This window comes from Nocardioides fonticola, assembly GCF_039536805.1.
GTDB lineage: Bacteria > Actinomycetota > Actinomycetes > Propionibacteriales > Nocardioidaceae > Nocardioides > Nocardioides fonticola.
Map to the genome: position 1 here is coordinate 1 of NZ_BAAAZH010000036.1, position 115,343 is coordinate 115,343.

The following is a 115,343-nucleotide window of genomic DNA, read 5'->3' on the forward strand; positions in this document are numbered from 1 at the left end:
AGCGCCCCGGCTGACCGGGGAAACCTGCAGCCGGTCCCCGGCCCCCTCAGGCGACGAAGTCCTCCCACCCGGAGGCGAGGTAGTCGATGAAGTGCGGGCTGACCGACTCCCCGAGCAGGTGCTCGCGGGTGACGGGGCGCGCGACGGCGGCGAAGGCGGGGTCGGCCAGGGCGCGGGCGGCGAAGTCGTGGTGCAGGATCGCGCCGACGCCGACGCTCACGAAGTCGGCGCCCTGCTCGAGGCACCAGGCGGCGTCGGCGGTGGAGAGCACCTTGCCGGCGACGCCGAGGCGGGTGGTGCCGCGTGGGAGGTCGGTGAAGTACTCGATGAGCCGGCCGTCGTGATCGCCGCGGGGGGCCATGAAGACGTCCCACAGCGACATGTCGAGGTAGTCCAGGGCGCCGGTCTCGAGCACCATCGCGGCCAGCTTCCGGCCCTCGGGCAGCGGGACGCCGTAGCCCTCGGGCGTGAGGCGCAGGCCCAGCTGGAAGTCCGGGCCGGTGGCCGCACGGATGCCGCTGATGATCTCCAGCAGCAGTCGCGCCCGGCCGGTGAGGTCGCCGCCGTAGCCGTCGGTGCGGTGGTTGGAGCGCGGGTCGAGGAACTGGCCGATCAGGTAGCCGTGGGCGCCGTGGATCTCCGCGCCGTCGAAGCCTGCCCGCTCGGCGCGCACCGCGGCGGCGACGAAGTCGGCGACCACGCCCTCGACCTCGGCGGTGGTCAGGGCGCGGGTGTGGCGGTCGGGAGCGTCCCAGGCGCTCACGTTGGGGCCGCCGTGCAGCGCGGGGTCGGCGCGATGGCCGCCGTGGTGCAGCTGCACGCTCGAGACGGCGCCGGTGGCGCGCAGAGCGGTGGCGAGGCGGGTGAGGCCGGGCAGGTGGTCGTCGGTGGCGATGCCGAGCTGGCCGCCCCACGCCTGGCCCGCCGGGCTCACGTGCGCGGCGCAGGTCATGACCAGGCCGAACCCGCCCTCGCCGCGCGCCACGAGCCAGCGCTCCTCCTCCTCGCTGAGGGTGCCGTCGGCGTGGCTCTGGGTGTTGGTCAGCGGCGCCAGCGCGAAGCGGTTGCGCCAGGCGGGGCCGTGGGCGAGGTCGAGCGGGGCGGACAGGGCGGGGACGTCGGTGCTCACCTCCCCATCGTGCCTCCCGCTGGTCAGCCGCCGACGCCCAGCCCCGACCCCAGCCGCTGGAGGGCCAGCTCGGCGAGGGGCACCTCGACGCCGTGCTCGTGGGCCAGCTCGACGGCGTAGCCGAGGTCCTTCTCGCCGAGGATCCGCACGGCGTCCATGATCGGGAACCAGAAGTCGTCGGGCGCGATCGGCGCGGCGGTCTCGCGGTGCATGATCGCGCCCGGACCGCCCGTGATCGCATCGGTGTAACGGACGACGTCGCCGAGCGCCCGCAGGTCGATGCCGGTGGCCTCGGCGAGCCGCTGCGCCTCGGTGGCGGCGGTGAAGGCGACGAAGTGCATGAGGTTGCGGGCCAGCTTGAAGCGGGTGCCGGCGCCGATCGGGCCCGCGTGCAGCACTTTGCCGCCGAGCACGTCGAGCACCGGCCGGGCGGCCGCGAAGCCGGCCTCGTCGCCGCCGACCATGATCGCGAGCCGGCCGTCGGCGGCCCCCATGGCACCGCCGCTGACCGGGGCGTCGACCACCAGGACGCCGCGGGGTGCCGCGTGCTCGGCCAGTGCCGCGGGGGTCTCGGGGGCCACCGTCGAGTGCACCACGACCGTGAGCGGACGGCCCGCGGCGAGCACGTCGTCGAGCACCGCGCGCACCTGGGCGTCGTCGCGCACCATCACGCACACCACCTCGACCCGGGCGGCGAGCTCGGTGACCGAGGCCGCGGCGATCGCGCCGTCCGCCTCGAGCGCGGCGACCGCCTCGGGGACGACGTCGAAGACCACGACGTCGCCGATCGCCGGGTCGCCGGCCATGGCCAGGCGCTGGGCCATCGGGCGGCCGATGTTGCCGAGGCCGACGAAGCCGACGTGGGTCATGGGGTCCTCCGGATCGCTGGTCCCGGCCAGAACCTGGACAGGTGTCCGGCAAAGGTAGAACCTGTTCTCATCGCGGGCAACCCGCCCGCCGTCCCCCGGAGGACCGCGTGACCGCGACCGCGCTGACCGAGCCGCCGACCGAGCCGCCGACCGAGCCGCTGACCGAGCTGGCCTGCTACGGCCTGGCCGGGCACTCCGAGACCCCGCGCGACGTCGTCCGGGAGGCCCGGCGCGCGGAGGAGATCGGCCTCGGCTCGCTCTTCCTCTCCGAGCGGTTCAACGTCAAGGACGCCGCCGTCCTCGCCGGGGCCGTGGCCGCGGCGACCGAACGCCTCGGCATCGGGACGGCGGCCACCAACCCCGGCACACGGCACCCGGTGATCAGCGCGACGATGGCCGCCACCGCCCACCGCCTCAGCGAGGGCCGCTACTGCTTCGGGCTGGGCCGCGGCTTCGACGTGGTCTTCGACCTCTACGGCGTCCCGCGCGTCACCGGCGCGCAGCTGCGCGACACCGCCGACGTGCTGCGCAGGCTCTGGGCGGGGGAGAAGTTCGCCCACGACGGACCGCTCGGCACCTTCCCCTACCTCTTCCTGCTCGACGAGCTCGGCGACCGGATCCCGATCCTCATGGTCGCGATCGGGCCGAGGTCGCAGCGCCTCGCGGGAGCGGTCGCCGACGCCGTCGTCCTGCACACCTACCTGACCGACGAGACCGTCGCGCGGGCGGTCGCCAACGTGCGCCGAGGGGCGGAGGAGGCCGGCCGCGACCCGGCGTCGGTGCGGATCTGGGCCTGCACCGCGGTCATCGACGACGCCCTGCCCGAGGTGCTGCGGCTGCGCAAGACCGTCGGGCGGCTGGCCACCTACCTCCAGGGCTACGGCGACGTGCTCGTCGCCGCCAACGGCTGGGACCCCGCCGACCTCCAGCGCTTCCGCGACGACCCGGTCGTCACCGCCCAGCAGGGCGCCTTCGACTCCGCCGGCACCGTCGAGCAGTTGGCCTACCTCGCCGAGAAGGCGATCCCGGCCGCGTGGCTGGACGCCGCCATCACCGGGACGGCGCAGCAGTGCGCGACCGCGGTGCGCGACCAGCTCGCGAGCACCGGCGTCGACAGCGTGATCCTGCACGGCGCCACCCCCGACGAGCTCGCCGGCGTCGTCGCCGCCTACCGCGAGGTGCGCGACCCGGATCGTCCGGCGCTGCCGGTCAACCCGGGCTGGATGGTGCCGCCGGCGCCGTGACCGTCGCCGGCCGGTGGTCGAGGTGCGAGGAGCGCCAGCGACGAGCCGCGAGACCCGGTGGGGTGGACGGCGTGCGGTACTGGAGGGCTGTCGGGTGCGGGCACTTCGAGGCTCGCTTGGCGCGCACCTCGACCGCCGGGTGGGCTCGCTTGGCTCGCGCCGCAGCGTCCGGTGTTGCCGGTGGTCGAGGTGCGAGGAGCGCTAGCGACGAGCCGCGAGACCCGGTGAGGTGGACGGCGTGCGGTACCGGAGGGCTGTCGGGTGCGGGCACTTCGAGGCTCGCTTCGCTCGCACCTCAGTGACCGGGGGGCTCGCTTCGCTCGCACCTCAGTGACCGGTGGCGGCTCGCTTCGCTCGCACCTCGACCACCGGATCGGTCCGGGCCGATCGCACGTGCCGTGCCGCGTCAGGCGGTGCGCTCCCGCGGCACGTCGAGGCGGGGGATGCCGCCGAGGCCGAGGCGGTAGCGCACGTGGTCGGCGTAGTGCTCGAGGGCGTCCCACAGGGTGCGGTGCGCGGCCCAGGGGAGCGGTTCGGCGCCGCGGTGCCAGGTCTCGCCGAAGGCGATCCACACCGGCGTCCACTCCGCGGCGTCGTCCCAGGCCCCGCGCTTGGACATCACCAGGCGCCGGCGGATCTGGAAGGCCGCGCGCGGCCCGTCGACGTAGACGGGGGCGCTCGCGATCGGCCAGACCCACAGGTCGAGGCCCATGAGGTGCACCTCGAGCTCGGGCAGCACGCGCGGATCGACCAGCACGGTGGCCACGTTCTCGTGGGGCTCGCGTCGGCCGGTCATGCCGACACGGTCCCCGCGCGGTGGGTCGAGGTCAAGACCTCGAGGGGCAGGACGGCTGTGCCCCTTGGTGATCGGCGTCACGTCGCCTAGGTTCGCGGTGGGGACACACACGCGCGCACAGGAGGCCGGAAGTGGATCGCGAGACGTTCGACTACGTGGTGGTGGGAGCAGGCAGCGCGGGGGCGGTGATCGCCGCGCGGCTCACCGAGGATCCTCGGGTTTCGGTGCTGCTGCTGGAGGCCGGAGCCCCGGCCGACGCCGACGAGATCACGGTGCCGGCGGCCTTCGCCAACCTCTTCCGCACCAAGTGGGACTGGAACTACAAGACCACCGAGCAGAAGCAGCTCGAGGGACGACGTGCCGACTGGCCGCGCATGAAGGCGCTCGGCGGCTGCTCGTCGATGAACGCGATGATCTACATCCGCGGCAACCACGCCGACTTCGACACCTGGCGCGACGAGTACGGCGCCGCGGGCTGGGGGCACGACGACGTCCTGCCCTACTTCGTGCGCTCGGAGGGCAACACGCGGCTCGGCGGTCCGCTGCACGGGCAGTCCGGCCCGCTGCATGTCGAGGACCGCCGCTACACCCACCCGCTCACCCACCTGTGGGTCGACGCCGCGGTCGGGGCGGGCCTCAAGCCCACCGACGACTTCAACGGCGCCGAGCAGGAGGGCGCCGGGCTGTACCAGGTCACGTGCAAGCGCGGTCACCGCTGGTCGACCGCCAAGGCCTACCTCGAGCCGGCGGCGAACCGGCCGAACCTGACGGTCCGCACCGGCGCCCACGTGCGACGGGTGCTCGTCGAGGGCGGCCGGGCGGTCGGCGTGGAGTACGACCGCGCCGGGCAGCGCCTGACCGCGCACGTCGAGGCCGAGGTGGTGCTCAGCGGTGGGGCGATCAACTCCCCGCAGCTCCTGATGCTCTCGGGCATCGGCCCGGGCGCGCACCTGCGCGAGGTCGGGGTCGAGGTGCTCGTCGACCTGCCGACGGTGGGGGCCAACCTGCACGACCACCCCGTCGTCCCGATGGTCTACCGCACCCGCGACATCGACGACCTGCTCGACCACAACAACCTGGTGCAGTTCCTGCGGGCGAAGGCCCGCGGCACCGGTCCGCTCGTCTCCAACATCGGCGAGGGCGGCGGCTTCTGGCGTTCGCGGCCCGAGCTCGCGGCCCCCGACATCCAGGCCCACGTGGCGCCCACCGGCTTCTACGACAACGGCCTGCACGAGCCCCGCGAGCGCTGCTTCACCGCCGCGCCCACCCTGGTCAACGTCGCGAGCCGCGGCTCGGTGCGGCTGCGGTCGGCCGACCCGTACTGGCATCCGGCGATCGATGCGGCCTACTACGACGACCAGGTCGACCTCGACGCGATGATCGCCGGGGTGCGGCGCATGCTGGACGTCGTCCACACCGCGCCGTTGGCCGGCCACCTCCAGGGGCCGCTGCTCGACACCATGCGCGGGTGGGGCATCGACCCCACCGACGCGCAGATCGCCGACCACGTGCGGCGCCACACCCAGACGCTCTATCACCCGGTGGGCACCTGCGCGATGGGCGGCGACGAGCGTGCCGTCGTCGACCCGCAGCTGCGCGTGCGCGGCGTCGAGGGCCTGCGGGTCGCCGACGCCAGCGTCATGCCGATGGTCACCCGCGGCAACACCAACGCCCCCTCGATCATGATCGGCGAGAAGGCCGCCGACCTCCTCTCCGGAAAGGCCAGCTGATGACCACGACCGTCGACGCTCCCGTCGAGGCCGCCGCCGAGCGGCCGGCCACCTTCGACTCCCTCAACCCGCGCACCGGCGATGTCGTGGGCACCTACCCGATCCACACCGCCGAGGACGTCGCCGCCGCCGTCGCCCGCGCGCGTGCGTCGGCCGCGTGGTGGGCCGGGCTCGGCTTCGAGGGCCGCAAGGAGGTGCTCGACCAGTGGCGGGCGGTGCTCGCACGGCGCCTGGCGCAACTGGTCGACGTCGTGCACCGCGAGACCGGCAAGCCCCACGGCGACGCCCAGCTCGAGATCGCGCTGGCCATCGACCACGTGGCGTGGGCGGCGTCCCATGCCGGCAAGGTGCTGGGTCGCAAGCGGGTCTCGGCCGGTCTGATGCTGGCCAACCAGGCGGCGTCGGTGGAGTACCTGCCGCTCGGCGTCGTCGGGGTCATCGGGCCCTGGAACTACCCGGTGTTCACGCCGATGGGCTCGATCGCCTACGCGCTGGCGGCCGGGAACACGGTGGTCTTCAAGCCGAGCGAGTACACCCCCGGCGTCGGCACCTGGCTGGCCGACAGCCTGCGCGAGGTCTCCCCGCACCACGACCTCCTCCAGGTCGTCACCGGCTTCGGCGACACCGGCTCGGCGCTGTGCCGTGCCGAGGTCGACAAGGTCGCCTTCACCGGCTCCACCGCCACCGGCAAGCGGGTGATGGCCGCCTGCGCCGAGCGGCTCACCCCCGTCGTCATCGAGGCCGGCGGCAAGGACGCCATGCTCGTCGACGAGGACGCCGACGTCGAGGCCGCGGCCGATGCCGCGGCGTGGGGCGCGTTCGCCAACGCCGGCCAGACCTGCACCGGCATCGAACGGGTCTACGTGCACGAGAAGGTGCACGACGCGTTCCTCGAGGCGCTCACCCGCCGGGCCCGCGGCCTGCGCTCCGCGGCCGACGTCGACGCGCCGATCGGGCCGATGACGATGCCCTCGCAGCTGCAGGTGATCCGCCGGCACATCGACGACGCCCTGGCCAAGGGCGGCCGTGCGGTCGTCGGCGGTGCCGACGCCGTCGGCGAGCGCTTCGTGCAGCCCACGGTGCTCGTCGACGTGCCGGAGGACTCCGAGGCCGTGTGCGAGGAGACCTTCGGGCCGACCGTCACGGTGCGCAAGGTGCGCTCGATGGAGGAGGCCGTCACGCTGACCAATGCCGGCCGGTACGGACTCGGCTCGGCGGTGTTCTCGGCCTCCCGCGGCGAGGAGCTCGCCCGGCGGCTGCGCACCGGCATGACCGCGATCAACTCGGTGATCTCCTTCGCCGCGGTGCCCGGTCTGCCGTTCGGCGGCGTCGGCGACTCCGGCTTCGGTCGCATCCACGGCCCCGACGGGCTGCGCGAGTTCACCTACGCCAAGGCGGTCACGCGCACCCGGTTCAAGGCGCCGCTCAACCTCACGACCTTCGACCGCACGCCCGAGCAGGACGCCCAGGTGGCCACCCTCATGGCGGTCATCCACGGCCGCGCCACCCAGTTCCCGAAGCTGCGGCGTCCGCGCCGCTCGAGCGGCCGCTGACCCTCCGCCCACTGCTCCGCTGACCGGCCGGACCGCGCCGCGCCGGGGGAGGACGGGCGACGGCCCCGTCGGCGAGGCCGACGGGGCCGTCTGTGGGGGGTGCGGAGGGGAGCCGGGTGCGGCGGCGCCTCCTGGGCTCAGGGCTCTGGGCCTTGGGCTCAGTAGGCGGTGTACAGCAGGCGGTTGGGCGATCCGTTGGCGCCGGTGATGACGCCGCTGGTCGCCCCCGAGGTGAGCGCGGAGGCCACGGTGGCCGGCGAGGCGCTCGGGTTGCCCTGGAGGTAGAGCGCCGCCACGCCCGCGACGTGCGGGGAGGCCATCGAGGTGCCCGAGATGGTGTTGGTGGCGGTGGTGCTGCCGATCCAGGCCGAGGTGATGTTCTGGCCGGGGGCGAAGATGTCGACGCAGGAGCCGTAGTTGGAGAACGAGGCACGGGCGTCGGTGTTGGTGCTGGCCGCGACGGTGATCGCGGACGCCGCTCGGGCCGGCGAGCTGCTGCACGCGTCGGTGTTGTCGTTGCCGGCGGCCACGACGACGGTGACACCCGCGCTGGTCATGCGGGCGACGGCCGCGTCGGTCGCGGCGTCGGCGGCACCGCCCAGGCTCATGTTGGCGACGGCGGGCTTGACGGCGTTGCTGGCCACCCAGTCCATGCCGGCGATCACGCCGGAGTTCGAGCCGGAGCCCGAGCAGTCGAGCACCCGCACGGGCACGAGGGTGACGGCCTTGGCGACACCGTAGGTGGAGCCGCCGATGGTGCCGGCGACGTGCGTGCCGTGACCGTTGCAGTCGGTGGTGCCGCGGCCGTCGTTGATCGCGGTGGCCCCGGCTGCGACGCGGCTGCCGAACTGGGTGTTCGCGGCGTAGATGCCGGTGTCGATGACGTAGGCCCGCACGCCCGAGCCGGTGGCGGTGTAGCTGTAGGTCGAGCTGAGCGGCAGGTTGCGCTGGTCGATGCGGTCGAGGCCCCAGGTGGCGTTGGACTGCGTGGTGGAGATGTGGACGGCGCCGTCCTGCTGGACGAAGGCGACATCGGGGTCGGAGCGGACGGCGGCGAGCTGCTCGGGCGTCAGCTTCGCGGCGTACCCGTCGAGGGTGGCGTACACGCGGGTGACCTTGCCGCCCGGGCCGGCGACGGCGGCGCGGGCCTCCTGGGCGGCCGCGGCGTCGCGGTCGAGGACGACGATGTAGCGCTGCGCGAGGGGCTCGCTCGCGCGGTAGAGCGGTGCGCGCTCACCGCGGTGGGCGGTGGCCGGAGCGGCCGGTGCGGCCGCGGTGGGAGCGGCGATCGCCTGGGTGGAGGCGTCGGGGGTGGAGGCGGTCGCGGCGCCGGGCAGGGTGAGGGCGCCGGCCCCGGCGAGTGCTGCCAGGGCGAGGGAGGCGGTGGCCAGTGATCTCATGGCTGCACCCTCGGTGGCCCGCTGGGGTGTCGACAACGGTGCCGGTGGCCCAGGTGCGTGCACTGCACGAAGCTGCAGGAGTGCCGAAGTCGTCCGGTTCAGTCCAGATTTGTGTGCACCTTCTAGGGTCATTCCTCAACAGGGTGTTCACATCCGGTGAGCATCGTTCGTTTGGAGGGGGAACTCCATGACCACGCGATCGACCACCCGCCGTACCCGTACCGCCGTCCTCGGCGGTCTGACCGCCACCGCGCTGGCCGCCGCCTCGATGGTCGGCACCGGTGCGGCCACCGCGAAGCCCGCCGCCCCGGCCAAGGCCGCCGGCGAGACCAGCCTCGCGACCGTCCTGGCCGCCGACGGCTCGAAGTACGACAAGAACCACCAGGACTTCGACATCCTCGAGGCCGCCGTGACCACGGTGCTCCAGGCCAAGCCCGACAGCCCGCTCGCCGCGGTCGCCGACGGCAGCAAGCGCCTCACGCTCTTCGCGCCCACCGACGCCGCGTTCATCAAGCTCGCCAAGCTCCTCACCGGCGAGAAGCCCGCCTCGGAGAAGAAGGCGGCCGCTGCCATCGTCGGCGCCGTCGACACCGACACCCTCGAGGCCGTGCTGCTCTACCACGTCGTCCCGGGCAAGACGCTGGGCTCGAAGAAGGTGCTGGCCGCGGCCGCCGAGAAGGCCGAGCTCACCACCGCCCAGGGCGGCACCGTCGGCGTCCGGCCCAACCCGAAGCCGGTGCGCCTCGTCGACGCCGACCCGGACGTCAAGGACCCCAAGGCGATCGTGAAGCTGCTCGACATCAACAAGGGCAACAAGCAGATCGCGCACGGCATCGACCGCGTGCTGCTGCCGATCAACCTCTGATCGACCGCTGATCGACCCACGCGACGGGGGCCGGGCCACGATGGCCCGGCCCCCGTTCGTCGTGGAGGGACGTCGTTCGTGAACGGCTCAGCGGACGACGTCGAGCACCAGCTTCGTGACGCCGTTGGCGTAGGTCTGCGACTCGCGCACCGAGAGCCGCTCCATGTCCTTGTCGGTCTGGCTGAAGAGCCGCCGTCCGGCGCCGAGCAGCACGGGGAAGACCAGCAGGTGGTAGCGGTCGACGAGCCCGGCGTCGGCCAGCGCCGCCCCGAGGGTCGCGCTGCCGTGCACGATGATCGGGCCGCCCTCGCCCTCGCGCAGGGCCGCGACGTCGTCCAGGGTGCGCAGGATCGTGGCCGGCCACCGCTCGTCGTCACCTTCGAGCGTGGTCGAGACGACGTAGCGCGGCATCGCGTTGTAGCCCGGGAACTCCTCGGTCATGGTCGGCCACACCGGCGCGAACGCCTCGTAGCTCACCCGGCCCAGCAGGAGCGCGGCTGCCTCCTCCTGCTCGCGTCCCTTGAGCTCGTAGGCGGCCGGGTCGAAGTCGACCGAGGAGATCGTCCAGCCGGAGTTGCGGTAGCCGGGCTCGCCGCCCGGCGCCTCCATGACGCCGTCGAGGGACATGAACGCGGTGATGATGAGGGGACGCATGTGTGCTCCTGATCGGGTGAGGGCTGCCCGGATCCTGCCAGGCTCTGCGGGGTTCGACCCGGGCAGCCCTGCCGATTCATCGCTGCGGGCTCACCGCACGGCGTCGAGCGCGTCGACCACCCCGTCGCCGTAGTAGCTGTTCTCGGCCGCGGTGCCGACGCAGGCGGCGCCCTGCGTGGCGGTGCCGCAGGGGTGGTCGTCGGCCTGCGCGCGCAGCGCCGCCACGAGCCGCGCCGGGCTCCACGTCGGGTGGGTGGAGGCCAGCAGCGCCAGGACGCCGGCCACGTGCGGGCTGGCCATCGAGGTACCGGACTTCAGGCCGTAGCCGTTGTCGGCGACGACCGTGGAGAGGATGCGCGAGCCGGGGGCCGCGACGTCGATGACGCCGAGGCCGCGGTTGCTGAAGCCCGACAGGCGGTTCTCCAGGGTGTCGGCGGGGAAGCGCTCGAGGGAGGCGACGGTGACGACGCCGTCGAGCTCGGTGGGGATGTCCTGGCAGTCGGCGTTGAGCACCCGCTCGACCGGCGTGGAGTCGTCGGGGCTGGTGGTGTCGGTGGTCTTGTTCGCCAGGTCGTAGGCCGAGTTGCCGGCTGCCGCCGCGCTCACCACGCCGCGGCCGATCGACCAGGCCACCGCGCGCCGCACGGCCTCCTTGGCCGCGGCCTGGTCGGGCTGGTCCTCGCAGTAGAACTGGAACGGGTCGACGTAGTAGCTGTTGTTGGTGACCTCCATGCCGCGCAGGCCCGCCCACATGAAGCCGCACACGGCGTACTCGGGGTAGATGAAGCCGCCGTCGTCGACGACCTTCACCGATGCCAGGCGGACGCCGGGGGCCACGCCGACGATGCCGACGCCGTTGCGCGCCGCCGCGATCGTGCCCGCCACGTGCGTGCCGTGGTCGCTGGTCGTCGGGTACCAGCCGGTGGGCGAGAGATCGGGGCGCCCGGCGTCGGTGCAGTTCACCGAGTCGCGCACGTCGATCTGCGAGGCGAGGTCGGGGTGGTCGGGGTCGATGCCGCTGTCGAGCACGCCCACCACCACGCGGGGCGATCCGTCGGTGATGGTGTGGGCCTGGTCGGCCTTGATCATCTGAAGGTCCCACTGCTCGCCCTCACGCGGGTCGGGGACGACGTCGCGCTGCTGCGTGCGCCGGGCCGCGGCCGCCGCCTCGTCGGCGTCCGGCGTCTCGACGGGCACCGTGCGGGTCGCGCCGACCGAGGCCAAGGAGCGGCCGGCGGTCTCCGTGACACGTGCGCGGAAGTCGGCGGTGCTGGCGTGGGCCACGACCACGCCGATCTCCGGCCAGGCCTGCACCACCGTGCCGCCGACGGCGGCCACGGCCCGCTCGACGAGGCGGGTCTGGCCGGGGTTGGCCTGGCGGGCGTTGAGCAGGTAGCTGCTGACGACGCCGTCGGGCGTCGCGATGGGCACCGGCGTCGAGACCGGCAGGGCGGCGTCGTCCGGCCGGGGGCTGGCGTTCGCGCCGCCCGCTCCGAGCGGGCCGGTGGCGAGGGCGGCCGCGAGGGCGGCGACGGCGCCGGCAGTGGTCACGGCGAGCCGTGGGGTTCGCATCATGCGTGTTCCTTCCCGAGAGTGCGCGCGGTGGCGCGCGGGAGGAGCCTGACCTGAATCGGCGGGGCCAAACCCCGCCGCTCGGGCTCAGTGCAGGGCGACCATCTCGTGGAGGGTGCGACCGGTGCGGGTGACGACGCCGTCGGGCTCGTGCACGGTGAGGGTGAAGGTGGAGTCGAAGCGGAAGTAGCCGGGGCGCCCCACGAGCAGGCGGATCAGCGGCTTGAGCAGCCGGGTGCGGACGACGGGCACCTCGGCCAGCAGGTCCTGGGCGTCGATGACGCGGTCGACATCGAGGCGCAGCGTGACCTGGCCGGGCACCTCGAGCTGCACCCAGCGGGGGTGCTCGCGGTCGGCGCCGGGGTGGAAGACCATCGGGCCCTCCGTGATCTCGACCTCGCCGCTGCTGAGCACGATCTCGCTGCCGCGGGCGAGCATGACGGGTTGGGAGCGGTGGTGGCCCAGGCGCTTCTGGGTCAGCACGTTGGCGAAGAGCATCGAGTAGTCGTCGAGGTAGAGGCGGCCCCAGTGCCAGCGCTCGATGATGCGGCGCATGTCGCCCGAGCCCCAGTTGTGGTCGGAGTACCCGATGCCGCGCGCCTCGAGGACGACGCCGTCGAGGGTGAGCGTGCCGGTGACCGTCGCACGCGGGGCGGCGACCACCCAGCCGAAGTGGTCGCTCGGGCCGTAGTGGGTCTCGCCGCGCCCGGGCATCCAGGCGTCGATCTCGCAGTGGAAGGCGAGGTCGAGCGCGACGCCGTCGGCGGCGAGGTGCACGTGCAGCACGGGTCGATCGCCGGTGCGGTCGACGTGCGCGGTGTTGGGCCCGATGCGCACGGCGAGGTCGTCGCGGGAGAAGGAGCACGCGTCGTGCGGGAAGGAGGCGTTGACCTGGCGCTTGGAGCCGTCGGGGGCGTAGACGATGATCTCGATGGACGGCGTCGCGCGCGTCGACTCCTCCGGTCGCCGCTTGGTGAGGAACCCGACGACGGTGTGGCCGGAGTCGAGCCGGGCGTCGATGTACCAGTGCTCGAAGGCGCGGCGGCCCAGCCCCGCGTCGGCATGGGTGTGCAGGCCGTGGTCGGCCGGTCGGACGACGGTCAGCTCGGCGTCCCGGGCGCCGGGGCCGTTCCAGGCGTCGACGATGGTGACGGTGGACATCGCGGCTCCTCAGCGGCGCAGGCCGGAACTGGCGTCGAAGGCCGCCTGCCGGCCTTCCATCTGGGCGGCCCACCAGGCCCGCCGGTGGCGGTCCATGACGGCGAGGTGGAGGGTGCGCAGGCCGGGCAGGCGCCGCAGCAGCTCGGTGATCGTGATGAGCGGCCAGCGGGCGATGAGGATTAGCACCCAGGGGAAGGCGCGGGGCAGGTCGTAGGTGCGGCGGGTCGAGGCCGAGAGCCAGATCGCGCAGTAGGCCGCGATGATGCGGTGGTTGTAGGCGGCCCGCAGCCGCGCGAGCGGCGACTGTCCGGGGCGGGGGGCGAAGGCCGCGGGGAAGGACTCGATGAGCTCCTTGCCGTGCGGCCCGGAGTCGTAGGAGCGGGCGGCGATCGAGAGCGCCAGCACCTGCAGGCAGTCGCGCACCGTCTCGGGCATCCACTCCGGGTCGACGCCGAGCAGATGGCCCATGTAGCGGTTGAAGTGCAGCGCGGCCCGCATCTCCGCGGGCGTCGTCTGGTAGCCGAGCACCCACAGGGCCATCGCCGGGGCGACGCTGCCGCCGATCTGGGTGAGCATCATGTAGGTCTGGCTGATCGGCAGACCCCACCGCTCGGCGTCCCACTCGGGGTGCGAGCCGACTCGCTGGCGCACCGCCACATGCATGATCCGCACCAGCATCGCGGTGGTGCGCCCCTCCGAGCCGGGGGTGAACAGGCCGCCGGGTTCGGAGGTGTCGATCCAGAACTTCGCCGACTCCAGGAAGCGGCGCAGCGCGCTGTCGCCGGCGTAGCCGCCGGCCAGCGAGAGCGGGAGCGCCACCCCGCTCTCGGTGTAGATCTCCAGGGTCGTGACCCCGGCGACGTTGAAGAGCATCGTGCCCCAGCGCCGCCAGATCTCCGCGCCGAGTTCGACCTGCTCGCGGTCGACCCAGTCGGGCACGGTGTCGAACTCCGCGAACAGCGCCCGCATCGACTCCGGCGCCTCGGGGACGGCGTCGATCCCGTCGCGCAGCGCGCGGGTCAGCAGCTGCCGCCCCCGCACGTGGCCGATCTCGCCGAAGAACACCTCGGCCACGAACCGTTCGGCCACCGGGTCGCCGCCGTAGAGCCCCTCGCACAGCGCGCGGGCGCGGTCGTCGCTCGGGAAGAGCTCGTGCCCGAGCAGCCGGGTGAGCCGGGCGCGGCGTCGCCACCGCGGTTCCTCGCGCGCCTCCCAGTAGCGGAAGGCGGACGGCGTCCGCGCGTGGACTGTGGCGTGGGTCACAGTTGCGTACCGTACTGCCGGTTTGTCAGCGTCGACAAGGGTCCCCGGACGCCGTCGTCGGCGTGCCCGCGCACGGTAGGTTCGCCGCGTGGGTGGCCGGGCGACGCAGGAGGAGCGAGCCGAGGCCTATCGCCGTCGGCTCCTCGACGGACTCGCCGCGACGATCCGGGCGAAGGGGTTCCGCGACGCCAGCGTCGCCGACGTCGTCCGCGAGGCGCGCACCTCGCGCAGCACGTTCTACGAGCAGTTCGCCGACCTCTCCGAGGCCTACATCGCGCTGATGAAGCAGGAGAACCGGCGCATCGTGGCCGCGACCGCCGCCGCTGTCGACCCCGACGCCGAATGGCGGGTGCAGGTCGAGCAGGCCGTCACCGCCTGGAGCGACGCGGGGCTGCGCGAGCCGGCGCTCGTGCGCAGCTGGATCCGCGAGCTCGGCGGCCTCGGCGAGGCCGGCCGCGACCTCCAGCGCGAACTCCTGGAGTCCTTCGTCGAGCTGGTGCACGTGCTCATGGACACCCCGCAGGCGCGGGCCGCCGGCATCACAGTGCCCCCGCGGCCGATGCTCGTGGTGCTGCTGGGCGGCCTGCGCGAACTGCTCGCCACCTCCTACGAGGACGGCGTGCCCTCCGAGGTGGTCGCCGCGACCGCCACCCGCGCCACCATCGCGCTGCTCGATCCCGGCGTCGATCCCGGCGTCGATGCCGGCACCGAGGCCGGTCCGTGAACGTCGACCGCCGGGCGGGCGACCGGCGGACGTCGGTTCGTCGACGATCCCCGACATCCCGCGTCCTGCCGGGCGTGTCGGCCCTCCGGGCGGCCTAGCCTCGGGCCGGTGATCGCCCGCCTCCGGTCCGACCGCGCCCTCGGGGCGCTCCTGCTCGTCACGGCCGGTGTGGCCGCCGTCGCCGCATGGCGCTGGAACTGGTTCCTCGATCTGCAGGTCTATCGCATGGGCGGGTCGGCGCTGACCGACGGCCGGCTCTACACCGCCCGGTACCCCATCGCCGACCTCCCTTTCACCTACCCGCCCTTCGCGGCGCTGGTGATGACGCCGCTGGCGGTGCTGCCCTGGCCGCTCGCCGCGGGCCTGTGGGCGGCGGTGAGCGCGCTCGCGCTGGCGATCGTGGTCGAGGTGGTGCGGGAGCGGTGCGCGCCGGCCGAGGGATGGCTGCGCCGGACGCCGCTGTGGGTGCTGGTCGCGGCGATGGTGCCGCTCCAGCCGGTCTGGTCGACCTTCTCCTTCGGCCAGATCAACCTCGTGCTCATGGCGCTGGTGGTTCTCGACGTGCTCGGCCCCCAGCGCCGCTGGTCGGGGGTGCTCGTCGGGGTCGCGGCCGGCATCAAGCTCACCCCGCTCTTCCTCATCGCGTTCCTGGTGGTGATCGGCCGGCGGCGCCCGGCCGTGATCGCGGCCCTCTCCGCGGCGGGCACCGTGCTCGGCGCGACCGTGCTCCTTCCGCGCCAGTCCTGGGACTACTGGACCGTCGTCCTGTTCGATCCGGGACGCATCGGCGCACCCGAGTACGCAGGCAACCAGTCGCTGGCGGGTCTGCTGCCGCGCCTGCTCGGCCACGATGCGCCGTCCTCGCTGTGGTTGGCGGTCGCGGCGCCGATCGGCGTGATCGCCCTGCTGATGGCCCGGCGCGTGTGGCGGCAGGGGGACGGCGGGGACGGCCTCGCGCAGGTGCTGGGGCTGTGCGTCGCCGCGATCGGGATGCTGCTGTGCTCTCCGATCAGCTGGGACCACCACTGGGTCTGGCTGGTCCCGGTGCTGCTCGGACTGCTCGCGGGCGGCGAGCGGCGCCGGCTCGTGACGGCGGCCGTCCTGATCGCGGTGCTGGCCTCGCGTGCGATCTGGTGGGCGCCGTTCCGTGACGGCAGGGAGTTCGCCTGGACCCCATGGGACCAGGTGTCGGGCAACGCCTACGTGTGGGCGGGGCTCGTCGTCCTGGCGGTCGCCGCGGTTCAGACGAGCGGCCGCTCGAGCAGCTCGGCGACCCAGCGCGCGGCGGAGTCGAGCAGGTCGAGCGGGTCGCCGCCGTCGTCCATGCGGTCGCAGGCCAGCTGACGCGTGGCGTAGACGCACGCGAGGTAGGCGTCGACCGGCACCGCCTCGGCGCCCGGCCACCACTCGTCGCGGCGCTGCTTGATGACCACCGCCATCGCCGTGAGCGCGGCGCGCCGCCGTTCGCGGGCGGGCCGGCCCAGGGCGTCCATCTCGACCTGGAACGCCCGGCCGACGACCGGGTCGTCGCTGAGCGTGCCGAGGTAGGCGCCGATGACGTCGCGCACGAGCCGCTGCCAGTCGGTGCGCTCGGCGATCGCGGCGACCATGCGGTCGGTGAGCACGGCGATGAAGCGGTCGTAGGCGGCGTGGAAGCAGGCGTCCTTGTCCTCGAAGCAGGCGTAGAAGGACGCGCGGGAGACCGCGGCGTGGGCGCTGATCTCGCGGACGCCGACCGCGCGGGCGCCCTGGTCGGCCACCAGTTCGGTGGCCGCGATCATGAGCCGCTCGCGCTGGCGTTCCAACGCCTCCTCGCGGTCGACCGCGTGCCGACCCCGGGGCAGCGGTTCGGGCGTGGTGAAGAAGACGCCCTCGCGGATGCGGTCCATGGGGTCATCCTCCCGGTCGGGTGGTCGTGGGTCGCGGCGCCGGTCCAGACCGCAGGAACTCCAACGTAACAAATGTTTCTGTCGTGTGTGACGATGGCCACATGTCCGTGCTCCCCTCGTCCACCTCCCGCCTCGGCGCTCGCGCCCTCATCGCGGGCGCGGCCGTCCTCGCGCTGCTCGTCCCCGGCGTCCACCCCGCCGCCGCCGAACGGCCGAGCCCGATCGCGCGGCTGACGGCGGCGCCCACCCAGGTGAAGCCGACGACCCCGCCGCGCCCGCGTCGCCAGGACCTGCTGCCGAGCAACCGCGAGATCTTCTCCACCGTGCGCGACCTCGTCGGGTTCGCCCCGCGCATCACCGGCAGCCCCGGCGGACGCCGGACGGCGGCCTACGTGGCCGATCGCTTCCGGCGGGCCGGGCTCAGCGACGTCCACTACGAGAAGGCCCCGGCCTACTGGTGGCGCAGTTCGGACGCCGACCTGCGCATCGACGGCAAGCGGATCCCCGCGACGCCGATCCGGCACTCCCTCATCGCCGGGTTCGACAAGGAGAGCCACCGCACCCTCGGCCCGAAGGGGCTCACGGCCCCCATCGTCGACATCGGGGCGACGCTGCCCAACGCCACCGACGTCGAGGGCAAGATCGTCGTCTTCGACCTGAAGTTCCTCATGCCGCTGGCGGTGGTCGCCCTCGCCTCGGAGTTCCTGTGGGACCCCGACGGCCAGCTCCTCGACCCCGAGGCGCTGCTCGGTGCGAACCCCTACATGACCAACTACGGCACCGTCATGCCGCAGATCATCGCGGGCGGCGCGGTGGGCGCGATCGGGGTGCTCTCGGACTACTTCGAGTCCGACGACTACCACAACGAGTCCTACCGCCAGGTCGAGATGAAGCTCCCCGGGTTCTGGGTCAGCCCGGCCACCGGCGCGAAGCTGCGCGCCTCACTCGCCTCGGACTCCCAGGCGACGATGCACCTGACCACCGACCGCACCCGCGTCGTCGGTCGCACCGTCGTCGGTCTCCTGCCGGGACGCACGAAGGACACGATCATGGTGCAGTCGCACCACGACTCCCAGGGTCCCGGTGCCGTCGAGGACGGCACCGGTGCCTCGGAGGTGATCGCGCTGGCCGACTATTACGGGGCGTTGGCCCGCACACCGGGCTACGAGAAGCCCGAGAAGACGCTGATGTTCGCGACCTTCGACACCCACTTCACGGGCTATCAGAACCACGGCGCGTTCGCCCGCAAGTACGTGCTCGCCGACGACCCGCCGCTGCACATCGTCGCCAACGCCACCATCGAGCACATCGGGTTGCAGGCCAAGAGGAACGCCGACGGCTCCCTGCGGGTGCTCGATCGGCCCGAGCCCTCCGGCATCTTCGAGAACCTGGGCCTCGGCCTCAAGGCGGTGATGGCCGGCGGGCTGGTGCAGAACGACATCCGCGGCACCGCCCTGCTCGACGCCGTCCCGATGCAGACCTCGGTGGGCGTGCCGACCGACGCCAACTGGGCCGTGCTCTCCCAGATCCCGACCGCGAGCATGATCTCCGGGCCCGCCTACATGTACGACGACGCCGACACTCTCGACAAGGTCGACGTCGACCGGCTGGCGCCCGTGGCGCGGCTGTTCGTGCAGATCGTCGATGCGATGCAGGCGACGCCGAGCGACCTCATCGGCATCGTGCCGCCGCCGGTCGCCGACGTCATCCGGCAGATCCTCGTGCTGCTCCTCTTCGGAGGCGCGTGACGTGGCGGGCCGGCTGCGGCGGGGGATCCGGATGCTGGGGAGCGTCGGGTTCCGCTGCTCGATCGCGGTGCTGCTGATCCTCCTCTCGATCACCGGCACCGTGCCCGAGCCCCTCGCGTCCCCGGCCCACCACCGCAAGGCCGGCCCCGGGACGACGGTCCGCGTCAGCGCGGCGCGGTCGGACGCCGTCGTCCCGGCGGCCGGTCGGGCGGAGGTCATCACCTACCGGATGCGCTCGGTGAGCGGCCGCGTCGTCGCGGCGACCGGTCTGATGCTGCTGCCGCGCACGGCTGCGCCGGTGGGCGGCTGGCCGTTCGTGGTCTACAACCACGTGACGACCGGCGCTGCCGACAGCTGCGCGCCCAGCCGCGTGCGCCCCACGAGCGAGGCGCACGAGCTGATGACGCGCGGCGACGCGATCGCCACCCGCCTGCTCGACGCCGGTGTCGCCGTGTTGCGGCCTGACTTCGAGGGCATCGGCGCGCCGGGCCCGCACCCCTATCTCATCGGTCGCTCCCTGGCCCGCTCGGTCGTCGACCTCGTCTCGGCTGCGCGTCGGGCCGAGCCCCGGCTGGGTCGCGACTGGGTGGTCGCCGGCCATTCCGAGGGCGGTGTCGGCGCCTTGTGGACGGCGTCCGCCGGCCAGGCCCTCCCCACGGGCACGCACCTGCGGGGTGCGGTGGCCTTCACGCCGGTCACCCGCACCGCCGACGAGCTCGAACTGCTGCGCCACGTGCCGACGGCGGCGGGCGGGATCGGCGGCCTCTCGGCGATCGCCGCGCTCATCATCGGCGGCGCGGCCACCGTCGACCCGGCGCTGGCCCGCTCGTTGCGGCGCGGTGCCCTCAGCCCCGAGGCGGTGCGCCTGCTGCCGCACCTGGAGACGCGCTGCCTGCCCGGCCTCGGGGCGAGCGACTCCTGGGGCGGCCTGGCCCCCGCCGACATCCCCGGCCCCGACGGCGACCGGTTCGTCAGCCGCCTCGAGGCCGTCATGCGCGCCAACGACCCGGCAGCCGTGACCCTGCGCGCCGGCCTCCCGATCCGCATCGACGCCGGCATCCTCGACGCCGTCGCCCCGTTGCCGTTCACCGAGGCGCTGGTCGCGGGCTATCGCGCGCAGGGCGCCGACGTCACCTACGAGCGGTGGCTCGGCGGACACCCCGAGGTCGTCAAGGACGGCTACGCAGCCGGGCCGGCTGTCGCGTGGATGCTGGACCGGCTCGGCGTCGAGGTCAGCTGAAGGCCATGCCGGCGCGACTGATCAGCAGGGCGAGGTGTCGGCGGAGGAGGGGGAGCATGACCGTCTTGTGCACGCTCGGCCGCGCTCCGAAACCCGGCCCTCACCGACGGGTGAGGTCGTGTCGGTGATCAGCGCAGGAGGGCCGCGACGCCCGCGACGATCCCCGCCCAGACCGCGACGTTGACCGAGACCCCGGCGATGGCCAGGCTCAGTCGGCCCACGTCGAGGCCGCTCTCCGAGCCTGCGTCGTCACCTGCGTCGGGGGAGGAGGCGCGGTGACGCGCAGCGTGGTCGGAGGGCTGGGGGAGGACGTCTGTCCACGGTGACAGCATGCTCGGTCAACGCGCCGCGCCGGTCGCTGTTCCGGTCCGGAGGCGGGGGTCTAGCGCAGGCGAATCCCACACCATCCGATCCCGGCACGGCTCCGAACGGCGCCGTGCGGAGGCTCGTCCGTCGCTCGTCCGTCGCTCGTCCGTCGCCCCGCCGTCGTGCCGAAGGAGCCGGGCGTCGCCTCGGAGTCAGCCGGTCAGGACAGCGCGCCCGCGGCGAGCAGTCCGGAGAGGACGACGGCGAGCGCGAGGCGGTAGCCGATGAAGACGGTGAAGCGGTGGTGGGCGACGAACCGCAGCAGCCAGGCGATCACGCCGTAGGCGACGACGAAGGAGACGAGGGTCCCGACCAGGATCGAGCTGATCGGGATGTCGCCGCCGACGGCGTCCTTGAGCTCGTAGAGACCGGCGCCGGTGAGCGCGGGGATCGAGAGGAAGAACGAGACCCGGGTGGCCGCCACGCGGTCGAGCCCGCGCAGCAGGCCGGTGGAGATCGAGGCACCCGAACGGGAGAAGCCCGGGAAGAGCAGCGCGAGGATCTGGCTGGTGCCGATGACCATGCTGTCGGCGAACGTCACCTGGCCCTCGCTGCGGGCGACGCGGCCCGATGCGGCGTCGGCCCGCTCGGCCCACCACATGTACGCCGAGCCCGCGACCAGGGAGGCGACGACCACCCACAGCCCGGCCAGGGGGCCGTCGATCAGCGGCTTGGCGGCCAGGCCGACGACCACGATCGGCACGGTCGCGGCGATCACCCACCACGCGAAGCGGTAGTCGTGGTCGTCGCGGTGCTCGGCGTGGGCGAGGCCGCGGAACCAGGCGCCGACGATGCGGGCGATGTCGCGCAGGAAGTAGACGAGGACGGCGGCGATCGCACCCACCTGGATCACCGCGGTGAAGGCCACCACCGCGGTGTCGTCGGTCTGCAGGCCCAGGATCGACTCCGCGATCTTGAGGTGGGCGGTGGAGGACACGGGGAGGAACTCGGTGAGCCCCTCGACCACGCCGAGCAGCGCCGCGGCGCCGATACCGATCGTCATGGGTCAGCAGGATGCCGCACCGGACCTGACTCCCACCTGACCGGCCGGCCCGGCCGGCCCGCGGCCGTCACGTGCTGATCGGGCTCCTCGGGACGAACGGCGAGATCGTGTCGGCCACGGCCACGATCGCCATGCCCAGCAGCACCCCGCCGACGACGTCGCTGGGGTAGTGGACGCCGAGGAAGAGCCGGTCGGCGGCCACGAGCGCCGTCCACGCGAGGGCGAGCACCCGCACGGCCGCCTGCCCGAGGCGGGCACGGCGTCCGGCGTGTTCCAGGCCGTTCGTGGCGACCCAGGCGATGCCGAGCAGCATGCCGGCGGCGGCCGCGTGACCGGAGGGGAACGACGAGGAGGCGAGCGTCGTGATCGGGTCGTCCCAGACCGGGCGCGGCCGGTCGAGCACCAGCTTGGACGCCGGCGCGATCACCGCCTCGGCGGCCACCACCGCCAGCAGCCACACCGGACGCCGGCGCTCGCCGGTGACCGCCAGGGCGAGGGCGGCCAGCGCGACCGCGATGCGGGTGACCTCGGGGCCCTGCCAGGTCGCGTCGCGCATCCAGAACCTTTCGCGGCCCGGGTCGCCGGCCGTGGCCTCGAAGGTCCACCGCACGACGCGGTGGTCGAGGTCGACCAGCCAGGCCGGCTCGAGCGCCACCAGGGCGGCGACGACGCCGAGCGCGCCCAGCAGGAAGGCCGCGTGGGCGATGGGTGGCAGCCGCCCGGGGGAGATCACCGCACCATCATCGCGGCAGCCCCGCCCCCGACCGCTGCCGCGGGGGCGTCGCTCAGCGCGGCGCCATGCGCAGGGCGCCGTCCATGCGGATGGTCTCGCCGTTGAGGTAGTCGTGCTCGATGATCGAGAGCGCCAGCTGCGCGTACTCCTCGGGCCGGGCGAGCCGCTGCGGGAACGGCACGCCGGCGGCCAGGCCGGCCCGGAACTCCTCGCTCACCGTGGCGAGCATCGGGGTCTCGACGATGCCGGGCGCGATGGTGCACACGCGGATGCCGTACTGCGCGAGGTCGCGGGCGGCCGGCAGGGTGAGTCCGACGACGCCGCCCTTGGAGGAGGCGTAGGCGGCCTGCCCGATCTGGCCGTCGAAGGCGGCGATGGAGGCGGTGTTGACCACGACGCCGCGCTGGCCGTGCTCGTCGGACTCGGTGGCCGCGATCGCCTCGGCGGCCACCGCCATCACGGTGAAGGTGCCGATGAGGTTGACCTCGATGATCTTGCGGTACAGCCCGAGGTCGTGGACGCCCTTCTTGCCCAGCACGCGGGCCGAGGGGCCGATGCCCGCGCAGTTGACGACCGTGCGCAGCACGCCCTGCTCGGTCGCGACGGCGACGGCGCGGCGCACGTCGTCCTCGGAGGTGACGTCGGCGGCGACGTAGGTGACGCCGTCGAGCGCTGGCGCGGCGGAGGTGTCGAGGTCGATGCCGACGACGTGGGCGCCGCGCGCGGCCAAGGCGGCGGCGGTGGCGTTGCCCAGACCGGAGGCGGCGCCGGTGACGATCGCGACGGTGTCCTGCAGCTGCATGGGGGTGTCCTCTGTCCTGCGTGGGGTGGGTGGGGGTTGAGGGATGGGTCGCGGCTCAGCCGCGGGCGAGGTCGCGGCTGATGACCAGGCGCTGGATCTGGTTGGTGCCCTCGAAGATCTGCATCACCTTGGTCTCGCGCATGAACCGCTCGACCGGGAAGTCCTTGGTGTAGCCCGCGCCGCCGAGCACCTGGACGGCGTCCGTGGTGACCTTCATGGCGTTGTCGGTGGCGACCATCTTGGCGATGGAGGCCTCGCGGGAGAACCGGCGGCCGGCGTCCTTGAGGCGGGCGGCGTGCAGGTAGGTGGAGCGGGCGCTGGAGACCGCGGCCTCCATGTCGGCGAGCAGGAACGCCAGGCCCTGGTGCTCGATGACCGGCTTGCCGAACGCCTCGCGCTCCTTGGCGTAGGCCAGCGCGACGTCGAGGGCGCCCTGGGCGACGCCGACCGCGACGGCGGCGATGCCGAGTCGCCCGGAGTCGAGCCCGGCCAGCGCGATCGAGAGCCCCTCGCCCTCGGCGCCGAGGCGGCGCTCGGCCGGGATGCGGACGTCCTCGAAGATGACCGACGCGGTGGTCGAGCTCATCAGGCCCATCTTGTCCTCGGGCTTGGCCGCCGAGAGGCCGGGGCTGTCGGCCGGCACGAGGAAGCAGGTGATGCCCTGGTCGGCGCCGTCGGCGCCCACGAGCCGGGCCATCACCTTGTAGTAGTCGGCCTCGCCGCCGTGGGTGACCCACGCCTTGGTGCCGTTGAGCACGTAGTCGTCGCCGTCGCGGACGGCGCGGGTGCGCATCGCGGCGGGGTCGGAGCCGGCGTGCGCCTCGGAGAGGCAGTAGGCGCCGAGCAGGTCGCCGCCGAGCATCTCGGGCAGCCAGCGCTGCTTCTGCTCCTCGGTGCCGCGCTCGAAGAGCCCGAAGCAGCTGAGCGCGTGCACGCTCACCCCGACGCCGACCGCGGCCCATCCGGCCGCGATCTCCTCGAGCACCTGGAGGTAGACCTCGTAGCTCTGGCCGCCGCCGCCGAGCTCCTCGGGGTAGGGCAGGCCGAGCAGGCCGGCCTCGCCGAGCACGCGGTAGGTCTCGCGCGGGAAGGTGTGGTCGCGCTCGGCCGCGTCGACGTGGGGGCGCAGCTCCTTCTCGACCAGGGTGCGGGTGAGCTCGATGAGGTCGGCGGACTCCTCGGTGGGCATCAGGCGGCTCACGGGCATGGGGCACTCCTCGCTGGGACATCGTCGGGGTACGGCTAACTGTACTCACGTGCGCTCAGAAGTACAGATAGGTAGGGTGGCGTCATGCCCGTCAGCTCCGGACCCACCCGCCGCGGGGCCGCCCGCCGCGCCGAGCTGCTCGACGGGCTCATCGAGGTGATGCTCCGCGAGGGGTTTGCCGGACTCAGCCTCGACGACCTCGCGGCCCGCCTCCAGTGCTCGAAGTCGACGCTCTACGCCGTCGCCGCCAGCAAGGAGCAGCTGATCGCGGCCGCCGTCCGGGAGTTCTTCCGCCGCGCCACCGAGCGGGTCGAGGCGCGGGCCGCCGCCGAGCCCGACGCCACCGAGCGCATCCGCGCCTACCTCGACGCCATCGCCGCCGAGCTCGCCCCGGCCACCCCCACCTTCCTCGCCGACGTCGACGCGTTCGCTCCCACCCGCGAGATCTACGACCGCAACACCAGCGCCGCGGCGGCCCGCGTGGCCGACCTCGTCGCCGCCGCCGCGCGTCCCGGGCGCCCCGTCGACGCCGCCTTCGTCGGCGCCGTCGCTGCCGCAGTCATGCCCGCCATCCAGCACGGCCGCCTCGGCTGGGGCGCGCCCCACGACCACGCCGCCGCCTACTCCGCCCTGGCCGACCTCATCCTCGCCGGTCTCGTCGGGGCGCCGCGACGATGACCGCCGACGCGACCGCGAGCGGGGGAGGCCTCGGCGTCCTGGACGACGTCGTCACCCTGCTGCGCGCCGAGGGACACGAGGTCGTCGTCCGCGCCGACCCGCGCGTCCTGCACGGCGATCCGCCCAGAGGCCGGGTGCGCGGCGGCGTCGGGCGCGGTGCCCTCGAGGCGCTGTGCGATCTCGGCCCGCGGCTGGCGTGGACCTCCGACGGCCGCGGGTGGAGCCTCATCGACCGGCTGACCCGCGCCTCCCTCGACCTCGGTCGGGCCCCGGACGACGACGCGCCGCTGACGCCGCCGGCCTCGCGTCCGGCGGTCGGCTGGCATCCCGACGCCGCGTGGGAGGGGTGGCGCGGCGGCCCTGCGCTCGAGCTCGAGCGGCTCGCCGCGCCGGGCTGGCGGCTGCCGCCCGTCGGCGGGGGAGCCGGCGCCCAGCCGGCCTTCCATCTCGGACACCGCCGCGTCCGCTTCGCCGCAGACGTCACGGCCGAGGAGGGGCTCGCCCTCCTGCTCGCCTCCCTGCGGGGTCTGCTGGAGGCCGACCCCTCCGGTGTCCCGCTCGACCAGTTGCCCGAGCTGGTGCCCGAGCTGGTGCCCGAGCAGGTGCGCGCCGCGGTGCAGCCGCCGTGGTGGACGCCGTCGGCGCGGGCCGCCCGCGCCGGGCTCGCCGACCTGCGCGGCCGCGCGCTGCGCCACGCCGCGTGGCGGCAGCGCTGGGCGCCGGAGGAGATCGCCCGGCACCTCGATCCCGATCGGCGGATCTGGGAGTTCCTCGGTGCCCGGGTCGTCGGGGCGAACGAGCTCGACCTCGCCTGGACCACCCCGTGGCCCGGAGGGCCGCTCGACCTCGTCGTGTGGTTGCTCGACGCCGTGGGTGCCACCGGCTGCGAGGGGCAGGCCGCTCCGCTCGATCCGGTCGCGGAGGATTAGGCCCGGGTCGACGGGGAACGAGGCCCCCATGCGCCCCACCGACTGGCACGAGGTCTTCGGCTTCGACGATCCGACGCCCGGCGATCCCTGGGTGATCCGCAGCGCCGCGTACCGCTTCCGCCAGGTCGGCGAGCGCGCAGCCTCCGCCGAGGGCACCCTGCGTGGCCTCCTCGGCGACCAGGCGATCACCACCTGGATCGGCGAGGCCGGCGAGACGTTCCGCACCCACTCCAGCGACCTGCCGCACCAGCTGCGCCAGGTCGGCGACTCCTACCGCCTCGGCGCCGAGGCTCTCGACTGGTGGGCCGACCGGCTCGAGGAGCATCAGCGCGTCGCCGACCACCAGTTGGTGCTCGGTCGTGAGGCCCGCGACGCCGTCGCGGCGGCCCATGCGCGGCTGGCCGACGCCGACGGCGCCGTGACCACCGCCGCCCTCGCGCCGGCGTTGGCGGCGAGCACCGTGCCGTCGGCGGACGACGTCGCGACCGCCCGCGATCAGCTCCGCTCGGCACAGGACGCCCAGCGCCGCGCCGCGGCCCTCGTCGACGACGCCGAGGCGCGCCTGAGGGCCGCCCGCATGCTGGCCGCCGACGCGGGGGAGGCGCGACGCCGCGACGCCGCGACGACCGCCCGGCGCATCCACGAGGCGGCCGACGCGGGCATCGCGCCCCGCTCGCGCTGGGAGAAGTTCAAGGACGGCGCCGCGAAGGTCTGGCATGCGGTCGTCGCCGTCTGCAAGGTCGTGGTGGCGGTGCTCGCGATCGTGGTGCTCATCATCGGCGGCCCGCTCGCCTGGGTCCTCCTGGCGGCCTCGCTGGTGCTCCTGGCCGATGCGCTCATCCGCTACGCGCAGGGCGAGGGCAGCCTGCTCGACGTCGGGCTGGCGCTGCTCGGATGCATCCCCGGCACCCGTGGCCTCACGACGCTCGGGGAGCTGAGCGCGGCCATGCGCGCCGGTGGAGCCCTCGGCGCTCTCAGTCACGTCGCAGGCGCCGGGAAGAACGCGGTGGTGGCGCTCGCCGCCACCGCGCAGGCGCTGCGCCGTGGTCTGGTGCCGGGGCTGAAGGCGGCCGCCGTCGTCCTGGGTGGGGAGCGCGCGCTCGCGTTCCCTCAGCTGCGCACCACGCTGGTCGAGGCGATGCGCGCCCTCGTCAGCGTCGACCACCAGTTCAGCGGAGTCGCGGCGAAGGCGCGCGCATTCCAGGGGGCCGACTCCTTCCCGGGCAGGGACGTCTTCTCCAACGTCGTCATCGACGCAGGGCAGCGCCTGGAGATGGGGTACCCCGGCGTCAGCGGCTTCGCCGCCCCCGCCGGCAACGCCGCCGCGCACGGTCACTCGGCGAGCGGGGTCTGGGAGGGGCTCCAGGTCGGACCCAACGTCTACGACTACCGGCCCTCGGTCATCACGCTGCAGGTCGAGCGCCCGATCCCCGCGGCCGGGGGGACGACGCTCGCGAACCCGCAGTACGGGGCCGGCGGCACCTACCAGTACTACATCGACCTGCCGAAGGTGATGAACAGCGGTGCGGTCTCGGTGGTGGGCACCCACGGCGATGTGCACCTCCTCACCGGGAATGCCGGCGACATCGAGGGCGTCACCTCGGCGCTGGAGCAGCTGCACACCAATGGCCACCTCCACCTGACCCCGCTCCACGACGCGGGCCACCCGGCACCCGGCATCACCTACCAGGACGAGGTCCGCTACCACCCCGATCAGTTCGCCGCTCCCGATCTCGCCGAGATCGCGATCGGCCGCGACCTCCAGCAGAGTGCACCGCTGGTGCTCGGGGTCGTCCGCGGCGCGGGCCTCGTGGGGGTGGAGACGCGATGAGCGCCGACGACGGCGCGCGGCCGGTCTTCGCGACCCGCTGGGACTTCCTGTTCGGTCGGGTGCTCATCGGCGTCGACCCGGCCACCGCGCAGTTCCACGCGGTGCGTTCGGCGGCAGGCGACCCTCTGCTGGCGATGTACACGAGCGAGGCCTCGGTGGCGGCCGCCGCCATTCCCGAGCGGTTCCGCATCGTCCAGACCGATGTCGCCGGTCGGCTGCTCGAGTTGCCGGAGGGGGTCGGGGTCGCGGTCGATCCCGACACGCCCGGCGGCATGATCGTCGAGCCGGCCTATGCCGCGCAGTTGAAGCCGCTCGCCGCACCGTTCCCGCCCGGCACCCGCTCGGACTTCAAGAACTGGCCGCTGTTCCCCCGCGACCTCGCCACGGCGATCGCCGCGGCTGGACGTTCGTACGCGTTCCTCGATGCCGTCTGGGGGCTGGTCTACACGATCGACGACAGCCCGCCGATCGGTCTGCTGGTCTTCCGCACCACGGCGCCGGAGCCGGAGGCGCGCGACTCGGTCGTCGATGCCCTCGACCGCGCGCTCGCCCAGACCGTCGGCCGGGTCACCGACCTCGGGTTCCCGCTCGTGCGCATCGTCGACCTCGCCGATCTCGCCGCCCCGGTGCGCGAGGCGATCGAGGGGGAACCACCGGTCTACCGGGCCGGGTGAGACCGGCGCCGCAGCGCCGTCCTCAGCGCGACAGCTGCCCGTCGTCCACGCGGACGACGGTGCCGGTGACGCACTCCGAGGCCGGGGAGACCAGGTAGAGCAGGGTCGAGTCGAGCTGCTCGGGCAGGCCGATGCGCTGGCGCGGGAAGGCGCCCGACGGGTCGCCGATGCGGGCGATCATGCCGTCGGTCATCTCCGAGGCGAACACGCCGGGGGCGATGGCGTTGACGTTGATGCGGTGCGCCGACCACTCCACGGCGAGCGCCTCGGTCATCCGGTTCACCGCTGCCTTCGCGGTGGAGTAGAGCGCGGCCGCACCGCCGGTGTAGACGAAGGCGGCCATCGAGGAGATGTTGACGATGCGGCCGGGCCGTCCGGCCTCGATGAGCTTCGCCGCGACACCGGTGGAGAGCAGCCACGGCCCACGCACGTTGGTGTCGAGCACCGTGTCGACGACCTCCAGCGGCATCCGGTGCGCGCGGCGGGCGTCGGGGATGCCCGCGTTGTTGACGAGGATCCCCGGGACGCCGACGCCGCCGGCGCACTCCTCGATCGCCGCGGTGATCGAGGCGGCGTCGGTGACGTCGAGGGCCACCGCGCTCGCGCGGCCGCCGGCGTCCTCGATGCGGCCGACGAGCTCGGCGAGGCGGTCGGTGCGCCGCGCCGCGGCCACCACGTGGGCGCCGTGCGCGGCCAGGAGCTCGGCGAACCGGGCGCCGAGTCCGGAGCTCGCACCGGTGACGAGGGCGATCTCGCCGGCGAGCAGGGTGGGGTCGGGCTGAGCGGTCATGCGGGCCACCCTGCCGCATCGCGCGCGCCGGCGTGGCCGACGCGACATGTCAGGATGCCGTCAAGATCGACCGGACGGCGTCCGCGTGCCGCCTAGGGTCGCGAACCGTGACCACCCCGCGCCCTGCCTCCGACACGCTGCGTCTCGCGGTCGTCGTCGGTGCCCTCGGTGTCGTCTTCGGCGACATCGGCACGAGTCCGATCTACACCCTCCAGACGGTGTTCAACCCCGACGACCCGCACCCGGTGCCGGTCTCCTCCGAGAACGTCTACGGCGTCGTGTCGCTGATCTTCTGGTCGGTGATGGCGATCGTGACGATCACCTACGTGCTGCTGGCGATGCGGGTCTCCAACGACGGCGAGGGCGGCATCATGGCCCTCATCACGCTGCTGCGGCGGTGGGCGAACTCCGGCCGGGCGGCGGGCCGGGTGACCGTCGGCCTCGCCGCGCTCGGCGTGTTCGGTGCGGCGCTCTTCCTCGGCGACAGCATGATCACCCCCGCCATCTCGGTGCTCTCGGCCGTCGAGGGGCTCAAGGTCGTCGACCCCGGTCTGGAGAGCTGGGTCGTGCCTATCACGGCCGTCATCATCGTGCTGCTCTTCGCCGCGCAGCGGTTCGGGACGGCGGCCGTCGGCCGGCTGTTCGGGCCGGTCATGATCGGCTGGTTCGTCGCGATCGGCGCCTGCGGGATCTACGGGATCGTGCGGGAGCCGGCCATCCTGCGCGCGCTCTCGCCGACCTACGCCGTCGGCTTCCTGGCCGGTCACTTCGACCTCGCGTTCTTCGCCCTGGCCGCGATCGTGCTCTCGGTGACCGGCGCCGAGGCGCTCTACGCCGACATGGGGCACTTCGGACGGCGTCCGCTCTCGCTGGGCTGGATCGCCCTGGTCTTCCCCGCCTGCGCGCTCAGCTACCTCGGGCAGGGGGCGCTGGTGCTCGACGACCCGACCACGATCCGGGCGCCGTTCTTCCTGCTGACGCCCGGCTGGGCGCAGATCCCGTTGGTCGTGCTGGCCACCGCCGCCACCGTGATCGCCTCGCAGGCCGTCATCACCGGCGCGTTCTCGGTGGCGGCCCAGGCCGCGCGGCTCGGGTACCTGCCGCGGCTGCGGGTGCTGCACACCTCGGAGGACTCCCACGGCCAGATCTACGTGCCGTGGATCAACTGGCTGCTCTTCGTCTCCGTGCTGACGCTGGTCCTCGCCTTCCGCAGCAGCGCGTCGCTGGCCTACGCGTTCGGCATGGCGGTGACCGGCACGATCCTCATCACCACGATCCTCTACTTCCACGTGGTCTCGCGGTCGAGCCGCCTGCCGGCCTGGGCGCTGTGGGCCGCGGCGTCCCCGCTGCTCGCCATCGACGTGCTCTTCCTGGCCGCCAACATGACCAAGCTCGTGCACGGCGCCTGGTTGCCGTTGCTCATCGCCGTCACGGCGTTCGTCGTGATGACCACCTGGCAGCGGGGCCGCGAGGTCGTGACCGCCCGGCGGGTCGCGATGGAGGGGCCGCTGCCGGAGTTCGTCGAGGAGGTGCTCGACCCCGCCTCGCATGTCGGGGTGATCGAGGGGACGGCGATCTTCCTCAACCGGGGCAGCGCCACCGCACCGCTTGCGCTGCGGGCGAACGTGGCCCACAACCATGTGCGCCACCGCCAGGTCGCGATCGTGTCGGTGACCACCGAGGTGGTGCCGCGGGTGCCGGAGTCCGAGCGGGTCGTCGTCGACGACCTCGGGCACCGCGACGACGGCATCGTGCACGTGACCCTGCGCTTCGGCTATGCCGAGACCCCCGACGTCCCGCGGGCCCTCGCCCTGCTCGACGCCGAGCAGAGCGAGGGCCGGCTCGACCTGGCCGGGGCCACCTACTTCGTCTCGCGGGTCGAGCTCGTGCCCGGGGGCGAGAGTCCGCTGCCGCGCTGGCGTCAGCGGCTGTTCATCGCCACCTCGTACGTGGCGGCCGACGCCGCCGAGCACTTCGCCCTCCCGCGCGACCGCACCGTGCTGATGGGCTCCCACCTGCCGGTGTGAGTCCAGGTGTGAGCTGTCGGCAGCCGATCAGGGGACGAGCTGGATCTTGCCGACCCGGCCGGGCCGGAAGTGCGCGGCGACGGCGTCGGCGGCCTTCTCGAGCGGGAAGGTCTCCTCGACGCCGAGGGTGACCTCGCCGGACGCGACCCGCTCGACGACCTCGCGCAGCAGCGCGGTGCGGCGCTCGGGGGCCATCGCCTTGGAGACGGCCGAGCCCCAGAACCCCTTGACCGTGGCCTGCTTGAAGATCACGTCGCCCGAGGGGATGAGCATGACGCCGTCGTTCATCGCGCCGAAGGAGATGAGCGTGCCGTCGACGGCGAGGACGCCGAGGAGGTCGGCGGCGGCCTGGCCGCCCACCGAGTCGACGGCCACGGTGATCGGGGCGCCGCCGGTGATCGCCTCGACCCGGTCGCGCCAGTCGGCGCGGTCGGTGGAGACGACGCGGTCGATGCCGGCGTCCGCGAGTTCCTGCTCGCCGGCCTCGCGGCGCACGAGCGAGACGACGTTGATGCCGCGGGCGCGCGCGAACTGGACGACGAGGCGTCCGACCGCGCCGTTGGCGGCGTTCTGGATCAGCCAGCCGCCGGCCTCCAGGCCGGTGAAGTCGAGCAGCGAGACCGCGCTGAAGGGCATCGAGACGAGCTGCGCGGCGGCGCCGTCCTCGATGCTGTCGGGCACGGGCAGCAGGGCCGCGGCGGGCGCGAGCACCTGCTCGGCCCAGACGCCGAAGACGCCGCCGGCCACGACGCGCTGACCCACGCTCAGGTGGGTGACGCCCTCGCCGAGCGCCTCGACGACGCCGAGGGCCTCGGTGCCGGAGCGGGCGCCGGGCAGGTCGGGCTTGAAGCCGTAGGTGCCGCGGACGGTCCACAGGTCGTGGTTGTGGATGGTCGCGCGCACGATGCGCAGGCGCACCTGGCCGGGGCCGGGTTCACCGGCGTCCGCGACCTCGGTGACGGTGAGCACCTCGGCCGGGTCGCCGAAGGTGTCGTGGGTGAGTGCGCGCATGGCGCTCCTCCTCGTGGATCGGGATGCCCGGGATCTCCGGGCTGTGGCTCACCCCCGACTATACTGGAATGGTCGTTACAGAAAAGGAGGCGTGATGGCCCGCACCCGCACCTTCGAGACCGCCGCCGCGGTCGCCGCCGCCCGCGAGGTCTTCTGGCGCCGGGGCTACGCCGAGACCTCCGTGCCCGACCTCGAGGCGGCCACCGGTCTCGCGCGCTCCAGTCTGTACGCGGCCTTCGGCTCCAAGCGCGGCCTCTTCGACGCCGCCGTCGCCAGCTACCTCGAGGAGGTCGTGCGGCCCCGCATCGCCGCCCTCGGGGACGACGGCGAGGACGCAGTCGCACCCGACGCCCTCGACGGCTACCTCGGCGGCCTGCGGGACGCCGTCGCGGCCGGCGCCGACGACGTCCGCCTCGGCTGTCTGCTGGTCAACACCGCCGGGGCCGATCTCGTGCACGACGAGGGGGTGCGCGCCGTCATCGCCGGCTACCACCGCGAGCTGCGCGGAGCCGTCGTCCGCGGGTTGGCCGCCGCGCGACCGGAGCTCGACGACGCCGCCCGATCGGCGCTCGCCGTCGAGATCGCGGGTCTGGTCGTCTCCTCGATGGTGCTGGCCCGGGTCGACCGGGACGCCGCCGTGGAGCTGCTGGAGAGTGCCCGGGGGCGGGTGGCGGCCTGAAAGGTTCGGCGGCCGACCGCCGAAGCTTCAGCGGCCGGCCGCCGAACCTTTCGGTGGGCGTACGAAGGTTCGTACGCCGAGTGCAAGGTTCTGCCGCGGGGGCACGCCCGCGCGCCGCGCCTAGTCGAAGATCCCCAGCAGCGACTTGATCGGGATGTCGGACTCCGCCGGATGCCGCAGGCGGCGGTGGGGGTGGAGCCGGTACTCGTTGCGGCGTCCGACCTTGGCCTTGGTCACGTAGCCGGCCTCCTCGAGGTCGCGCACGATCGCCTGGGCGGCGCGCTCGGTGATGCCGACCGTGTCCGCGATGTCGCGCAGGCGCGCGCTCGGGTCCCGGCTCAGAGCCACGAGGACGTGACCGTGGTTGCTCAGGAAGGTCCACGGCCGATCGGACGTCGGTGTCAGCTCCGGCACGGACCGAGTGTAGTGCTATGGCCCACGCCACACTCACGAATCTAGACACATGAATTGCACTTCCTGTATTCATGTTCCTATGAACTCGCTCCGATCGGTCGCCGTCGCGGCTGCTTCCCTCGCCCTGCTCGGTGCCGGTGGTCTCGCAGCCACCGTCGTCCACGGACTCATCGCCGGCACCTGGCCCGACGGCGCGCGCCTGGTCGCCGCCGTCCTCGCCGTCCACGTGCTCTGCCTCGGCGCGGTGGTCGCGCGGTTCTCCGCGACCAACCTGCGCGGCCAGGCGCGCGTGCCCCGGTTCGCCGCCCTCCTCGCCCTCGCGCTCGCCGCCCTCGTGGCGATGGCCGCCTCGCCGACCCTCGTCGGCTTCGCGGCCGGCTGGACCCTCAGCGGTCTCGCCATCGCGGGTCTGGTGCACCACGTCGGCACCCCGCTCTCCCGCGACGCCGCCCGCCGCGTCGTCGCCTCCCTCGCGATCGGCGACGTCGGCCTGTGGCTCCTCGCGCTCGGCGGCGACGCCCTGCCCGAGCCGGTCGCGGTGCTCGCCCTCGTCGCGGCCGTCGTCAGCCGCGGCGCCCTGGTGCCGCTGGGCGAATGGCTGCCCGAGACCGCCGAGGCGCCGTCCCCGGTCTCCGCACTGCTGCACGCCGGCGTGGTCAACGGGGGCGTCCTGCTCCTCCTGCTCCACGGCGACGTCCTCCCGGGTGCCGCAGCCCCCGCCCTGACCGTCATCGGCGGCCTCACCGTGCTCGCCGCGGTGCTCGCCCAGCAGGGCCGCACCGACGTCAAGGGCCGCCTCGCCGCCTCCACCAGCGCCCAGATGGGCCTGGCGACCGTGCAGGCCGCGATCGGCCTGCCCGCCACCGCGTTCGTGCACGTGATCGCGCACGCCTGGTGGAAGGCCTGGCTCTTCCTCGGCGCCGGCGGCGCGGTCACCCGCGCCCGGGAGACCCCGCAGGTCGCCGCCCTCCCGACCGGACGCCGCATCGTCGTCGCGGTCGCCGCCCTCGCCGCGGCCGTCGCCACCGGGTTCGCCCTGCCGCACCACCTGCCGGTGACCGTGCTGGCCGTGCCGGCGGTGCTCGTCGGCGCCGTCGCCGCGGCGTCCCTCCAGGCGGGCCTGGCCGCTCAGCGGTCGGGTGCCGGCTGGAGCCGCCCGCTGGCCGCGTTGGTCGCGGTCGTCGCCTTCGCCGGCATCGTGCTGGCCTCCGAGCACCTGCTCGAGTCGACCTTCGAGGGGGCCCTCGGCGAGCCCGACGGCCTGCTCGGCGGGCTCGCCCTCGTCGTGCTCGCCCTCGCGGCGCTGGCCGGCTCGGCCCGGATCGTCGACGCCGCCGCCCTCGACGGCCTGCGGGCCCGGCTGGCGCTGCCCGGCTGGAGCGTGCGGACCCGGCGCAGCCGGCTGGCCGAGCGCATCGCCGACTCCTCCACCAGCGAGGACTACCGCGCCGAGGGCGGTGCCGACCGGGTGCGCCTGGCCGTGCGCATCGCCTCCTCGACCATCGCGCCGAACTGGCCGCTGCGGTTCGCCATCTCGGTCTCCCCGCAGGACGGCCTCGAGCGCTTCGACGTCGACACCGCCGAGGAGATGCTCGACCGCTTCCACCGCCGCGACCCGCGCGCGCTGCTGCGTCGCCTCCTCGTGCTGCACGCGGACGGCGTGCTGAGCGACGTCCACCTGCGCCGCGCGCTGGCCGACCTCGACGCCGACCACCGGCTGCCCACCGCCTGGCACGGCCTACCGCCCGAGGACGTCGTCACCTACGCCCGCGCCCTGGTCGAGACCGCGCCTGCCGCGGCGTCCACGGTCCGCGGCCGCACCGCCGACCTCGTGCAGGCCGCCCACTGGTGCGCCCAGGCCTGGGGCCGCACCGACGCCCGCGGCATCGAGGCCGACCCCTGGCGCCACTGGCTCCAGGCCGCCCGGCGGCCCGGTGCCGACCTGGTGCTCGGGGTGCGGGGCATCCGCGCCGCCGCCACCGCGCTGCCCGAGGACCCGATGCTCGCCCTCGCGCTGCTGCACGCCGAGGCGCGGCGCCGGGCCGAGGCGGCCGGCGAGGGTCCGCTCGACCTGTTCGCCCACCTCGCGGGTCTGCTCGCGAGCCTGCCCGGCTGGGCCGCCCACGCCCGCTGGCGCGTCGAGCACGGCGGCAGCCCCGACGCCGTCGTCCAGCTGTGCGCGCTGCTCGCCGCCCACGAGCTGCTGCTGACCCCCGAGGACGCCCCGCACGCCACCCGGCCCGCCGTCCTCGAGGAGGGTGCCGGCGAGGCGCGCCGCCTGCTCGCGGTGTTCCAGCGAGCCCTCGACCTCGTGGTGCAGGAGCGGCTGCTCGCGGCCGCCCCGCGCCCCACGACCGGGGTGGAGGACCGCTCCGCGGTGGTGCACAGCCTGTGGTGCCTCGACGCCCGCTCGGCGCCGCTGCGCCGGCACCTGGAGTCGCTGCCCGGTCCGCGGCGCCACCGCACCCACGGTGTGGCCGGCTTCTTCGGCATCGCCGTCGAGGCGGCCGACCCCGACGGCACCCGGGTCGCCCGCGCGCCGGGTCTGCTCGACCCCGACCTGACCTTCCGTGCCGCGGCCGTCGCCCCCAGCGCCGGCTGGAGCGCCACCGCCGCGGGTCGGGACCCGCTGGCCGCGCTCGGGTACGCCGAGGTCGGCGGCCTGATCGCCGCAGGCACCGCGTTCGTCGAGGCCGCCCGCCGGGTGCTGCGTCGCCCGGCCCGGCCGCGCCCGGCCGACTGGCTGCCCGACATCGACACCGCCCAGGTGTGCGACACCCACGGCGTCCCGATCACGCCGCGGGCCAAGGCCGAGCGGGTCGCCGCCGTCCTGCGGGCGGCCGGTCTGGACGACGAGCTCGGCGCCGTCCTGCTCGTCGTCGGGCACGGCGCGACCACCGCGAACAACGCCTACGCGGCCTCCTACGACTGCGGCGCCTGCGGTGCGAACCCGGGTGTGCTGAACGCGGCCGTCTTCGCGGCCTGGTTCGACGACCCGGCCGTGCGGGCCGAGCTGCCGAAGCTCGGCATCGTGGTGCCGCCGCGGGCTACCGCGGTGCCGGCCTGGCACGACACCACCGCCGACGTCGTGGTGGTGGAGTCCGACCACCCCGACATCGTCGCCCTCCAGGGCGACCTCGAGGCCGCCGCCGCCCGGGCCCGTGCCGAGCGCAGCGTCGACCTGCCGGGGTCGGCCGACCCGCTGCTGCGCGGTGCGGACGGCGCCGAGCCGATGCCCGAGTGGGGCCTCGCCGGTGCGCACGGTCTCCTCATTGGCCGCTCGCGCATCCCCGAGCCCGGCGCCCGCTGGTTCCAGCTCGACTACCGCCACGAGGACGACGGCGTCGAGCCGACCCTGCTGCGCGACGCGCTCGCCGGGCCGGGTCTGGTCGCCGCCGGCATCATGGCCTGCTACGCCCAGTCGGCCGCCTATCCCGAGCTGTTCGGGGCCGGCGACAAGACCACCCACAACGTGGTCGGCGACATCGGGGTTGTGCGCGGTCGGGCCGGCGACCTGGCCATCGGCCTGCCCTGGCAGGCGCTGACCCCGCTCGACCCGGCCGACCCCGCCGCCGTCACCGCCCTGCGGCACCTGCCGGCCCGTCCGCTCATCGCCGTCGAGGCCCCGCGCGAGCGGGTGCTGGACGCCGTCCGCGGCGTGCCCGCGCTGCACGGCCTGGTGGCCAACCGCTGGGTGACCCTGTGGGCCGTCGAGGCCGACGTGGTGCTCGAGTACTCCCCGGCCCGCGGCTGGGTCGACGCCCGCACCGGGGAGCTCGCCGCCGAGGTCGCGTTCTCGGACGGGTCGGCCCGCTGAGGGGTGTGTCGGAATCACCGGTGCACCGGTGACTCCCTCACTTCTCAGGGAAAACATCCCCTGAGAAGTGACAGTTTCCCCTGAGAAGTACCTCCGGATATCGGACAGATCGACCCCACGCACCCGCCCCCTCCCTGGTCCACCGGGGAGGGGGCGAGGTGCTGGCGGGGTGAGGTCGCGACCCGCAGTCGGCCGCCCTCAGGCCGGACGCCGCACCACCAGCACCGTCGTGTCGTCGTCGTGCGCCCCCGGGACGACGTCGAGGAGCTGCTGGGCGAAGGCCCCGATGCCGGCCTCGGTCGGGCCCGGTTCGCCGGCGCGGCGCAGCTCCTCCATCGTCGTGGCGAGGTCGCGGTCGCGGCGCTCGTGCAGGCCGTCGGTGTAGGCCACGAGCGTGCCGCCGGGCGGGAGGACGGCGCGCAGCACCTGCGATTCGCCGTCCCCGATGCCCAGCAGGGGCCGGGAGATGCCGTGCAGGATGCGTGCCGGGCCGTCGCCGTAGAGCAGCGGCGCGGGGTGGCCGGCGTTGATGATCTCCAGCTCGCCGGTGTCGGGGTCGAGCACGACCAGCAGCACCGAGGCGACCTGGTCGACCATGAGCCCGGCCATGAGCCGGTCGAGCTGGTCGAGGATGCCGGCGGGTCGCGACCCCGAGAACAGGTAGGCGCGCAGCGAGGTGCGGATCTCGTTCATCGCCGCCACCGCCTCGATGCCGTGTCCGGCGACGTCGCCGACCACGCAGGCCAGGCGGCCGTCGTCGAGTTCGAGCACGTCCCACCAGTCGCCGCCGAGCCGGTGGGCGGTGGCGGGCACGTACTGCGAGGCGACCTCGATACCGGCCATCTGCTGCACCACCTGGCTGGCCAGGGTGCGCTGGAGGCGCTCGACCACCGTGATCTGCTCGTGCGAGAGCAGCCGCAGCCGGCCCACGGTGTGCAGGTGCGCCGCGCGGGCGATCTCGTGGTGGGACGCCGTCCACGGGCGGCTGCGGCCGCGCACCACCTCGCGCCAGCGGTCGAAGGAGCGCCGCGGCGAGACCCGCACGTCCTCGCCCTCGCCGGCGTACAGCTTGGCGTTGGCGGGGTCGCCGCCCCACTCCACGATGCGCGGCAGCTCGGGCCGGAACCACGCCAGCCACGGGCCCGGCGCCGTCCCGACGACCAGCGCACCGGCCGCCGTCCCCGCGTGTGCGGCGAGGTCGGGGTCGAGCGTGGCCAGGTGGTCGTGGGACGACGCCGCGCCGTCCTCGCGGCGGAGCAGGTCGAGGATGCGCGCGACGACGTCGGCCGGCGGCACCTCCCCGACGCTCACCGAGGTGTGGTCGTGGCCGACCACGAGCCCTCCTGCGCCGACCATCGCCAGCGCGGCGGGATGGTCGGCGAAGGTCTCCAGGAACCGGTCGTCGGCGGCGGCCAACGCGGTGGTGAGCCGGGCGAGGTGGTCGCGGTCGCGCAGCACCGCGTCGCGCTGCTCGGCGCGTTCCCGCTCGCCGAGCATGCGCGAGGCGACCTGGGCGAGGAACTCCGCGGTCGCTCGCACCTCGTGGCTGGGCCGGTGCGGCCCGGAGTAGTGGTGGCAGGAGACCAGGCCCCAGAGCCGGCCCTCGACGATCAGCGAGACCGACATCGAGGCCGTGACGCCCATGTTCGCCAGGTACTCCAGGTGCATCGGCGAGACGCTGCGCAGCGTCGAGAACGACAGGTCGAGCGGGTCGCCGGAGTCGGGGTCGAGCATCGGCACGACCGGCACGGGCCGGTAGGCGACGTCGGCGATGAGGCGGATCCAGTTGATCGTGTAGAGCCGTCGCGCCTGGGCCGGGATGTCGCTGGCCGGGTAGTGCAGGCCGAGGAAGGGGTTGAGGTCGCCGCGCTTGGCCTCGGCGATCACCTCGCCGTTCCACTCCGGGTCGAAGCGGTAGACCATGACGCGGTCGAAGCCGGTGGCGCTGCGGATCTCGGCCGCCAGGTGGTCGGCCAGCGACCGCACCGTGCGGGTGCCGATGAGGTGCCCCATCGCCGAGCGGGCGGTGGCGTAGCCGAGGGTCCCGCCCTCCTCGTGGCGCTCCTCGATCTCGACGATCACCCGCTTGCCCGAGCGGTGCAGGGCGAGCTCGACCCAGCGTCCCCGCAGCGTGCCCTCGCCGTGCGGGTCGGCGTCCACGTGCGGCATCGGCAGCGTCAGCACCTCCCCGCGGACGGCGTCCACCTGGTCGACGACGCGGGTGGCCATCGAGGCCCCGAGCAGGTCGGGCAGGGTGAGGGTCAGGGCGATCTCGGCGGGGACGCCGAGCAGCTCGCCGATGTTCGCCGAGGCCATCACCAGGTGCAGCGACGGCTCCTCGATCGCGAGCAGGACGCCGTGCGGCTGGATGGCGCCGGGCACGTGGATCGGCTCGCGCTCGCAGCTCGTCAGATCGACCGGCGGATACGCCGGATGGTGTGCGGATGCACCGATGCTCATGGTTCGCCCCTCCCCCGCGGGCCCCTCCAGCCCGCTCCTCCGGGACGGCGGACCCGGAAGAACCCTTCGACGGTAGCCCAGTGGTCCCGGCGTGAACCGGGTCTTTGTGCCCGGAACGGTTGGTGGTCTGCACCGGGGGCAAGGAAGGGCTTGACACCGCGTCAGCGGGGACGCCGGACCACCAGCACCGTCGTGTCGTCGTCCTGGGTGCCCGGCACGATGCCCAGCAGGCGCGTCGTCCAGGCGACGAGGTCGCCGTCGGCCGGGCCGGGTTCGCCGCCGGCGCGCACCTGCTCGAGGGTCTCGGTGAGATCGCGGTCGCGGCGCTCGTGGAGCCCGTCGGTGTAGGCGACGAGGGTGCCGCCGGGTGGCAGCGTGGCGGTGAGGGCGACCGAGACGCCGTCGCCGATGCCGAGCAGGGGGCGCGAGACGCCCTCGATCACGCGGGCCGGACCGTCGCCGTAGAGCAGCGGCGCGGGGTGGCCGGCGTTGACGATCTCGACGGCGCCGCTCGCAGGGTCGAGGACGACGAGCAGCGCCGAGGCGACCTGGTCGCCCATGAGCCCGGCCATCATCCGGTCGAGCTGGTCGAGACTCTGGGTGGGTGCGATGCCGGTGAAGAGGTAGGCGCGCAGGGCGGTGCGGATCTGGGTCATCGCGGCGACGGCGTCGACGCCGTGCCCGGCGACGTCGCCGACGACGAAGGCCACCCGGCCGTCCTCGAGTTCGAGGAGGTCCCACCAGTCGCCGCCCAGCTGGTACTCCGCGGCGGGCAGGTAGCGCGAGGCCACTTCGTATCCGGCGACCTCGCGGACGACGTCGGTGACCATCGTGCGCTGCAGCGACTCGGCCACGGCGATGGGTCCGCGGGCGCGCAGCAGCAGGAGTCCGGCCGTGTGGGCGCGGACGGCGTTGGCCAGGTCGTGGTCGCCCGGCGTCCACTGGTGGCTCTGGAGGCGCACGACCTCGCGCCACTTGTCGAAGGACTTGCGCGGCGAGAGCCGCACCTCCTCGCCCTCGCGCTCGTAGAGCTTGGCGTTGGCGGGGTCGCCGCCCCAGTCGACGACGCGCGGCATCTCGGGGCGGTACCAGGCGAACCACCGGTCGTCGGCGCTGCCGACGATCATGGCGCCCGCGGCGGTGTCGGCGTAGGCGCCGAGCTCGGGGTCGAGCGAGGCGAGGTGGTGGGACGACGCCGCCTCGCCGTCCGAGCGCCGCAGGGCGCGGGCGATGCGGAACATCGCCTCGGGCGGCGGGACGTTCCCGGCCGACATCAGTTCGCCGTTGTAGAAGAGGCCGACGCCGCCGGCGCCGATCATCTCGCGGGTCGCCGGATGCTCGACGAGGGTCGTCAGCACGTCGTCGCCCGAGGCGACCATCGTCGTGGTGAGCTCAGCCAGCAGCGTCTGGCCGCGGAACAGCGCCTCGCGCTGGTCGGAGCGTTCCCGCTCGGCCATCATCTGCGAGGAGATCTGGCCGAGGAACTCCGCCGCGGCGCGCGCCTCGTGGCCGGGGCGATGCGGACCGGAGTAGTGGTGGCAGGCGATGAGGCCCCACAGCTGGCCGTCGACGATGAGGGAGACCGACATCGAGGCCGTGACGCCCATGTTGGCCAGGTACTCCAGGTGGATCGGGGAGACGCTGCGCAGCGTCGAGAACGACAGGTCGAGCGGCGCTGCGGTGGCGGGGTCGAGCACCGGCGTGATCGGCACCGGGCGGTAGGAGATGTCGGCGATGAGCCGGATCCAGTTGACCGTGTAGAGGCGCCGGGCCTGCGCGGGGATGTCGGTGGCGGGGTAGTGCAGGCCGTGGAAGGAGTTGAGGTCGCTGCGCTTGTCCTCGGCGATCACCTCGCCGTTCCAGTCCTGGTCGAAGCGGTAGACCATCACCCGGTCGAAGCCGGTGACCGAGCGGATCTCCTGCGCCAGCCGGTCGGCGAGACCGCTGACGCTGCGGGCGTCGACGAGCCGGGCCATCGCCGAGCGCGCCGAGAGGTAGCTGAGCATGCCGGCGTCGTCGGTGACCTGCTCGAGCTCGACGACGATGCGCTCAGCGGAGCGGTGGACGGCGATCTCCACCCACTCGCCGCGCAGGCTGCCGCGGCCCTCCGGATCGGCGTCCACGTGTGGCAGCGCGAGGGTCAGCGGCTCGCCGCGGACGGCGTCGAGGTGCGCGATGACCCGCTCGGCCGCGCCGGACCCGACGAGGTCGGCGAGCGTGCGCCCGAGCGCCTCCTCGACCGGCACGCCCAGGAGCTCGGCGAGGTTGGCCGAGGCCATGACGATGCGGGTGCTCGGCTCCTCCAGTGCCAGCAGGACGCCGTGCGGCTGCACCGCGCCCGGGATGTGGATCGGCTCGCGGTCGCAGGTGCTCAGATCGGCCGGGGGATAGGCCGGGGAATGCGCGGCGGGGTCGGTGTCGAGCTGGGTCACGCGACACTCCCTCGGCTACCCGTGCGCTGGGGGCCATCGGGCTCTCGCCACCCTAACCCGACGCGCCGTGACCCCGGATACGGATGGTCGGCCTAGCGCGAAGGGGTGGAGCGCGCCTCATCGGTGGTCGAGGTGCGAGCGCCAGCGAGCCTCGAGACTCCGGCACCCGAAAGGCGGCCGTACGGCGGGTCGTTTGGCCGTCGGGCGTTTCGAGGCTCGCTGCGCTAGCACCTCAACGACCGGAGGGGTACCTGCCCCCTGTCGGGGCGACCGCCCCCGTCGGTGGTCGAGGTGCGAGCGCCAGCGAGCCGCGAGACCCCCGCACCCGACAGCGGGCCGGGGGGACCGATCAGCTCCCCAGCAGCGACGCCGGCAGTTCGTGGTCGGGAGCGAGCTCCGCGATGAGCGCGCGCACCCGGCCGTCGATGTCGGCGACGATGCGGCGCACGGTGGCGTCGTCCTGGCCCTTGGGGTCGTCCAGCGGCCAGTCGCGGTAGGTGGCGCCGGGCACGTAGGGGCAGTTCTCGCCGCAGCCCATGGTGATGGTCAGGTCGCTGGCGGCGATGGTCTCGGGCGTGAGCAGCTTGGGCGACTCCCGTGAGGTGTCGAGTCCGAGGCCCTCGAGGACGGCGGCCACTTCGGGGTGGATGTGGTCGCCCGGCGTCGTCCCGGCCGAGAGAGCGATGACGTGCCCCTGCGCGTAGTACTCGGTGAGCAGCCGGGAGGCCACCGAACGGCCGCCGTTGGCGCGGCAGGCGAAGACGACGGTGGGCGTGTGGTCGGAGGTCACAGGGTGCTCCTGTCGGTGTGCGGGACGACGACGTCGTCGGCGGCTGCGGCGACGTCCGGGTAGAGGTAGCGCACCAGCGCGAGGCCGAGCGCGCCGCCGACGATCTGGGCGGCGAGGAAGCCGGGCACCGAGGCGGGGTCGATGCCGGCGAAGGAGTCGGAGAAGACCCGGCCGATCGTGACGGCGGGGTTGGCGAAGGAGGTGCTGGAGGTGAACCAGTAGGCGGCGCCGATGTAGGCGCCGACGGCGGGCGCGGCCAGCGCGCCGCGTCCGGTGCGGGCGAGGGCGAAGATCAGCGCGACCAGCCCGGCCGTCGCCACCACCTCGCCGAGCAGCAGCTGCGCGTCGGTGCGCTCGGTGGTGGCCAGGCGCGTCACCTCGACGTCGAACATCAGGTTCGCCAGCACCGCACCCGCGATCGCGCCGACGGTCTGGGCGACGGCGTAGGCGGCGACGTCCGAGCCGGCGAGGCCGGTGCCGGCCCGGCGTCCGAGCAGCCAGTCGGCGGCGGAGACGACCGGGTTGAAGTGGGCGCCCGAGACCGGACCGAACAGCAGGATCAGCACGGTCAGCCCGAACACGGTGGCCGTGGAGTTCTCCAGCAGCTGCAGGCCGATGTCGTCGGGGGAGAGGCGTTGCGCGGCGATGCCGGAGCCGACGACGACCGCGACGAGCAGGGCGGTGCCGACGGCCTCGGCGACGAGGCGGCGGGCGAGGGGGGCGGGGGTCATGCGGTGTCTCCGTGGCGGGATGTCGGGTGGGTGGGGCTCGGGTCGAGGCGGACGGCGAGGTCGGCCACGCGGGCGGTGATCTCCTCGACGGCGGCGTCGAAGGCGGCGTCGGTGCCGACGGGCACCGGGTCGGGCACCGACCAGTGGCTGGTGCCGGCGAGATGGTGGCCCTCCGCGTGGGCGGCGAGCGCGGCGGCGTCCTCGTGGGCGGCGTCGCAGACGGTGACGACGAAGTCGCCGTCGGTCAGCAGTCCGCCGAGTCCGCGCGGGGCGCTGGCCGTGAGGTCGAGGCGGTGACGGCGGGCGGCGGCGACGGCGCCGGGGGCGATGCAGGCGGCCGGACGGGTGCCGCCGGAGGCGACCGGGAGGCTGCTGCTGCGCCGCCACGCCGCGGCCGCGATCTGCGAGCGGGCGGAGTTGCCGGTGCAGACGAAGACGACGCGGCGGGCGGGCGTGCCCGTAGGCGCAGGCTGGGTGAGCGGCAGCAGGCCGCCGAGCGCGCCGGCGTCGAGGCGTAAGTAGGTGCGGCGCCGGTCGGCATGGGAGCGGTGCCGCGTGACCAGTCCGCACTCCTCGAGCACCGCGAGGTGGTGGGCCAGCAGGTTGGACGGCAGCCCGAGTGCTGTCGCGAGCTCGGACGGCGAGGCGTCGCCGAGGGCCAGCCGGTCGGCCACCTCCAGGCGCGTGGGCTCGGCCAGGGCGGCCAGGCGCTGCACGCGGAGGGTGGTCACGTGGAGAACGATAGCTCAATAGTCATTGAGTCATCTCGGCCGGGTGGGGCTGCAGGTTTCCCCGGTCAGCCGGGGAAACCTGATGTTGATGGGCGAAGCTTCGCCCCACAACATCAGGTTTCGCGCCACACGTGCGCCTGATGCCGGCCACCCCGCGGTCGGCCGGGACGCTGGCATCGGCTGCCTACGCTCGACGCCATGACGCGTCTGCCCCTCGTCGTCCTGCTCGCCGTCGTCGCGCTCGGCGCCACCGCCTGCTCCGATGACACCGACGCCGCCGGCGCCGACTCCGGCGCCTCGGCGTCCTCCCAGCCGGCCATCGACGCGGTCAGCTCCATCGCCCCGCAGCTGGAGTCGGCGGTGCGCAGCGAGACCTACCCGATGACGCTGGAGGAGGCGGTGGCCCGCATCGACGAACTCGGGCTGACGCCGGCGGCGCCGCTGCAGGTGGCCGGCTACCGCTACGACGCCGACCAGGTGGAGTTCACCCTGTGCGTCGAGGACGCCGACTCGGGTGCCTACGCCACCTACAACACGGCGCCGATGAGCGTGCGCCAGGCGGGCGACAGCGGCGGCTGCGCGTCGGCCGACCTCACCCGCTGACCCGCGGGCTCACTCCAGCCCGGCCACCCGCTCGAGGAACGCATCCACCAGCGCCGCGGCCCGGGCGTAGGACGCCGTCTCGGTCGCGCGGACGCCGTCCACCAGCTCGCCGGCGTCGATGCCCCGCTCGGCGAGTTCGGCTGCGCCGCCGTTGTCGATCCACGCCTGCACGCCGTCGGCGTCGATCTCGGGGTGGAACTGCACGGCGAGGTTGCGGCGCAGCACGAACGCCTGGGACGCCGCGTCGTTGCGGGCGAGCTCGACGGCGTCCGGCGGCAGCTCCCAGCGATCGAAGTGCCACTCGAACCACGGTCCGCCGCTCACCAGGCCCTCGCCGTCCGCGCTGACGGCCACCTCGACGAACCCGATCTCGGGGTGCGGCGAGGGCGCCACCGAGCCGCCGTGGGTGTCGGCGAGCAGCTGCCCGCCGAAGCAGATGCCGAGCACCGGGGTGCCGGCGGCGTCGGCGGCGCGCAGCTGCTCCTGCTCGGGCAGCAGCCAGGCGCCGAGCTTCTCCTTCTCGTACACGCCCCACGGCGAGCCGAGCAGCACGACGACGTCGTAGCCGGTGAAGTCGGGGAAGTCGGTGGTGACGCCGGGCTCGGCGTAGCGCTCCTCGGGCACGACGAGGTGCCGATCGACGGTGAAGCCGCGCTCGGTCAGGCGGCGGCCGACGTGGCCGTGGGGCGAGGCGTGGTCGTGGGCGACGACGAGGGCGCGCATGGCTCCAGGCTAGAAGGCACGTCGGCGGCCGAGGTGAGGTGCCGTCCCCCGCTGGTGTCGTGGCCCTCGACGGAGGATGCGGCTCTCATGCCCCGGCTTCGAACGCGGGGGCGAGGTAGCGGACGGCGAGCACCTTCGTCTGCTCGATGATCGCCGCGTCGCCGTCCGGATTCGCGCGGAAGGCCGTCTCCAGCAGGGCCTGGCAGGCCTCCCAGGTCACGTAGACCATCAGCGTGAGCTGCTGCTCGTCGACGAGCGCGTGCTCGGCCATGAGCGCGGCGACCGTCGCGGCGAAGCGGGTGTTGTTCTGCTCGTGGTCGGCGCCCAGGAACTCGGGGTCGAAGCGGGCGTCGATCCACAGCTCCCGCAGGGCCGGCTGGCTGCGGTAATGCTCGGCGTAGGTGTCGAGCAGCAGGTCGACGAGCTCGCGCCAGTGCGGGACGGCGTCCTGCTGGGTGAGGACGCCGGTGAGCACCTCCTCGAAGCTCGCCACGAACCGCTCGGCGAGCGCGTAGACGATGTCGTCCTTGCGGGCGAAGAACTGGTAGACGGTGCCGAGCGGGACGCCGGCCTGCCGGGCGATCTCGCTGACCTTGAGGCCGTCGATGCCCTCGGCGCCGACGATGGCGGCAGCGGTGTCGAGGATCCGGTCGACCCGTTCGCGACTGCGCTGTTGGGTCGGGGTGCGTCGCAGATGCGCTGATCCCGCCATGGCCCCTCCTCTCGACGGCGCCATCGAACCAGATGCCCGAGCGTCGACCGATCAGCCGATCACTGCGCCGCTACTTCGCTGTGCGCTCGAAGGGGGCCAGGCGGATGAGGGGGACGAAGCCGCAGCGGCGCACGAGCGCGAAGCGGCCGCCCCGCACGGCCCGGGCCTCGTCGGTGAAGTGGCCGCCGAGACCGCGAGTGAAGCCGGCGCGGTCGTAGCGGGCGAGGGTGTCGGCCACGAGGTCGGCAGGGAGGTCCCAGATGCGCTGGCCGACGATGTCGACCATCGCGCCGTTCTGGATGTAGTAGCCCAGCGCGCCGTCCCGGGCGATGGTCACGCCGGGAGTGGTGTGCACGGTGATCGCGTCGGCGAGGGACGCCGTCCGTTCCGGCGCCAGGCCGACGGCGGTGGCGGCTTCGGTGGCGCGGCGGGCGCTGCGCAGGGTGAAGTCCTCGCCGGGCACCGCGGGCACGAGGCCGTGGTCGTGGAGCAGTGCGCCGGCGTAGAGCAGTTCGTCGTCCACCTCGGTGCCGTCGACGTCGGCCAGGGCGCGGCCGAAGATCCACGAGCGGTAGCTGTGGGTGAGGATCACCGGGTTCTGCTCGGCCGCCGCCTCCTCGATCGCGCGGGCGAAGGCGCTGTCGGGCGCGACGATCGGGCGGTCGTGCGGATGCGGCGTCGTGCGCGGACGGTCGCGCCGCACCCGGTGCATCAGGTAGTCGCGCTGGGACGTCGCGATCGCGCCGAGCAGGGTCAGTCGCTCGCGCCGGGTGAGCCGGCCCCGGGTGCGGGTGGTCCAGGCGTAGCCCCCGAGGCGCTCGGGGTCGGGGTGGGTGCTCACGCGGGGCTGCTCAGAAGGTTAATCATGAACATGATTCATATTGTGTTGCGAGCAGTGGCAGAGGTCAATGCCGCCCGCCCTGGGCTTCCTCCGGTGGTCGAGGTGCGAGGAGCGCCAGCGACGAGCCGCGAGACCCGGTGAGTCACGCGGCGACAGTTACCCGCCGCCGACCTCAGACCCCCGCCAACGCACTCCGCCGCTCCACCAGGACGACGTCGCGCCACTGCCCGGCCATCGGCCCGACCCGCATGCGCCCCAGTCGCTCGCGGGTCCCCACGACCCGGAACCTGGCGGCTTCGTGCACGGCGAGACTGACGGTGTTCTCGGGGAAGATCCCCGACTGGATGGTCCAGATGCCGGCCTCCTCGGTGGAGTTGATCAGCGCCTGGAGCAGCCGCGGTCCGATGCCGCGCCCACGCGCGTCGGGATGCACGTAGAGCCCGTGCTCGACCACGCCCGCGTACACGGCCCGCGTCGAGATCGGCGAGACCGCCGTCCACCCCAGCACGCGCCCGGCCGCATCGACGGCGACGTGCCGGTGCTCGGCCGGCCGCGCAGCGGAGAACGCCTCCCAGGTCGGAGCCTCGGTCTCGAACGTCGCATGCCCGGTCGCGATGCCGGTCTCGAAGACCGCCGCGACCTCGGGCCAGTGCGCCTCAGTCATGGAGATGATCGCGGTCGGGTCCTCGGCGGAGATCGGGGTGTCGGCCATGCGATCAGCCTGTCAGTCGCCGAGCCGTGCCCGGGTCCATGGGGCACCCGCGCGGGTACGAGCCCGATGGGCGCGCGCATGTGTCAGACGGGTTCGACCTCCGCCATTCCCAACACCAGCCCGAGCAGGCCCGACTCGGTGACGATGGGGACGCCGTACTCACGCGCCTTGCGTGCTTTGCCGCTGAGGGAATCGGGATCCGCGGCGACGAGGAGTCGCGTCTTCTTCGTCAGGCCTCCGACGACGAGACCTCGCTCGAGGAGGATCGCCTCGATGGATGACCGTGGGTGGTCCATCTGTCCGGTCAGACAGATGTGATCGCCCGGCTCGAGCTGAAAGCCGGCCGTGATGGGCGATGTCCGTGCGCGCTTCGCTGCGTCGAGGGAGAGGGCGACGTCGTCCTTGCCGAGCCCGAGCAGTCGGGCCACGATCTCGAGATCGGCGACCTCGGCACGAGTGATGACACCGTCCTCCCAGGCCACGTCGGCCAACGTGAGGAGGTAGTCGCGGTGGATGCCGTCGAGCCGATCGCGGTCGAGCCCGAGCTCGGTCGCGGTCGCGATGAGCGCCTCCTCCTCGTGGGCCGAGAGGTAGCGGTCGAGCAGCGCCATCTCGAGCACGTGCAGGTAGGAGTCGACCGGTGGGCTCGGATGGTGCGGCATGACGGCGACCAACCGGTCGAGCCAGAACTTCTCTCGCCTCGGCGCCGCTCCCGATCGCGCCACCAGGGGGACGGCGACGGCGACGTCGATCGGCACGTCGCAACTCGGCCAGCCGTAGGCGCTGGCCCGGGCCGTCACCTCGCTCCACGGCGGCGGGGTGTAGGTGGTGCGCATGATGTGGGCGAGCAGTGCGGCGACGGCGCGGGCGTCGGCGAGCGCCTCGTGCTCACCGCCGTGATCGATCCGCGCTGCGCGGCAACAATCGATGAGTCGACGCGACGACGAGCGGACGTAGCGTCCGGCCAGTTCCAGGGTGCAGAGCGACGGGATGTCCGCCCCGCCCCATCGGTACCCGGCTCGCGCCAACTCCGCCCTGAGAAAGCGGACGTCGAAGCTCGCGTTATGGGCGACAACCGTCCGGCCCGCGACCGATTGCAGCACCAGCGGCACCAGGTCGGTGAAGGACGGCGCCTGCAACACCTCGCGTGCGGTGATGCCGTGGATGTCGGTCGGACCGACGTCCCGGCCCGGATTCACCAGCGTCGACCATTCGCCCTCGATCCGCCCGTCGGCGTCGAGGAACACGACGCCGATCTCGACGACCCGGTCGTGCTGTGAGGGGAAGAGTCCGGTCGTCTCGACATCGATGCAGGTGTACCCGCTCATACTTCCCCTTCCACAGATCACCGCCGGGGCGGAATCATGCTGGTCGGATCTGGCCGCATCGTCACGCTTCTACCGGCACGAGGTGCTCTGGTCTGGACGGGCGGTGGCCGGAGGACTTCGGAGCCGAAAGAAGGGGCGGTCTCGTCGCAGCCGACCGGCAAAGGTGCCAGGGCTTCCGATCAGTCCCCGATGTACTGCTGCCAGCCTGCCCGACGCATCGTCTCCTTGACCTGGTCGACGGAGTCGGCGACCCGCGGATCGTCGGAGAACTGCGCCCAGAGGGCGTAGTCGTCGTCCGATTCAGCAGAACGCCACAGCGTCAGATCGCCGAGCCGATTGCCGAGGGGGTCGTCATGCCGCCTGGACTTCCACCATCGCACGATGCGTCGCATGACGGCACGGTAGTCCCGGGGTCCGACGCTGTCGCGGACCGGTGATTCCGGCCGTCGTCCACCGGGGGATGCCGAGGCGTCACAGAACAGTCAGTCCGAGTCAGGCAGGTGCACGTACGTCTCGACGCCTGCCTCATCCAGCGCCTCGACGAGCTTCGGGTCGAGATCGATGCCGGTCGGGCCCTCGAAGAAGTGCCATTCGACGTGGTAACCGTGGTCGACCAACCGCGCGTCCTTCGCGACCTGGCTGGCCTCGGATGCGCTGAAGACCTGGGGACCGACCTTGGCGATCCGCAGCACCGATCGACCTGGAACGACGCCCTCCGAGCAATGGCTGCAGGCGTCGATGAGCCGACCGCCGACGAATCGTCCGAACGGCAACACGTCGATGTAGACGGGGCCGCTCACGGCGCCATCGTTCAGCTCCTTGGCGTAGGCGCGAAGCGCGGAACCAGCTGCATCGGCAGAGGGGACGACGCCGTCGGTAGCGTCCGCGATCCGCGCTGCGATCAGTCGGTCTCGACCCTTCAGGACGATCGAGGTGACGCCGGCGAGACGGCTTCCGGTCCGCGCGATCCGGGTGATGGTCGGGTCAGTGAGACCCACGGACGCGAGGGTCTTCACCGAGGCATCGGCGGTAGCCAGGAGCGTCATCCGCACGGCGTTCGGCATGAGCTTCCAAGCCGCGATCGCGCGCATCACGGTGGGGATCAAGGTCGGGTGGTCGGCGACGAACTTCAATACCTTCTTGATCTGGCTCGCGCTGCTGCCGCCGAAGGGGATGGCGCTCAGTGCGTTGAGGCCGGCGCCTACGGCGTCGCCATCGATGAGGTCGGAGATCGCGTCCCGGCCGCCGGTGAACGCGTTCGCCGCGATGCCGAAGATGCTGGTGGAGCGGATCAGCGACGTGACCAGTGAGCCCAGCAGTTGCGGCACCGTGTCGGGATCGCGGAAGTCCCCGAAGAGGGCACCTTCGCCGAACTCCTTCGCCCAGGAGGTCGCGTCCCAGGGAGCGTCGGAGATCAGTGGAGAGCGATCGTCGCCCTCATCCTCGCCGTCGGGCGTGCCGTCGTCGTCGGTGTCGGCGTTCCCCGGGTCGGAGCCGAGGGCCTTCTCGAGGCCGTCGTCCGCGCCATCCTCGTCCGCGTCGGCGACCTCGGGGTCCGTCCCGTCGCTGAGTTCGACAGCATCGGACAAGCCGTCATTGTCAGCATCGGCGACGGACGGGTCCGCGAGCGCGACGTACACCGGGCGGGAACACGACCACAGCTCGCGCACGTGATCGGCGGAGAATCGCCCGACAGCAATGGCGTGCAACTCCTGCCTATCGCCTGCGCCGTCCTCGTCCGTGTCGGCTTTCGACGGATCTGTTCTCCAACGCGTCACGCCGTCGGCGTCCTGGAGACCCGCCCGCTCCTGGCAGTCGCTGATGCCGTCGCCATCGGCGTCGCGGTGCACCTCGACGAAGCGGACGGCGCTGACCGCTGTCACGCCGGTGATCAGCAACGCCACGATCACCAGCAGCTTCGGTCTGCGTCTCCGAGGGAGCATCGCTGAACTCTCCACCGGATCCGTCGGGAGGCCCTCAGCCATCGCTGTCGCCACCGTCGACGATCTCGAGCTCCGGCATCGCCTCCGCGAGGACGTCGTCGCCGCCCGACGCGTCATCTGTCACCCATTCCCGCGGATCGAGCCCGTACTTCTCACTGAGGAACCTCAGGCGGTACACGTCCCTTGCGGCTCGATAGGTCGTGTCGACGAGGTGGGCGGACAGACCGGCGTTGATGAGGACACCCGCCACTGGCACTGCTTGGGCGAGCTTCCTCTTGGTGAGCTTCTCGCCGAGACTCAGGAAGATCCGATCGATGACCTTCACCAGCGCGTTCCGGTTCAGTTCGTTCCAGGTGACCTGTCGCATCATCTGCGTGGTGAGCCTGCGCAGGCTGGTCAGGGCCGCGGTCTTTTCGGCTGCCGTCGAGGCGGTGCCGAGCGAGATGATGCCGAGGGCGAACGCCTCCTCCTCAGGAAGTCGGACGTCGTATCCGTAACCGGCTGCGACGTGGCCGATCACGCGACCCATGAGTGCCATGGACGCGACGGCGTCGGCCGCGATCGCCCCGGCAGCTACCCCGACCGTGACACCAGCGCTCACCGTGGTCGCGACCTCGGCCCCGGTGACCGCGAGGGCGCTCCCCGCCCCTTCGGCCAGCGCCAGACCCGAGTAGAGCGTGCGCACGGCTGGAAGCGACTTGTCGAGCGTTCGGAGATCGAGAGCCTTGAGATCGTCCGAGTCCTCCACGCCCAGGCGGCGGAGTGAACGCTGCGCATTCACGCTGCGGAGAGCCGGATCGAAAGTGACAGTCTTCATTCCAGCCATCGCGCGGCCGATCTGCTCCTCGATGCCGGCGTGAGCAGGGACCTTGTTCCAGGCTCCGCCGAGCACCTCGCGGACGGGCGAGGTCGCCTTGGACGCCAGCTGTCGGATGGGGCTCTCGCGGTGGCGGTTGAGCCGCTCGATCGACGCCGTCCACGCTGAACGCTCGTACGACGACATCGCCGAGGTGCTCATGACCGACCTTCTTTCCCGAGGACCTGGAGGGAGGGACCTTCGAAGTGCGCGAGGTTCGAAGGTCGGTCGACGGTATCGGAAGGTTCCGATACTGGTCGCGCTCTCGGTCAGGTGGGTCAAGGCCAGCAGCCCGTCTGGAAAGTCGGCTCCGTGACCGCCCCAATACCGCCCGTCTGGACCACCTCTAGCGATCCCTCGGACCCGAGGTAAAGGATCGGGACATGGCCGTCTTGCCCCTGCGTCCCAGTCCCCGAGTCTGTCGTCCTCACCTCTAGGGCGGGTTCTTTACCAAACCCCGCCCGGTATCGGAGTCGTGCGACTACGGTGCCCGCTGGCGTCCCCACCGCCACCGGCTCCGGCCGTCTCGGAAGTCAAGGAGTAGCAGTGCCCCCCGTCTCGATCTCGTTCACCGTCACCGACCCCGTGAGCTACGCCCAGGCGCACAACGGCATCCAGCCGGTGGCCGGGGTCGAGATCGTCTCCGACGTCGAGGCGCACGGCGCAGAGCTCGCCATCGAACTGCGGGACGACGAGGGTTCGCTCACCCGTCCCTTCACCCGGGCGGTCGACCTCGCGGCGGGCCAGGTCAGCCGCGTCGACGTCTCGGGGCTCCAGCTCGACGCGGCGGCGCTGCTGCAGAGTCGGGAGACGCGGCGAGGGGTCGCCCGCCTCGTCCTCAGCCGGGACGGCGAGACGCTCGCCGAGGCCACCCGTGATCTCAATGTGCTGGCGGCCAACCACTGGCGCTCCCGCCCGGAGGGTCTGGCCTTCGAACTGCTCTCGGCCTACGTCATGCCGAACGACCCGGCCATCAGCACCCTGCTCGTCGAGGCGGCCGCCCTGCTCCAGGAGGCCACCGGCCGTTCGGCGCTCGACGGCTACCAGTCCGGCTCGCCCGAGCGGGTCGACGCCATCGTCGAGGCGGTGTGGAACGCCGCGCAGCGCCGCTCGATCCGCTACGCCGAGCCGCCGGCGAGCTGGGCCGACGAGGGTCAGAAGGTCCGCACGCCCACCGAGGTCCTCGAGGGCGGGCTCGGCACGTGCCTCGACACCACCGTCGTCCTGGCCGCCGCTTTGGAGCAGGCCGGCCTGCGGCCGCTGCTGTGGGTGATCGAGGGGCACGCGTTCCTGGGTTACTGGCGCGGCGAGTCCGCGCTGGACGCCGTCCGCTCGGAAGACTCCGCCGATGTCGTCAACCTCATCGACCTCGGCGCGATGCGCCTCGTCGAGACCACGCTCGTCACCGACGACTCCCACGATGCGCCCCTGGCCAACGCCCATGCCGCGGCGCTGCGCCACCTCGACGGCACGAGCGCCGTGCTGGCGATCGTCGACGTCTGGCGCGCCCGCCGAGCCCAGATCCGACCGCTCCCGGCTCGGCGCGTGCAGGCCGACGGCTCGGTCGAGGTGCATGAGTACCGCCCGCAGGAGGACGCCGAGCGCCGACTGGTCATCGAGTACGCCGGCGACCGGCCCGACCGCGCTGTGGCCGATCCGGCCCCGCCGCGGGTGCGGCAGTGGAAGAACTCGCTGCTCGACCTCAGCCTGCGCAACCGGCTGATCAACTACACCGACCGCGCCGGCATCAGCGTGCTCGCTCCCGAGGGCCTGCTGCCCCAGATCGAGGACCTCGTCAACGCAGGTCGCCCGCTCAGCCTGCGGGCCATCGACTTCGTCGACGCCATCGACCGCGAGCGCGGCGTCCCCAACGCCCGCACCCTCGATCAGGGACGCCTCAGCTCCCTGCTGGTGGAGAAGCAGGCGCTCTTCGCCGACCTCACCAGCGAGACCTACCAGAGTCGGCTGCGCAGCCTCGCCTACAAGGCGCGCACGCTGGAGGAGGAGACGGGCGCCAACAACCTCTACCTCGCGCTCGGCTCCTTGAGCTGGAAGCTCGACGACCGCGAGCTGCGCTCGCCGTTGATCCTCGTGCCGGTGCGGCTCACCACCACCTCGCGCGGTCAGGTGTACCGGCTCGTGCTCGACGAGAGCGGCGCCAGCACCCCGAACTTCTGTCTGCTGGAGAAGCTGCGGGCGTCGTTCGGGCTCCAGATCCCCGGTCTGGCCAACCCGGTCGAAGACCAGTCCGGCATCGACCTCGCGGCCGCATTGGAGGCCACGCGGGTCGCGATCGCCGAGGCCGGGCTGTCGTTCCGGGTCAACGAGACGGCTGATCTCGCGATCCTGCAGTTCGCGAAGTTCCGCCTCTGGAAGGATCTCGACGAGAACTGGGAGGCCCTCATGGCCAACCCGCTCGTCAAGCACCTCGTCGAGACCCCCAGCGACATCTTCGTCGACCCCACCCCGGCACCGGTCGACGTCGACCTCGACGCCCTGGACGCCGTCAGCCCGGTGCCGGCCGACGCCTCCCAGCTCGAGGCGGTCGCCGACGCCGTGGCCGGGCGCACGTTCGTGCTCGAAGGCCCTCCCGGCACCGGCAAGTCGCAGACCATCACCAACCTGCTCACCCGCGCCGTCGCCGACGGACGCCGCGTCCTCTTCGTCGCCGAGAAGCGCGCCGCCCTCGACGTCGTCGCCGACCGGCTGGCATCGGTCGGGATGGCGCCCTTCTCCCTCGACCTGCACGACAAGGCCTCGAAGCCCGCCGTCGTGCGCGCACACATCAAGCGCGCGATCGAGCACGCCGTCCAGGTCGACGAGCAGGGCCACCACGCGGCCGCCGACGACCTCAAGGCAAGTCGCCGCATCCTCGCCCGCTACGCCGAACGCCTCCACGAGCCCAACGCGGCGGGCCTCTCCTTCTACTCCGCCCGCACCCAGCTCCTCACCCTCGGCGAGCAGGGGCCGGCCTTCGAGGTCCCGCGCGCCGTCGTCACCGGATCCGTCGACCTCGACGCCCTCCGAGCCGCGATCGGTCGACTCCCCGACCCCGCCGACCTCGCCCGCCCCGGCCTCGACCACCCGTGGGGATTCGTCCGCCTGCGGTCGCTCGACGGCGTCGCCATCGAGCAGGTCCGCTCCGCCGCCCGCGCCGTCGACGCCGCGCTGACGGCGCTGCTCGGAGCCGGGCAGCTGGGCGACGTCGTCCGCGCTGCCGACAGCAGCGAAGACCTCCGCGCGCTCGCGGCCCTCGTCGAACGGCACAGCCGCATCGAGGTCCTCGACGCCGCACGCACCCCCGCCTGGCAGCAGTCGAGCGCCGGCCTCGCCGCCGAGATCGCCCGCTTCGTCGCCGCCTCCCACCCCGGCCTCGACGTCCTCACGCCCGCCGCGCTCGACCTCCCGGTCGCCGACCTGGCAGCGCAGTCGCAGGCCGCCGAGGACGCCGGGTTCTTCAAGCGCAAGAAGCTGCGTCAGGCCGTGTTCGCCCAGCTCCAGCCGGTGCTGCGCGAGGGGCAGACCATCAAGCTCAAGAAGGTCGACGAGGTCGTCACCGCCCTGGCGCAGGTGCACGGCGCGGTCCGCGGCCTGGCCGGCCAGGCCGGTGCCATCCCGGGGCTGGAGATCCCGGAGAGCTGGAACCCCTTCACCGAGGCCGGCCAGCAGCTCGTCGACCGCCAGGTCGAATGGCTGCGGTGGGCGGGCGCCGTCGTCGACACCTCCTCCGAGCGGCGCTTCACCCAGACCCTGCGCCAGTGGCTCGCCACCAACGCCGCCGCCACCCCCGACCAGGCCGCGGCTGTCAGCAGCCTCGCGGAGAGCCTCGGCACCCTGACCGCCCAGCTGAAGGTCGACCCGGCCGTGCTCACCGCCTGGTCAGGCGAGATCGGGTTCGCGGAGCGCTGGCAGCGCTCGACCGATCGCCGTCGCCTCGACGAGCCCGAACTGCTGTCGCTGCGACGCTGGGTCGACTTCGAGGCAGCGCTCGCGCCGCTCGAGGCCGCCGGAATGACCGCCGCCGCCCAGGCGCTGCGCACCGCCGCGATCGACGCCGACGAGGCCGTCCAGGCGTTCCAGCGCGGCCTGGCGATCACCTCGGTCGCCGAACGCCGCGACGCCTCCGGCCTCGACGGCTTCGACCCCCAGGCCCACGAGAAGGCGGTCGCGCGGTTCTCCCGTTCGCTGCGCGACGCCCGCGGCCAGATGGCCAGCGTCGCGCCCGCCCAGGTGCTCTCCTCCCGCACCTTCCAGACCTCGAACTCCACCGGCCGCATCGGCGAGCTGAAGCGTGAGATCGGTCGGCAGCGCGGCGGTCTCGGCGTCCGCGCCCTCATGGAGAAGTACGGCGACCTCGTCGTCCAGCTCATGCCGTGCGTGCTCGTCAGCCCCGACTCGGTGGCCCGGTTCTTCCCCGTCGGCGGCGTCACCTTCGATCTCGTCGTCTTCGACGAGGCCTCGCAGATCCGCGTCGCCGACGCGATCGGCGCGATGGGCCGCGGCACCGCCGTCGTCATCGTCGGCGACAGCAAGCAGATGCCGCCCACGTCCTTCGCCGAGACCGCCATCGGCACCGACGACGACACCCTCGAGGCCGAGCTGTCGGCCACCGAAGACCAGGAGAGCATCCTCGAGGAGGCGATCTCCGCGCAGGTGCCCAAGCGGCTGCTGACCTGGCACTACCGCAGCCAGGACGAGTCGCTGATCGCGTTCAGCAACATCCACTACTACGACAGCCGACTCTCCTCCTTCCCTGCTCCCGCCGGCGACCCCGGCAGTCGTCTCGCCCACGGGCGCGGCATCAGCCTGGTGCGCGTGAACGGGGAGTTCCAGCGCTCCGGCAAGGGCAAGCTGCTGCGCACCAACCCGGTCGAGGCCGAGGCGATCTTCGAGGACGTCAAGCGACGTTTCGCCGCCTCGCCCGACGCCACGCCGTCCCTCGGCGTCGTCACCTTCAACCAGCAGCAGCGCGCCTACATCGAGAACCTCATCCGCGACAGCCAGGACGAGCGCCTTCTCGAGGCACTGGACGGCGTCAACGGCGAGGGTCTGTTCATCAAGAACCTCGAGAACGTCCAGGGCGACGAGCGCGACGTCATCCTCTTCTCCACCGCCTTCTCGGTGAACGAGAAGGGCGTGCTCCCGCTCAACTTCGGGCCGCTCACCCGCGCCGGCGGCGAACGCCGACTCAACGTCGCCATCACCCGCGCCCGCCGCCAGGTCGTCATCTACAGCTCCTTCGACCCCGAGCAGATCCGCATCGAGCAGACCCAGTCCGTCGGCGTCGCCCACCTGCGCGCCTACATGGAGCTCGCCGCCCGTGGCACCGCCGCCCTCGAGGCCAACGGCCAGATCGTCGCCGTCCCCGACCGGCACCGCGACGAGGTCGCCGCCCGCCTCCGCGCCGCCGGCCTGGCGGTCACTACCGACGTCGGTCTCTCCGACTTCCGCATCGACCTCGTGCTCGCCCGCCCCGAGGCGCCCGAGACGCCGCTGGTCGCCGTCCTCTTCGACGGCCCCGGCTGGTCGAAGCGACGCACCGTCGGCGACCGCGACGGTCTCCCGCTCAGCGTGCTGCGCGGCCTCATGAAGTGGCCGGCCGTCGAGCGGGTCTGGATGCCGGCCTGGATCAGCGACCCCGACGCCGTCATCGCCCACCTCGCCGACGTCGTCGCCCGCGCCGCAGCCGGGCCGATCACCGAGCCGGAGCCTCCCGCGCCCGAGGCCTCCCCGACCACCGCCACGTCGTCGGTCTCCGCACCCGAGCCGGTCGCCGAGACGCAGCCCGCGCCGACAGCGTTCGCTGCCCCGGACCCCGCGCACGACCTCACCGGCAGCACGCCGGCCGCCGCCCTCGCCTCGGCGATCTCCCAGATCACCACGGCCGCGGTGGCACCCGGGGTGACGACCCCTGCGCCGGCCTCCGGCAGCGGCGTCGAGACGCCGTTCGTCGAGTTCGTGCCCCGACCGGTCGGCCCACGCAGCGTCCTCGACGACCTCCCCGCGGCCTCCGCGGCCGCCCGCGTGCGCGGCCTCATCCATGAGATCGTCCAGGCCGAGGGCCCGATCCACGTCGAGCGGCTCGCCCGACACGTCGCCGCCTGCTACGACCTCACCCGCCTGAGCCCCGCCCGCATCTCCACCATCGCCAGCCAGGTCTCGGTCGAGATGCTCAAGACCCCCGACGAGCCCTTCGCCTGGCCGCTCGACCTCGACCCCGCCACCTGGCGCGGCTACCGGCCCGACCCTGCCAGCCTGCGCCAGCTCGAGCACATCTCCATGCGCGAGGTCGCGAACGTCATGCAATCGCTCTGTCGGAACGCCGCCGGGCTGTCGGATGACGAGCTGATCGCCGAGACCGTCGTCGTCTTCGGGATGAAGCGTCGGACCTCCGGCGTACGGTCTCGCCTCGAATCGACGATCGGATGGGCGCTGGAGGCGTCCCGTCTGGTGAGGATCGAGGGTCGACTCGAGGCTGGAAGGAGTGCGTGACGTGACGGCTGCAAAAACGATGTCGGATCGTCGACAGGCCCGCGTCCGACCGAGGGGCACCTTGATCACGCGAAGGGGGGCAGCGAGATGACCACACAGCAGTCGATCGCCGGGTCGGTCTCGACGCACGTGCCCGAGATCGGACAGATCGTCACGGTGCGTGGCGCCAACTGGGCCGTCGTGGAGGTTCAGCAGCAGGGGCTCGGTCGCAGCACTGCGGACGACGCTTCCGCGCAGTTGCAGCACGCCGTCACGCTCCAGTCGGTGCAGGAGGATCGACTCGGACACGAACTTCGCGTGGTGTGGGAGCTGGAGCCTGGTCGCAGCGCTGCTGCCCATCGCGGCTTGCCTGGCGAGATCGATCCCGATCGATTCGACGACCCGAACCGGCTGGCCGCCTTCATAGACGCGCTCCGCTGGGGCGCCATCACCAGCGCCGACGACGGCACGGTCCAAGCGCCCTTCCGCAGCGGCGCCAATGTCGAGCCCTACCAGCTCACCCCCCTGAAGCGTGCCCTCGCCAGTCCGCGGGCGAACCTCCTCCTCGCCGACGACGTCGGCCTGGGCAAGACGATCGAAGCCGGCCTGGTCATCCAGGAGCTGCTCCTCCGGCACCGGGCCCGCACCGTGATCGTCGTCTGCCCTGCAGGTCTCGCCCTGAAATGGCAGGACGAGATGCGGGAGAAGTTCGGGCTCGACTTCACCGTCGTCAACTCGGAGACGATGAAGGAGGTCCGCCGCACCCACGGCGTCCACGCCAATCCGTTCACGCTCTTCCCTCGCATCATCGTCTCGATGGCCTGGCTCCCCGGTCAGCGAGCGCAGCGCCAACTCCGTGATGCCTTCGCCGGCACCAGCCGGCGGTTCGCTTTCGACATCCTCGTCGTGGACGAAGCGCATCACGTGGCCCCGAGCAGCCCCGTCCGCACAGACAAGGTGGGACAGGAGCGTCGCGGCTATGCCGTCGACTCCCAGCGCACCCGAGCGGTCCGCGAGATCGCGGAGAGGTCGGAGCACCGCCTCTTCCTCAGCGCCACGCCGCACAACGGCTACACCGAGTCTTTCACCGCCCTTCTGGAGATGATCGACCCCCAGCGGTTCGTACGCGGCAACAAGATCGACCCGGTGGCGCTGGAGGAGGTCGCCGTCCGTCGACTCAAGCGCGACCTGAAGGAAGCGAAGGGCTTCCTCGACAGGCAGGTCAGCCAGCTGCCGTACACGCCGACGGCCGAGGAGTCCGCGGCCTATGACCGGCTGCTCGCCTTCACTCAGCGCAGGGACAAGGCGGTCGCGGCCGGAGGGGGCAGCAGCTCGGCCAGGGACATGGCGACGCTGCTCTTGAAGAAGCGATTCTTCTCCTCGCCCGTCGCCTTCGCGCGGACCGTCGACGTCTACCGCGACAGCCGGACCAAGGGCCTCGACGTCGAGTTCGACCTCGACTACGACGAGATCTTCGGCCCCGAGGCCGACGAACTCGAGGAGGGCAAGATCGACCAGCCCGAACTCGAGGCGCTGCGCGAGGCGAAGAGGTCATTGCCCGAACTCACCGAAGCCGATCTGGAAGACCTCGATCGACTCAGCGATTGGGGGCACCGGTTCGAGGGCCGGTCCGATTCCAGGCTCGAAGTTCTGCTGGGCTACATCGAGGGCACGCTCCGCTCCGATGGAGGTTGGAACAACGAGCGTCTGGTGATCTTCACCGAGTACGTCGACACCTTGCGCTGGCTGCGGGACATCCTGCGCCAACAGGGCTACGAGGACGACCGCGTCGAGATCATCGACGGCGGCACCGACGCCGAGACGCGCGAGCTGATCCGAGCGCGCTTCAACGAGAGCCCGGCCAAGACGCCGGTTCGCATCCTGCTGGCCACCGACGCCGCCGGAGAGGGCATCGACCTCCAGAACCACTGCCACCGGCTGGTCAACTTCGACATTCCGTTCAATCCGAACCGCCTCGAGCAGCGCATCGGTCGAGTCGACCGTTACGGCCAGACGAAGGGCCCGGAGATCCGCCACTTCGCCCCGGTCGCCGACGACGGCAGCGCGCTCAGCAAGGATGTCGACCTGCTCGCACGCGTCGCGGTCAAGATCGACCAGATCATGCGCGACCTCGGCTCCGCCAACGAGATCATCGCGCCCGACCTGCAACGTCAGTTCGGCGGCGAGGTGATCAAGCGCCGCCGCGCTCGCGCGGAGAAGGACCCGATCGCCGGCATGATGAGCGGCGAGAAGGTGCTCAACGCCGAGCTGGCACGCCTCGAGCAGAATCTGGCCGACAGCCGCGAACGTCTCCATCTGCGCCCCGAGAACCTCCAGCGTGTGGTCGAGACGGCGTTCGAGCTCAACAACCTGCCGCCGCTCGAACTCGTCGGATCCGAAGACACCGACGTGCCGGTGTTCCGACTCCCCAATCTCGACAACTCCTGGGAGCAGGTCACTCGCGGCCTGTACACCCGCCTCGACCCCGACCACCCGCGGCCGATCGCGTTCGATCCGCAGGTGCTGACCGAGGACCCCGACGTCGTCTACATGCACCTCGGGTCCCCCTTGCTCCAGCGGGCCACCCGCCGGCTCCGCTCCGCGCTCTGGGGCGGCGACAGGTCGCTGGAACGGGTCACTGCCACCGTCGTGCCCGGGCTGGATGAGTCCTACGCCGTCGCTGTCACCCGACTCGTCCTGGTGGGCCGCGCCGGCCTGCGCCTCCATGAGGAGGTATTCCTCGCAGGTACCCGGCTCGCCCGCAGGCAGGCCGTCGGCGAGCAGCGTGCCGAGGAGCTTCTCGAGTCGGCACTTGACCGATCGGGTCTCGGCGGCGTGCCGCAGGAGATCGCCGAGCAGATCGCTTCCGCCTGGAACAGCGACGCCGACCGCGGCCTCCGCGACCGCGTCCAGCAGGCCATCGCCGAGCGCGCGGCACGGCGCCGCAAGGACGTTGAGACCTACCTCCAAAAGCGCCGCGAGGCCGACCGCGCCCGCGTCGTCGAGATCTTCGACCGGTTCGGGCAGACCCTGCGAGAGGCGCTCAGGGAGGCGGAGGCGATCGACGGGGACCCCCAGCTCGGCCTCTTCGACGACGAGCGTCGCCAGAGCGAGCGCGACCTTCGGGAGATCCGACGCCGGATCGATGCTCTCGGCGAAGAGCGCGAGCGGGAGCTCGCGGCCGTCGACACCCGCTACGACGACATCCGCACCTGGGAGTTCCCGGCCGCGGTCATCTTCGCTCTCGCTCCACGCGACCTGGAGAACGGATTGGCGATTCGATGAGGAAGCGAACGAGCAAGAACTCCGACCTCCACGGCGACTGGCTCAAACAGGTCGACGTCGACGGCCCGTTCCTCGCCTATCCGGTTCTCAAGGACATGTGGCCGAACGGCATCGACCGCCTCGGCGACACCGACGACCGTCTCGTCACCTTCAAGCAGGCGTTCTCGCGCTGGCAACGCGCGCTCGATCAATACGTAGAACAGCCGAAGACGCCGGAGGCCCGGAGCGCCTACGACGCTGTGCGGCGCGGATGGATCGACGTCGTGCTCGGCGACATCGCGGAGTGGGGCGATGATCGGTCCGCCGTCGACATCACGGTGCGTTCGCCAGGTGAGCAGATAACCGTCACCGCGACCACTGCCTTGAACGACCGGGACGGAGCCCCCGCTGCTCTCCTGCTGATCTGCGAACCCACGTCAGGGTTGCGCGACGCCGGCCTCGACGGCTGGGCAGCCAACGACATCGACCGGCTGGCGATGCTTCTACGCAAGGCGCAGGTCGACGTCGGCATCGTCACCGACGGCCAATGGTGGGCGCTGGTCTGGGCGAAGGAGGGAAAGCCGACCGGATCCGGCATGGTCAACGCCCTCACATGGGCCGAGGAGCCGCTCCTGCGCGACGCCTTCCTCACGCTCATCAACCAGCGCCGCTTCCGCGCCGCTGACGCAGAGCAGCGCTTGTCTCGGCTCTTCGAACGCAGCGAACTCGAAGCGGAGGAGATCACCGAGGCACTCGGCACCCAGGTTCGGCGCTCCGTCGAGCTGCTCGTCCAGGCATTCTCCGAAGCTCGGCTGGAGGCCGCGAAAGCGGGCGATCCCGATCCGCTCGCCGAGAAACCCGACGACATCTATCAAGCGGCCGTCACGGTGATGATGCGGATTGTGTTCCTGCTCTTCGCCGAGGAACGCGACATGCTCCCGACCGAGCAGCTCTACTGGAACTCCTACGCGATCAAGGACCTCCTCGACGAGCTTCGGGCTCAGGCCTCGGGCGGCGAGGAGCATCTTGACGAGACATACGACGCATGGCACCGGTTGCTCGCCGTCAGTCAGGCATTGCACGGCGGAGTCAACTACGACGAGATGCGGATGCCCGCGTACGGCGGCTCGCTGCTCGACCCGGAGCGCTTCCCATGGCTCCATGCCACCGACAGTCGTGGCCTTCGCCTCAAGGTCTCCGACCGCGTCATGCTCCACGTGCTCGAATCTGTACAGACGGTCGTCGCCAAGGGCGAACGACGCCGGATCTCCTTCCGCGAGATCGACGTCGAGCAGATCGGCTACATCTACGAAGGTCTCCTCGGCTATTCCTGCGCCGAGGTCGTCGACGACATCATCCTCGGCCTCGTCGGCAAGGACGGCGCCGAGCCCGAGATCCCGCTCGCGACCATCAACGCTCTTTACGACGAGCATGGCGGCGACCCGAAGAAGTTCGCTGCCGCCCTGACTGCCTGGGTCAAGGAGAACCAGCCGGCCGCGACCGGCAAGAGTGCTGGAGCCTTGGCCAAGATCGTCGAGAAGGAGCCGACCGGCGAGGAGCGCGCTGAGCTTGTGCGGCTGCTGACGCCAGTGGCCGACGGAGACACCGAGTTGCTCGGAACGTTGGTTAGTTGGGGCAATCTGATCCGCCGCGACCTCCGCAAGATCCCGCTGGTGTTTCCCGTCGGCGGCCTCGTCGTCATCGAGACGCCGTCGCGGAAGAACGCGGGCGCCCACTACACACCTCGGTCCCTGGCGGAGGAGGTCGTCCTGCACGCTCTCCAGCCACTCGTTTACGAGCCCGGCCCGCTGCAGACCAACGACGAGGACGAATGGCGGCTCAAGCCAGCCGCTGCGATCCTCGACCTCAAGGTCGCCGACATCGCCGCCGGATCCGGCGCGTTCCTCGTCGCCGCAGCTCGGTACCTCTCCGCACGGCTCGTTGAAGCGTGGATCGCCGAAGGCATCGTTGACGTCTCCGCATCGTCCGATGCTGAAGAGATTCGACGCCAGGCCCTTCGTGAGGTGATCGCCCGCTGCCTCTACGGCGCCGACATCAATCCAATGGCGGTCGAGATGTGCAAGCTCTCACTCTGGCTGGTCTCCATGGACAAGACCAAGCCGTTCTCCTTCGTCGACGACAAGGTTTTCTGTGGCAACTCACTGCTGGGGCTGACGTCGCTTGACCAGTTGCGCTATCTCCACCTTTATCCGAAGCCATCAGCGATGCAGCAGCAACTCTTGGTGGACATCGATGGCAGGATCGCAACCGCGACCAGGCTTCGAGTTGAGTTGTCGAGTCCCGTCGACGAACGCGACCCGATGCGATCGTCCCGCGCAAAATCTCGTCTGCTTGAGCAGTTCCGGGACGTGACTGCCGATCTGCGGTCGATTGCCGATGGAATTGTGGCCGCCGGGCTGCAGGTGGGAGGGAGGTTTGGGCGGCCGCTCGACGACGCGCTCAACACGTTGTCGTGGCAGCTGCACGAAGCCTTCCCCGCAGATGGTTCGGCGGGCGATCGAAAGAAGCTCGACGAGCGGACTGACACGGGTCTGACTCCAACCGTCGAGACGGACTACGAACGTTGGGTACCACTTCATTGGGCGATTGAGGCTCCTGACGTCATTGACATCGGCGGGTTCGATGCAATCATCGGCAACCCGCCGTTCCTCGGTGGAATGAAGATCTCTCCTGCGATGGGATCCAACCTTCGTGATTGGTTCGTGAACGTCTTGAGCTCCCATGGCTCTGGCGGCCGTGCCGACCTGGTTGCCTACTTCCTGCTGCGGGCGAAGGCGTTGCTGCGAGACACGGGTGCCTTGGGTTTGGTGGCGACCAACACGGTCGCGCAGGGTGACACCCGCGAAGTGGGGCTAGATCAAATGGTCGCCTCTGGAATGACAATCATGGGGGCGATTCAGTCACGTCCCTGGCCGGCTGCAAGTGCCAACCTGGAATATGCCGCAATCTGGGCGACGAAGTACCCCGTTCCGCCAGATGTGGGCCGTAGGTGCGATGGGGTCTTTGTGCCGCGCATCACACCACTGCTTGAGGCTGGTGGACGTGCCGAGGGCAATCCAGTCCGATTGAAAGAGAACCTCGGTGTGGCGTTCAACGGGTGCAACATCAACGGGAAGGGTTTTGAGGTCCCTCCAGCGATTGCTGCCGAAATGATCGCGGATGATCCACGGTGCGCAGAAGTTCTAAAGCCACTGCTGGGCGGCGAGGACATCAACCAGATCCCTGACTTGGCCGCGCCGATGTGGGTGGTCGACTTCTACCCGCGCGAGTTGGACGAGGCTGAGACCTATCGCGCTCCGATGGAGTGGGTGTCTCGTAACGCACGTCCGCACAGGCTGTCCCTAGCTACCAAGCCCAAGCTTGGGCAGCGCTGGTGGCGCTTCGAGAGGGACGCCGTCGCTATGCGGGCCGCGATCGCAGATCTCTCGGAGGTCCTTGCCATTGCTTTGGTCAGCAAGAGCCTGATGCCGGTGAGAACGACGGCTGACCACGTGTTCAGCCACGCCCTCGCCGTGTTTGCCACCGAAGATTTTGCCGTGCAAGCGGTGTTGTCGTCGTCCGTCCACCAGTTGTGGGCAATCAAGAATGGATCGGCAATGCGCACCGACCCGCGGTATACGACCGGCGATGTGTTCGAGACCTTCCCGCGACCGCCCTCTACGGGCGCGTTGACAAACCTCGGATGCAAGCTTGAGCAGGACCGAGGGGAGATCATGCTCAGAAGAGGGCTCGGGCTGACCTCTCTCTACAATAAGGTCAACAGCCCGGAGGTTCGCGACGACGTGGACGTCGATCGTCTTCGTGAGGTCCACGCGGCGGTGGATGCTGCGACGGTAAGTGCCTACGGCTGGGAGGACATTCCACTCGATCACGGCTTTCACAGTTACCGCCAGATGGAGCGGTGGACGGTGTCGCCGGGGGCCAGAGTTGAGATTCTTGATCGACTCCTTGAACTGAATCACGAACGGGCCCGTGAAGAGGGTCAGGACGTGTCAGCCCCGATTTCGAAGAATGGACAGGACACACTCTTCGCATGAAAGTCAGCGTATCGACCACCGTACGTGCCGACCTCGTGACGCTGATCGAGCAGGAGCTGCTTGGTCCGCGCAACGGCCCGGAGGAGGAGATCAACGGGACGCCGCGCGCGGCGTACATGGTCGGCGCGCTGGCGCCGGTCACCGTAGATCCCACGCTTGAGGCCACGGTTGTCGGCGACGACGGCGACGATCCAGCCGAGACTGGTCTGGCTATCGCTGATCTTGATCCGATCACCAATGGCCAGTCGGGCGTGCCTGTGCCCACGGATGAAGATCCGGCGGAGGTGGACGAGGAGCGGGATGACGGCGCGAAGGGCGCGTTGACGCATCCGTCGTCGATGGGGCTCCGTTTCCAGGTCCCGCGTCACTGCGGCGTCCTCAGCGTCACCGCAACGTGGGGACGCTACGAGTCGTTTCGTCAGGAGAACGAGGAGGGTCGGAAGGTCCAAGTCTCCCGTCGCATCCCGTTCGAGCGCACGGCGCAGATCGACGTCCGCGACCGCGTGGAGCACGTCGTACTCCCGCCGATCACCCTCGACACTGACGTCACGCTGCGGGTCGAACTGTACCCGCGCGATGACCGCACCATCGTCGAGCTGGCGCTCTCGAACGACCGCACGACAGCCATGGATGCTCCGCCGGGTGATTGGCTCTTCCAGACGAAGCTGAAGATCGAGGCGAACAGCGGCGAGGCGGTGTTTCTGCCTACCCGTGACGTGCTCGCAGATGGCTATGACGAACTCGATCCGGAGCGTCAGCGCCTGGATCTGCAATACCGGCATCGGCTCGAGTTCGCGATCGGACGCACTGCGTCTGTGACCTGGGCGGAGGGTTTCGACGCTGAGGGCGACTCACTGCGGCGTGCCACGTCGGTCGAGACGACGTGGCTTCCGACTGCCGACGTCGCCCAGACTGTCGCCGGCAGTGCGGGTGAGGCAGAGACGGCGATGCGAGCGCTGATGGACCTCGAGCCAGACGGTGTCGACGACGCCTTCATGCCGCTGGTCGAGGGCTACCGCGAGTGGCTCGACAAGCAGGTCGAACTCGCCGCTCAGTTGCCGAGCCATCTTCAGGAGATCGCGGACGAGGCGATCGCGGAGGCGGGTCTCGTGGTGTCTCGACTCGAAGCCGGGCTCGAACTCCTCAAGACGAACCCCCAGGCATTCCAGGCATTCAAGTTCATGAACCGGACGATGCGCGACCAGCGGATGCGCTCCCAGGTTGCTGCCAAACGCTCCGAGCGAGCGTCCTTGTCGATCGAGGACGCCGTCGCCGAAGTGGAGAAGCTCGGCGACGCCGCCGCGTCGTGGCGTCCGTTCCAGCTAGCCTTCATCCTGTTGCAGCTGCCGGCGCTCACCGACCCGACCGACGGCTTCCGCAGCGGGCCAGCAGCCAATGTCGAGCTGTTGTTCTTCCCCACCGGTGGTGGCAAGACGGAAGCGTACCTCGGGCTCGCCGCGTTCACCTTCGCGATCCGTCGCCTCCAAGGTGTCATCGAGACCGACGACGGACCACTGGACGGTGGCGACGGTGTCGCGGTGCTCATGCGCTACACCCTCCGCCTTCTCACCTCCCAACAGTTCCAACGGGCCGCTGCGCTCGTGTGCGCCGCGGAACTGATGCGTCAGGCTGACGAGTCCACTTGGGGGGAGCGTCCGTTCAGCATCGGCCTGTGGGTCGGGTCGGCGGTCAGCCCGAAGCGATATGCCGACGCGAAGCAGCAGGTTCAGACGGCTCGCCAGGACACCGGCAAGACCCACGGGTTGACGGTGCTCCAGTTGCAGCGCTGCCCGTGGTGCGGATCGAGGATCGACCCCAAGCGCGACCTGACGACTGTCGAGACCACAGAGCGCGTCGAGGTCCGCTGCGGCGACCGCAAGGGGCTCTGCCCTTTCTCCCTCGACGGCGGTGCCGGGCCTCTCCCGATCACCACGGTCGACGACGAGCTCTACCGCAACCCGCCCACCTTCCTGCTCGCGACCGTCGACAAGTTCGCCCGCCTCGCCCGCGAGGGCGAGGCAGCCAGTCTCTTCGGCTACGTCTCCGAACGCTGCCCGCGGCACGGGTACCGCCACCCTGACTCCCGAGGGAGTTGCACAGGCCAGTCCCACAACGCGAAGTCTGAGGGCGGCCGGACGTCCCCGGCCGTCCACGTGGCCAAGGTCGGCCGGCTCCGGCCGCCGGATCTGATCATCCAGGACGAGCTGCACCTCATCACTGGTGCGCTCGGCACGGCTGTGGGCGTCTTCGAGAACGCCGTCGATGTGCTGTCCTCCTACGAGCAGGGGGGCGTGACGGTGCGCCCTCTCGTGGTCGCGTCCACGGCGACGGTGCGGAACGCTCTCAACCAGGTGACGGCGCTCTACGGGCGAGGGGTGGCCGTCTTTCCGCCCCAGGTGCTCGACGTGCGCGACACGTTCTTCTCGAAGGAGAAGGCGGTCTCGGAGGAGGATCCGGGCCGCAAGTACCTAGGTGTATGCGCACATGGGATCAGGCTCACTCTGGCGGAGATCCGCATGTCGGAGGTCCTGCTGCTGGCTGGGCAGAAGCTGCTCGACGAACACGGCGACGCGGCCGACCCCTATATGACCACCGTGGGGTACTTCTCCGCGACGAGGGAGCTTGCAGGTATGCGCCGCTACCTCGACGACGACGTGACGACCCGCGTCGCGGGCAACACCGAGCCGTTCCCGCGCCGCACCACGGACTGGACCAGGCTCTCGATCGGGGAGCTCACCGCGCGGATCTCGGCGGAGGAGATCGCCAAGACGCTCGACCACCTCGCGGTGCCTTTCGGAGATCGCTGGACCACCAAGGGCAAGACCGACTACGGCAAGGCGTACCAAGCCGCGATCGAGGCCCAGCAGCCACCGCCGAAGTCCCCTCCGCGTCCATACGACGTGGTGCTCGCGACGTCGATGCTTCAGGTCGGTGTCGATGTCCCGAGGCTCGGCCTGATGCTGGTCGTGGGCCAACCGAAGAACACCGCCGAGTACATCCAGGCCTCGTCCCGCGTCGGCCGCGACGCCCGCAAGCCGGGCCTGGTGGTGTCGCTGGCCAACTGGTCGCGCCCGCGCGACATGTCCCACTTCGAGTCGTTCCGGCACTACCACGAGACGTTCTACGCCCAGGTGGAGGCACTGAGCGTTACTCCCTTCTCGGAGACCGCTATGGAACGCGGGTTGATGGGCATGCTGGTCAGCGCGATCCGGGTCGCAGACGAGGGACGGGCCGCGTCCCTGTCGCCAGCCGACGGCGCCGGAGAGGTCCTCGGCAAACTACCGACGGCGCAGGAGCTCATCGACCGGCTGATCGCGCGGGCGGCGCCCGCAGCCCCGGATGAGCAGACCCTCGAGCGGATGCGCCAGAAGCTGCTCCAAAGGATCGACCGCTGGTACGACAAGGCCAAGGAGTACAGCGGTGCGCTGGTCTACGAGCGTCCGCGCAAGGGTCATGTCGAGTGGCCGCTGCTGATCAGTCCCGAGACCACAGTGCCCACACCCGCCGACCGGGTGTTCGTCGTCGCGAACTCCATGCGCGAGGTGCAGCCGGAGTTCAACCTCCTCGTCAGTCCGGCCCAGGCGAACCTGGCGTTCAGGGAGCCCGCGGCCGCTCCAGGCTGGGAATTCCCGAAGGGTGACGATAAGTGAGCGACACGTCCCTCGACGCCGCCGACCAGGGTCTGGCGCCGGTCACGATCGGCCTCGCCGAGCTCGACCCGATCGCGGATGTCGAGGCCAAGGTCACCAAGAACCGGAGCAAGGTCGGCTCGGTCCGGCCGTCGGCACTGCTGTACACCTCGGGTATCGGCGCCACGGTCGATCTGCCCCACCTGTCGGTGATGCCGCACGGCCTGGACGCCTGGCAGCGCTACTACGACCGTCGCGCCGGAGGCGCCGACGTCATCGTCGAGCCGCGCCTCCTCGAGCTCGTCCGCGCCTACCTCGGCGGGCAGGTCGCCCAGCTGCGCAAGGCGCCCTGGGCGCCCGAGGCACCCGGTGGCTTCGGCGACGAGACGATCGACCTCGGGATCCCGGTGCGCGTCTTCCCTCAGTGGCTCCGCTGCACCGGCTGCAATCTGCTGTCACCGGCCAGCCACCAGATCTTCGAGTTCAAGAACGTCCTGCGGTACCGCCCCGACCAGGCCACGTTCATCCACAAGGACTGCAGGGGCTGGAGCGCCAGCGCCGGCAAGATCAAGGCGCGCAAGGGACGCGAGCAGGCGGTGGTGCCTGCCCGCTACCTGATCGCGTGCGTGAACGGGCACCTCGACGAATTCCCCTATGCCGCCTGGGTCCACCGTGGTCGATCCTGCCCGACCGCCAAGGTTCCGCAACTCCGGATGCGCGAGTGGAAGAGCAACCTCGGCCCGGACGTCCAGATCATCTGCCTGTCGTGCGATGCCAAGCGGGGCATGCTGGAGGCCACCGGACCGAAGGCAGCCGACAAGCTGCCGCATTGCCGCGGGCGGCATCCGCATCTCGACGCCTTCTACAAGTGCGACCAGCCGGGGAAGCTGATGATGCTGGGTGCGGCCAACCAGTGGTTCGCCTCCACGATCGGTCTCCTCGCGCTCCCTCGCGAGGAAGTGGCGACCGTGGCCGACCTGCTGCCGGTGCTGCAGTCGCTCCCGCCGGAGGTCCTCGCCGCGGCGACCGCGAAGGACGCTCTCGCCGGATTCCGCGGATGGGCCGGAAGCATCACGCAGAGCGACCTGTTCGGGAACGCCACCGACGACATCCTCTGGGAGGCGGTCCAGGCGCTCGCTTGTGCCGACGCGGCACCCCCGCCAGCGGAGGTGAGCACCGACCCGACAGACATCCTGGTCCCCGAGTGGCTGGTCCTCACCGACGAGGAGAAGTACACCAAGCACTCTGGCTCCGCCGACTTCCGCGCTGTCCGGCGGAACGTTCCGCAGAGCTTGAAACCGATCGTCCATGAGGTCGTCGCCGTCGAGAAGCTGAAGAAGGTCAACGCCTTCCTAGGCTTCACCCGCATCGACGCCCTCGACCGCATCGACGACAGCAAGAGCCGTGTCGCGCCCCTGACCCGCGACGGTCGACCGACCTGGGTGCCGGCCACCGAGGACCGCGGCGAGGGATTCTTCCTGCAGTTCGACGAAGCCGCCGTGGCCGCTTGGGAGCAGACGGTCCTCGGCCTCGACGTCTGGGAGACCTACCGGCAGACGCACGCACTCAACTTCAAGCGACGGACCAGCAGGACGGCCGACGACATCGACCCCGACAGCCGATTCCCGGCGCCGCGGTACTGGGCTCTCCACACGCTGTCCCACCTGCTCATCCGAGAGGCGGCCATGTCGAGCGGCTACGGCTCCGCCAGCCTCACCGAGCGCATCTACGCCTGGCGCGCGGACGGCGAACGGCCGCCCGCCGCGGGCCTGCTCATCACCACGACCGCGTCCGACAGCGAAGGCACCCTGGGCGGGCTCGTCGACCTGTCGAAGCCGGATCGGCTCGGACCGCTCGTCCACGAGGCCATGAGGCGGGGCGGACGGTGCTCCAGCGATCCCGTCTGCTCCCATCGCCGCCCTCGCGGCAAAGAGGACTTCCTCCACGGCGCCGCCTGCCACTTCTGCCTCTTTGTCAGCGAGACCAGCTGCGAGCGGACGAACCGGTTCCTCGACCGTCGCATGCTCCTCGACCTCATGGTCGATCCGGACATCGCGACACCTGCTCTGCTCGGACCGATCCTCGGGACCTGACCCATGAACGCCGTCGCCCGACTGGGCGAGCTCCTGGCGCCCGCCGAGGCGGAAGCCATCGCGGCCGCCCTCCGCCAACAACGACTCCCGCATCTCGCGGCTCGCCGTGCCTTCGCGGTCAACCGCGCTGAGGTCAAGGCTCTGCTGGCGTCTCTTGTCCAGGAAGTCGGCAGCGCCGACCTGGCAGCCGCCGTCCTCGATGGAATCGCCGCGGTCCCCCGGAGGCCGGGGCCCGAGCCGGTGTGGACCGCCCCGCGGGTCCCGGGGCTCGGCGGCCGGACGACGCTCGCCGTCGCCGACCTCATCAACAGGGCCACGGCGACCGTGTTCGCGGCGACCTACTCGGCCGGCGCCGGATCGGATTACGTCCAGGCGCTCGCGCACGCGATCGACCGCGGGGTCGCAGTCACCGTCATCGTGGACCGTGGGATGCAGGCCAAGAACGGCGGTGCAGTCCCCAACGCGCTCGCAGGCGCGCGGGTGTGGGCGTACGCGCCCGAGGCGGTGGGGCAACACGTTCCCGTCCAGCACGCCAAGCTCGTCGTGGTCGACCGGACATCCGCTTTCGTCACCAGCGCCAACTTCTCCAACGCGGCGGCCAAACGCAATCTCGAGTGCGGTCTGCTCAGTCACGACCAGACCGTCGCCGAGAACCTCGTGCAGCAGTTGGAGACGCTGTACGACCACGGTGCGCTCGTCGACTACTGACGACCCGCCGATCAGCAGGGTTGACGCATGCTCGAGGATGTAGCCATGCGATCGGTGGGCCTCTTCGCCGGGATCGGCGGCTTCGAGCTGGGACTCCAGCGCGCGGGGATCGCGACCGAGCTGCTTTCCGAATACTGGGCCCCGGCTGCGGAGGTCCTCTCGCACCGACTGGATGTCGAGGTCGTCGGCGACATCCGGACCCTCGACGCGATCCCCGAGGTCGACGTCGTCACCGCGGGATTCCCGTGCACGGACCTGAGCCAAGTAGGTCGCACGGCCGGGATCGACGGATCCGAATCGGGCCTGGTGAGGGAAGCCTTCAGGCTCATCGAGCAGAACCCGCCGCGGTGGGTGGTGCTGGAGAACGTGCCCAACATGCTGAATCTCGCGGGCGGCCGCGCGATGTCGTTCATCGCCCAGTGGTTCGAGGACCGCGGCTGGAACTGGGCCTACCGCACCGTCGACTCCCAGTACTTCGGCGTCCGACAACGCCGCCGCCGGGTCTTCTTCGTCGCCTCCAGAAGCGACGACCCGCGTAGCGTCCTGTTCGCCGACGAAGCCGGGATCCCGCGTCGTCGCGACGACCACTCCGCCTACGGGTTCTATTGGACCGAGGGCAACCGCGGGGTCGGTTGGGGGGACGGCGTGACGCCGACGCTGAAGGGCGGATCCAAGATCGGCATCGCTTCGCCGCCTGCCGTCTGGCGGGTGGCCGGCCCTGCTGGAGAGGCCATCGCCCGACCCAGCATCCGTGCCGGCGAGCGACTCCAAGGGTTCCGTGCCGGCTGGACCGACCTCGGGGCCAAGGAAGGCGTGCGCTGGAAGATGGTGGGCAACGCTGTCTCCGTCCCAGTCGCCGCCTGGGTCGGCAGCGGTCTCGTTACTCCCCGCGACCCTGTCGCGGTCGACCGTCGCCTCCTGGAGCCGGGAGATCGATGGCCCGCCGCCGCCGCCTCCATCGGCGGTTCGCGTGAAGCCTGGTCGCTGAGCGAGCGCCCCCTCGTCGCTCGCGGAGGCCCGTCCCTCGATGCGCTCCTCGCTCAGCACGGCTCGATCCCGCTGTCCCGCGGTGCGTCCAGCGGGTTCTACCGCCGGCTCCAGGCGAGCACCCTCCGCGTGCGTGAGGACTTCCGCGTCGCGTTGAAGGAGCATGTCGAGGTGTGCGCGAGTTGAAGCTCCACGAGCTGACCAGGCGTCCCGCCGAGGCCTCGTAGAGGATTGCGATGGAATCGGAGAGCTGGGCGTCCACGCCGGGCGTGCGCCGATCCATGCGCGGCAACAAGCGACGTGACACCAAGCCGGAGCTGGCGATCCGACGGCTCGTCCACGCTGCAGGCCTCCGCTACCGGGTAGACGCCCGCCCTGTCGTGGACCTCAACCGCCGAGCCGACATGCTCTTCACCCGCGCGAAGGTCGCCGTCTTCGTCGACGGCTGCTTCTGGCATGGGTGCCCCGTCCACCACACCGCCGCGAAAGCCAACGCCAGCTACTGGGCGGACAAGGTCGATCGGAACCGCGAGCGCGACGCCGAGACCGATCGGCTCCTCTTGGCTGCAGGCTGGGTTGTCATCAGGGCATGGGAGCACGAGGCTCCCGAGGACGTCGCCGAGCTGATCATCGCGGCCGTTCGGCGTCCAGGAATCACCCCGCGTTCTTGAACTCTTCGAACCTTGCAGAGAGCCGAGCCTTGTCGGGCCGTTCGCTGGAACTTCTCGGCGTCCAGATGCCGCGCCGGTCCATCTCCTGCAGGCCGTACCGCAACATCGGGCCGTCGACCTCATCGAGGATTTCGCGATTGATGTGAACGACGTAGTCGGGGGAGATGCCCAGGATGTTCTCGTCGTAGGCTGCGTGGTGGATCTTGCAGAGCGCCATGCCGTTGGCGACGACGGACAGCCCGTCGTCCACCGAGTCGGCGGTGATGTGCGCAGCATCGAGAAGCGGAGCCTTGCGGAGGTCGCACACGGCGCATCGGATCTCGTACGCACTGAGCACCCGTGACCTGAACTCGGGCTGGTGAAGCCGTTGCCGCACGACCCGCTCGGCGTAGCGGCGTTGGTCGTCGGTCAGGTGCGAGGGGTCCGGCAGGAAGCGAAGGCCTTCGTCCAGCGCTAGAAGGAATCTTCGGTGCTCGGGCTCCTCCTTGACGACGTAGACGGGCATGACGGGAACGAAGCGTCCATCGGCGACCTTCCGGAGCATGACGATCGGCAGCCCGAGGTCCATCGCCATCCGCAGCTTGATGTTCGATCCGCCCTGTGGATCCTGTCCCCGGGGTCGCCTCTCGTAGGAATACCGGTAGAGAGAATCGCCGTGGTCGCCGTCGTCGTACTCGCTGTAGGGATCGCTGACGATCGTCAGTGTCCCCGCGTACGATCTGGGATTCCAGATTCCCTTACCCACGTCCTTGATCCGCTCAGGCCCGAAACCGAAGTCCACCCGGCCGAGCCATTCGCTCGTCAGCACAGCGGAACGCGCGAATTCGGTCCCGAGCGCATTCATGAGCGCGTACCTCTTCGCGAGCTCCAAAGACAGGTCAGCCATGCGTACAGACTTGCAGTTCGCAGTTCCGATCGGCGTGGATCCCAACATTCCCGCGATGGACGCCTAAGGCGCCCTTCTATCGGGCGGGTGATCCATCGGACCTCCGTTGCATACTGCCCGAAACCTCGGAGGAGATGCTATGCCGCACCTGTTCGAATCCAATTGCGCTCCCGACACCTCAACGTGTCGAGCGCGAATCATCGAGATTCTGAACTACCTGGATGATGTTGGACCGATAGACCCGGATCAGTTGATCCAGCGCTCGGAAGCATCGGAATGCGTCGCCGGTCACGGACTCAGATTCGCAGACCTGGCTCCGCTGGTGGTCAGGGGTGAAGACTCCAGGTTGCGCTTGAGCGCTGCTGGGGACGACCTGCTGCTCGACGCCGGGCGTCCTTCGCCGGACTGGGCCGCCCAGCCCGCCGAAGGATCCTCGCGGCTTCGGAAGTGGCAGGCCGAGGCACTGCGGGCATGGTGCGACCACGGACGTCACGGCGTGGTCGAGGCCGTCACAGGTACTGGAAAGTCACGGGTGGGAATCGAAGCCGTCCGGGAGGCGATCTCGGACGACTACAACGTCATCGTCATGGTGCCGACCGTGGACCTCGTCACCCAGTGGATCCGGGCGCTTCAGGAGAACCGGGTCAAGTCCATCGGAGCCGTCGGCGACGGCAGCCGAGCGAGCTTCACATCCCACCGAGTGGTTGTGGGGACTGTGCAGTCGCTCCACTCGAATCCGCCCGTCCGCCCCGATGGCAAGGTTCTGCTGGTCGCGGACGAGTGCCACAGGTATGGCGCGGAGCAGTGGAGCAAGGCTCTTCACCCCAGCTACCGGCGCCGCCTCGGGCTCACGGCCACCTTCGAGCGCAACGACGATGGAATCGCCGGGCTCCTCAAGTACTTCGGCGGCGCGCCCGTCTATCGAATCGGATTCGCCAGGGCCATCGCCGACGGCGTCGTCGCCCGCTACGACGTGAAGTTGCTCGGCGTTCGCCTGAGCAATCTGGAGCGCCGGGAGTACGACCGCGCGGAAGAGACAGCTCGTGACGCGAGACTCCAGCTTCTGGCTGCCGGCTTCCCGACCGAACCGTTCGGTGTCTTCCTCCATCTTGTGCAGCAGGCAGCGGAATCCGATCCGGATCCGACGGTCAGCGACCTGGCACGACGCTATCTCAAGGCGTTCTCCGAACGCATCGACATCATGACGAACGCGTCAGCCAAGCTGGGAGCAGCCCGTCTTCTCGCCCCTGAGGTCGAGAGATCGCGGGGGGCGATCCTCTTCACGCGACGCATCGACATGTCCGAGGAACTGGCATCGGTGCTGACCGAGTGCGGCATCAAGGCCGCCGCGGTCCACAGCGAAACGCGACGCGCTGAACGGCAGGCGCTCCTGACCGACCTCAAGGTCGGGCGCCTCAAAGTGCTCGTTGCCCCCACGATCCTGGACGAAGGACTCGATGTCCCTGACATCGACCTGGGCGTCGTCATGGGCGGGTCGCGGTCCAGGCGCCAGATGATCCAGCGGATGGGAAGGGTCCTCAGGCTGAAGGGCGACGGTAGAAGGGCAACCTTCATCGTCGTCTACGCAGAGGACACGGCTGAGGACATCACCCGCAACGATGGGGCGGAAGGTTGCCTCGATCTGATCGTGGAAAGCGCAGACTCGGTCACGCAGTTGACCGTGGATCGCGACAGATTGCAGCCCGGTGTCGATGATCTCCAGCTTCGTCTGAAGGGCAGAGGCGGCTCCTAACCCGCGGCCGTGATCAGAGGCGGCAGGCGTGGAAGCCGAGGATCGCGGCGAGAAGGCCTTGCGGTCACCACCCGGCAAGGGGTCCCATCGTGTCGAGTGCTGATCTGTGCCGGCCGCTGTCAGCTCACAGGCCCTTGTAGAAGTCCCGAATCGTCGTCGCCATCAGCTTCCGCCGCCCAGCCAGGAACTCCCTGTAGTTGCCGGCTGAGACTGTAGCCAGGTCGGGCGGAACGGCGTTCTCGAGGAGGTTGCGGGCAAGATCCGCGCTGTCCGTGATCTCGCCGAGCGTCAGCTGTCCCGATTCGATCTGAGCCTGTACCTCCGCCATGTAGACCGCGGGCGGCTTGTTGCTGATGCTGATGTTGATCGACGTCTCGGTCAACGTGTAGTTGGCGACCTGGTTGTAGTCGCCCCGGTCAGGGAACCCGTTCCGCTGCAGGTAGTCCTTGGGAACGATGTGGTGGATATCGCCCGACTGCTGCGTCATGGCGGCCACGGTGATGCTCTTGGAGAGGAAGCCGCGGCAGTTGTTGGCCACCTGAGCCGCGAGGAACGTCTGGAAGAACGGACTGACCGTGCTCGTGGTCTCCAATGCGTTCGGCAGAGTCACGGCCCAGAAGGCGTCGGAGAGCTCTGACTCCTCGATCTGCTTCAGATAGGTGGCAGCACCCTGCTCGCCGATCCGGCGGATGTCCTGTTCCCACGTCGACTCGAAGCTGCCGGAGTGCCGGCCGGTGAGCATCGACATCACGAACCAACGCTTCACGATGTGCTTGCGCTCGCCCTCGCTCATGCTCTTGTCGTCACGGAGGCGGAGATAGAGCGCGTAGGCGAAGTTGAGTGCGTTCTTGGAGTTCACCATCCCAGGCGTGATGAAGCCGGCCGACTTGATCAGCATCAGGAAGTTCTCGAAGTGGTACTTGCTGACGATCTGCAGCAGCGACGCTTCGAGCTTGTCGTACGCGACGGGGATCCGCTCCTCGTCGACTTTCCGGGTCTCGGGATCGCGACCGGACAGTTCGCTGACGATGCTCGAGGCCTTTCCGCGGCTGAATCCGACGAGCCCCGCAACCCGGATGATGTCGCTGTAGGCGGGGTCGTAGAGGTCCTCCGCCTCGTCCTTCAGCCAGGTGATGGCCTGCAGGTAGGGCGTCTGCGCGAACTCGGTGTCGTTGTCCTGGATGTCCGTGAAGGCGTGCGGCGCGACAGCCAGGTGGCAGAAGTAGTCGATGAGCTTGCGGAGGTTCCGCCCCCGGTCCCCGTAGGTGGCGATCTTGCTCATCGCGAAGTCGGCGCTGCTGAGGGGGACGCCCTTGGAGTTGATGCGGATGAAGATCTCCGACACCGTCTCGACGTCCAGGTCGTCGGCCAGGCCGATGATGCCGATCTGGGCGTTCTTGATGCGCTCCAGACGCGCGAGGTTGGTCTCGAAGGTCTTCGGGTCGACCTCGGGGTTGCGCTCGAGGTACTCGCGGGCGAAGGACAGCGGCGACTCGGCGTTGAAGTAGTCGCTGATGTCGGCGATCCACTGCGGATCCTTGGCGAGTACGGGAGTACGGGTCGCGAACTCCTCCGTGATGGGGTTGAAGGCGATCACGATGCGCACCGAGCGGTACTTCTTGTCGATGACCTTCATGCCGGCCACGGCCGCTCGGAGAGCGGTGATGCGCTGTTGTCCGTCGATGAGAATCTGCTGGTGAGCCGCGACGTGCCCACCCTTGAGCTTCGCGCCGATCGACTGCCAGGTGATCAGATACCCGACCGGGTAGCCCTTGTAGAGTGAATCCATGAGATCCCGCACCTTCACGCTGTCCCAGACGAAGGGGCGCTGAAGCTCCGGAATCGCGATGCGGTCGCTCTTCACATCCTCCAGGAGCTGGGTGACGGCCGACTGAGTCACCGAGTACTTCGCCATGCTTGCTCCCTTTGATCGATGCTGGACCGTCCCGATCTTGTCGAGGTGGGATAGGGGATGTCTAGAAGCCGCGCTGCGTCGGGTGGCCGAGATGAGGGGGCTCGACTCCAGGCGTTCCTGCGGTACGTGATCGTGCAGAGGCTCCAGAGTGACCATGAGGTGAGGAGATCCCATGTCCGCCCGCAGCATCCCCGAACACCCCACCTTCGTCACCGGCTCGGAGGAGAAGGTGTGGCGTCGCGCGTGCGAGTCGCTTCCGCCGGGGTCGATCGTGCTGCCCAACCTGCGGTTGACCGACCAGACGAAGGACCACGAGGCGGACCTCGTGGTGCTCGTGCCGGAGGCCGGCGTCGTCGTCCTCGAGGTCAAGGGCGGTGCGGTGTGGCACGACGAGGGTGGGTGGTGGATCCGCCGCGGCGGCATCGATGAGTGCTGCTATCCGGTCGATCAGGCCCGCGATGCCAAGCACGCGCTGCGTCGCTACGTCGAGGCCGATCCGCGGTGGGGGAGTCGCGGTCAGATCGCCTGGGCGCACGGCGTCGTCACCCCCAACGCGGCTTTCGCCCCCGACTTCGCCGTCCCGGAACTGCCGCGGTGGGCGCTGCACGACCGCGAGGACCAGGCCGAGCTCGGACGCCGCCTGGCCGAGAACGGGTGGGGTTTGGCGCATGGCCGGCACACCCCGAACCACGACGACGTCGAACTGATCGCCGAGATCCTCGCGGGCCGCGCGCACACTGCCTTCGACGTCAACGCCGACGCTGAAGCGCGCGCCGACGAGGCCGACCGGCTGACCCAGGAGCAGATGGTGATCCTCCAGGTCACCCGGCTGCTGCGACGCGTGGAGATCCGCGGCGGGGCGGGTTCGGGCAAGACCGTGCTCGCGCTCCAGAAGGCCAAGGACCTCTCCCGCGGTGGCGGTGACCGCCACGCCGAGCGCGTGGCGCTGCTCTGCTACTCGATCGGGCTCGCGGAGTACCTCAAGCGGGCCGTCGCGAGCTGGCCGCGCCGCCACCGCCCGGCGTTCGTCGGCACCTACGAGGAGCTCGGTCGGCTCTGGGGCGTGCCGATGGAGGGCGACGACGCCAGCGACTTCTGGGAGGTCCGGCTACCGCAGCTGATGGCCGAGCGGGCGGCCGAGCTCCCCGACGGGCAGCGCTTCGACGCCGTCGTCGTCGACGAGGCGCAGGACTTCGCCGAATCGTGGTGGGCGCCGCTGCTAGGCGCCCTGCGCGACGAGCGGGAGGGCGGCCTGTTCGTCTTCAGCGACGAGAACCAGCGCATCTTCGCCCGCTTCGGCCGCCCGCCGGTGCAACTCGTGCCGCTCGTCCTCGACCACAACCTGCGCAACACCCGCGAGATCCACGACGCCTTCGGACCGCTCGCGCCGAGCCGCATGCTGGCGCGCGGTGGCCACGGACCCGCCGTCCGGTTCGTCCCGGCCACCGCGGACGACGCGCTGGACGTGGCGGACGACGAGGTCGAGCGGCTGCTCGACGAGGGCTGGGATCCCGGTCGCATCGCGCTGCTCACCACCGGGCATCGGCACCCCGAGCAGACCGCCCAGGTCGAGCGGTACGGCAAGGTCGGCTACTGGCGCTCCTTCTGGGAGGGCGAGGACGTCTTCTACGGCCACGTGCTCGGCTCGAAGGGCCTCGAACGCTCGTGCGTGGTGCTGTGCGTCAACGAGCACGAGGTGCGCGAGCGCGCCCGCGAGCGGCTCTACGTCGGCATGTCGCGCGCCACCGACGTACTCGTGGTGGTGGGGGACGCCGCCGTGGTCGCGGCCGCCGGTGGCGCCGAGGTGGCGCGGCGCCTGGGGCTGGCGACGACCTGAAGCGCGCGCCGTTGGGCCTGGTCGTGGGCTCGGGGAATCCGCTCCGATTCTGTCGGAGGGTCGTCGTAGGTTCATCCTCCCCGACACCGCAGGAGGCTCCATGACCGCACCTCGCCCCCTTCCCGAGCGGCCCGGCGCGGCAGACCTCGGCCCCGGCGCCTGGGCCCAGTTCGAGCCGCTGCTCGTGGCGGCCTTCGAGGCGATGCTCGCCGACGGCGGGCCCGGGTACGTCGTCCTGAGCCTGCTCGACGGATCCCCCGACGCGGACGCCGAGGCGGGGTGCGCGCCGTACGTGCAGTTCGTCTCCTATGCCAACGGCACCAGCCTGCGGGCGGAGATCGTCGGCGATGCCTACCTCGCCCCGCAGTACCGCTTCGACGCCGCAACCGACGAGGCGATGCGGTTCATGGGGTGGGAGGGCAACGACGAGACGGAGGCGAACTGGCACCGAGCCATCGAGGCCGGGGCCGGCGAGGAGGCGGGGCTCGCTCGCGACCTCGTGCACGCGCTGCGCGACACCTTCGGCATCACCCACCCGCACCTGCTCGTGCACCGAGCAGACGGATGCGGCGAGGTCCCTGCCCTCCTGCTCGGACTCTGCGCTCAGGACGACGTCCCGCACGACGCCCCCGAGCCCGCTGCCTCGATCTTCGAGCAGACCGTCTGCGAGATCGGCGACCGCGACGACCTCCTCGAACAGGTCACCGCGGTGCTCCGCGAGTGCCTCCCGGAGATGCCGGGCCAGGTGGAGATCGACGACGACGGCGACCTGCAGGTCATCGCCGCGGGGCAGTTCGTCTGGGTCCGGGTGCATGAACTCAAGCCCCTGGTCGAGATCTTCACCCTCGCCGTCGACAAGGTGCGCTCGCCGCGCGACGCAGCCGTCGAGGTCGGCATCCTCAACCGCCACCACGACTGGATCACCTGGGACGTGCGCGACCGATCGGTCTGGCAGAAGGTCGTCGTGCCCGCCTCCCCGTTCGCACCCGCCCACCTCGCCTGGGCGATGTCGCTGTTCCTCGACACGTTGCTGGCCACCCGCGCCGACCTCGCGTTGCGGCTCCAGGGGAAGGCGGCTCGATGAGCGCGCACCAGCGCTCCCTGACGCCCGCGCAACTCGATCGTGCCTGCGGAGTCGCGCTCGGCACCGCCGTCGGCGACGCGCTCGGGGCGCCGTACGAGTTCGGCAGTGCGGCTCTCGGGCCTCAGGGTCCGCAGATGATCGGCGGCGGACTCGGCGGGTTCGCACCCGGGGAGTGGACCGACGACACCACGATGGCGTGGGCCATCCTCGACGTCGCCGCCGGCGGTGCCGACCTGCGCGACGACGCCGCGCTCTCCGCGATCGTCGACCGCTTCCACGCCTGGTTCCGCTCGCGGCCACCTGACATCGGCATCCAGACCCGCGCCGTGCTCAGCGGGCTCACCGTCGATGAGGTCGACGCGTCGGCGGCTCGCACGGCCGCCGCCGAACTGCACCATCGCACCGGGCGCACCGCCGGCAACGGCTCGCTGATGCGTACCGCGCCCGTGGCGCTCGCGCATCTGGACGACGCCGCTGCCACGGCTACGGCCGCCCGAGCGGTCAGCGACCTCACCCACCACGACCCCATGGCCGGCGACGCCTGCGTGCTCTGGTCGCTGGCGATCCGGCACGCCGTCCTGCACGAGGAGCTCGATCTGCGCTCCGGCCTCGCCTTCCTCACGCCCGAGGCTGCCGACTTCTGGTCGGCCCGCATCGATGAAGCCGAGTCCGGGCCGCCTTCGCGGTTCCGGCCCAACGGGTGGGTGGTCGCCGCGTTCCAGGCAGCGTGGTCGGCGATCGTCACGACGCCGGAGCCCGAAGGGCCCGACGCCTGCAGGCACCTGGGAGCAGCGCTGCGCACCGCGATCGCGATCGGCGACGACACCGACACGGTCGCCGCCATCGCGGGCGGCCTGCTGGGTGCGCGGTGGGGTGCCTCCGCAGTCCCGGCCCGCTGGCGTCGGCCTCTCCACGGCTACCCCGGCATCGACGGCGAACGACTCGTCGAGCTCTCCGCACTCGCAGCGCTCGGCCGCCCCGGGCCGTACGGTTGGCCCGAGGTCGCTCGCATCGACTACCGCAGCTGGGCCGAGCGCCCCGTGCTGGTGCCGCACCCCTTCGACGACGGGGTGCTGCTCGGCAACGCGCTCGCGCTCGACGACCTCCCCGGCGCCGTCGGCGCCGTCGTCAGCCTGTGCCTGGTCGGCCGTGAACAGATTCCCTCAGGGGTGGAGAGCATCCGGTTCAGGCTGATCGACGATCCCGCGCCCGATGTGAACCCCCACCTCGACGCCCTGCTCGAGGATGCCGCGCAGACCATCGCCGACGTCCGCGCCGAGGGCACCCGCGTGCTCGTGCACTGCGTCGCCGCGCAGAGCCGCACCCCGGCGGTCGCCATCGCCTACGCGCTTCGACTCGGTCACGACCTCGCCGACGCAGCGGCCGCGGTCAGCGCTGCCCTCCCGGGATCGTCGCCGAACGCGCGGTTCCGCGGGGCGCTCGACCGACTGGCGAGGCGAGGGGCTTCGGTTCCCTGACGCCGTGCACCCGCATCGGGCGGGGTGTCTCGTCTGGTGTCGATGGCCCCCGGCGCCGTAGCTAGCCGTCAGTCGGAATCGAAGCGGACTCGAACGGGGGAGCCGGGAACCATCATCAGCAATCTCCGGCAACTGCGATGCCTTCGCCCATGCTCTGGCCTATCTTTCGCTGAAGCCGCAAGATTCCGATCGCGTCATGAGCTCGCGGTGCGAAACCATAGGAGATGTAGATGCCAAAGCCCGGAATCTTCTGCCTCGAAGGCGAATGGTCGCGAGATCTCCGAGAGCGCAATTCGGTATTGCCACTACTTGAGCTGTTGGAACGATTGAAGGTCGCCGATTACATCCATCGCGACGTCGCAACTTCCAACGAGTTCTGGTACTACCTCAAGCGGTGGGAGCAGAAGGGATACGCCAGCTACCGCATCCTCTATCTGGCAAGTCACGGCGAGTCCGGTCTCCTGGAGCTGGGGAAGGACCGAGTCACAATGGCAGAGCTAGCCGAGCAGATGCAGGGCCGTGCCGCGGGGAGGGTGATCTACTTCGGGTCCTGCCTCTCGCTTGCTCAGTACGACGAAGAGCTTCTGGCCTTTGTGAAGGCCACTGGTGCAAAAGCTGTGGTCGGATACTCGCGCGCGATTCCATGGTTGGAGTCCGCTTCTTTCGAACTGCTGCTCCTCGAAAGGATGCTTCGAAACTCGCGAAGCGACGCCTTCTTCAATCACCTGGTGCGAGATCACGGTGCCTTCGCTGCTTCGTTGGGATTGGTCGTCGCGACCAAGACTCGCGTTTTCGACGCGTAGGTCGGCGGTTGGCGATCTGTGAGCCTTCTTCGTCCCCGTCGTCAATGCCACGAGGATCTGACGTACTTGCCCGCCTCGGGCGCCGTACATCACCGGTTCACGCAAGCCGGGCCGTAGACCCGCCAACCCGGGGTCGCCCCATCCGGTTGACTGAGAAGCAAGCTGGACCTTGAGCTAGGTGTCGATTCGCCTACGCCAGCGGCCAACACCCGTCGGACCCTTGTAGACGTCGATCAGGGCGGCGTTGAGCAGCGCGTGCGCCAACAGTCCGCCGTCCTGCACATCGGGAAAGGCGAGCGTCGTTCTTGCGCCGCTCGTCTCGATCTGGCTGGTCATGTAGGCCAATACCCGCGCGGGGTGGTGGAGTTCCTCGGGCAGTCCATCCAGAAGCCCTGTCGGTGTCTCCCACTCATTGAGGCGCAGGAACCAGTTGAAGCTGGCAAGCGGGTTTCGACCCTGCGATCGAGTCTCCGAAGGCGAATCCGACGTCGATGCCGGCGGCTTCATCAGCCGGCGACGAGCGAAGGGAAGCAACGCAGGCGGGTCGATGTCGACTCTCTTCGGCGGCGGCTTCCTGCCTTCGAGCTTGGCCTTGGAGTTCATGGCTCCCCGGCCGCCGCTGCTCTCCGATGGCTGCGGGAGACGGGCCGGTTCCTGCTGAGGTGGCCGCGCGTCGTGCTCGGCCAGGGCCTTAGCACTGGTGGGGGTCCATAGGCCGCTCGCTGTCATCTGGCAATCGGAGAGGCTGTGCCAGTCCTCCCGCGAGTGCGAGGTGGTCCCGACGAGGATGTGTTCGGGGCGGCCGAGCTCCGCCAGCGGGACGTCGTGGGCGTGCGCGATCTTGAACGCGACGCCCCTGCGATTGATCACTTCGCCGATTAGTGCCTGGCTGATCTGGCTTCCGAAGAGCCAGGTGACGGTCTCGACGCAGGCGCGGTACCGGTCGTCGCGAGACTCCCACTGCGGGACGGTGATCGACGAGATCTGGACCTCGATGGTGTTTGCGCCTGAGTGAACGTCGACGCGAAGGTCGGCGCGGCCTGCGTCCGGGAGGCGTGCCTCCAGGGTCGAGTCGAATCCTTGGGCCGTGAGCCAGTCGGCGAGGATGGTCTGGAGGAGCAGGTGCAACAGTGAGCGCTCGATGGCTTCGGGCTCGGTGGCGAGATCGCAGTGGTGGGCCTCACCGGCCCGGTGACGGAAGTGGTTGGCCCGGACTTCGCCGGCAACAAGATCGAGCAGGTGACCACATCCTCCGCCCTGGGTGCTGCACCAGAACCTGCGGTCGTAGGCCGAGCGGAGGCTGCGCGCTTCGTCGGCGTCCTCGGGGAGGATGACGAAGGCGGTGCCATTTGGTCCATCGGTGACCGCGTGGGAGAGCAGAACAGACAAGGCCAAGGCTCCTCGAGAAGGTCGCCGCCGGGCTGGCGAGGTGTCTTCGACGGCATGACGTCGGACGTCGATCCGCTCAGGCGTGTTGTGGAATCGCGTGCATTCCGCCGACCAGTGCTTGCGCCGAGGGCAGAAGCCAGGGTGTCGACGATCTGGTTGGGGGAGAGGTCAGGAGAGCGGCGCTTCGTGGTGGCCGAGCAGCCGCTCGACGAAGTTCATCGCCTCGGGCAGCACGGTGCCGGGTGAGATGACGCGCGCGCCGGGTCCGCTGGCCAGCAGCATGAGGCCGACGCGCTCGCCGTCCGGGGGGAGCAGGTCGAGGTCGGCGACGAAGGCGTCCTCGTCCTCGGCGACCGTCTCGATCGATTCGGCGTACATGTCGACCACCCAGCGGGCGTCCTGCGGCAGCTGGAGGCGCACGCGTGAGGTGGCGCGCTGGCGCACGAGGAGCTGCTCGACATCGGCGGGAGGCTCGAAGGTCTCGTCCAGCACCTCGACCGCGCGGACGTTGGCCAGCAGATAGGTGCGCAGGTTGCCCTCGGGACCGACCGGCCCGGCGTCCACCTCCCAGCCGCGGCGCGTCTGCACCAGCCGTAGAGGCTCGATGACGCGCTCACGGACGCCGGCGGCCCATGCGCGCGAGTAGACGATCCGCACGCGCTGGCGGTTCTCCTGAGCCTCCTGGAGCAGCCGCAGGTCGGCGGCCGACCAACGCCGTGCGGGTTCGACGGCCGTGGAGCTGCCGTACATCGTCTCGGCGATCACCTCGAGCGCGGAGGAGAGGTCGGCGTCATCGGGTTCTACGTCCAGCAGCGCCTGGCCGGCGGTGTAGACGACGGCCAGCTCGCCGGCGTCGAGGTGCTCGACGCCGAGACCGGGAGAGACGTCGCCCGCGACGCGTACGACGATGCCGTCGGAGGCGTCCTCGTCGTCCTCACCGCCGGAGACGAACTCCAGGGCGGGGCGTCGGAAGATGTCGTGGCCCCAGCCCCACGACTCGAGGTCGAGGTAGGCGATGAGGTCCTGCTCGAGGGTGGCGGCGTCGGTGCCGAACTGCTCGGCGAGGGCCGTCAGCGCGAGCCCCTCAGGGTAGGAGGAGAGGACGTCGATGACCTGCGGCAGCCGGGCCAGCCGCACCACGTAGAGCGGCGGCTTCATGCCAGACCCGCCATCTCGCGCAGCTCGTGCAGGAGCTCCTCGCGCACGGAATCGGGGGAGAGGATCCGCACCCGGGATCCGAGCACGTAGACGCGTGCGCGGAACGCTGCGCGGTGCGTGACGCGGTAGGTCATGTCGACGTGGTCGCCCGTCTCGCCACGATTCAGGGGTCGCATCAGCCACCGCTCGACGTCCGGCTCGAACTCGCGCGCCGTGCGCAGCGTGATCTCAACAGGCGCGTCGACCTCCCACCGCAGCGGGTGCAGCGGGATGCGGCGCAGCTCGGGCACCTCGGCGGCGGTGCCGGGCGGCTCTAGGCGCACCTGCGACATGCGGTCGACGACGAAGTGCTTGACCACCTCGCCGTCCTGCTCGATCCCGCTGAGGTACCACCGGTAGTTCTGGAACCGCACCGCGCCCGGGTGCACCTGCCGCTCGCTGCCCTTGTAGGAGAAGCGCATCAGCGAGCGGGCGCGCACCGCCTGCAGGCAGCGGGCGAGGGCCTCGCCAGCCTCGTGCGGGACGACGCGCGTGTGCACACCGACGCTGTCGGGCAGGCTCGCCGCCTCGACGCCGAGGCGCCGGGCGAGGTCGCCCCGGTCGGCGAGGATCATCGCCCGGTGCAGCGCCGAGCGCTGGGCGTCGGTGAGGGCGAGCTGGAGCCGGTTGTCGCGGGTCTCCATCCGGTAGCGGCCCGGGGCGCCGTCCGCGGAGATGCGGTCGATGGTCCAGCCCTGGCGGCGCAACAGCCGGAGGTCGGCGCTCAACTGGTCCTGGGGCGCTCCCGTGGCGGTGTAGCCGGCAGCGGCCATCAAGTCGTCGGCCGACGCGCCGACCCGGCCGGCGTTGTCGAGCACGGCGATGATGCGCGCGAGTCGGCTCATCGCCGCCACCTGGTCGCGTCCTGCGGGCACGGGTCCTCCCCCCGGGTCGTGAAACGCTCGTATCCTGCACCGCGGGCGGACGCGAGGTGCGCGAAACGAGGCGACCCCGATCGATACGGCCTCATCGGGTGAAGTCGCCCCGGATGCGCTTCGGGCTCATCATGCTCGGGGGGTCCGAGAGAACAGCCGTGTCGTTCGAAGCCGCCGTCGGAACGCCGCGGTTGTCTCGGACCGAGTCGCCAGCATCCGGGCCATGTCCGAGAACAGCCCCACGAACCCCGAGGCGCCGGCCGCCGCCTGGCTCCCCGACCCGCACGACCCCACGCTGCTGCGCTACTGGGACGGCGCCGGCTGGACCGGTGCCACCGCGCCCCGACAGCCGTCCCTCGACGACCCGACGCCGCCCACGACGACCGAGTCGACCCCCGACCAGCGGACCCGACGCCCGCGTCGACGTCTCGTCATCGCCGTCCTGCTCGCCGTGACCATCGCCGGCACGGCGATTGCCGGCGGCGTCTGGAAGCACCGCTCCGACGTGGCGGCCGCCGAAGCCGCCGCTCGCAAGGCAGCTGCCGCGAAGGAGCGCCGCGAGGCCGAGGAGGAGCAGGCCGCCCGCGAGGCCGCCGAGCGGGCGCGCTTGCAGCAGGCGCGCGCCGACTATCGAGGATGCACGACCCAGGTCGGTCCGCTGCTCGACGCCCTGCGGCGTGTCGACGCCCGGCTCGACGTCGGCGTCTCCCAGAGCCAGCTCTCCTCGCTCGTCGGCGCCGCCTCGGTGGCCTACGACCGCGTCGAGTTCGATCGCATCGACGCCGAGTGCGCCAGCGCGGCCGAGCGGATGCGGGTGGCGCTCAACGCCTACATCGGCACCGTCAGCACCTGGAACGACTGCATCTTCGACGACACGTTCAGCTGCGATGTCGACCGCGACATCCTCGCGGGCATGCGCGCGAAGTGGTCGCGCGCCTCCGGCCTGATCCAGCGCGCTGACAGGCTCATCGACTCCCTCGACCCCGACCGGCCCGCCCCCACCGGAAGCCTCGCCAGCTGAGCCCTTCACGGCTCGCCTGACGCCGCCGTCGTCCGCATCAGGACGACGGCGGCGTTCCGTATCGCACGACGACCGCCCCGTCGGCGGTGCGGATCTCCCCACCGGTGTGCGCCTTCCACTTCGTCGTAACGAGCGCGGCGAGGAACGCTCGTCCGATGGGGAGATCGCGGGCATGCGGGACGGCGTCCTCGGCGGTCCAGGCGATCTCGTCGTGGTCCCACGAGACGCCGCCGGCCTCGGCGCCGTCCGAGCCGAGGATCGGCACGTAGAAGTCGTTGCGGTTCAGCCGGGGGAGCAGCGCCATCGTGTCGGCCGGCTTCAACGCCCGCAGGCGCCCACGGTCGCGGCACTCGGCAAGGAGGCGGTCGATGACCACCCGCCCCAGGGCGCGCTCGTGATCGGGTGCTTCGGCCTGAGCGCGCAGGCGTTCGGTGTACCCGTCGAGCCCACCGGCGCCCCGGAGTCGTGCGTCGAGCGCCTCTGCCTCGAAGCGGACCCGCTCGGCGAGGGTGTGGTGGGCAGCCAGGACGGCGGCGTGGATGCGGCGGGAGCTGGGCAGGTCGAGGCGGAAGGTGCCTTCTTCGTGCGGCATGGAGGTCTCCTGGGATGCGAACGCCCCGCCGGACGCGACGTCCGGCGGGGCCGAGGGGATGGGCGTCAGAAGTTGTTCTGGAAGGTGAAGGGGAAGCGCCCGGGCTTGAAGTCGTCGAAGCTGATGAACTGCACGGTGACCGTCTGGCCGGGCTTCACGTCGGTGGCTGACCCGTCGAGGGTGGTCACGATCGTGGTGCGGTCGCGGGCGAAGAGGGTGACGGTGAAGAAGTTGTCGCCGCCGTCCTGGTCGTCACCGGTGTAGGTGATGCGGCCGATCCCGTCGAAGGAGCCGAGACCGTCCTTGCGGATCTGCAGGGAGTCCAGCCGCCAGTCGCCGTTCTGCTTCGGCAGCACGAACGACGGCTTCGTGCCGTCGTCGGGCGCCGGCTGGTCGTCGGCGGTGTCGGCCGGCTCGGCCTTCGCCGTCGGCTCCGCGCTCGACTCGTCGTCCGCGGCGTCCTCGACGGCGGACGTCGTCGGGCTGGCGGAGGCCGGGGTGTCGGATGCTGTCGGCTTCTCGTCGTCCGACCCGCCACCTGCTGCGCCGCCGATGCCGATCAGGACGACGGCCGCGATCGGCAGCAGGAAGCGCTTCTTCTTGAACCAGGGCCGGTCGGCCTCGCCGGCCGCCATCGGCGCGGTCGGGTACTGGGTCGGCGCGGGCGCCAGCGGCGCGACCTGCGCCGTCCACTGCGAGCCGTCCCAGTACCGCTGCTGCCCCGGCACCTGGGTGTCCGGGTACCAACCCGGAGGAGTGTCGTTCTCGGTCATGGGGGGAGCGTGGGGCGGAGGTCCGAGGGAATGGAGGCCGGACTGCTTCCGCGCTGTCGGAGCCTCCGCCTAGCCTCCGCGGTATGGAGCCATCCCACCTCGACGCCGGAGCCCGGTCCTGGTTGAGCGGCCTGCCGCTCAACCGCAAGGAGCGCTACTACACCGGGACGGTACTGCCAGGACTCGTGTGCGGTGACGACTTCGCCCACCTCGATCGCTTCCTCGCCCTCTGCGGGCTCCCCGTCGAGGTCGATCGCCGACCCGACGGACGCCACCAGGTGTTGGTGGTCACCGAGTACGGCTTCGCCGAGTCCGTCTTCACACCCGAAGACGTCGCACGCTGGGGGAGCGGGCTGCAGGCCGACACCCCCGACGTCGTCATCGCCGGCGCCGACTGGCTGCTCGCGGTCGAGGCGAAGATGTTCCACACACCGTCGGCTGCCGATCTCACGGCGCAGATGGATCGCCAGGCTGCTGTCATCGGGCTGTGGGTCGAGAAGCTGGAGCTCTCCGCTGAGCGCGTGCGGCACGTGCTGCTTCTGCCCGCCGAGCTGGCGAAGAAGTCGGCGCAGTCGGCGCATCCCGTGGTGACGTGGGAAGCCGTGCTCGCCGAGTTCCAGCAGGTCGGCGTCCCCTACTGGGCGAACGTGCTTGCCTCCGCGCTCGACTCGTACGGCTCCCTCGCCTCGGCTGCCATCTCGTTCGGGAAGAACAAAGACCGGCTGCTCACCGGCTCGGAGATCCTCGAAGCCGTCAGCTCCGGCGAGGTCGCGATCGGCGCTGTCGGGCGCACGGGCGGACGACACGGCAAGGCGTTCCTCGAAGATCTTGCGAGCGGCGGCTGGCGCGCCCGTCGCTACGAGGTGCGCGCCGGCGAACCGCCGAACAAGAACTGGTTCACCCTCGCCGACTTCCTCGCCGCCGTCGCCTCGGCCGATTCCCTCGGAGGTTCGGACTAGCGTCGCGACCATGGAGTTTCATCCGTCGGTGATCGAGGCCGCGTCCTGGCGCCTCGCCGTCACGCTCGTGCGCCGCCACCGCGATCTGGTCATCGGACGCGAGCATCCAGGCGGCGGCCAGTACGACTGCCTCGCCATCCGATCGGACGCCGGGCTGCTGGTGTACCTGAACAGGGTCGGGTCGATCCAGGTGCACAAGGACAGTCGGGGCGGCCCTCTCCCCGTCGGTGTTCCGGTCGCGCACTGGGACGACTATCTGTCTGCCGCCGATCCGCTCGAGATCATTCGGAGGATAGAGAGCACGGCGAGCCTTCCGTCGCCGCAGACCGCGCTGTCCAGCACTCCTCGGATCCTGGCGTATCGACTGATCGCCGACTTCGCCGCGATGGCGGTGATGTCGCGCCCTCTGGAGATCCGTCCCTGCGGCATCGGCTCCTCCATCGACGGCGGGCCGGCGGAGTGGCTGGAGGATCATCCGCGGATCGCCCGAGAGCTGGCAGCCCGCCACGCCGGTCCCCAGGACTACTGGCTCGTCCGCGGTCGCGGGATCGACGTCGTGCTCGACGTCCGCGGGCGCGCCGTGAGCCCGGACGACCGCGAGATCGATCTCGGCACGCTGTACGTCGGACTCGGCCACAGCCTTCCTCGGCTGGCAGCGCGCGTCATCGAGGAGTGCCGATCACCGGCGGAGCCCGGGCCGGTGGTCCTCACTTCCTGCGAGCTGTGCAGTCTGGAGTTCGACGCCAGCCGGAACTTCTGGCGCGACCAGTTGTGCCCGCGGTGCAGCGACGAGATCGCCGTCTGAGAGCGTTCGTCGCCCCTTACAGCTACACGACTCGCTCGCCGAAGCGCGGGTGACCGTCAAATTAGTCAGGAGACTTGTCCGATGGAGTATTTCGTTGCAGAGGGCCTGACGCATATCCGGGTAGATTCCGTGGCGTTCGTCAGCAGATGTGAATACGAGTATTCAGAAATCTTGGTGGATTGGGTAGGCAGCCATGTACCGGCGGCTTATGATCCCTGCCCCGGGTGCTGGTCCCGGCCTGTCGATCGCGACGATGAACCCATTGACCTCGTGGAGGCCCAGGGCGTTTACGCGATTGATGACGATGCGCATCTCTGGATCTCTCGTTCGGTGGATTCGTGGATGTCGGCATGTGGTCGAGAGGATCTGGATGTACTCGTCGCATGGGCGGGCGCAGAATGGCCAGAAGCGTATGGTATCTGTCCTATTTGTGACGCTCTTGTCGATTGGGATTGGTCGGAACTCGACGAAGATCAAAGCCGCGATCCAGGGGCCGCCGATCCCTACGTCCGATACCGCGTCTGGGTGACCCAGGACGGGACTCAGCACCGAGCTCAAGATCGCAGTCTGACAAGCGCCATGTGTGGTGCTGCGATTCGCGCGGGGGCGGTGCCCAGCTTCGTGCAGTCTGGCGGAGTCGCCCACTGCCACGACTGCGACAGAGCTGTGGGCCGCGCGCGTGCCATCGGATCATTCGAGGCACTTGTTACATGTTCCGCCGAAGTTTCGACGACACCGAAAGCGGTCAACGAGGGGAAGCGATCGAAGAAGCCGCGACGTGCATGGGCGGAGCCGCCCCCACCTTCCGCAAATCTTCCAGTCGATCCGGACAGCCGAGAATCAGCTCGCGCGCCGAGCCCGGCCGAGCGGCAGGCGATGAAGGAAGTCGCTCTGTTCGGCCGAACGATGGTCGTTCCGACTCGCTTCTTGCGAGGTGGCTCCCCAGGCCTCGGTCGGCGCCGATGACCCAATAAGCCTGATCATCGTCAGGGGCTGCTCTTGCTGGGCTGACAGGCGACGACGTAGACGTCGTGGTCGGAGAGCCGCCGCCCCTCGAGTTCCGCGACCACCCGCTCGGCTGCGACGATGCTCCACGCCCGCGGCACCGCTATGTGATCGATCGAGCTGATCCCTTCGATCCGATGCGGAAGGTCGGCCGTCGGGAGCTGCAGGTGGAGTCTGTCGATCGCCTCCGAGAGCCATCGTCGTCCGGCGATCGTGCCGGCGGTCTCAGGGCCGGTGAAGCTCTGATTCCAGTCACCGCCCCAGACCTGCGGCCGCATTGCTGCGATGGCGCTGGCCGCATGGATCTGCTTGTCGATGAGCTTCTCGCCGACCCAGAAGTCGCGCGGCGTGCAGCCGCGCCAGGGAAGGATCGAGGAGCAGAAGCGGACGCCGTCGATCACTCCGGCGACCGACGCGGGATGCGGCTGGTTGACCTCGGCGATCGGCTCCCGTGACGCGATCGCCGACCACCGGCGGCGCGGAGCCATCGGCTCCGTCGTGCTGGCGACGTGCCACCCGGAGAGATCCAGACGGTCCGAGACCTCGGTCAGCAGCAGGACGTCGCATCGCATCTGATCGATCAGACTTCGATGGGCGTCGCCATGTCGTCCGGCCAGGTTCCAGGTGCCGATGCGCAAGGACCGTCCCTCCTCGACGAGACCGGATGCAACATGTTGCAGCCGGTCATCGTGACTGATGGGCCGACCTTCCCCGATCGCGAGGTCGGCGGCAACAATCCCTCCATGCCGACCCGCCTCGTGTGCCCCTTCCACACCGATGAGGACCTGGCCGGGACGCCGACCGGGGACGGCGTCCTCGCCTTCACCTGCGATCGCACAAACGGCCACCCCGCGCCGGGGCCGTTCTCCTGGCTGCACGACCCGGTCGCAGCGGAAGGCTCGAACTCGTCGGGCTTCAGTGGCCTGGCCGAGGAACTCGGTCTGCCGCAGGATCTGCCCGTCGTCCTAGCCGGCCTCGGCGACGGATGGTTCGAGTACGGCCTCGTCGAGCGCGCGTACGCCGACGCCCACCCCGAGGAGTTCGCGATCATGGTCGAGAAGTGGGGCCACACCGCGATCGCCTCGGCGAAGTACACCTGCTCGTCCTATATCGCCGGTGTCCTCGGCGGTCTCTCCCGTCTCGGCGAGATCGCCTACCACGACGGCCGCGGCACCGGCCGGTGGTCCTACAACAGCTCGATCTCCTACTGGGCGAGCGAGCCGCAGCCCTGGAGCACGCGTACGACCTGGGTCGATGTCATCGGTGACGACTCAGCTGAGGCGCGGGACGCGGACGCCGAATGCCGACGCTATGTCGGCGTCTGATCCGGCCGCCTTCGCGGGTCATCTGACCCTCGGGGGCATCCTCGACCTGAGCGGCGTCGATCAGGACGAGCTCGTGGTCATCCGCCACACCTTCACAGCCGGTGGGCTCGAATCGGCCGCCGACCTCACGGCTGAGGGCGTGCTCGCCTACACGCAGTGGCAGACCATCGGCAACAAGCTGGGAAAGACCCCGCCTCGCCTGTGGCTGGTGTTCATCGCCGACGGCGGCCGACGCTCTCGCCTTCTCGCTGCCTACGAGAACCATGGTGAGCTCGGAGCTGAGCGGACTGACACGATGAGGCGCTTCGATCTCCGCCCCTCGTCGCTCTTGGAGGCGTTGATGGATCGCCTTGTCATCGAGTGGTCCGGAGATGCGGTCAACTGGGCGAAGTCGGCGGCATCGGCTGCGAGCTTCCCGGTCGTGGAGATCGCCGACCCCGAGGCTGTGCCGTTCCCAGGCTTCGACCGCGTCCTGATCAGTCACGGAGAACTCCGCGACGTCATGGAGGACTCGCGCTACGCCGCGTGGCGCACCGCGCTCGGATCAATACAGGGGATCTACCTCATCGCCGACACCGAGTCTGGGCAGTTGTACGTCGGGAAGGCAGACGGCAGCGAGCGCATCCTCGGACGTTGGGCGCAGTACGCCCGCGACGGCCACGGCGGGAACATCGCCCTCCGGCAACTGGCCGGGCTCGACCCCGACCACGCACGTCACTTCCAGTTCTCGATCCTCCGCGTCTTCGGGCCGAGCGTCCCGAGCGCTGATGTGGATCAGGCGGAGGCCCACTACAAGCGGGCGCTCCTGAGCAGGCAATTCGGTCTCAACCGGAACTAGGAGAGTCGCGTCGGAGAGACGAAGGGCCCGCGGCCGTCGTCGGGAAGTTGGTCGCAGCCGGGCCGCGACCAACTGGCGTCTCGCGCAGAGCAGGACCGCCCTGAGAAGGCGGCTTGGTTGTCGAGGCGCTCGCCGCCACCATTCGGGAATCTCCAGACATGCGACCCACCCCCAAAGAAGAAGGCCCCCGCCGAAGCGGGGGCCTTCTGAGGTCGCAGGTGGAAGCCCTGCTTGCTCGTGGGCAGGGGCGGGGTCGAACCGCCGACCTATCACTTTTCAGGCGATCGCTCGTACCAACTGAGCTACCTGCCCGAGCGAGTGCACCTTACAACAGGGGGGCGGGGGCGTCCGAATCGACCTGCTTTGCCGCCGTCCGCGCGGCACACCTATGCTGGGCGCGCGCCGCGAGGCGCTGGCCCCCATCGTCTAGCGGCCCAGGACCCCGCCCTTTCACGGCGGTAGCGCCGGTTCGAATCCGGTTGGGGGTGCCAGGTCGACGCGCCGCCCGCCGCGGGGCGCGAGAACGGGGTCGCACATGAGTCGTCGCACTGCCGTCATCGTCGGGGCCGGGCCGGGTGTCAGCGGCTCGCTCGCCCGCCTCTACGCGGACGCCGGGTGGAACCTCGCCCTCTTCGGCAGCCACCCGGACGCCGTGGGGGCGCTCGCCGACGATCTGCGCGAGCGCGGTGCGGCGGTCGACCACGAGATCGGCGACCTGGCCGACGTCGCCGACACCGACGACAAGCTGCGCTCGCTGGCCGAGCGGGCCGAGGAGGTCGGCCTCCTGCACTTCAACCCGAGTGTCTTCCGCGAGGCCGACGCACTCGAGCTGAGCGTCGCCGACCTGCTCGCCGACGTCGCGATCGGCGTCGGGGGTCTGCTGACCGCGGTGCAGGCCGTCGTCGGCTCGATGGGTCCGGGCGCGCGGGTCTCGGCCACCGGCTCGATGGCCGCCGACCAGCCCTGGCACCGCGCCGCCACGCTCGGCGTCCAGAAGGCCGGGCTGCGCAACCTCGTGCTGGGCCTCGACACCACGCTCACGCCGTCCGGCATCCGCGCGGTCAGCGTCACGGTGCGCGGTGCGCTGGGCAGCGAAGGCGCCTTCACCCCCGACAAGGTCGCCGCCGCCATCTACGCCGCCACCTGGCGCGAGGACGCCGACTGGACCCCCGAGGTCTCCTACGAGGGCTGACGGCGTCGTGACCACGCCGGCCGACCGCAGCCCGCGACGTCGAGCGCTGCTCGTCGTCGGCGTCCTCCTGCTGCTGGTCCTCACCGACCGCGCCCTCGGGACGGCGGCCGGCTGGTACGCCGGGCGCGAGTCCGGATGCCCGGGCCTCGGCGTCCACGTCAGCTCCCTGCCCACCGGGACGCCGGCCGCCTGGCAGCTGCTGCGCGGACGCTTCGGTGCCGTCGACGTCGGCGGCGACCGGGTCGAGGCCGCGGGCGTCGTCTCCGACCTCGACCTGCACCTGGACGACGTCGACGTGCGCGGCGAGCAGGTGGGCAGCCTCGACGGCGAGGTGCGCATCGCGTGGAGCGAGGTCGCCCGCTACGTGCGCGGCCAGGAGCCGTTCGCCGCCGACACCGACCTGCGCCTCACCGGCCTCGGCGACGACCGTGTGCAGGTCGACCTCACCGTGCCGGTCGTGCTGGTCGACGTCCCCGTCAGCCTCACCGCCCGCCTGGACGCCGTCGACGGCGCCGTCGCGGTCACCGCCGACCGGCTCAGCGTCGCCGGCATCGACACCTCCGCGCTGCCGCCCGGCCTGGAGCAGCAGGTGCTCGATCTCGCCTCCCGCACCTGGCCGGTCGACCTCCCGCCCGGCGTCGTCCTCGACGACGTCCGCGCCGCCGGCGACGACCTCGAGGTGCGGGTGAGCGGCGCCGACCTGCGGCGTCCGCAGCTCCAGGACTCCTCGGTCTGCGCCGGGTGACCCGGCGAATTGGGCGCCGGGCGGATCCTGGGATATGGTTCCCACGCGTTTGGCCCCGTAGCGCAGTTGGTTAGCGCGCCGCCCTGTCACGGCGGAGGCCGCGGGTTCGAGTCCCGTCGGGGTCGCAGAGTGAAGAGGTCCGGATCATCGATCCGGGCCTCTTCTTGCTTCTCGGGCATGATCGAGCCGTGCCGCTGGAGATGGACGCCGCCCGCTTCGACGCCCTCGTCGACGACGCCCTCGACGCGATCCCGCCCGAGCTGGCCCGCCTGGTGCAGAACGTGGTGGTGCTCGTGGAGGAGGTGCCGCCGCCCGAGGAGCCCGACGACCTGCTCGGCCTCTACGACGGCGTCGCGCTCACCGAGCGCAGCGGCGACGCCCCCTTCGAGCTGCCCGACCGCATCCTCATCTTCCGCCGCCCGCTGCTCCAGATGTGCGAGAGCGAGGAGGAGTTGGTCGAGGAAGTGCGCATCACCGTCGTGCACGAGGTCGCCCACCACTTCGGCATCGACGACGACCGGCTCCACGAGCTCGGCTGGGCGTGAGCGGCGAAGCCACAGAACTCAGGCGCCGAGCACGAACCCCACCCAGCACGCCGCCAACCCGGCCACCACGGTCAGGACGGCGTACCGCGCACCCGCGCCGGCGTCCTCGCGCCCGAGGGTCGCGGTCTGCACGGCGAAGGAGGAGTACGTCGTCAGCCCGCCGCAGAAGCCCGTGCCGAGCAGCGCCAGGGCGTGCCCCTCGACGGCGAGCCCCGCCAGCAGGCCCAGCACGAACGAGCCCGCCACGTTGACCGCGAACGTGCCCCACGGCAGCGCCGGCCGGTCGAGGCGCTGCCCGACCCACCACCGCAGCGGCGCCCCGACGGCCGCCCCGAGGGCGACGAGCACGGGCGTCACGACGCCTCCCGGGACGCCGCCGTAGCAGCCAGGACGGCGACCGCGCGGCGTCCGAGCGCCACCGCCGCCAGGCATGCGGCGAGCGTGCCGACGAGGTAGAGCCCGCCCAGCGCGACATGGCCGCCGTCGAGCAGTGCCCGGGTCTGCTCGGAGGCCGCCGAGAAGGTCGTGTAGCCGCCGAGCACCCCCGGCCCGAGCAACAGGGTCAGCCGCTCGTGACGGCGGGCGGCGGCCCACGCCGGCAGGAGTGCGAGCAGCAGGCTGCCGGAGACGTTGATGGCGAAGGTGGTCCAGGGGAAGGTGCCGGCGGCGTCGTCCCAGGTGCTCGTCAGCCACCAGCGCAGCACGGCGCCCACGGCACCGCCGAGCGCGACGAGGGCGAGCCGGCCGGGGAGTCCCGCGGTCATCAGGAGGCGGAGCTCGGACGGCTCTCGGCGTGCGCGGGCACCGGTCCGTCGAACGGCTGCGGCTCGCCGCCGTCGATCTGGCGGACGGCCTCCCCGAGGTACCACTCCTGGAACGCCCGCTGCTCGGGGGAGCGGGCCAGGGAGAGCAGCCGCTGCTGGCGGCAGAAGTCGTCGGCGAGATCGAGCAGCTCGAGGAAGCGCGCCAGGGAGCGGCCGGCCCGGCGCGGGACGACGATCTCGAGATCGACGGTGTCGTGACCCGCGGCGTAGGCGTCGGCGACGAGGCGGTGGTGGGCGGTGGCGCGGATGTCGCGCTGGAGGTCGTCGAAGGTCTGCGCGAGGTCTTCGGCGACCGGGTAGACCGAGCGCGTCGAGAGCACGAGCAGCCGCACCTCGCGGCGCAGCTCGGCGAAGTGGTGCACGAACCCCTGGTAGGCGATCGTCGGGACGCCGAGCAGCCGCACCGTCACCGGGTCGTCGATGGGCGCCACCTCGCCGCTGTCGAGGCCCGTGAAGTGGCCCTCGGCGCCGTCCTCGTCGCTGATCGTGGCCGCGGGCACGAACCAGACGACCTTGCCCTCCTCGTCGATGTCGGCGCCCCAGGCATCCGAGCAGCGGGCGACGATGTTGAGGCCTCGCCCGAAGGTGAGGAGGAGGTCGTCGTCCTCGCCGATCGGGTCGGGCATCCGCGGCGGCTCGACCGACCCGTCGCGCACCTCGACCCGGGGGTACTGCGCGGTGCCACGCACCCGCACCGTGATCGGCGGACGAGCGTGCAGCAGCGCGTTGGTGACCAGCTCGGAGACCCCGAGCTCGGCGCAGTCGATCAGGTCGTCACGACCGATCGCCTGGCAGGTGTCGACGACCCATCGCCGGGCGTCCTGCACACCACGAGGCCCCGGGCCCAGCGTCAGTGCTGGCCGGTTGAGCGGCACGGGCGGTCTCCATCGATCGGGCCGAGAGAGCGGATAGGGACAGGTTCGAGGTGAGGTGGGAGTTCGGGAGGGTGGGACGGTCGGGTGAGAACGACCGGAGTGCGGCAGTGGGGTGGTGAGGTGGTGCGTGGAACCGGGCGCGGGCGCACCCGCGTGACCGATTCTGGACCTCCCTTCCCCGAAGACGTCGGCGACAAACCCGACTGGTTGAAGATTTTCTATTCCACGCCACTGGTTCAGACCGGTGGGGGAGTGTGACGTATCTGACGGGCATGACCCCCGGTGTTCGGGGCGTTATGCCCTGGTGTAGCGCAGGGTCGACAATGGCGGTACGCCGTTCGCCGGCCCACCCGGAATCCGATCCAGGCCTCACGGCCACCGCAGGAAGCCCCAGGAAGCCTCAGGAAGGTGGAGCAACGATGACCACACCCGCGACCTCGCCCACGACCCGCTCGAAGGGTCGCGGTGCGCCCGGCAAGCACCGGGTGGTCGTCATCGGCTCGGGCTTCGGCGGCCTCTTCGGCACCAAGCAGCTGCGCAAGGCCGACGTCGAGGTGACCATGATCGCCAAGACGACCCACCACCTCTTCCAGCCGCTGCTCTACCAGGTAGCCACCGGCATCCTCTCCGAGGGCGAGATCGCGCCGCCGACCCGCGAGATCCTCTCCCGCCAGGCCAACGCCCAGGTGCTGCTCGGCGAGGTCACCGCCATCGACCTCGAGGCCCAGACCGTCACCTCGCACGTGCTCGGCCGCGAGACCGTCACCTCCTACGACTCCCTCATCGTCGCCGCCGGCGCCGGCCAGTCCTACTTCGGCAACGACCACTTCGCCGAGTTCGCGCCCGGCATGAAGAACATCGACGACGCCCTCGAGCTGCGCGGCCGCATCTTCGGCGCCTTCGAGATGGCCGAGCTCGGCGCCAACCGCGGCGAGAACGTCGACCACCTGCTCACCTTCGTCGTCGTCGGCGCCGGCCCCACCGGTGTGGAGATGGCCGGCCAGATCGCCGAGCTCGCGCACCGCACCCTGCGTCGCGACTTCCGCTCCATCAACACCCGCACCGCGCGCGTCGTCCTCGTGGACGCCGCCCCGCAGGTGCTCCCGCCCTTCGGCGCCAAGCTCGGCGCCACCACCAAGAAGGAGCTGGAGAAGCTCGGCGTCGAGGTCGTGCTCGGCGCGATGGTCACCGACGTCGACGAGCGCGGCCTGACCATGAAGTTCAAGGACGGCCGCGTCGAGCGCATCGAGTCGGTCACCAAGATCTGGGCCGCCGGCGTGCAGGCCAGCCCGCTTGGTGCGACCCTCGCCGAGCAGACCGGTGCCCCGCTGGACCGCGCCGGTCGCATCGGCGTCAACCCCGACCTCACCCTGCCCGGCCACCCCGAGGTGTTCGTCGTCGGCGACATGATCGCCCTCGACAACCTCCCTGGCGTCGCCCAGGTGGCCATCCAGGGCGCGAAGTACGCCGCCAAGGAGATCGACCACCGCCTCAAGGGCAAGCCCTCGCAGGGCCCCTTCAAGTACTTCGACAAGGGCTCGATGGCCACCATCAGCCGCTTCCGCGCGGTGGCCATGATCGGCAAGATCCGCATCACCGGCTTCACCGCCTGGCTGATGTGGCTGGCCGTGCACCTCGTCTACATCACCGGCTTCAAGAACCGCGTCACCGCGGTGCTGCACTGGCTGGTCTCGTTCCTGGGTCGCGGTCGCTCCGAGCGCACCGCCACCGAGCAGCAGATCTTCGGCCGCTCGGCCCTGGCCCGCCTCGAGCGCGGCGCCGTCGACCTGGTCTCCGCGCCCGGCGAGTACGACGCCAAGGCCGAGGAGCGCCGCGCCGAGCTGGAGGCCATCGCCGCCGAGGAGACCCGCCTGACCGACTCCGGTCAGCGCGGCGTCAAGGTCGCCGACCGGGTCTGATCGGCTCGCCGTCGAGGGACGGCGGTTAGCCTCGGGGCTGTGTCGACGGTCACACCCCTGCGCGGGCGCGACGACGACCTGCGCCGAGTGCAGGACGTCGTCGCCGCCGCGCGCGCCGGGCTGCCCGTCGTCCTCGTCGTGGAGGGCGAGGCCGGGATGGGCAAGACGGCTCTCCTCGACGCCGCCCTCGCCGACGCCGTCCCCTCCGAGCCGGAGGTCCTGCGCCTGCGGGCGCAGGAGCGAGGCACCGCCAGCCCGTTCCGGCTCTTCGCCGAGGCTGCCGGCACGCCGCCGCCGACGGCGCCACCCCGGGGGCAAGCCTCCTCCGACGACGGCGGTTCGCTGCGCGCGGAGGCGATCGCGGCCCGTCTGGAACACGAGGGTCGCCCCTCGCTCGTCGTGGTGGAGGACCTGCACTGGGCCGATCCGGGCTCGCTGCTCGTGATCGAGCGGCTCCTGCTCGCCCCCGACGCTCGACCTCCCGGCCTGATCGTCACGACGCGCCCCGCACCGAGGCGCGCCGAGGTCGAGCGCACGCTCGCGGAGCTGGCCGGTCGCGGCGACGTCGTCCGGCTCGCGCCGCTGACGGAGGAGTCGGCACTGCAGGTGCTCGCCGACGTCACGGGGTGGCCGGCGCACCCGGACTGGCCGGCGCTCGCCGCCCGCGCGGGAGGCCATCCCTTCTACCTCGTCGAGCTGGGCCGCGCTCTCACGGCCTCCCCGGAGGCCGGCCACCGCGCCGCCGGCTCGCTGCACCGCGTCGTCCTCGACCGCCTCTCGAGGCTGTCGGGTCCGGCGCGCGAGGCCCTCGGCCTCGCCGCCGTGCTCGGCCCGGACCTGTACCTCGACGACCTGCGTCGACTGACCCGGCTGAGCCCCCTCGCGCTGGACCGCATCGCCCGCGAGCTCCTGGACGCCGGCGTCGTGCGGGTCGACGGGCCGCGGCTCACCTTCGCCCACGCCCTGCTCCACGAGGCCGTCTACGAGGACGTCCCCGAGCCGCTGCGCTGGGCCCATCACCGCGAACTCGCCCGGTCGATGGAGGCCGACGGCGCACCGCCCGAGCTCATCGCGCCCCACGTGATGCGTGGCGCCCGGCCCGGTGACCGTGCGGCCGTCGACCTGCTGGTCGCCGCTGCCCGCCGCGCGATGGCGGCCTCCTCCGCCGCCGCGCTCCCGCTCTGGCAGCGCGCCGTCGAGCTCATCGGCCCCGAGCACGAGATCCACTGGGAGGCGCAGGCCGGGCTGGTGGCCTGCCTGGTCGGCAGCGGCCGGGTCGAGGACGCCGAGCGGCAGTGTCTCGACGTGCTACGCGATGCCCCGGTCGACGTCCGCCCCGAGCTGGTCGGCCGGCTGGTGCAGTCCCGCATCTTCCAAGGCAGGTGGGCGGCCGCCCGCGACACCCTCGCCGACGTCGTCCGGGCCGCCCCGCCGGGCCCGCGGGCGCGGGTGGCCCGCGCGCAGTTGGCGCTCGCGGCGCTGCAGGCCGGCGACCTGGATGACGCCGCCGGGCTCGCGTCGGCGGTGCTGCTCGATGCGGCCGCGGCCGGCGATCCCGTCACCGAGGTGCGGGCCCGCGCCGTCCTCGCGCAGGTGCTGGCCGAGCGGGGGAATCCGACCGCGGCCGATCGCGAGGCGGGGCAGGCCCTTGCCGCCGCCGAGGTCGCCCGGTCGGCCGAGGCGTGGGAGGCGCAGCCGCACAGCGTGCGGGTGCTCACCCTCGCCGACCTGGACCGGATGGACGAGGCGATCGACCTGGCCGCCGCCGGGCGCCGCCTCTTCGAGACGCTCGGCTCGGAGGTCGGACAGGTGCGCATCGGAGCCGCCGCCGCCTACGCTGCCCTGGGCGCGGGGCGGTGGGACGGCGCCGTTCCGGCCTTCGAGGACTACCGGCGCATCGCCGTGCGCCGCGGCATCACCCCCTTCGGCTTCACCCGCAGCTTCCGCGCGACCCTGGCCCTCGCCCAGGACGGTCCGGCGGCGGCGCGGGAGTGGCTCGAGGACGACGTCGTCCCCGAGCCCTACCGCGACCACCAGTGGGCGCTGGCCCATGCGGGTCTGGCGGCCGCGGCCGGCGACCCGGCAGCCGGGCTCGACCGGCTCCACACGCACTGGCGGGCCGTGACGACGAGCGGCCGACTCCTCGGCCAGCGGCTGATCGGCACGACCCTGGCGCACCTCGCGGCGGAGGCCGACGAGTCGGCGATGGTGCAGGAGGTGGCTGCGGCCCTGGCGCACCAGGCCGACCGGGAGCCGGCGATCGCGAGCCTGCGGGCGGTGGCCGACGTCGTCGCCGCCCTCGCCGAGCGGGACGTCGAGCGGATGCACGCCGCCGCCCATGCCCTGTCGGCCACGCCGCGTCGGTACGAGGCGGCGCGCGTGTGGTCCTCGACCGCCGTCTGGTCGGCCCGACTCGGCGACCGGGACGCGGCCCGCGAGGCTGCGCACGAGGCGCTCTCCCGCTGGCTCGCCCTCGACGCCCGGTGGGCCGCTCAGGATCTCCGCTCGACGCTGCGCCGCGAAGGAGTGGTCATCGGCAGCCGCGGCGGACGACGGCGCAGCGGCACCGGCTGGGCGGCGCTCAGCCCGGCCGAGGAGCGGGTCGCCCGCCTGGTCGCCGACGGATGGTCGAACCCGCGGATCGCCGAGCACCTGGTGCTCAGTCGCCGGACCGTCGAGACCCACGTCGCCCGCGTGCTCGCGAAGCTCGGCGTCGGCTCGCGCACCGACGTGCTCACGCCCGACCACGGGGAGTCCGCCGAACATCAGTGAGCCTCACCGATGCTGCTGACGCCGCGTCTGCTGAGGATCGAGGGGATTCTCGGTACCCCTGACCGAAAGCCTCCCCATGCCTCCCTCCCCCCGGCGCGGGTCGCGCCCGCCTCGGCGACCCCGCGCCGCCGTCCTCCCGCTGAGCCTGATCGGCGCCCTGGTCATGGGCGTCCTCGGAACCTCCCCCGCGCGCGGGGCGGACGCCGACCCGCCGCCCGTCGTCCGGACCGTCACCACCGCCGAGGAGTTCGGTTCGGCGCTGGCGGACTGCGCCGGCCCGATCACGCTGATCCTGGCCGCCGACCTCACGGTGCCGACGCCCAGCGACCCGCCGTGCGAGCTGACCCTCGATCTCGAGGGGCACCGACTGACGGCGGCCGCCGGTACCTCGCCGTGGCCGGTGGCCCACCAGGTGACCGTGCAGGACAGTTCGACCGGGGGAGACGGAGTCTTCGACCTGGGCAGGATCGCCGTGCTCGGCGGCGGGATCCGGGTGACCTCGGGGCGGGTCACGAGCGGCCAGATCACCCTCGGTGCCGGGACCTCGCTCGTCGTCGAGGGTGCGGGCGTCCTCGTCGCCTCGGATCCGGATGGATCGGCGATCTACCAGTACTTCAACCAAGCCGCCTCGATCCTGGTCACCGACGGCGGCCTCCTCGAACTGCACTCGGGCGGGCTGCTCGCCACCACGCTCAGCGGTGGCACCGTCACCGTGACCGACGGTGGGGCGATCCTGACCGATGCCGAGCTGTTCTCGGCCGGCTTCCCGAGCGCCGTGGTGACGGTGACGGACGGGGGTGTCATCTCCACGCCCAAGCGGCCCTTCTCGGGGTTCAGCTATGTCGGCAACGTCTACAGCGTCTACTTCAACGCGGGGGAAGGCACGCTGACCGACCCGGCCGACGCCTACGTCGGCAGGCCGATCTTCGGCCCCTCGTTCGCGGCGGTCCAGGCGGCGGAGGCCCGATCGGCGGGCTTCGCCAACGCCACGTTGCCCACACCCGTTCCGCCCGACGGCAAGGCCTTCGTCGGGTGGTTCGACGGGGGGAGCGGAACGCGGGTCACCCGCGACACCGACCTCAGCGCCTTCGGCACCGCGTCGTCCACCGAACGCACCGTCTTCCTCTCCGCCGTCTACGCCCCGACGTTCCTCACCGTTCCCGAGGTGAGCCTCAACCCCGCGCCGCGGGTCGGGCAGGGCGTCGGAGCCAGCGTCGGCAGCGTGTGGAACCCGACCAACCCGACCCTCGCCTACCAGTGGCAGTCGGCGTCGACGTCCGACGGCCCCTTCACCGACGTGCCCGCAGCGACCGATCGCACCCTGACCGTGCCCGGGTCGCTCGCGGGCGCGTTCCTCCGGGTGCGGGTGACCGCGACGAAGGAGGGCTGGGCCCCCGCGGTGGTGGACTCGCCGGCCGTCCAGGTCGCACCCGGCGAGCTGACGTATCCCTCCCTCACCGTCTCGACGACCGGTCCCTCGAACCTCGTGCAGGTCGATCTCCCGGCCACGGCCACGGTGGGCTCCTGGGGCCAGGCCGTGCCCGACGCGGTCGCCATCCGGTGGGAGACCAGGCCCTCGGCCTTCTCCACGACCTGGACCACGGTCGGGACCGGCGCCACCTTCACGCCGTCGGCGTCCCAGTGGGCGCAGCGCCTGCGTGCCGTCGCCACGGCGACGAAGCAGGGCTACACCGATCGCGTCCTCACCTCGACCGAGGTGCTCGTGAACTCCGGCACCTTCAGCACCACACCGCAGGTGACGATGACCGGGATCGGCCGGCAGGGGACGACGCTGAACGTCACCGCTCCCGGCGCCGACGCCTGGGAGCCGGACGCCACGTCGGTCACCACGCGCTGGGAACTGCGCAAGGTCGGCGACAGCTTCGGCGTGATCGACGGCGCCACAGGCCCGACGCTCTACCTCGACCCGCGGACCTTCGCTCCCGGCGACCAGGTGCGGTACGTCGCGATCCCGGTCCGCTCCGGCTACCAGGGTGGTGCGGTGGCGAGCCCGACGGTGACGGTATCGGCCGGCACCGCGCCGACCGTCACCTCCGGTGGTGCCGCCACCTTCGTCGTCGGGGCTCCCGGCGCGTTCCTGGTGACGACCCAGGGAGGCCCGACACCGGCGGTGACCGTGAGCGGCGACCTGCCGGTCGGCGTCTCCTTCACCGCGGGGACCGACGGGTCGGGCGTGCTGTCCGGAACGCCGGGGCTCGGCGCCGTGGGCAGCTACCCCCTCACCGTCACCGCCGACAACGGGGTGGGGCCCGCCGTCACCGCCACCCTCACCCTGACCGTCGACCCTGCGCGGTTCGCCACCGCGCCGACCATCGGGATCGACGGCACGCCGCGGGTCGGCGTCCCGCTGACGGCGTCCGGCGCTGCGACCTCGCCGGCCGCCTGGACCCCCACCGCCGGCGGACTCGCCTACCGCTGGGAGGTGCAGCGCTCGGGCTCGAGCGCATGGACCCCGGTCGGCACGGGCGCGAACTACACGCCGGTGGCGGCAGACCTGGCCGGCACGGTGCGCCTCACCGTCACCGCGTCGGCGGCCGGCCATGCCGACGCGTCGACGTCGGCGACCGCAGGGCCGGTGCAGCTGGGTGAGTTGAGCCTGCCGGACCTGAGTCCGGAGTTCGGAGGGCCGGCCGTCCTCGGTCAGTCGATCACGATCTCCTCCCCGGTCACCGCGGCTCTTCCCCCCGACGCGGTCGTGGAGCGGACGCTCGAGATCGAGACCGCGGCCGGGAGCGGCACCTGGGAGCCCCTGCCGACTGCGAGTCCGTACGTGATCAGCGAGGTGCCCGATCGGGTCGGAGCGCTCCTGCGCGCGACCCTCTCGATCGCGGTGCCCGGCTACCGCACGGTCTCGTGGCGGACGACCACGCCGATCCGCCTGCCCTTCACGGCGCTGACCGACGACACCCTCACCCTCGTCGACCACGACGCCGCGCCAGCCGCGACGCCGGGCGACGAGATCGTCAACGAGCAGGACGCGACCCTCAGCGTGCCGGGGGAGACCAGCTACTGCCGGGTCGTGCGCCGCGCGCCCGGGAGCGACACGTGGATCTACGGGGGCGCCGCCCCCGACTGCCGCTACACCCTCACGGCCGCCGACATCGGCTCGACCGTGGTGGTGCTCCGGGCAGTCTCCGCCGACGGCTACGTGAACATCCCGACGACGCCGTCCCTCGAGGGCGACGTCGGCTTCACGGTCGAGACCCCGTTCGAGATCGTCCCCTCGGTCGCGGTCGAGGGCACCCCGGAGGTCGGACGGACCGTGACGGCTGTCGGTGCGTCGTCCGCGGCCTGGACGCCGACACCGTCCGCATTGACCTACCAGTGGCAGCGGGAGGCCACGGACGGCACCTGGAGCGACATCGACACCGCCGGTGCCGACAGTGCCGGCTACACCGTCGGCGCAGGCGATGTCGGACGACGATTGCGGGTGCGGGTGACCGCCACCGCGCCCGACCGGGCCCTCACGCGGGTGGTCTCCGACGCCGTCGGGCCGGTGCCGGCCCCGATCGTCGTCCCGCCGGTCGACCCGCCGGTCACGCCACCCGTCGACCCGCCGGTCGACCCGCCGTCCCCGGTGGGGCTCACGGCGCCGGCCGTCGAGCTCGACGGCGTCCCCCAGGTCGGGGCGGTGCTCACCGTCGTGGGCGCGGCGGCTGAAGGGTGGACGCCCGCCGCGGACCGCGTCGACATCGTCTGGCAGATCCGCTTCGGGGACGGCGACTGGAGCACGATCACCCCGCCCGCCCAGCGTCGCGATCCCGACCCCGCGGTGTCGGCGACCACCTACGTCGTGCGAACCGGAGACCTCGGCGGGCGCCTCCGGGCGGTCGTGACCGGCGCCCGGACGGGATATCTCGACACGCCGACGATCGCGGAGGCGACCGCTGACGTGGTGCTCGGCGCCTGGGCAGCCACCCCTCCCGCACTGCGGATCGCCGGTCGCCCGGTCGTCGGCCGCACGCTGCGGGCGATCGGGGCGACGCCGGAGACCTGGCTGCCGCCGGCGACCGAGGTCGAGCTGCGCTGGGAGACCTCCCGCGACGGCCGGATCTGGACGGCGGCCCCGGCGACCGGCCGCACCTTCCGACCGACCGCCGGCGACCGGGGCCGTCTGGTCCGGGTGACGGCGGTGGCCACCGCGCCCGGTTATGGGGCGGGCACGGTGGCGGCGCAGACCGCACGCATCGCGCGTGGGACCCTGGCGGGCCCGCATCGGTTCCGGCTGCGCGGTCACCCGGCCGTCGGTCGCACCCTGCGCATCCCGGCTGGCGTCCTCACGGGCCGGCGGTGGACGCCGCGCCCGGACGCCGTCGTCGTCCGATGGCAGGTGCAGCGACCGGGGGCGGGGTGGCACCGCATCGACGGCGCCGACCGGCGGCACCTGCTCCGGGTGCGACCGGAGGACGTCGGCCGGCGGCTCCGCGCGGTCGTGGTGGTGCGGGAGCCGGGCTACCGGACCCTGCGGGTGGTCTCGCGGGTCGTCCGGGTGCCGCGCTGAGTCGGGAGCCCGCCGCTCACTCGAAGAACGACGGACGCGCCTCGGGGTGGGCGGCCTGCCGGGCCGCCACCCCGGGGCGTGCCCACTTCGGCAGCACGAACAGGCCCTCGGCCTCCACGCACACGCCGTCCGGGCCGAGGATGTGGCCCTTCGCCCACGTCTTGATGCCCTCCGAGCGCTCGATCCAGGCCTCGGCCCGCAGGTCGCCCAGCGGCGTGCCGCGCCGGTAGGTGAGGGTGAGGGTGGCCGTCATGCCGGGCTTGCCGCCGGCGCCGGCCGCGTGGCCGAGCATCTGGTCGAGGATGAGCGCCGAGACGCCGCCGTGCACCAGCGTCGGCGGCCCTTCGTAGGCCGCGCCCAGGTGGAAGTCCGACCACGTGCGGCCGCTCGGGTCGTGCTCGACCACCAGCGGGGGAGCGATCGCGTTGCGCACCCCGATCACGCTGTTGCCCCACGCGCGTCCGTTGCCCGAGGCGTCGAAGCGGACGCCGTAGGCGCCCTCGATCTGGCTGCTGCGCAGCCGTGCCGTGATGGCCTCGATCTCGGCCTGCGCCGCTCGGATCTCCTCGGGTGACACGGTGGTGCGGATGCCGGCGTCGACGAGGTCGCGGATCGCCTGGGTGAAGGGGAGGTAGAGCTCCCGCTGCTCGACGATCTGCTCGGGCGTGAGGTCCTCGCGCGCGTATCCGGCCACGAGCGGAGCCTAGAACACGTTCCAGTTCTGCGGCGATGGAAACCCGCTTGGTCCCGGACGGTCGGCCCTGATGGGATGGCGCGCATGATCTCGGCGACCACCACCCTCGTCCGTCCCGACCTGCGCTTCCACGCCTCCTGGGCGACCGCCGTCCGCGAGTTCGGCGTCCCGGCCGGCATGGCTGGCTCCGGTCTGTGGACCATGGACACCTCCGACCTCTCGATCGAGGCGTTGGAGCGGCTTCTCGCGCCGATCCTGGCCGCCGTGCACACCCCCGAGCAGGAGGGCTTCGTGCGCAGCTCCTACTTCTGGATCGTCGAGGACGAGGAGTTCGTCGGCTACCTCGCGCTGCGCCACGAGCTCAACGACTTCCTGCTCGACCAGGGCGGGAACATCGGCTACTCGGTGCGGCCCTCCCGGCGGCGCGAGGGGCACGCCGCCCGCGCGCTCGGCCTCGCGCTCGACGAGGCCCGCGCCCTCGGCCTCGACAGGGTGCTCGTGACCTGCGACGACGACAACATCGGCTCCTACCGCACCATCGAGCGCAACGGCGGGGTGCTCGAGGACGTGCGCGGCGTCAAGCGCCGCTACTGGATCGAGCTCTGAGCACTCACAGCTCGGGGCGGTAGTAGCGCAGGGCCGGCATCAGCTCGTCGGGATCGACCATCGCCGCGGTGATCGTGAACGGCGACATCGCGCGCCGGTGGAACCGCACCTGCCAGCCGCGGCCGCCGGGCGTACCGACGCACTCCACCTGCGTGTAGGGGTTGGTGAGGTCGAAGATGTGGCGCCCGGCCGCACTGTGCACCTCGAGGATGCCGCCGTGCATCGAGAGCCGCGCCACCGGCGAGGCCGCCCGCACCGCCCAGATGATCGCGGTCAGCACCGCCAGCACCAGGGCGATGCCGGCGCTGACGTCGGTGCCGTCGCGGTAGGCCTCCGCACCCGCGAGCAGCGTGGCCGCCACCCCGATCGCGAGCAGGACGCCGGTGAGCCGGCGCAGCTTCGTGCGCGGGGTGAACTCGATCTGGGGCGGCAGGTCGCCGGCGGGCACGGACGGTGCGATGGCCACCGCGCGCCACGGCGCGGGCTCGGCCGACGCTGCGGGCTGGGCGGGTTCGGCGGGCTGGCCGGGCTGGGTGGCCTCCGGTTCGGGACGCCGCCGGGGACGCGGCGGCGGGGTGGCCCGACTCGACGGCGGGAGCACCGCGGGCACCTCGGGTGCGATGGCCGCGACCGGGGCGAGGGTCTCCTCGGGGGTCTCGTCCCGCACCGGTGCCGGGGCGGGGCTCGGGGCAGGCGGCGGGGGCGGCGGCGGCGCGATGGCGACCGGGGGCTCGTCCTCGGCCTCCTGGTCGCGGGCCAACTGCTCGGCGGCCTCGCGCTCGGCGCGGGCCCGGGCCCGGCGCTCGCGGGCGAGCCGGTTCTTGCGCTCGCGCGGGGTCTCCTCCGGCGGCGCGCTCTCGGCTTCCGCTGCCGGCGTCGCGACGGCGTCCTCCGCTGCGGTGGATGCCGGGGGTGCCGGGGGCGGGGTGACGGCGGCGATCACCTGGGCGGCGATGTCGTCGGCCCGGACCTGGGTCGCGGGCTCGGTGGGCGTCTCGGGGACCGGTGCGGGCTCGGTGACCGGCTCGGGCTCGGGCGCGTCGATCGGTTCGGGGACGACGTCCGCCACCGGCTCGGGGGCCGGCATCGGCGCCGGGACGGGGTCGACGACGGGGGCCTCGACGACCGGCGCTTCGACGACCGACGCCTCGGAAGCCTCAGGAACCTCGGAAGCCTCCGGGACCTCGCGAGTCTCGGGGACCTCGGCCTCGCGCCGACGCCGGCCGAGCAGCCGGCGCGGCCGCTCGGCGTCCTCGCTCGCCGCCCGCTTGCGGGCCGAGGGCATGAGCACCGGCTCCCACTCCTCGAGCCCGACGGGCGGGCGCTCGGGTGCGGGCCGCGGTGCCGTCGGTCCGGCAGCCCCGGCGGGGTCGGGTCGGGTGGAGCGTGCGCGGGTGGTGAGGTCGCGCGCACCCAGGCCGGTGACGCCGAAGGTGCGCGGGCGCGCCTCGGCCTCCTCCGCGGTCTGCACGCGGTGCGCCAGCCACCGCTCGAAGAGGTCGTCGCCTCCTGCTTCGCCCCCCGGCTCGGCGGGCCCGGCGTCCTCCGGGATGCCCTCCTGCTCCATGAGAGCCCACCGTACGGCGAATCGCCCGACTGCGCAGGCAGTCACGCCGCGCGAGGACCGAGGTCCGTGGGACGATCCCGCTGCCGGGCGCCGTCCCCGGCGGTCTCGAGCCGGAGAGGAGCGCGGTGAGCGTCGAGCAGGCCTACGGGTCGTGGCTGCTGGGTCCCTCCCACCAGTCCCCGCGCCGGCTGCGGGTGCGCATCCAGGTGCTGCTCACGGTCTTCCTGCTCGCCACCCACGCGATCGGCGCGCTCATCGTCGCCGTCCTCGCCAACTGGGTGCTGCCCGACACCCCCACCGACGACGGCCTCCAGTTGGCGCTGGCGATCGCGATCCCGGTTTACGTCGGGTTCGCGCTCGTGGTGGGCGCCGTCGTGGCGACCCGCGAGATCCTGCGCACGCTGCGGTGGTTCCAGCGCGGCGTCGTCCCCGACCTCGACGAGCGGCGCCGCGCGCTCGAGGTGCCGATGCGGCTCACGCGGTGGCAGCTGGGCTGGTGGGCCGGCGGCACCCTGCTCTTCACCGCGCTCTCGGTGATCCTCCAGCCCGACCGGGCGATCTCCTCCGCTCTGACCGTCGGCCTGGCCGGGCTCGTGGTGTGCTCGATCGCCTACCTGCTGGCGGAGTTCGCGCTGCGCCCGATCTCGGCCGTCGCCCTCGACGCCCCGCAGATGCTGCGCGAGCGCCGCGGCCTCGGCGTCGGCGGCCGGATGGTCGCCTTCTGGCTGCTCGGCACCGGCGCCCCTGTCGTCGGGCTCATGCTCACCGCGATCCTCGTGCTCGCCGGCAACACCGTGAGCGTGCGCCGCCTCGCCGTCGTGCTGCTCGTCGTCAGCGCCATCGCCTTCGTCTTCGGCCTCTTCGTCACCCTGCTCAACGCCCGCTCGGTGGTCGAGCCGGTGGACGACGTGCGGCGGGCGCTCCAGCACGTCGAGGCCGGCGACCTCGACCAGCGCTTGACCGTCTACGACGCCACCGAGCTCGGTCAGCTCCAGGGCGGGTTCAACCAGATGGTCGCCGGCCTGCGCGAACGCGAACGGCTGCGCGACCTCTTCGGACGCCACGTCGGCCACGAGGTGGCCCGGGCCGCCGTCGACCGCGAGGTCGCGCTCGGCGGCGAGGCGCGGGTGGTCAGCGTGCTGTTCGTCGACCTGCTCGGCTCCACCGCCATGGCCGCCGACCGCGACCCCGCCGAGGTCGTCGACCTGCTCAACGGCTTCTTCGAGGTCGTCGTGGAGGAGATCGACCGTCGCGGCGGCATCGTCAACAAGTTCATGGGCGACGCGGTGCTGGCGATCTTCGGCGCACCGGTCGAGCTGCCCGACCACGCCGGCCGGGCACTCGCCGCGGCGCGGGTGATGGCCGAGCGGCTGGCCGTCGAGCAGCCCGGCGTCCGGGCCGGCGTCGGGGTCTTCACCGGCACCACCGTGGCCGGCAACGTCGGCACGTCGCGGCGCCTGGAGTACACCGTCATCGGCGACGCGGTGAACGCCGCCTCCCGGCTCACCGACCTGGCCAAGCAGGCACCCGGCTCGATCGCCGCCGCCGGGGAGACGGTGGCCGCCGCCTCGCCGCAGGAGGCGGCGCACTGGACGCCGTGGCGCGTCGGCGAGGACGCCGTCCTGCTGCGGGGGCGGGCCCGGCCCACCGACGTCTACGTGGTCGGATCTCACACGTAACCCGAAGGCGGCGGGAATCGTTGCGGTGAGGACGTCCTCACCCCACAGGAGTTCCTTCATGCGCCGAACCCGCGCGTCCCTCGCCGCCGCAGTCGCCGGCCTGAGCCTGCTCGGCGGCCTCGCCGTGCTGCCGGCCCAGGCCGAGTCCGTCGACGCCGCCCGCATCGCCGCCGCCCGCCAGAGTGCGCGCGCCGACCGCGAGGCCCTCGTCGAGGCCGGACGTCGTGGCGGCGCCCCGGCCCAGGTGCTGCGTCAGCCCGACGGCACCACCTTCCGCGCGGTCATGTCGGCCCCCGAGGTGGGCGGCCTGTTCGAGACCGACGGCTACAGCGTGAGCCGCGACGCCGCCGGCGTGTGGCGCTACGTCACCGGCCGCGACGCCCGCGGGAAGGTCGTCCTCGGCGCCCGCGTCGGCGGCGCGACGCCGTCCGGCCTGGAGCGGCACGCGGGCCGGCAGGCCACGAAGGTGACCTCGAAGGAGCTCGCCGCCCGCGCCTCGATCACCCGGCAACTGCGCGTGGCCGCCCTCGAGGCCGCCCGCACCGCGGCGAAGAAGGGCGCTCCGCGGGTCTTCCACGTGCCGGCCCTGATGCTCGCCACCTGGTACGACGAGGCGGCCGGCGAGACCATGCCGCAGTTCCACGACGGCCACGACGCCGCGTACTTCAAGAAGCTGCTCGACGGCTTCGGCGGCAACCCGAACGGCTCGGTCACGCAGTTCTACTACGAGGCCTCCTTCGGCCAGTTCCTCGTCGAGATCGACGTGTTCGGCCCCTACACCTCCGCGCTCTCCATCGGCGACCCGTGCCACTACGGCAGCCCGGCCGACGGCGACTTCAAGATCACCGACCCCGCGGGCTCCGTGCTCGGCGTGGGCGGCGTCGGCGCGCTCGGCATGGCCGTGGAGGCCGTGCCGCAGACCTTCGCCGACCCCGACATCGACTGGGCGAAGTACGACAACGACGGCGACGGCCAGGTCGACTTCACGATCATGATCCACTCCGGCTCCGACCACGCCGTCACCAGCAACGCGTGCGACACCCACTCCCACGCGCTCCAGGCCACCCTCGGCCTCCCGGAGACCGCGGAGAGCACGCTCGGCCTGCCCGCCGGCACCCTCAAGCTCGGCATCCCGACCAACAGCCCCGGCGTCTTCGTCGACCGCATCGTGACGATCCCCGAGCGCGGCTCGCTCAAGGACCCGCTCACCATCGGCGTCGCCGCCCACGAGATGGGCCACGCCCTCGGTGAGCCCGACTACTACGACACCGGCTACACCTCCACCGGCACCGGCGACTTCGACATCATGTCCGGCGGCTCCTACATGGGCGACCCTGCCGGCTCGAACCCGACGCTGTTCAACCCGGCGTCCCGGGTCTTCCAGGGCTGGGTGAAGCCGACCATCGTCCGCGGCGACCTGCGCGGCTACACCCTCAAGCCCCGCACGGCCCTGCCGAGCAAGGGCTACACCGCCGCGAAGGCCGACCCGAACCTGCTGCTCGTGCCGACCTACGAGATCGCCGTCGGCGAGACCGACAAGCTCGGCCACACCTGGACCGCCGAGGACGTCTACGGCCTCGCCGTCGACCCGAAGACGAAGAAGTCGATCGTCGAGGGCTACTACGTCGAGAACGTCAGCCGCAACGCCGTCACCACCAAGCTGAGCGCCAAGAACCCGTCGGGCTCGATGTTCGACCACCGCCAGCACGCCTCCGGCCTGCTGGTGTGGCACTTCGACTACTGGCGCCAGTCGACCACCTACTTCGGTCACGGCAACGACGCCCAGAGCGACCCGAACCGCTACCAGATGGACCTCGAGGAGTTCGACCAGAACGACAACTCCCAGGAGCTCCAGCTCAACAGCAGCCGCGGCAACCCGGCCGACTTCCTCATCAACGCCGCCACCGGCATCACCTCCGGCACCCGCATGGTGCCCCCCGGCGTCCCGACCAAGAGCGGCAAGCCGCAGGACCCGATCGAGCTCAGCGGCACCTCGCTGCCGGTGGCCGGTGGCAGCGCCACCTTCACGGTGACCAAGAACAAGAACACCCGCGCCATGACCGTCTCGGTGGCCAGCGAGAACTCCGGCGACTGCAAGCTCTCGCTCACCGCGCCCGACGGCACCACCACCGCGGAGGCCGACGCCGGCAGCTTCGGCGACGCCGAGCAGATCACCGTCAAGGCCCCCGCGCCCGGTGAGTGGACGGCGAACGTCGGCGACTTCGCCGCCTGCGGCCAGTGGAGCGGTCGCGTCGTGTTCACCGGCGCCAGCGCCTTCACCACCCAGGGCTCGGCCGACACCTGGTCGAACTGGACCGAGAAGCCCACCGGCTGGGCCTTCACCAACGTCTCGGGCTACGGCAACGGTCTCGACCACAGCGTGGAGTCCGGCGGCACCAACGCCATCACCCTCGACGTCCTCGACCTGAGCCGCAAGGTCGACGTCTCGCCCGGCTTCATCACCGGCGCGGCCAACAAGGCCGGCGGGACGGCGGGCCTCACCGCCGGTCGCACCAACACCCTCCAGGTGCCGGTGTTCTCCAACGGCGGCAAGGCGCCCGGCGTCGTCACCGTCGCGATCCGCGAGGGCTCAGCGTCCGGCCGCATCGTCGCCACCCGCACGGTGAAGCTCGGCGCCTACCAGCGCAAGGCCGTGCGGTTCTCCTACCGCCCGACCGGCGAGGGCGCGGTGCGTCTCGTCGCCACCGTCGACCCCGCGAACCGCATCGCCGAGGGCAGCGAGGCCAACCAGACCCAGGTGTCGAGCCTGTGGGCCGGCCCCGCGAACCCGACCGTGCTGATCGTCGACGACGACCAGACCCTCGCCCACGAGCGCGCGATCGCCGGCGGCCTGGCGGCCCTCGGCGTCCCGTACGCGATCTTCTCCGCGCACCCCACCGCGCGCGACCTGGCGAAGTACCGCGCCGTCATCTGGGAGAACGGCACCGACCGCGGTCTGGGCGTGCTCAACCCCGGTGACATCGCCGCGCTCACCGCGTACCTCAACAAGGGCGGGCGGCTGCTGCTCAGCACCAACCGGCCCGACGGCGTCTCCAACGTCGTCGACCCGACCTTCGCCGCGCGCTACCTCGGCATCCGGACGCCGTCCGGCAACGCCTCCTACGTCGCCACCCAGGGCGGGGCGCTGACCTTCAGCGGCCGCGGCGCCCTGGCCGGCGTCAAGGCCGAGGCGCTCCAGGCGCCCGCGCGCCCGTTCTTCGGGCTCTCGGGTCTGGCCTCGGCCGGTGCCGGTGCGCTCGGCACCACGATCGCGCCCTACGGCAAGGCCACCGGCGTGGCGACCGCCCCGAAGAGCGCGCTCGCGAC

General features: G+C 71.7%; 85 protein-coding genes and 3 tRNA genes (1 of these 88 running past the window's edge). 45 read left to right on the forward strand and 43 right to left on the reverse strand.

Annotated features, from left to right (window positions below):
• Positions 1 to 46 precede the first annotated feature (46 nt).
• Together ABD671_RS21135 and ABD671_RS21140 are read right to left on the reverse strand one after the other, a co-directional pair.
• The gene (locus tag ABD671_RS21135) at positions 47 to 1,129 is read right to left on the reverse strand and encodes an NADH:flavin oxidoreductase (RefSeq protein ID WP_344735487.1); all 1,083 of its coding nucleotides are present in this window, start codon (positions 1,127 to 1,129) and stop codon (positions 47 to 49) included.
• A 23-nt stretch (positions 1,130 to 1,152) separates the two neighbouring features.
• Positions 1,153 to 1,998 carry an NAD(P)-dependent oxidoreductase gene (locus tag ABD671_RS21140; RefSeq protein WP_344735488.1) on the reverse strand — a complete coding sequence of 282 codons (846 nt, stop codon included), beginning with the start codon at positions 1,996 to 1,998 and terminating at the stop codon, positions 1,153 to 1,155.
• 107 nt (positions 1,999 to 2,105) lie between these two features.
• Between ABD671_RS21140 and ABD671_RS21145 the strand changes: the two genes are divergently transcribed.
• Complete coding sequence (locus tag ABD671_RS21145; RefSeq protein ID WP_344735489.1) at positions 2,106 to 3,242, forward strand: TIGR03857 family LLM class F420-dependent oxidoreductase; 1,137 nt, start codon at positions 2,106 to 2,108, stop codon at positions 3,240 to 3,242.
• Between the two features lie 406 nt (positions 3,243 to 3,648).
• Here ABD671_RS21145 and ABD671_RS21150 read toward each other — a convergent pair whose 3' ends face one another.
• A complete protein-coding gene (locus ABD671_RS21150; protein WP_344735490.1) occupies positions 3,649 to 4,038 on the reverse strand; it encodes a hypothetical protein in 390 nt (129 codons plus the stop codon).
• A 131-nt stretch (positions 4,039 to 4,169) separates the two neighbouring features.
• On the opposite strand from ABD671_RS21150, the gene ABD671_RS21155 reads away from it, so the two are divergent.
• Both ABD671_RS21155 and ABD671_RS21160 read left to right on the forward strand, forming a co-directional pair.
• Positions 4,170 to 5,768, forward strand: coding sequence for a GMC family oxidoreductase (locus ABD671_RS21155; RefSeq protein ID WP_344735491.1), 1,599 nt, complete (start codon positions 4,170 to 4,172; stop codon positions 5,766 to 5,768).
• Positions 5,768 to 7,321 carry an aldehyde dehydrogenase family protein gene (locus ABD671_RS21160; RefSeq protein WP_344735492.1) on the forward strand — a complete coding sequence of 518 codons (1,554 nt, stop codon included), beginning with the start codon at positions 5,768 to 5,770 and terminating at the stop codon, positions 7,319 to 7,321. Before ABD671_RS21155 ends, ABD671_RS21160 begins: the two co-directional genes overlap by 1 nt.
• Positions 7,322 to 7,479: 158 nt before the next feature.
• Here the strand turns inward: ABD671_RS21160 and ABD671_RS21165 are convergent, their stop codons facing one another.
• Entirely contained in the window at positions 7,480 to 8,721 is a 1,242-nt protein-coding gene (locus ABD671_RS21165) for a S8 family peptidase (RefSeq protein ID WP_344735493.1), read from the reverse strand.
• A gap of 187 nt (positions 8,722 to 8,908) precedes the next feature.
• Between ABD671_RS21165 and ABD671_RS21170 the strand changes: the two genes are divergently transcribed.
• Complete coding sequence (locus ABD671_RS21170) at positions 8,909 to 9,586, forward strand: fasciclin domain-containing protein (RefSeq protein ID WP_344735494.1); 678 nt, start codon at positions 8,909 to 8,911, stop codon at positions 9,584 to 9,586.
• A gap of 87 nt (positions 9,587 to 9,673) precedes the next feature.
• On the opposite strand, the gene ABD671_RS21175 is transcribed toward ABD671_RS21170, so the two are convergent.
• From ABD671_RS21175 to ABD671_RS21190, 4 genes are all read right to left on the reverse strand, one after another.
• Complete coding sequence (locus tag ABD671_RS21175; protein ID WP_344735495.1) at positions 9,674 to 10,240, reverse strand: dihydrofolate reductase family protein; 567 nt, start codon at positions 10,238 to 10,240, stop codon at positions 9,674 to 9,676.
• Positions 10,241 to 10,330: 90 nt separating this feature from the next.
• On the reverse strand, positions 10,331 to 11,815 hold the full coding sequence (locus tag ABD671_RS21180) for a S8 family serine peptidase (protein ID WP_344735496.1): 1,485 nt from the start codon (positions 11,813 to 11,815) through the stop codon (positions 10,331 to 10,333).
• Between the two features lie 84 nt (positions 11,816 to 11,899).
• The gene (locus ABD671_RS21185) at positions 11,900 to 12,973 is read right to left on the reverse strand and encodes a hypothetical protein (RefSeq protein ID WP_344735497.1); all 1,074 of its coding nucleotides are present in this window, start codon (positions 12,971 to 12,973) and stop codon (positions 11,900 to 11,902) included.
• Positions 12,974 to 12,982: 9 nt separating this feature from the next.
• Entirely contained in the window at positions 12,983 to 14,236 is a 1,254-nt protein-coding gene (locus ABD671_RS21190; RefSeq protein WP_344735498.1) for an oxygenase MpaB family protein, read from the reverse strand.
• A gap of 88 nt (positions 14,237 to 14,324) precedes the next feature.
• Between ABD671_RS21190 and ABD671_RS21195 the strand changes: the two genes are divergently transcribed.
• The gene (locus tag ABD671_RS21195; RefSeq protein ID WP_344735499.1) at positions 14,325 to 14,960 is read left to right on the forward strand and encodes a TetR/AcrR family transcriptional regulator; all 636 of its coding nucleotides are present in this window, start codon (positions 14,325 to 14,327) and stop codon (positions 14,958 to 14,960) included.
• A gap of 108 nt (positions 14,961 to 15,068) precedes the next feature.
• Positions 15,069 to 16,304 (forward strand): glycosyltransferase 87 family protein, encoded by a 1,236-nt coding sequence (locus tag ABD671_RS21200; protein WP_344735500.1) that lies wholly within the window; start codon positions 15,069 to 15,071, stop codon positions 16,302 to 16,304.
• On the opposite strand, the gene ABD671_RS21205 is transcribed toward ABD671_RS21200, so the two are convergent.
• A complete protein-coding gene (locus ABD671_RS21205) occupies positions 16,202 to 16,849 on the reverse strand; it encodes a TetR/AcrR family transcriptional regulator (RefSeq protein WP_344735501.1) in 648 nt (215 codons plus the stop codon). The two genes, ABD671_RS21200 and ABD671_RS21205, sit on opposite strands and share 103 nt — an antisense overlap.
• Positions 16,850 to 16,950: 101 nt before the next feature.
• On the opposite strand from ABD671_RS21205, the gene ABD671_RS21210 reads away from it, so the two are divergent.
• Together ABD671_RS21210 and ABD671_RS21215 are read left to right on the forward strand one after the other, a co-directional pair.
• A complete protein-coding gene (locus tag ABD671_RS21210; protein WP_344735502.1) occupies positions 16,951 to 18,597 on the forward strand; it encodes a M28 family peptidase in 1,647 nt (548 codons plus the stop codon).
• A 31-nt stretch (positions 18,598 to 18,628) separates the two neighbouring features.
• The gene (locus ABD671_RS21215) at positions 18,629 to 19,837 is read left to right on the forward strand and encodes a lipase family protein (RefSeq protein ID WP_344735503.1); all 1,209 of its coding nucleotides are present in this window, start codon (positions 18,629 to 18,631) and stop codon (positions 19,835 to 19,837) included.
• A gap of 526 nt (positions 19,838 to 20,363) precedes the next feature.
• Here the strand turns inward: ABD671_RS21215 and ABD671_RS21220 are convergent.
• The 4 genes from ABD671_RS21220 to ABD671_RS21235 form a co-directional block, all read right to left on the reverse strand.
• A complete protein-coding gene (locus ABD671_RS21220; RefSeq protein WP_344735505.1) occupies positions 20,364 to 21,206 on the reverse strand; it encodes an undecaprenyl-diphosphate phosphatase in 843 nt (280 codons plus the stop codon).
• A gap of 67 nt (positions 21,207 to 21,273) precedes the next feature.
• Positions 21,274 to 21,939, reverse strand: a complete 666-nt coding sequence (locus ABD671_RS21225; protein WP_344735507.1) for a phosphatase PAP2 family protein — start codon at positions 21,937 to 21,939, stop codon at positions 21,274 to 21,276.
• A gap of 52 nt (positions 21,940 to 21,991) precedes the next feature.
• Entirely contained in the window at positions 21,992 to 22,741 is a 750-nt protein-coding gene (locus ABD671_RS21230) for an SDR family NAD(P)-dependent oxidoreductase (protein ID WP_344735508.1), read from the reverse strand.
• Between the two features lie 55 nt (positions 22,742 to 22,796).
• Positions 22,797 to 23,948 (reverse strand): acyl-CoA dehydrogenase family protein, encoded by a 1,152-nt coding sequence (locus ABD671_RS21235; protein ID WP_344735509.1) that lies wholly within the window; start codon positions 23,946 to 23,948, stop codon positions 22,797 to 22,799.
• Between the two features lie 84 nt (positions 23,949 to 24,032).
• Here ABD671_RS21235 and ABD671_RS21240 point away from each other — a divergent pair, with 84 nt between their 5' ends.
• Genes ABD671_RS21240 through ABD671_RS21255 form a run of 4 tightly spaced genes read left to right on the forward strand, consistent with a single transcriptional unit; the run spans position 24,033 to position 28,060 of the window.
• Positions 24,033 to 24,626, forward strand: coding sequence for a TetR/AcrR family transcriptional regulator (locus ABD671_RS21240; RefSeq protein WP_344735510.1), 594 nt, complete (start codon positions 24,033 to 24,035; stop codon positions 24,624 to 24,626).
• On the forward strand, positions 24,623 to 25,555 hold the full coding sequence (locus ABD671_RS21245) for a hypothetical protein (protein ID WP_344735512.1): 933 nt from the start codon (positions 24,623 to 24,625) through the stop codon (positions 25,553 to 25,555). The genes ABD671_RS21240 and ABD671_RS21245 overlap by 4 nt, the downstream gene beginning before the upstream one ends.
• Before the next feature lie 28 nt (positions 25,556 to 25,583).
• Positions 25,584 to 27,386, forward strand: a complete 1,803-nt coding sequence (locus ABD671_RS21250; RefSeq protein WP_344735513.1) for a hypothetical protein — start codon at positions 25,584 to 25,586, stop codon at positions 27,384 to 27,386.
• A complete protein-coding gene (locus ABD671_RS21255) occupies positions 27,383 to 28,060 on the forward strand; it encodes an SseB family protein (RefSeq protein WP_344735514.1) in 678 nt (225 codons plus the stop codon). The genes ABD671_RS21250 and ABD671_RS21255 overlap by 4 nt, the downstream gene beginning before the upstream one ends.
• A gap of 22 nt (positions 28,061 to 28,082) precedes the next feature.
• Here ABD671_RS21255 and ABD671_RS21260 read toward each other — a convergent pair whose 3' ends face one another.
• Positions 28,083 to 28,850 (reverse strand): SDR family NAD(P)-dependent oxidoreductase, encoded by a 768-nt coding sequence (locus ABD671_RS21260; protein WP_344735515.1) that lies wholly within the window; start codon positions 28,848 to 28,850, stop codon positions 28,083 to 28,085.
• 107 nt (positions 28,851 to 28,957) lie between these two features.
• Here ABD671_RS21260 and ABD671_RS21265 point away from each other — a divergent pair, with 107 nt between their 5' ends.
• Positions 28,958 to 30,877, forward strand: a complete 1,920-nt coding sequence (locus ABD671_RS21265) for a potassium transporter Kup (protein ID WP_344735516.1) — start codon at positions 28,958 to 28,960, stop codon at positions 30,875 to 30,877.
• Positions 30,878 to 30,904: 27 nt separating this feature from the next.
• Here the strand turns inward: ABD671_RS21265 and ABD671_RS21270 are convergent, their stop codons facing one another.
• Entirely contained in the window at positions 30,905 to 31,888 is a 984-nt protein-coding gene (locus ABD671_RS21270; protein ID WP_344735517.1) for a zinc-binding dehydrogenase, read from the reverse strand.
• Between the two features lie 94 nt (positions 31,889 to 31,982).
• Here ABD671_RS21270 and ABD671_RS21275 point away from each other — a divergent pair, with 94 nt between their 5' ends.
• Positions 31,983 to 32,567, forward strand: a complete 585-nt coding sequence (locus tag ABD671_RS21275) for a TetR/AcrR family transcriptional regulator (RefSeq protein WP_344735518.1) — start codon at positions 31,983 to 31,985, stop codon at positions 32,565 to 32,567.
• 120 nt (positions 32,568 to 32,687) lie between these two features.
• Here the strand turns inward: ABD671_RS21275 and ABD671_RS21280 are convergent, their stop codons facing one another.
• Complete coding sequence (locus ABD671_RS21280) at positions 32,688 to 32,981, reverse strand: helix-turn-helix transcriptional regulator (protein ID WP_344735519.1); 294 nt, start codon at positions 32,979 to 32,981, stop codon at positions 32,688 to 32,690.
• A gap of 79 nt (positions 32,982 to 33,060) precedes the next feature.
• On the opposite strand from ABD671_RS21280, the gene ABD671_RS21285 reads away from it, so the two are divergent.
• Complete coding sequence (locus tag ABD671_RS21285; protein WP_344735520.1) at positions 33,061 to 36,798, forward strand: putative inorganic carbon transporter subunit DabA; 3,738 nt, start codon at positions 33,061 to 33,063, stop codon at positions 36,796 to 36,798.
• 198 nt (positions 36,799 to 36,996) lie between these two features.
• On the opposite strand, the gene ABD671_RS21290 is transcribed toward ABD671_RS21285, so the two are convergent.
• The 5 genes from ABD671_RS21290 to ABD671_RS21310 form a co-directional block, all read right to left on the reverse strand.
• Positions 36,997 to 39,258 carry a SpoIIE family protein phosphatase gene (locus ABD671_RS21290; RefSeq protein ID WP_344735521.1) on the reverse strand — a complete coding sequence of 754 codons (2,262 nt, stop codon included), beginning with the start codon at positions 39,256 to 39,258 and terminating at the stop codon, positions 36,997 to 36,999.
• A 161-nt stretch (positions 39,259 to 39,419) separates the two neighbouring features.
• Positions 39,420 to 41,690: a SpoIIE family protein phosphatase gene (locus ABD671_RS21295; protein WP_344735522.1), complete on the reverse strand. Its 2,271-nt coding sequence runs from the start codon at positions 41,688 to 41,690 to the stop codon at positions 39,420 to 39,422.
• 349 nt (positions 41,691 to 42,039) lie between these two features.
• The gene (locus ABD671_RS21300) at positions 42,040 to 42,480 is read right to left on the reverse strand and encodes an arsenate-mycothiol transferase ArsC (RefSeq protein WP_344735523.1); all 441 of its coding nucleotides are present in this window, start codon (positions 42,478 to 42,480) and stop codon (positions 42,040 to 42,042) included.
• On the reverse strand, positions 42,477 to 43,211 hold the full coding sequence (locus ABD671_RS21305) for an aquaporin (protein ID WP_344735524.1): 735 nt from the start codon (positions 43,209 to 43,211) through the stop codon (positions 42,477 to 42,479). Before ABD671_RS21305 ends, ABD671_RS21300 begins: the two co-directional genes overlap by 4 nt.
• A complete protein-coding gene (locus ABD671_RS21310) occupies positions 43,208 to 43,942 on the reverse strand; it encodes an arsenate reductase/protein-tyrosine-phosphatase family protein (RefSeq protein ID WP_344735525.1) in 735 nt (244 codons plus the stop codon). Before ABD671_RS21310 ends, ABD671_RS21305 begins: the two co-directional genes overlap by 4 nt.
• 198 nt (positions 43,943 to 44,140) lie before the next feature.
• Between ABD671_RS21310 and ABD671_RS21315 the strand changes: the two genes are divergently transcribed.
• A complete protein-coding gene (locus ABD671_RS21315) occupies positions 44,141 to 44,545 on the forward strand; it encodes a hypothetical protein (protein WP_344735526.1) in 405 nt (134 codons plus the stop codon).
• Positions 44,546 to 44,554: 9 nt separating this feature from the next.
• Here the strand turns inward: ABD671_RS21315 and ABD671_RS21320 are convergent, their stop codons facing one another.
• The 8 genes from ABD671_RS21320 to ABD671_RS21355 form a co-directional block, all read right to left on the reverse strand.
• Positions 44,555 to 45,268: a type 1 glutamine amidotransferase gene (locus tag ABD671_RS21320; RefSeq protein ID WP_344735527.1), complete on the reverse strand. Its 714-nt coding sequence runs from the start codon at positions 45,266 to 45,268 to the stop codon at positions 44,555 to 44,557.
• A gap of 85 nt (positions 45,269 to 45,353) precedes the next feature.
• Positions 45,354 to 45,980 carry a TetR/AcrR family transcriptional regulator gene (locus tag ABD671_RS21325; protein ID WP_344735528.1) on the reverse strand — a complete coding sequence of 209 codons (627 nt, stop codon included), beginning with the start codon at positions 45,978 to 45,980 and terminating at the stop codon, positions 45,354 to 45,356.
• Between the two features lie 70 nt (positions 45,981 to 46,050).
• A complete protein-coding gene (locus tag ABD671_RS21330; RefSeq protein ID WP_344735529.1) occupies positions 46,051 to 46,821 on the reverse strand; it encodes an HD domain-containing protein in 771 nt (256 codons plus the stop codon).
• Between the two features lie 172 nt (positions 46,822 to 46,993).
• A complete protein-coding gene (locus tag ABD671_RS21335; RefSeq protein ID WP_344735530.1) occupies positions 46,994 to 47,533 on the reverse strand; it encodes a GNAT family N-acetyltransferase in 540 nt (179 codons plus the stop codon).
• Between the two features lie 83 nt (positions 47,534 to 47,616).
• Positions 47,617 to 48,861 (reverse strand): exonuclease domain-containing protein, encoded by a 1,245-nt coding sequence (locus ABD671_RS21340; RefSeq protein WP_344735531.1) that lies wholly within the window; start codon positions 48,859 to 48,861, stop codon positions 47,617 to 47,619.
• Positions 48,862 to 49,040: 179 nt separating this feature from the next.
• Positions 49,041 to 49,253 carry a hypothetical protein gene (locus tag ABD671_RS21345; RefSeq protein WP_344735532.1) on the reverse strand — a complete coding sequence of 71 codons (213 nt, stop codon included), beginning with the start codon at positions 49,251 to 49,253 and terminating at the stop codon, positions 49,041 to 49,043.
• 90 nt (positions 49,254 to 49,343) lie between these two features.
• Entirely contained in the window at positions 49,344 to 50,771 is a 1,428-nt protein-coding gene (locus ABD671_RS21350; RefSeq protein WP_344735533.1) for a hypothetical protein, read from the reverse strand.
• Between the two features lie 67 nt (positions 50,772 to 50,838).
• Positions 50,839 to 51,822: an EcsC family protein gene (locus ABD671_RS21355; RefSeq protein ID WP_344735534.1), complete on the reverse strand. Its 984-nt coding sequence runs from the start codon at positions 51,820 to 51,822 to the stop codon at positions 50,839 to 50,841.
• 384 nt (positions 51,823 to 52,206) lie between these two features.
• On the opposite strand from ABD671_RS21355, the gene ABD671_RS21360 reads away from it, so the two are divergent.
• From ABD671_RS21360 to ABD671_RS21395, 8 genes are all read left to right on the forward strand, one after another.
• Positions 52,207 to 58,152 (forward strand): anti-phage protein ProA, encoded by a 5,946-nt coding sequence (locus ABD671_RS21360; protein WP_344735535.1) that lies wholly within the window; start codon positions 52,207 to 52,209, stop codon positions 58,150 to 58,152.
• 87 nt (positions 58,153 to 58,239) lie between these two features.
• Positions 58,240 to 61,416 (forward strand): DISARM system SNF2-like helicase DrmD, encoded by a 3,177-nt coding sequence (gene drmD, locus ABD671_RS21365; protein WP_344735536.1) that lies wholly within the window; start codon positions 58,240 to 58,242, stop codon positions 61,414 to 61,416.
• On the forward strand, positions 61,413 to 65,453 hold the full coding sequence (locus ABD671_RS21370) for an Eco57I restriction-modification methylase domain-containing protein (RefSeq protein WP_344735537.1): 4,041 nt from the start codon (positions 61,413 to 61,415) through the stop codon (positions 65,451 to 65,453). Before drmD ends, ABD671_RS21370 begins: the two co-directional genes overlap by 4 nt.
• Positions 65,450 to 69,103 carry a DISARM system helicase DrmA gene (drmA, locus tag ABD671_RS21375; RefSeq protein WP_344735538.1) on the forward strand — a complete coding sequence of 1,218 codons (3,654 nt, stop codon included), beginning with the start codon at positions 65,450 to 65,452 and terminating at the stop codon, positions 69,101 to 69,103. The genes ABD671_RS21370 and drmA overlap by 4 nt, the downstream gene beginning before the upstream one ends.
• Positions 69,100 to 71,175 carry a DrmB family protein gene (gene drmB, locus ABD671_RS21380; protein WP_344735539.1) on the forward strand — a complete coding sequence of 692 codons (2,076 nt, stop codon included), beginning with the start codon at positions 69,100 to 69,102 and terminating at the stop codon, positions 71,173 to 71,175. The genes drmA and drmB overlap by 4 nt, the downstream gene beginning before the upstream one ends.
• A 3-nt stretch (positions 71,176 to 71,178) precedes the next feature.
• Complete coding sequence (gene drmC / locus ABD671_RS21385; RefSeq protein WP_344735540.1) at positions 71,179 to 71,883, forward strand: DISARM system phospholipase D-like protein DrmC; 705 nt, start codon at positions 71,179 to 71,181, stop codon at positions 71,881 to 71,883.
• A 45-nt stretch (positions 71,884 to 71,928) separates the two neighbouring features.
• Complete coding sequence (locus ABD671_RS21390) at positions 71,929 to 73,056, forward strand: DNA cytosine methyltransferase (RefSeq protein WP_344735542.1); 1,128 nt, start codon at positions 71,929 to 71,931, stop codon at positions 73,054 to 73,056.
• A 50-nt stretch (positions 73,057 to 73,106) separates the two neighbouring features.
• On the forward strand, positions 73,107 to 73,541 hold the full coding sequence (locus ABD671_RS21395) for a very short patch repair endonuclease (protein ID WP_344735543.1): 435 nt from the start codon (positions 73,107 to 73,109) through the stop codon (positions 73,539 to 73,541).
• On the opposite strand, the gene ABD671_RS21400 is transcribed toward ABD671_RS21395, so the two are convergent.
• Positions 73,525 to 74,427 carry an HNH endonuclease gene (locus tag ABD671_RS21400; RefSeq protein ID WP_344735544.1) on the reverse strand — a complete coding sequence of 301 codons (903 nt, stop codon included), beginning with the start codon at positions 74,425 to 74,427 and terminating at the stop codon, positions 73,525 to 73,527. The genes ABD671_RS21395 and ABD671_RS21400 overlap by 17 nt on opposite strands.
• Positions 74,428 to 74,566: 139 nt before the next feature.
• Between ABD671_RS21400 and ABD671_RS21405 the strand changes: the two genes are divergently transcribed.
• Complete coding sequence (locus ABD671_RS21405) at positions 74,567 to 76,180, forward strand: DEAD/DEAH box helicase family protein (protein ID WP_344735545.1); 1,614 nt, start codon at positions 74,567 to 74,569, stop codon at positions 76,178 to 76,180.
• A 124-nt stretch (positions 76,181 to 76,304) separates the two neighbouring features.
• On the opposite strand, the gene ABD671_RS21410 is transcribed toward ABD671_RS21405, so the two are convergent.
• Positions 76,305 to 78,095, reverse strand: coding sequence for a GmrSD restriction endonuclease domain-containing protein (locus ABD671_RS21410; protein WP_344735546.1), 1,791 nt, complete (start codon positions 78,093 to 78,095; stop codon positions 76,305 to 76,307).
• A gap of 172 nt (positions 78,096 to 78,267) precedes the next feature.
• Here ABD671_RS21410 and ABD671_RS21415 point away from each other — a divergent pair, with 172 nt between their 5' ends.
• The 4 genes from ABD671_RS21415 (at position 78,268) to ABD671_RS21430 (ending at position 83,297) form a co-directional block, all read left to right on the forward strand.
• Positions 78,268 to 79,932, forward strand: coding sequence for a nuclease-related domain-containing DEAD/DEAH box helicase (locus ABD671_RS21415; RefSeq protein WP_344735547.1), 1,665 nt, complete (start codon positions 78,268 to 78,270; stop codon positions 79,930 to 79,932).
• Positions 79,933 to 80,032: 100 nt separating this feature from the next.
• Positions 80,033 to 81,016, forward strand: a complete 984-nt coding sequence (locus ABD671_RS21420) for a T3SS (YopN, CesT) and YbjN peptide-binding chaperone 1 (protein ID WP_344735548.1) — start codon at positions 80,033 to 80,035, stop codon at positions 81,014 to 81,016.
• Positions 81,013 to 82,494 carry an ADP-ribosylglycohydrolase family protein gene (locus ABD671_RS21425; protein WP_344735549.1) on the forward strand — a complete coding sequence of 494 codons (1,482 nt, stop codon included), beginning with the start codon at positions 81,013 to 81,015 and terminating at the stop codon, positions 82,492 to 82,494. The genes ABD671_RS21420 and ABD671_RS21425 overlap by 4 nt, the downstream gene beginning before the upstream one ends.
• Before the next feature lie 230 nt (positions 82,495 to 82,724).
• Positions 82,725 to 83,297 carry a DUF6642 family protein gene (locus ABD671_RS21430; protein WP_344735550.1) on the forward strand — a complete coding sequence of 191 codons (573 nt, stop codon included), beginning with the start codon at positions 82,725 to 82,727 and terminating at the stop codon, positions 83,295 to 83,297.
• A 174-nt stretch (positions 83,298 to 83,471) separates the two neighbouring features.
• On the opposite strand, the gene ABD671_RS21435 is transcribed toward ABD671_RS21430, so the two are convergent.
• From ABD671_RS21435 to ABD671_RS21445, 3 genes are all read right to left on the reverse strand, one after another.
• The gene (locus tag ABD671_RS21435) at positions 83,472 to 84,686 is read right to left on the reverse strand and encodes a competence protein CoiA family protein (RefSeq protein WP_344735551.1); all 1,215 of its coding nucleotides are present in this window, start codon (positions 84,684 to 84,686) and stop codon (positions 83,472 to 83,474) included.
• A gap of 168 nt (positions 84,687 to 84,854) precedes the next feature.
• Entirely contained in the window at positions 84,855 to 85,844 is a 990-nt protein-coding gene (locus ABD671_RS21440; RefSeq protein WP_344735552.1) for a helix-turn-helix transcriptional regulator, read from the reverse strand.
• Positions 85,841 to 86,728 (reverse strand): helix-turn-helix transcriptional regulator, encoded by an 888-nt coding sequence (locus tag ABD671_RS21445; protein WP_344735553.1) that lies wholly within the window; start codon positions 86,726 to 86,728, stop codon positions 85,841 to 85,843. The genes ABD671_RS21440 and ABD671_RS21445 overlap by 4 nt, the downstream gene beginning before the upstream one ends.
• Before the next feature lie 253 nt (positions 86,729 to 86,981).
• Here ABD671_RS21445 and ABD671_RS21450 point away from each other — a divergent pair, with 253 nt between their 5' ends.
• Positions 86,982 to 87,779, forward strand: a complete 798-nt coding sequence (locus ABD671_RS21450; RefSeq protein ID WP_344735554.1) for a DUF2510 domain-containing protein — start codon at positions 86,982 to 86,984, stop codon at positions 87,777 to 87,779.
• 37 nt (positions 87,780 to 87,816) lie between these two features.
• Here ABD671_RS21450 and ABD671_RS21455 read toward each other — a convergent pair whose 3' ends face one another.
• Complete coding sequence (locus tag ABD671_RS21455) at positions 87,817 to 88,371, reverse strand: hypothetical protein (RefSeq protein ID WP_344735556.1); 555 nt, start codon at positions 88,369 to 88,371, stop codon at positions 87,817 to 87,819.
• 65 nt (positions 88,372 to 88,436) lie between these two features.
• Positions 88,437 to 89,144, reverse strand: coding sequence for a DUF2510 domain-containing protein (locus tag ABD671_RS21460; protein WP_344735557.1), 708 nt, complete (start codon positions 89,142 to 89,144; stop codon positions 88,437 to 88,439).
• 83 nt (positions 89,145 to 89,227) lie between these two features.
• Here ABD671_RS21460 and ABD671_RS21465 point away from each other — a divergent pair, with 83 nt between their 5' ends.
• Together ABD671_RS21465 and ABD671_RS21470 are read left to right on the forward strand one after the other, a co-directional pair.
• Positions 89,228 to 90,103: a hypothetical protein gene (locus ABD671_RS21465; RefSeq protein ID WP_344735558.1), complete on the forward strand. Its 876-nt coding sequence runs from the start codon at positions 89,228 to 89,230 to the stop codon at positions 90,101 to 90,103.
• Between the two features lie 28 nt (positions 90,104 to 90,131).
• Positions 90,132 to 90,908 carry a TY-Chap2 family putative peptide chaperone gene (locus ABD671_RS21470; RefSeq protein ID WP_344735559.1) on the forward strand — a complete coding sequence of 259 codons (777 nt, stop codon included), beginning with the start codon at positions 90,132 to 90,134 and terminating at the stop codon, positions 90,906 to 90,908.
• A 986-nt stretch (positions 90,909 to 91,894) separates the two neighbouring features.
• On the opposite strand, the gene ABD671_RS21475 is transcribed toward ABD671_RS21470, so the two are convergent.
• The gene (locus ABD671_RS21475) at positions 91,895 to 92,551 is read right to left on the reverse strand and encodes an endonuclease/exonuclease/phosphatase family protein (protein ID WP_344735560.1); all 657 of its coding nucleotides are present in this window, start codon (positions 92,549 to 92,551) and stop codon (positions 91,895 to 91,897) included.
• Positions 92,552 to 92,656: 105 nt separating this feature from the next.
• Here ABD671_RS21475 and ABD671_RS21480 point away from each other — a divergent pair, with 105 nt between their 5' ends.
• Complete coding sequence (locus tag ABD671_RS21480) at positions 92,657 to 93,238, forward strand: hypothetical protein (protein ID WP_344735561.1); 582 nt, start codon at positions 92,657 to 92,659, stop codon at positions 93,236 to 93,238.
• A complete protein-coding gene (locus ABD671_RS21485) occupies positions 93,177 to 94,076 on the forward strand; it encodes a GIY-YIG nuclease family protein (RefSeq protein ID WP_344735562.1) in 900 nt (299 codons plus the stop codon). The genes ABD671_RS21480 and ABD671_RS21485 overlap by 62 nt, the downstream gene beginning before the upstream one ends.
• Before the next feature lie 238 nt (positions 94,077 to 94,314).
• Here the strand turns inward: ABD671_RS21485 and ABD671_RS21490 are convergent.
• A tRNA-Phe gene (locus ABD671_RS21490) sits at positions 94,315 to 94,388 on the reverse strand.
• 103 nt (positions 94,389 to 94,491) lie between these two features.
• Between ABD671_RS21490 and ABD671_RS21495 the strand changes: the two genes are divergently transcribed.
• The 5 genes from ABD671_RS21495 (at position 94,492) to ABD671_RS21515 (ending at position 96,558) form a co-directional block, all read left to right on the forward strand.
• Positions 94,492 to 94,567 (forward strand) — tRNA-Glu (locus ABD671_RS21495).
• 44 nt (positions 94,568 to 94,611) lie between these two features.
• Positions 94,612 to 95,268, forward strand: a complete 657-nt coding sequence (locus tag ABD671_RS21500) for an SDR family NAD(P)-dependent oxidoreductase (protein ID WP_344735563.1) — start codon at positions 94,612 to 94,614, stop codon at positions 95,266 to 95,268.
• A gap of 7 nt (positions 95,269 to 95,275) precedes the next feature.
• Positions 95,276 to 96,013, forward strand: a complete 738-nt coding sequence (locus ABD671_RS21505; RefSeq protein ID WP_344735564.1) for an LmeA family phospholipid-binding protein — start codon at positions 95,276 to 95,278, stop codon at positions 96,011 to 96,013.
• A gap of 51 nt (positions 96,014 to 96,064) precedes the next feature.
• A tRNA-Asp gene (locus tag ABD671_RS21510) sits at positions 96,065 to 96,138 on the forward strand.
• Between the two features lie 63 nt (positions 96,139 to 96,201).
• Positions 96,202 to 96,558, forward strand: a complete 357-nt coding sequence (locus ABD671_RS21515) for a metallopeptidase family protein (protein ID WP_344735565.1) — start codon at positions 96,202 to 96,204, stop codon at positions 96,556 to 96,558.
• A gap of 18 nt (positions 96,559 to 96,576) precedes the next feature.
• Here the strand turns inward: ABD671_RS21515 and ABD671_RS21520 are convergent, their stop codons facing one another.
• From ABD671_RS21520 to ABD671_RS21530, 3 genes are read right to left on the reverse strand one after another with little or no spacing between them, the layout of a single operon-like run.
• Positions 96,577 to 96,915, reverse strand: coding sequence for a fluoride efflux transporter FluC (locus tag ABD671_RS21520; protein ID WP_344735567.1), 339 nt, complete (start codon positions 96,913 to 96,915; stop codon positions 96,577 to 96,579).
• Positions 96,912 to 97,322 (reverse strand): FluC/FEX family fluoride channel, encoded by a 411-nt coding sequence (locus ABD671_RS21525; protein WP_344735568.1) that lies wholly within the window; start codon positions 97,320 to 97,322, stop codon positions 96,912 to 96,914. The genes ABD671_RS21520 and ABD671_RS21525 overlap by 4 nt, the downstream gene beginning before the upstream one ends.
• Complete coding sequence (locus tag ABD671_RS21530) at positions 97,322 to 98,257, reverse strand: ATP-binding protein (RefSeq protein ID WP_344735569.1); 936 nt, start codon at positions 98,255 to 98,257, stop codon at positions 97,322 to 97,324. The genes ABD671_RS21525 and ABD671_RS21530 overlap by 1 nt, the downstream gene beginning before the upstream one ends.
• Before the next feature lie 419 nt (positions 98,258 to 98,676).
• On the opposite strand from ABD671_RS21530, the gene ABD671_RS21535 reads away from it, so the two are divergent.
• The 3 genes from ABD671_RS21535 (at position 98,677) to ABD671_RS21545 (ending at position 107,470) form a co-directional block, all read left to right on the forward strand.
• Complete coding sequence (locus ABD671_RS21535; RefSeq protein WP_344735570.1) at positions 98,677 to 100,176, forward strand: NAD(P)/FAD-dependent oxidoreductase; 1,500 nt, start codon at positions 98,677 to 98,679, stop codon at positions 100,174 to 100,176.
• A 39-nt stretch (positions 100,177 to 100,215) separates the two neighbouring features.
• Positions 100,216 to 102,948, forward strand: coding sequence for an ATP-binding protein (locus ABD671_RS21540; protein WP_344735571.1), 2,733 nt, complete (start codon positions 100,216 to 100,218; stop codon positions 102,946 to 102,948).
• Positions 102,949 to 103,024: 76 nt separating this feature from the next.
• On the forward strand, positions 103,025 to 107,470 hold the full coding sequence (locus tag ABD671_RS21545) for a putative Ig domain-containing protein (RefSeq protein WP_344735572.1): 4,446 nt from the start codon (positions 103,025 to 103,027) through the stop codon (positions 107,468 to 107,470).
• A gap of 16 nt (positions 107,471 to 107,486) precedes the next feature.
• On the opposite strand, the gene ABD671_RS21550 is transcribed toward ABD671_RS21545, so the two are convergent.
• On the reverse strand, positions 107,487 to 108,164 hold the full coding sequence (locus ABD671_RS21550; protein ID WP_344735573.1) for a PaaI family thioesterase: 678 nt from the start codon (positions 108,162 to 108,164) through the stop codon (positions 107,487 to 107,489).
• Positions 108,165 to 108,248: 84 nt separating this feature from the next.
• Between ABD671_RS21550 and ABD671_RS21555 the strand changes: the two genes are divergently transcribed.
• A complete protein-coding gene (locus ABD671_RS21555) occupies positions 108,249 to 108,770 on the forward strand; it encodes a GNAT family N-acetyltransferase (protein ID WP_344735574.1) in 522 nt (173 codons plus the stop codon).
• A gap of 4 nt (positions 108,771 to 108,774) precedes the next feature.
• Here the strand turns inward: ABD671_RS21555 and ABD671_RS21560 are convergent, their stop codons facing one another.
• Entirely contained in the window at positions 108,775 to 110,337 is a 1,563-nt protein-coding gene (locus ABD671_RS21560; RefSeq protein WP_344735575.1) for a hypothetical protein, read from the reverse strand.
• A 125-nt stretch (positions 110,338 to 110,462) separates the two neighbouring features.
• On the opposite strand from ABD671_RS21560, the gene ABD671_RS21565 reads away from it, so the two are divergent.
• Positions 110,463 to 112,016 carry an adenylate/guanylate cyclase domain-containing protein gene (locus ABD671_RS21565; protein WP_344735576.1) on the forward strand — a complete coding sequence of 518 codons (1,554 nt, stop codon included), beginning with the start codon at positions 110,463 to 110,465 and terminating at the stop codon, positions 112,014 to 112,016.
• A gap of 58 nt (positions 112,017 to 112,074) precedes the next feature.
• Positions 112,075 to 115,343: the 5' portion of an immune inhibitor A domain-containing protein gene (locus tag ABD671_RS21570; RefSeq protein WP_344735577.1), read on the forward strand. 493 nt of this gene lie beyond the right edge of the window; only the first 3,269 of its 3,762 coding nucleotides appear in the window; it begins with the start codon at positions 112,075 to 112,077; its stop codon lies off the right edge, out of view.

Bases quoted from the DNA above. Each gene is read 5' to 3' on its own strand.
- ABD671_RS21270 (WP_344735517.1), bottom strand. From the start codon at position 31,888: ATGCGCGCACTCACCCACGACACCTTCGGCGACCCGGCCGAGGTGCTC.
- ABD671_RS21240 (WP_344735510.1), top strand. From the start codon at position 24,033: ATGCCCGTCAGCTCCGGACCCACCCGCCGCGGGGCCGCCCGCCGCGCC.
- ABD671_RS21345 (WP_344735532.1), bottom strand. From the start codon at position 49,253: ATGCGACGCATCGTGCGATGGTGGAAGTCCAGGCGGCATGACGACCCC.
- ABD671_RS21210 (WP_344735502.1), top strand. From the start codon at position 16,951: ATGTCCGTGCTCCCCTCGTCCACCTCCCGCCTCGGCGCTCGCGCCCTC.
- ABD671_RS21400 (WP_344735544.1), bottom strand. From the start codon at position 74,427: ATGGCTGACCTGTCTTTGGAGCTCGCGAAGAGGTACGCGCTCATGAAT.
- ABD671_RS21430 (WP_344735550.1), top strand. From the start codon at position 82,725: ATGCCAAAGCCCGGAATCTTCTGCCTCGAAGGCGAATGGTCGCGAGAT.
- ABD671_RS21255 (WP_344735514.1), top strand. From the start codon at position 27,383: ATGAGCGCCGACGACGGCGCGCGGCCGGTCTTCGCGACCCGCTGGGAC.
- ABD671_RS21390 (WP_344735542.1), top strand. From the start codon at position 71,929: ATGCGATCGGTGGGCCTCTTCGCCGGGATCGGCGGCTTCGAGCTGGGA.
- ABD671_RS21180 (WP_344735496.1), bottom strand. From the start codon at position 11,815: ATGATGCGAACCCCACGGCTCGCCGTGACCACTGCCGGCGCCGTCGCC.
- ABD671_RS21245 (WP_344735512.1), top strand. From the start codon at position 24,623: ATGACCGCCGACGCGACCGCGAGCGGGGGAGGCCTCGGCGTCCTGGAC.
- ABD671_RS21325 (WP_344735528.1), bottom strand. From the start codon at position 45,980: ATGGCGGGATCAGCGCATCTGCGACGCACCCCGACCCAACAGCGCAGT.
- ABD671_RS21250 (WP_344735513.1), top strand. From the start codon at position 25,584: ATGCGCCCCACCGACTGGCACGAGGTCTTCGGCTTCGACGATCCGACG.
- ABD671_RS21315 (WP_344735526.1), top strand. From the start codon at position 44,141: ATGACGCGTCTGCCCCTCGTCGTCCTGCTCGCCGTCGTCGCGCTCGGC.
- ABD671_RS21465 (WP_344735558.1), top strand. From the start codon at position 89,228: ATGGAGCCATCCCACCTCGACGCCGGAGCCCGGTCCTGGTTGAGCGGC.
- ABD671_RS21450 (WP_344735554.1), top strand. From the start codon at position 86,982: ATGTCCGAGAACAGCCCCACGAACCCCGAGGCGCCGGCCGCCGCCTGG.
- ABD671_RS21340 (WP_344735531.1), bottom strand. From the start codon at position 48,861: ATGAGCGGGTACACCTGCATCGATGTCGAGACGACCGGACTCTTCCCC.
- ABD671_RS21460 (WP_344735557.1), bottom strand. From the start codon at position 89,144: ATGACCGAGAACGACACTCCTCCGGGTTGGTACCCGGACACCCAGGTG.
- ABD671_RS21170 (WP_344735494.1), top strand. From the start codon at position 8,909: ATGACCACGCGATCGACCACCCGCCGTACCCGTACCGCCGTCCTCGGC.
- ABD671_RS21220 (WP_344735505.1), bottom strand. From the start codon at position 21,206: ATGACGATCGGTATCGGCGCCGCGGCGCTGCTCGGCGTGGTCGAGGGG.
- ABD671_RS21405 (WP_344735545.1), top strand. From the start codon at position 74,567: ATGCCGCACCTGTTCGAATCCAATTGCGCTCCCGACACCTCAACGTGT.
- ABD671_RS21440 (WP_344735552.1), bottom strand. From the start codon at position 85,844: ATGAAGCCGCCGCTCTACGTGGTGCGGCTGGCCCGGCTGCCGCAGGTC.
- ABD671_RS21535 (WP_344735570.1), top strand. From the start codon at position 98,677: ATGACCACACCCGCGACCTCGCCCACGACCCGCTCGAAGGGTCGCGGT.
- drmA (WP_344735538.1), top strand. From the start codon at position 65,450: ATGAAAGTCAGCGTATCGACCACCGTACGTGCCGACCTCGTGACGCTG.
- ABD671_RS21480 (WP_344735561.1), top strand. From the start codon at position 92,657: ATGCCGACCCGCCTCGTGTGCCCCTTCCACACCGATGAGGACCTGGCC.
- ABD671_RS21285 (WP_344735520.1), top strand. From the start codon at position 33,061: ATGAACTCGCTCCGATCGGTCGCCGTCGCGGCTGCTTCCCTCGCCCTG.
- ABD671_RS21370 (WP_344735537.1), top strand. From the start codon at position 61,413: ATGAGGAAGCGAACGAGCAAGAACTCCGACCTCCACGGCGACTGGCTC.
- ABD671_RS21230 (WP_344735508.1), bottom strand. From the start codon at position 22,741: ATGCAGCTGCAGGACACCGTCGCGATCGTCACCGGCGCCGCCTCCGGT.
- ABD671_RS21165 (WP_344735493.1), bottom strand. From the start codon at position 8,721: ATGAGATCACTGGCCACCGCCTCCCTCGCCCTGGCAGCACTCGCCGGG.
- ABD671_RS21175 (WP_344735495.1), bottom strand. From the start codon at position 10,240: ATGCGTCCCCTCATCATCACCGCGTTCATGTCCCTCGACGGCGTCATG.
- ABD671_RS21355 (WP_344735534.1), bottom strand. From the start codon at position 51,822: ATGAGCACCTCGGCGATGTCGTCGTACGAGCGTTCAGCGTGGACGGCG.
- ABD671_RS21140 (WP_344735488.1), bottom strand. From the start codon at position 1,998: ATGACCCACGTCGGCTTCGTCGGCCTCGGCAACATCGGCCGCCCGATG.
- ABD671_RS21555 (WP_344735574.1), top strand. From the start codon at position 108,249: ATGATCTCGGCGACCACCACCCTCGTCCGTCCCGACCTGCGCTTCCAC.
- ABD671_RS21320 (WP_344735527.1), bottom strand. From the start codon at position 45,268: ATGCGCGCCCTCGTCGTCGCCCACGACCACGCCTCGCCCCACGGCCAC.
- ABD671_RS21425 (WP_344735549.1), top strand. From the start codon at position 81,013: ATGAGCGCGCACCAGCGCTCCCTGACGCCCGCGCAACTCGATCGTGCC.
- drmD (WP_344735536.1), top strand. From the start codon at position 58,240: ATGACCACACAGCAGTCGATCGCCGGGTCGGTCTCGACGCACGTGCCC.
- ABD671_RS21395 (WP_344735543.1), top strand. From the start codon at position 73,107: ATGGAATCGGAGAGCTGGGCGTCCACGCCGGGCGTGCGCCGATCCATG.
- ABD671_RS21455 (WP_344735556.1), bottom strand. From the start codon at position 88,371: ATGCCGCACGAAGAAGGCACCTTCCGCCTCGACCTGCCCAGCTCCCGC.
- ABD671_RS21215 (WP_344735503.1), top strand. From the start codon at position 18,629: ATGCTGGGGAGCGTCGGGTTCCGCTGCTCGATCGCGGTGCTGCTGATC.
- ABD671_RS21160 (WP_344735492.1), top strand. From the start codon at position 5,768: ATGACCACGACCGTCGACGCTCCCGTCGAGGCCGCCGCCGAGCGGCCG.
- ABD671_RS21260 (WP_344735515.1), bottom strand. From the start codon at position 28,850: ATGACCGCTCAGCCCGACCCCACCCTGCTCGCCGGCGAGATCGCCCTC.
- ABD671_RS21545 (WP_344735572.1), top strand. From the start codon at position 103,025: ATGCCTCCCTCCCCCCGGCGCGGGTCGCGCCCGCCTCGGCGACCCCGC.
- ABD671_RS21420 (WP_344735548.1), top strand. From the start codon at position 80,033: ATGACCGCACCTCGCCCCCTTCCCGAGCGGCCCGGCGCGGCAGACCTC.
- ABD671_RS21410 (WP_344735546.1), bottom strand. From the start codon at position 78,095: ATGGCGAAGTACTCGGTGACTCAGTCGGCCGTCACCCAGCTCCTGGAG.
- ABD671_RS21185 (WP_344735497.1), bottom strand. From the start codon at position 12,973: ATGTCCACCGTCACCATCGTCGACGCCTGGAACGGCCCCGGCGCCCGG.
- ABD671_RS21500 (WP_344735563.1), top strand. From the start codon at position 94,612: ATGAGTCGTCGCACTGCCGTCATCGTCGGGGCCGGGCCGGGTGTCAGC.
- ABD671_RS21560 (WP_344735575.1), bottom strand. From the start codon at position 110,337: ATGGAGCAGGAGGGCATCCCGGAGGACGCCGGGCCCGCCGAGCCGGGG.
- ABD671_RS21205 (WP_344735501.1), bottom strand. From the start codon at position 16,849: ATGGACCGCATCCGCGAGGGCGTCTTCTTCACCACGCCCGAACCGCTG.
- ABD671_RS21150 (WP_344735490.1), bottom strand. From the start codon at position 4,038: ATGACCGGCCGACGCGAGCCCCACGAGAACGTGGCCACCGTGCTGGTC.
- ABD671_RS21235 (WP_344735509.1), bottom strand. From the start codon at position 23,948: ATGCCCGTGAGCCGCCTGATGCCCACCGAGGAGTCCGCCGACCTCATC.
- drmC (WP_344735540.1), top strand. From the start codon at position 71,179: ATGAACGCCGTCGCCCGACTGGGCGAGCTCCTGGCGCCCGCCGAGGCG.
- ABD671_RS21305 (WP_344735524.1), bottom strand. From the start codon at position 43,211: ATGACCCCCGCCCCCCTCGCCCGCCGCCTCGTCGCCGAGGCCGTCGGC.
- ABD671_RS21275 (WP_344735518.1), top strand. From the start codon at position 31,983: ATGGCCCGCACCCGCACCTTCGAGACCGCCGCCGCGGTCGCCGCCGCC.
- ABD671_RS21335 (WP_344735530.1), bottom strand. From the start codon at position 47,533: ATGGCCGACACCCCGATCTCCGCCGAGGACCCGACCGCGATCATCTCC.
- ABD671_RS21445 (WP_344735553.1), bottom strand. From the start codon at position 86,728: ATGAGCCGACTCGCGCGCATCATCGCCGTGCTCGACAACGCCGGCCGG.
- ABD671_RS21525 (WP_344735568.1), bottom strand. From the start codon at position 97,322: ATGACCGCGGGACTCCCCGGCCGGCTCGCCCTCGTCGCGCTCGGCGGT.
- ABD671_RS21415 (WP_344735547.1), top strand. From the start codon at position 78,268: ATGTCCGCCCGCAGCATCCCCGAACACCCCACCTTCGTCACCGGCTCG.
- ABD671_RS21290 (WP_344735521.1), bottom strand. From the start codon at position 39,258: ATGAGCATCGGTGCATCCGCACACCATCCGGCGTATCCGCCGGTCGAT.